Below are 110399 nucleotides of genomic sequence, written 5' to 3'. Positions count from 1 at the left end.
ATCGAAAGCGAAGAGGGGCGCCCTTGCCCGGATCAGGTCGTCCGCCAGCGCCAGCAGTTCAGCCGGTGCGTGGAACTCCCATTCAGGCATGAACCGTGGGTTTGCCACGATCGGACAGCCAGGAAGAGATTCAGCCGCCTGCAAACCCGTGATCTCACAGTAAACCCGCATGACACCGGGGTATGCGAACACGGCCCGGTATTTCATGCTGATGGTGGCGCTCAATCTCGCCTCGCTGGTCAGCGCACGCGGTCGGGAATCCATGTAGTCGGCCGCCAGGCGCAGCAGGTCGGCCGGTGAGGTGAATTCATTCATCGCGGTTTCCTCCTGCCTTGTCGCCGTCGCAGGCGCCTGCGCGGATAAGGAATCTGTCCACCTCGGCCAGGCCGGGCAGCATGCGGGACATACACCCGCGGCTGACTAGGAAGGCCGGGGTGCCCTCTATTTCGGTCGGGGTGATGGAATACCCCAGCGATCGGGCGCGGTCGCTGGTGCGCTGGTATTCGGTCGGCTCGCCGTGGTCTGAATCGCCCACACCGGCGGCTGACCGGGATTCGGTCGTGTGTTTCATGGTCTGCTATCTCAGGGGTGCGGCCAGCGATTGACGGGGCAGGGAGGCACCAAGGGAAAGCCTCTTCGGGCTGGGTGCGGTGTCGGTGCTGGCGCTGGTTGCGTGATGGTCAGGGGTCAGGCGTCGGCCTGTGCTTGGTCCACCAGATCAGCCGGCTTGGTGAGCTTGTCGGCTTGGCGCTCCATCCAGGCATCTACCTGCGATTCGTCCCAGACCGCGCAGCGGGCAGACAGCTTGATCGCTGGCGGGAATGGGTCGATCTTGTCGCGCATGCGGGCATACAGCCACGTCTTGCCGGTCTGGGTCTTGTCCAGCACTTGCCGCAGTCTCAGCCATTGCTGCTTGGCGATTGCCGCTTTCTTGGCTTCCAGGGTGCCCGGCAGGCGTTGGACATTGCTTGAGGGGGTGGTTATGTTCATGTTGGCGCTGGTTCGTTCGTGGTTGATCTGACGGGTCGGATCATGGGTTCCTAAGTCTTGCGACGTAAACCCGTGTGTTTCTTGGTTTTCGTGGGTTTGGCGTCGTGACGACTCATGCCGCGACTTCGCAACTGTTCAAGTGTCAACCCCCTCCCTAGCTTTCTTGCCTCTCTGTACAACTCTTCCGCTCTGGTCGCTCCTTCTCCTACCTCTCTTCCAATCTCTTCCCAAAGCGCTTTATTTACTGATCGCAATGGATTTTCTTGTATTTTCTTTGAAAATAGATTGATTACTTTGGTTGTGTTTATCCGTGCCCTTCTGAATAAGGCTAAATTTGTTCCCTTAGGTAAAGGTGGCCCGAATGCTTCATCCCATGTTCTAACACGGCCATGCGCTGCGCTCCGATATTCTCTCAAGAATGCATACGCTAACCATAAAGGGGCCACGAGATCATTTTGAATGCACAGCGCCACACCTTTTAAGGGGTGCTCTTTATAATAATCTTTGCGCTTCTCTAATTCTTGTGCAGTAATAAACTGCACTAATGCTGGTATTGTATTTAAGTCTGTTTCGTGTAGGTTATTTAATTTTTCCGCTTCTGCAAGTGTTGATGTAAATGGGTCAAATGGTTTTTTTGTCCAATAGTTTTCTGTAGAGAATTCTAAATATATATCACACCATGTGCTTTCTTCTTGGGTGGTTGATTCCATATGCTCACTGTCCAGTAAAAATACTGACCTCTTATGATTTGAGGTCAGTTGTTTCAGGCGCTTTCGTGGGGTTGCCGTGCTCAGCCTCGCGCCCGTCGTGCCATTGCCTCAGCACTGCCTGACACGCTGACCAGTCCCGCAACGTGGCGGAACACATCGCTGAAGTGCCACAGCAGGCCCGGCAGTTGATCCGCCGACTGGAATGCACCGTTTGCGCGGTCGCCCTTGTCTGTGAACACCAGGCACCCGAGTCTTTCGGCCACACCGGCGGCCCTGTCTGAGATGTCATAAGCCAGCTCGCCGGCTTGGTTCGCAACGTGCTGCAGCTCGTCGGCGCTCATGGTCAGCGCAGCCCGCTGGAAGAGCGTTTCCAGCAGGTCACAGGGGTTCAGCGGTTCAGGTGGTGTGCGGGTGGCGGCTTGCGTTGCTTGGTCGATCACAGGTGTTTCCATGGTTGTCGCTGAAGGGTGTGGTGCGTGGGTGACGGTCATCGTGTCCCCCGATCGATGGCGATGACCCGGAAGGCACGTTCACGCAGCACCAGGCGCCGAACGGCCGCAGAGAAGAACAGGCGGGTTGTCCTGGTCAAGTTATTTCGCACAGCCCGATAGGTTGTGTGATTGCCGATTGATGCTCGAAGGCATTGGGTGGCAAGTTGCCCAGTGTGGAGTGCAGACGCACGCTGTTGTAGAAGCTGACGATGTAGTCGGCGATGTCGCTCGTGGCCTCGGCATGGTTGGCGTAATCGCGCTGCCAGACGCGCTCCATCTTGAGGTTCAGGAAGAAGCGCTCCATCACCGCGTTGTCCCAGCAGTTGCCCTTGCGGCTCATGCTGCCGACCAGGCCGTGTCTGGCCAGCAGCGCCTGATGCGCCGCGCTGGCGTACTGGCTGCCGCGATCCGTGTGGACGATCAAGCCCGGCGCAGGTTGGCGCTGCACGATGGCCAGTTGCAACGCCCGGCACACCAGCCCGGCCTGCATGTCCGGGGCCATCGCCCAGCCCACCACCTTGCGCGCAAACAAGTCCAGCACCACCGCCAGATACAGCCAGCCGCTGCGCGTGCGGATGTAGGTGATGTCGGCGACCCAGGCCTGATCGGGCCGCGTCGGGTTGAACTGTCGGGCCAGCACATTGGGCGAGATCGGCAGCGCGTGTTTGCTGTCGGTCGTGTGCACGAACTTGCGCTTCCACGTCGAGCGCAGACCATGCTGGCACATCAAACGGCGCACGCGGTAGATCCCCATGACGATGCCACGCGAGGCCACCGCCGTGCGCAGCCGTCGGCTGCCGTACGCCCCGCCGCTGGCCGCAAATGCCGCCTTCAGTTGCACGCTGGCCTCGCACACCGCCGGCTGCATTCGGCTGCGCCTGCGGGCCGCGTAGTAGCCCGAGCGGCTGATGCCCAGCACCCGGCAAACCTGCTCCACCACCGCGGCCTTCTCTTGCAGTTGCCCGACGAGCTTGAAGCTCATCGCAGTTCCCGGGCAAAGAAGGCCGATGCTTTTTTTAAAACTTCTACGTCGCCCCGGAGTTGCTTGTTCTCGGCTTCGAGCTGGCGGATGCGCTGGTGCTCCGCCGTCAACGGCTTGCCGATGCCAGGCTGCCCCAGCTGTTCCGCATCGGCCTGTGCCAGCCAGCGCCGCACCGCCGTCTCGCCCAGCTTCATGTCCCGGCAGACCTCGCCAATGCCCAGGCCCTGCGACCGGATCATCTGCACGATCTGCAGCTTGAAGCTCGCGTCAAAGACTCTTCGTTTCGTGTTCGTCACGTTCGTTGTCCAGGTGATTTCCACCTATCGGTGTGTGCGAAATCATTAGACCAGGACAGAGTTCTCTCCTCTCTCTCATCTGTCCCCGGCTGTCCCCGGTCTGTCCCCGTTGCCTCTCCCTCTGGTGTCCCCGGTCTGTCCCCGGCAGATCCTGACGGCCTGAGGCTGTCCTAAGTGCTTGATTCCATTGGTGTTTCTGGTGTCTGCGCAGGGCTGAAACCCGGTTTGTCCCCGGTGATGTGTGCATGTTCCAGCCTGAGAGATTCGCCGTAGTTCGCGCAAGTCGTTGATTTCGCTGGTCTTTCTGCTTTGGTGCCAGCGCTTCCGCATGTGTCGCGCGTAGGGAAACCCGCGCCGCCGCCTCTCCCCGGCGGCCACGGGATGCACCGGCAGGCCGGCCAATCCAGTCACCTGCAGCAGCCAACACGGACAGGCTGACGCCTGCCAGGAATACCTAGCCAGACAGACGAAGCCCGGCCACAGGGGCCGGGCTGGTGGTGTGCGTGAGGTCGTGCCGGGTCAGGGGCGTGGCGGTCTGCCAGCAGTCAGCACCAGGCAGGAAGGCCCGCGGATTCAGGCGGCCCGGATCGGGATCACCTGCGCCCCGGTGCGCAGCGTGTCCAGGTAGTCGGCCCATGTCTGCATCATCTGCCTGCGCTGGTCGGCGAACTCGGTCCGGTTGTACGCCCGCCCCAGCGCGTCGGGCACGGCATGGGCCAGTTGCGCCTCTATGACGGGTTCGGCCACGCCCAGCCGTTCAGCCAGCATCGTGCGGGCCATCGCCCGGAACCCGTGCGCCGTCATCTCGTCATTGCCGAACCCGAGCCGGGCCAGCGCCGCGCCCAGGGTCACGTCGCTGATGGGCCGCTTCGGTGAGCGCAGGCCCGGGAACACCAGCACCCGGCCACCCGTCAGCGGCTGCAGCTCGCGCAGCACGGCCACGGCCTGCCGAGACAAGGGGACCAGGTGCGCCGGCCCCGTAGCCTTGCCCTGCACGCTGCGCTTCATCCGGTGCCCCGGGATCAGCCAGGTTCCCGCGTCCAGGTCGAACTCTGCCCACTCGGCGCCCCGCACCTCGCCCGGTCGCTGGAAGGTGAGGGCGCACAGCAGCAGGGCGGCCCGGGTCGTCGGCTGTCCGGGGTAGCTGTCCACGGCCCGCAGCAGCTCGCCCACCCGTCGCGGCTCGGTCAGCGCCGCATGGTGCGCCACGACAACAGGGCGCAGGGCGTCGCGCAGGTCGCCCGACGGGTCACGCTCACAGTGCCCCGTGGCGATGCCGTACCGGAACACCTGCCCGCACGCCTGTTTCACCCGGTGCGCAGTCTCGACCGTCCCCCGCTTCTCCACCCGCCGCAGGCATTCCAGCAGCTTCGGCGCCGTCACGCTGACCAGCGCCAGCCGCCCCAGCCACGGGAACACGTTCTGTTCCAGGCGGATGCGGGTCCGCTCGGCATGGCCCGGGCTGACCTTGTGGGCGTGAACCTCTTCCAGCCACTCACGGGCCACGGCCTCGAAGCTCCCCACAGGGGGCAGGCCCGCCGCTTCCCGCTGGCGTTCCTCGTGCTGGCGGTCGTGTTCGGCCTTCTCCGCCTTGCGCTTCTCGCTCGGGTCGGTCCCTGCGGCCACCAGCGCCCGCGCCTCGTCTGCCTTGCGCCGGGCCAGCGCCAGCCCCGTATCGGGGTAGGTGCCCAGACTGAGGATGTTCTTTCGACCGTTCAGCACGTACTGGAAGCGCCACCCGTGGGCGCCGCCCTTCACCCACAGCATGAGGAACAGCCCGTCCCCGTCGTTCAGCCGCTTGACGGGCGCCCCGTCGTCGTCGGTCGCGCCGGGCTTCAGTGCCTTGATGGTCTTGTCTGAGGGGATCAGGTGCCGTGCCATGAGGAAGAACTTTTCAGAAGGAAGAACCCGATTCTGCGGTTCTTCCTCTGGTTCTTCCACGGGGAGCGCGGAAGGGTGCGAACCGGCCCGATCTCATGCGGGCAAAGAAAAAGCCCTAGAGCGTTGATTCTCTAGGGCTTTTTGGTGGTTCGGCGAACTCTTGCGAGCTTTGCCGAACGCTTGACTGGTGGAGCCGGGGGGAATTGAACCCCCGTCCGCAAGCCATCCTCAGGCAGTTCTACGTGTGTAGTTCTCTGATTTGAGTCTCATGTCGCTGACGGGCAGGAACACCCTTCAGACGACACCAGTCACTTTGTCTTGTCCCCGGCTGTGTGACACCACCAGAGACCAGCCCATGTGTATTACCTCTCAGCCCTTGCGGGCCCGGCCCATCGGCCAACCGTTGAGAGGCTCACCGGTGTTAAGCGGCGAGAGCGTACGTAGAGTCGTTCGCAGTTACTTTGTTTCCAGTGGTTTTACGAGCGAACTGGTGCTCGACACGCCCTGCTCCGATTCCGAACCCACGTCGAAACCAGGTCGGCCCCTGAACCGCATATTTTAGGTCATTCCGGGCAAGTTCAAGAGCTCGGCCGGAAAATTGATCAGGTGATCGGCACCCCAGGCCTCGATGGGCTCGCCTTGGCCGAGGTAGCCCCAGGCCGCCGCGACCGTGCCCATGCCCGCGGCCCGGCCGGCCTGCACGTCGCGCAGGTCATCGCCGACGTAGAGGCAGCGTGCCGGGTCGACCCCCAGGCGCCGTGCAGCCTCGAACAGTGGCTCGGGATGCGGTTTGGCGTGCGGTGTGGTGTCACCACAGACCAGCACGCGGCTGCGGTGTTGCAGCCCCGCCGCGTCCACCACGGGCACAGCGAAGCGGCTGTGCTTGTTGGTGACGATGCCCCAGGGCAGCTGGGCGGCATCCAGTGCATCGAGCACGGGGGCCATGTCCTCGAAGACCCGCGTCAGGCGGGTCATGCGGGCTTCGTAGATCGCCAGGTATTCGTCCTTGAGGGCCTCGAATTCGGCATGCTCTGGCGTGATCTGCAGTGCCACGCCCAGCATGCCGCGTGCACCGGCGCCGGTCATCGGCCGAAAATCGGCCAGCGGCAGCGCGGGCAGTCCGCGGCGTTCACGCAGGTCATTGCCTGCGCCGCCCAAGTCCATTGCACTGTCGATCAGTGTCCCGTCAAGATCGAACAAAACCGCATGGACAGCGGAGAGAACTTTCATGTTGTCCCCTTGCGGCACGCCAGCAGGTAGTTGACGCTGGTGTCGCCGCTGAGCCAGTAGCGCTTGGTCAGCGGGTTGTATTCCATGCCGCGGGTCTGCAGCAGGTCCAGTCCGGCCGAGCGGCACCACGTGGCCAGTTCGCTCGGGCGGATGAACTTGGCGTATTCGTGGGTACCCGCCGGCAGCATGCGCAGCAGGTATTCCGCGCCGACGATGGCGAACAGGAAGGACTTGGGGTTGCGGTTCAGCGTGGACAGGAAGACCCAGCCCCCCGGCTTCACCAGCTTTGCGCAGGCGGCGATGATGGAGGACGGATCGGGTACGTGCTCGACCATCTCCATGCAGGTGACGATGTCGAACTGGCCGGGCTGCTCGTCGGCCAGCACTTCGGCAGCGACCTCGCGGTACTGGACGTTGTCGATGCCCGCTTCCATCGCGTGCAACTGGGCCACCTTCAGCGAACGTTCAGCCAGATCGACCCCGAGCACCTGGGCGCCCTTGCGCGCCATGGCTTCGCTGAGGATGCCGCCGCCGCAGCCCACGTCGACAATGCGGCGCCCGTCGAGCGGGCCGGCACATTGTTCGATCCAGCCCAGGCGCAGCGGGTTGATCTGGTGGAGGGGGCGGAACTCGCTCTCCGGATCCCACCACTTGTGGGCGAGTTCGCTGAACTTGGCGAGTTCCTTGGGGTCGGCGTTGGTCATCGTCGTCATCCGGGGATCCTAGTCGAAGTGGATTGCCCATGAAAAAACCCCGCCAGGGCGGGGTTTCGCAGTGAGCGAGCCGAAGCTGCTTACTTCTTGGTACGCGTACCGACCACTTCGATCTCGACGCGGCGGTTCTTGGCCTTGCCTTCCTTCGTCTTGTTGTCGGCGACAGGCTGCTTCTCGCCCTTGCCTTCGGTGTAGACGCGGTTCGGCTCAATGCCCTTGCTGACCAGGTACTTCTTGACCGCTTCGGCACGACGCACCGACAGCTTCTGGTTGTACTTGTCAGAAGCATCGCTGTCGGTGTGGCCGACGGCGATGATGACTTCGAGGTTGATGCCCTTGACCTTGCTGACCAGATCGTCGAGCTTGGCGCCAGCTTCCTTCTTCAGCACCGACTTGTCGGTGTCGAAGAAAGCGTCGGCGGCGAAGGTGACCTTCTCGCTGACCGGGGCGGCCGGGACGACCACCGGGGCGGGCTTCGGAGCGGCTACCGGTGCGGGTGCCGGTGCCGGCGCCGGGGCAGGTGCCGGAGCAGGTGCCGGAGCAGCAGGCTTGACCGGAACCGGAACGCCGTCGCACGGCAGCACGCCGGTTGCGGGGGTCCAGTTGGCATCGCGCCAGCACAGCTCGTTGGAGCCGTTCTTGATCACGGTGCCGTCAGCAGCACGCCAGTTGTCCATGGCGCCGGAGGTCGAGCCACCGGTCGCACAGGCGGCCAGTGCGGCCGACGCGAACAGCAGTGCAACCTTGTTGAGTTTGTTCATGGTTCTCCTCTCGAGAAAAGCCGCAAATCGGGCTGCAGAATGCAGAAAAAGCGGCGGCCCATGCTTGCCGATGAGAGCGCGGCGCTAGGGACCGACAAATTGATTGTGCCATACGAGGTCAAGCGGATCGTCAGGGCTCAAGACGGCTTCCGGAGCGGATGTTGCGTGGTGGCGACATTGCGTGGCTCGTAGAATGCAGGGCTCGATCGTCCGCGCTGGGACCCTGACCGCATGACTCAATTCGCCAAAGAAACACTGCCCATCAGCCTCGAAGAGGAGATGCGCCGCTCTTATCTGGATTACGCCATGAGCGTGATCGTCGGTCGGGCGCTTCCGGATGCGCGCGACGGACTCAAGCCGGTGCATCGGCGCGTGCTCTTCGCGATGCACGAACTGAACAACGACTGGAACCGTCCCTACAAGAAGTCCGCCCGCATCGTCGGCGACGTGATCGGCAAGTACCACCCGCACGGCGACACGGCGGTCTACGACACGATCGTGCGCATGGCGCAGGACTTCTCGCTGCGCCACATGCTGGTCGATGGCCAGGGCAACTTCGGCTCGGTCGATGGCGACAACGCCGCCGCCATGCGGTACACCGAAATCCGCCTCTCCAAGATCGCCCACGAGATGCTGGCTGATCTGGACAAGGAAACGGTCGACTTCGGCCCCAACTACGACGGCAGCGAAAAGGAGCCGCTGGTGATGCCGGCCCGGTTGCCCAACCTGCTGGTGAATGGCTCCTCGGGCATCGCGGTCGGCATGGCCACCAACATCCCGCCGCACAACCTCAACGAGGTGGTCGACGCTTGTCTGCACCTGCTGAACAACCCGCAGGCGACCATCGATGAACTGATGGAGATCATCCCGGCGCCGGATTTCCCGACCGCGGGCATCATTTATGGCGTCAGTGGTGTACGCGAGGGCTACCGCACCGGCCGCGGCCGCGTGGTGATGCGTGCCAAGGTCCACTTCGAGGACATCGACCGCGGGCAGCGCCAGTCGATCATCGTCGACGAGATCCCGTACCAGGTGAACAAGAAGACGCTGCTGGAACGCATCGCCGAGCTGGTCCACGAGAAGAAGATCGACGGCATCAGCCACATCCAGGACGAGTCGGACAAGTCCGGCATGCGGGTGGTGATCGAGCTGAAGCGCGGTGAAGTGCCCGAGGTGGTGCTGAACAACCTGTACAAGCAGACGCAGCTGCAGGACAGCTTCGGCATGAACATGGTCGCGCTGATCGACGGTCAGCCACGCCTGTGCAACCTCAAGCTGCTGCTGGAGATCTTCCTGGAGCACCGCCGCGAGGTGGTGACGCGCCGCACGGTGTTCGAGCTGCGCAAGGCGCGCGAGCGGGGGCATGTGCTGGAAGGGCTGGCGGTCGCGCTGGCCAACATCGACGACTTCATCCAGATCATCAAGGCCTCGCCCACGCCGCCGGTCGCCAAGGCCGCGCTGATGAACAAGAGCTGGGATTCGCAGCTGGTGCGCGACATGCTGGCCCGCGCCGAAGAGGCGGGCACGCTCGGCGGGCGCGAAGCCTACCGTCCGGAAGGGCTGCCCGCGCACTTCGGCATGCAGCCGGACGGCCTGTACCGCCTGTCGGACGACCAGGCCGGCGAGATCCTGCAGATGCGCCTGCAACGCCTGACCGGGCTGGAGCAGGACAAGATCATCGGCGAGTACAAGGACGTGATGGCCGTCATCGCCGACCTGCTCGACATCCTGGCCAAGCCCGAGCGCGTGACCTTCATCATCAGCGAGGAGCTGACGGCGCTGAAGCTGGAGTTCGGCCAGACCAAGGTCGGCGCGCGCCGCTCGGTGGTCGAGCACAACGTGCAGGAACTCGGCACCGAGGACCTGATCACGCCGACCGACATGGTCGTGACGCTGAGCCACACTGGCTACATCAAGAGCCAGCCGCTGGCCGAGTACCGCTCGCAGAAGCGCGGCGGCCGCGGCAAGCAGGCCACGGCGACCAAGGACGACGACTGGGTCGACCAGCTCTTCATCGCCAACACGCACGACTGGATCCTGTGCTTCAGCGACCGCGGGCGCGTGTACTGGCTCAAGGTCTGGGAAGTGCCGCAGGGCGGGCGCGCCAGCCGCGGCAAGCCGATCGTCAACATGTTCCCGCTGCAGCCGGGCGAGAAGATCACGGTCGTGCTGCCGCTGACGGGCGACAACCGCCGCTTCCCCGCCGACCACTACATCTTCATGTGCACGGCCCGCGGCACGGTGAAGAAGACGGCGCTGGACGACTTCAGCAACCCGCGCAAGGCCGGCATCATCGCCGTCGATCTGGACGAGGGCGACTACCTGATCGGCGCCGCGCTGACCGACGGCGCGCACGACGTGATGCTGTTCAGCGACGGCGGCAAGGCGGTGCGCTTCGACGAGAACGACGTGCGTCCGCTGGGCCGGCAGGCACGTGGCGTGCGCGGCATGGCCCTGGAAGAAGGGCAGCGCGTCATCGCGATGCTGGTGGCCGAGGACGAGACCCAGAGCGTGCTCACCGCCACCGAGAACGGCTATGGCAAGCGCACTTCGATCGTCGAGTACACCCGCCACGGCCGCGGCACCAAGGGCATGATCGCCATCCAGCAGACCGAGCGCAACGGCCGCGTGGTCGCCGCGACGCTGGTCCGCTCCGCCGACGAGATCATGCTGATCACCGACCGCGGCGTGCTGGTGCGCACCCGTGTCTCTGAGATCCGCGAACTCGGCCGCGCCACCCAGGGCGTGACGCTGATCGCGCTGGACGAAGGCTCCAAGCTGTCGGGCCTGCAGCGCATCGTCGAGAACGATGCCGCGGCCGAAGCGGTGGCCGACACGGCGCCGGACACCGATCCCGCCAATCCTGAAACCGATGCCGGCGACACCGCCGGGGAAAGCGTCTGATGACTTCCAACCTGTGGCGCTCGGCGCTGAAGACCGGCGCCCTGTGTGTGCTGATGGCTGCCCCGATGCTGGTGTCGGCCGAGACCAGCGCCGCCAAGAAGGAGCTGATCGCCAAGGTGGTGCAGTTGCAGCAGGGCGGGGTCGAAGGCATTGCCCGCAGTCTGGTCGAGCAGCCGGCCCTGGCCTTGATGCAGCAGGCCGGTCAGGTGCTGCAGACCCGCATCGCGCCCGAAAAGCGCGAGGAAATGGCGAAGGCGATCCAGGCGGACATCCGCAAGTACGTCGAGGACACCAATCCGCTGCTGCGCGACAAGGCGCTGAAGATGGCGCCGGGCGTGATGGGTCCGCTGCTGGAAGAGAAGTTCACCGAGGACGAACTCAAGCAGCTCGTGGGCTGGCTGGAGTCGCCCGTGATCCGCCGCTACCAGCAGCTCACGCCCGAGATCCAGAAGGGCTTGTCCGAGAAGCTGGTTGCCGAGACGCGTGCGCTGGTCGAACCGAAGCTGCAGGCACTGGACCGCAGTGTCAGCGGTCGCCTGGGCATGCCGCCGCCGGCCAAGGCTGCATCCGCGCCTGCCAAGAAGTAAACGTCACGCCTGTTCCCCCTAGCCTTGCCTGTGAGTTGACGATGTCCCAGCGTCCCTACAACTTCTCCGCCGGTCCGGCGGCGTTGCCCGAGGAAGTCCTGCACCAAGCCGCGGCCGAGATGCTCGACTGGCATGGCTCGGGCATGGGCGTGATGGAGATGAGCCACCGCGGCCGCGAGTTCATGTCCATCGCCGAAGCCGCCGAGGCCGACCTGCGCGAACTGCTGGCGGTGCCGGCCAACTTCCGCATCCTGTTCATGCAGGGCGGCGGGCTGGCCGAGAACGCGATCGTGCCGATGAACCTGTCGCGCGGCGAACAGGCGGACTTCGTCATCACCGGTTCCTGGTCGCAGAAGTCGGCCAAGGAAGCGCTGCGCTACTGCGACGCCAAGGTCATCGCCAGCAATGCCGAAGGCGGCCACCTGACGATGCCGGACCCGGCGGGTTGGGCGCTGCGGCCGGGGGCGCGGTATGTCCACGTCTGCACCAACGAGACGATCCACGGTGTCGAGTTCCAGGCGCTGCCGGACCTGAAGGCATTGGGCAGCGACGCGGCGCTGGTGATCGACTGCTCCTCGCACATCCTGTCGCGCACGATCGACTGGTCCAAGGTCGGTCTGGCATTCGCGGGCGCGCAGAAGAACATCGGCCCGGCGGGGGTCACGATCGTGATCGTCCGCGAAGACCTGCTCGGCCACGCGCTGGCGATCTGCCCGAGTGCGTTCGACTACAAGACGGTCGCCGACAACGCCTCGATGTACAACACGCCGCCGACCTACGGCATCTACATCGCCGGGCTGGTGTTCCAGTGGGTGAAGCGCCAGGGCGGTGTGGCCGAGATGGAGCGCCGCGCGGTCGAGAAGGCCGAGCTGCTCTATGGCTACCTCGACGGCGAGGGCGCTGGCTGCTACGTCAACCGGATCGACCCGGCCTGCCGCTCGCGCATGAACGTGCCTTTCCAGCTGCGCGACGAGTCGCGCAACGAGGCCTTCCTCGCGGGCGCGAAGGCGCGTGGCCTGCTGCAGCTCAAGGGCCACAAGAGCGTCGGCGGCATGCGCGCGTCGATCTACAACGCGATGCCGCTGGCCGGCGTGCAGGCGCTGGTGGCCTACCTGCGCGAATTCGCGAACGCACCCCTGTGACCGGCTGGACAACGGCTGAACAAGAACTCCACGAGACACCCGCCATGACGACGCCCACCCTGCCGGAGCTGCGCGACAAGATCGACGCCCTCGACCGCGAGCTGCTCGCGCTGCTCAACCGCCGCGCCGGGCTGGCGCTGGAGGTCGGCGAGATCAAAAAGAAGGAAGGCTCGGTCGTCTTCCGCCCCGAGCGCGAGGCGCAGGTCATCGACGGCCTGAAGTCCGGCAACCCCGGCCCGCTGAAGAACGAGAGCGTCGCCCCGATCTGGCGCGAGATCATGAGCGCCTGCCGCTCGCTGGAAACACCGACCCGCGTCGCCTACCTCGGCCCGGCCGGCACCTTCAGCGAAGAGGCCGCGCTCGGCTATTTCGGCTCGTCCATCGTGCGCGTGCCGTGCGCGAGCATCGACGAGGTGTTCCGCAGCACGTCGGCGGGCGTGGCCGACTTCGGGGTCGTGCCGGTCGAGAACTCCACCGAAGGCATGGTGGCGCGCTCGCTGGACATCTTCCTGACCATGCCGCTGTTCATCATCGGCGAGACCAGCCTGTTCGTGCGCCACAACCTGCTGCGCAAGGAGAACGCGCTCGACGGCATCACCGCGGTCTGCGCCCACCCGCAGGCGCTGGCGCAGTGCCACGAATGGCTGTCGCTGCACCTGCCGCACGCCGAGCGCCGCCCGGTGTCGAGCAACGCCGAAGGCGCTCGGCTGGCGGCGCAGGATCCGTCGATCGCCGGCATCGCCAGCACGCGCGCGGCCAGCGAATACGGCGTCCACGTCGTCGCCCCGGCGATCCAGAACGACACCCACAACCGCACCCGCTTCGCCATCGTCACCGACCCGCTGCGCCACCCCGCTCCACAGGCGTCCGGCCACGATTGCACCAGCCTGGTCGTCTCGGTGGAAAACCGCCCTGGCGCCATGTACGACATCCTCGCGCCGCTGAAGAAACACGGCGTGTCGATGAGCCGGCTGGAGTCGCGCCCGGCGCGTTCGGGTCAATGGGAGTACTACTTCTTCATCGACGTGCAGGGCCACCCGAACCAGCCCGCGGTGCAGACCGCGCTGCACGAGCTGCGCGAGTCCTGCGCCTTCTTCAAGGTGCTCGGCACCTACCCGATCGACGTTCACTGAGTACGGCACGGACACCATGTTCAATCAACTGGGGGTGATCGGCTGCGGCCTGATGGGCGGCAGCTTCGCGCTGGCGCTCAAGCGGGCCGGGCTGGTGCAGCGCGTGGTGGGCTACAGCAAGTCGCCGTCCACGGTGGAGCGGGCACGCCGCATGGGCGTGATCGACATCGCGGCCGAGTCGGCGCTGCTGGCCGTGTCGGGCTCGGACATCGTGCTGATCGCGGTGCCGGTGGCCGCGAGCGAGGCGACGTTCAAGGCGATCCGCCACATGGTCGAGCCGGGCACGCTGTTCATGGACGTGGGCAGCACCAAGCGCGACGTGGTCGATGTGGCGCGGCGCGTGTTGAAGGAGCGCATCGGCAGCTTTGTCCCCGCGCACCCGATCGCGGGCAAGGAAGTCGCCGGGGTCGAACACGCCGACGTGCAGCTCTACCAGGGCAAGCAGGTCATCCTGACGCCGCTGGCGCAGACCGACCCGGTGATGGTGCAGAAGGCCACCGACGTGTGGGCGGCGATCGGCTGCCAGGTGCTGCGCATGACGCCGGAGAACCACGACACCGCGTTCGCCGCCGTCAGCCACCTGCCGCACCTGCTGGCCTTCGCCTACTTCAACGCGATGCTGGCGCAGCCGGCGGGGCGCGAGTTCCTGTCGCTGGCCGGGCCCGGTTTCCGCGATTTCACGCGCATCGCGGCGGGGGATCCGAACGTCTGGCGCGACATCCTGCTGAGCAACCGCGAGGAGATCCTCAAGCAGTCGCAGCGCCTGCGCCATGCGCTGGATGCCTTCGAGGTGGTCATGCGCTCGGGCAACACCGAAGCGCTCGAAGACCTCATCCGCACCGCCTCCGACGGCCGCGCCGGCTGGCAGATGAATGCCCGTCCGGCCACGGCCCGCTGACCCTGCCTGCTGATCCCGCTCGCTGACCCCGCCCGCTGTTCCTGCTCCGCGCCATGTACTCGATTCCCTTCCTCGACCTCCCGCCGCTCGGCCACGCTGCCGGCACGGTGCACCTGCCCGGCTCCAAGAGCATCTCCAACCGCCTGCTGCTGCTGGCCGGCCTGAGCGCGGGCACGACGACGCTGGTCGACCTGCTCGACTCCGACGACACCCGCGTGATGCTGGACGCGCTGCGCACGCTCGGCTGCACCATCGAGGAAGACGGCCGCCGCACCCGCATCACCGGCTTTGCCGGCCGGCCCGCCGTGCGCGAGGCTGAACTGTTCCTCGGCAATGCCGGCACCGCGATGCGCCCGCTGACCGCGGCGCTGTCGGTGATCTCGACGCTGGTGGCGGACACGGCGTTCACGCTCGGCGGCGTCAAGCGCATGCATGAGCGGCCGATCGGTGACCTGGTGGACGCGCTGCGCGGGCTGGGCGGCGTGGTCGAGTGCCTGGGCGTCGAAGGCTATCCGCCGCTGCGCGTCGCGGGCGGCGCGCTGAAGCTGGACACGCCGGTGCGCGTGCGCGGCGACGTGTCGAGCCAGTTCCTGACCGCGCTGCTGCTGGCGCTGCCGCTGGCCGCGACCGAGCGGGCGGTGACGATCGAGGTGGCTGGCGAGCTGATCTCCAAGCCCTACATCGAGATCACGCTGAACCTGCTGCAGCGCTTCGGCATCGCCGTCGAGCGCCACGGCTGGGAGCGCTTCGTCATCCCCGCTGGCAGCCGCTACGTCACACCGGGCGAAGTCCACGTCGAGGGCGATGCGTCGTCGGCGTCCTATTTCATTGCGCTTGGGGCGATCGCTGGCGTGGACGCGCCGGTGCGCATCGAAGGCGTCGGCGCGGCGTCGATCCAGGGCGACATCCGCTTCGTCGAAGCGGCCGAAGCGATGGGCGCGGTGGTCCGTGCCGAGCCGAACGCGCTGGAGATCCGCCGCGGCGCGTGGCCCTTGAAGGCGATCGACCTCGACTGCAACCACATCCCCGACGCGGCGATGACGCTGGCCGTGATGGCGCTCTACGCCGACGGTCCGAGCACGCTGCGCAACATCGCGAGCTGGCGCGTCAAGGAAACCGACCGCATCGCCGCGATGGCCTGCGAGCTGCGCAAGCTCGGCGCCACGGTGGAGGAGGGCGCCGACTACATCCGCATTGCGCCGCTGGCGACCTTCCAGCCGGCCGCCATCCACACCTACGACGACCACCGCATGGCGATGTGCCTGTCGCTGGCGGCGTTCAACCGGCTGAATCCGGCGGGCGACGGCGAACACGCGGTGCCGGTGCGCATCCTGGATCCGAAGTGCGTGGCCAAGACCTTCCCGGACTACTTCGAGACGCTGTTCTCGGTGGTCGCGGCCCGGCCGGCGGACATCCCGGTGCTGACGATCGACGGCCCGACCGCATCCGGCAAGGGCACGTTGTCCGCTTGCGTCGCCGATCGGCTGGGCTACCACACGCTCGATTCCGGCTCGCTGTACCGCGTCACGGCACTGGCGGCCCGGCGCGCTGGCGTGGCGGCCACGGACGAGGCCGGGCTGGCGGCGATCGCCCGCTCGATGGCGCTGCGCTTCGAGGGCGTGCGCGTGCTGCTGGCCGGCGAGGACGTGAGCGACGACCTGCGCGACGAGGCGGTGGGCACGATGGCCTCGCAGATCTCGGCGTGGCCGGCGGTGCGGGCGGCGCTGTTCGATCTGCAGTGCGGCTTCCGGCAACTGCCGGGGCTGGTGGCCGACGGGCGCGACATGGGCACGGTGATCTTCCCCGACGCGCGGCTCAAGATCTTCCTCACGGCGACCGCGGCCGCGCGCGCCGAGCGGCGGCTCAACCAATTGATTTCCAAGGGAATTCCTGCTAGTCTCGAAGACCTTCGGGCCGACTTGGAGGCGCGCGACGAGCGGGACAGAACCCGCGCCACCGCCCCCTTGAAGCCGGCCGAAGACGCGCTCCTGCTGGACAACTCGCAACTGGGCATCGAGGCTTCGATGCAGCAGGTGGTGGTCTGGTGGAACGCGAGACAACCGTTCGAGGTCACGTCGGCGCCCGCCCACTGACGCCCCGCGCGGATCAGCAACCTAACCCCGCCACGGAAGTGGCACCCGCCGCCGGGGTGTCCCGGTGCAGAAAGTCCCCAATGTCCCAAGCAGCTATGGCCGATTTCGGCATGGATTCCTTCGCGTCGATGTTCGAGGAGTCGCTCCAGCGCTCCAACATGCGCGCTGGTGAAGTGATCTCGGCGGAAGTCGTCCGCATCGAACACAACTTCGTCGTCGTCAACGCCGGCCTGAAGTCCGAAGCCTACGTTCCCCTGGAAGAGTTCAAGAACGACAAGGGCGAGCTCGAAGTCCAGGTCGGCGACTTCGTGTCGGTGGCCATCGACGCCATCGAAAACGGCTACGGCGACACCATCCTGTCGCGCGACAAGGCCAAGCGTCTGGCCTCGTGGCTGTCGCTGGAAACCGCGCTGGAGTCCGGCGACTTCGTGACCGGCACCGTCTCGGGCAAGGTCAAGGGCGGCCTGACGGTCCTCGTCAACGGCATCCGCGCCTTCCTGCCGGGCTCGCTGCTCGACACGCGTCCGGTCAAGGACATGAGCCCGTACGAGGGCAAGACGATGGAGTTCAAGGTCATCAAGCTCGACCGCAAGCGCAACAACGTCGTGCTGTCGCGCCGTGCTGTGGTGGAAGCTTCGATGGGCGAAGAGCGCGCCAAGCTGCTGGAAACGCTGCGCGAAGGTGCCTTCGTCAACGGCGTGGTCAAGAACATCACCGAATACGGTGCGTTCGTGGACCTGGGTGGCATCGACGGCCTGCTGCACATCACCGACATGGCATGGCGCCGTGTCCGTCACCCGAGCGAAGTGGTGACGGTTGGTCAGGAACTGACCGCCAAGGTCCTGAAGTTCGACGCCGAGAAGAACCGCGTCTCGCTGGGCCTGAAGCAGATGGGCGACGATCCGTGGTACGGCGTGTCGCGTCGCTACCCGTCGAGCACCCGCCTGTTCGGCAAGGTCACCAACATCGCCGACTATGGCGCGTTCGTCGAGATCGAACCGGGCATCGAAGGCCTGGTGCACGTCTCCGAAATGGACTGGACCAACAAGAACGTCGCGCCTTCGAAGATCGTTGCTCTGGGCGACGAGGTCGAAGTCATGGTGCTGGAGATCGACGAAGACAAGCGTCGCATCTCGCTGGGCATGAAGCAGTGCCGCGCCAACCCGTGGGACGAGTTCGCGCAGAACTTCAAGCGCGGCGACAAGGTCAAGGGCCCCGTCAAGTCGATCACCGACTTCGGCGTGTTCGTTGGTCTGGCCGCTGGCATCGACGGTCTGGTGCACCTGTCCGACCTGAGCTGGAACGAGACTGGCGAAGCGGCCGTGCGCAACTTCAAGAAGGGCCAGGAAGTCGAAGCCGTCGTTCTGGGCATCGATGTCGAGCGCGAGCGCATCTCGCTGGGCATCAAGCAGCTCGACGCCGACCCGTTCACCAACTACACCTCCATCAATGACCGTGGCATGACGGTCACCGGCAAGGTGAAGACGGTCGACGCCCGTGGCGCCGAGATCCAGCTGAGCGACGAAGTCACCGGCTACCTGCGTGCTTCCGAGCTGGCCCGCGAGCGTGTCGAAGACGCCCGCAACCTGCTGAAGGAAGGCGACGACGTGTCCGCCATGATCATCAACATCGACCGCAAGACGCGTTCGATCCAGTTGTCGATCAAGGCCAAGGACAGCATCGAGCAGCAGGAAGCCCTGCAGCGCCTGTCGGTGGACAACCGCGAGACGGTTGGCAACGCTGGTACCACCAGCCTGGGCGCTCTGCTCAAGGCCAAGCTGGACCAAGGCAACTGATTTGCGTGACTGGCTGCTGAACACCACGACCCTCGCTGCATGACCCGCTCCGACCTCGTCACCCTGCTGGCCAATCGCTTTGGCCAGCTCACGCACCGCGATGCCGAGTTCGCCGTCAAGACGATGCTCGACGCGATGTCGGACGCGCTCGGAAAAGGTCACCGCATCGAGATCCGTGGTTTCGGCAGCTTCGCGATCAGCCACCGGCCGCCGCGGGTGGGGCGCAATCCCCGCTCCGGCGAGCCGGTCACCATTCCCGAGAAGCTCGTTCCGCATTTCAAGCCGGGCAAGGCCTTGCGCGAGGCTGTCGACCAGCCCTCCGCTGACCGTGCCGAAGGCTGAGCCGACCTTGCGCTGCGCTGTCGGTCCGGCGGCGCACTAGAATCGCATCGCCATGCGATTCCTCTCCTGGCTCTTTCGAGCCGCTGTCTTTTTCATCCTCTTTGCCTTTGCGCTGAACAATCAGCACGAAGCGCAGCTCAAATGGTTCTTCGGCTTCGAGTTCCGCGCACCGATGGTGCTGCTGGTGCTCGTGGTCTTTGCCGCTGGTGCCGTCTTTGGCGTGCTGGCGATGACGCCCAACTGGTGGCGGCAACGCCGTCGCCATGCGGCCCGGCCGGTGCCCGAGAAGTCGGCGGCTGACCCGGTGGTCGCGGCTGCGAACCTGCCCGTGGTGCCTGATGTGCCCCTGAGTACCTCCCCGCGCGATGGAATTTGACCTGCAGTGGCTGCTGCTGGGCTTGCCGCTGGCCTTCGGTTTCGGCTGGCTGGCGTCCCGCTTCGACCTGCGGCAATGGCGGCGCGACGCCGAGTCCTCGCCCCGGGCCTACTTCAAGGGCCTCAACCTGCTGCTCAACGAACAGCAGGACAAGGCCATCGACGCCTTCATCGAGGCCGTCCAGCACGACCCTGGCAGCTCGGACCTGCACTTCGCGCTGGGCAACCTGTTCCGCCGCCGCGGCGAGTACGAGCGGGCGGTGCGCGTGCACCAGCACCTGCTCGCCCGGGCCGATCTGCCCGCAGCCGAGCGCGACCGCGCGCAGCACGCCCTGGCGCAGGACTATCTCAAGGCCGGTCTGTTCGACCGCGCCGAATCCGCCTACAAGGCGCTGGAAGGCACGGCCTTCGCGACCGACGCCCGTCTCGCGCTGCTGACGCTGCACGAGCGCTCGCGCGACTGGAAGTCCGCGATCGAAGTGGCCCGCGGGCTGGAGACCGTGGCGGCCGGCTCGTTCAGCCAGCGCATCGCCCATTACGACTGCGAGCTGGCGCTCGAAGCCGACGCCCGCGGGCAGAGCGACGACGCACTGGCTGCATTGGAAAAGGCCCGCCAGGCCGCTCCCCAGGCTGCCCGTCCTCTGGTGCTGGCGGGTCAGCGCTGCGCCCGACTCGGACAGCATGACCAGGCGCTGGGCTGGTGGCTGCCGCTGGCCAGCGTGCACCCCGGTGCGCTGTCGGTGATCGCCACCGAACTGGCAGCCAGTGCGCTGGCCTGCGGCCGTGGCGACGAGGCGCGGGCCGTGCTGCGCGAACTGCATGCGCGGGCACCGACCTCGGACCTGCTGGCAGCGCTGCTCAAGCTGGATGGGGACGCGCAGTCGCGCCGCCAGCTGCTGCTGACGCACCTGCAGGTGCAGCCGGGGCTCGGTCCGGCGCTGAGCCTGCTGCGCGAGCACGGCCGCGAGCCGCTGGACGTGCAAGAGTTGCAGGCGGTGCAGGTCAGCGTCGCCCAGGCGCTGAAACCCCTGCAGCGCTACCGCTGCGCAGCCTGCGGCTTCGAGGCGCAGCAGTATTTCTGGCAGTGCCCCGGCTGCCACGGCTGGGACACCTTCCCGCCACGCCGTCTCGAAGACCACTGAATCCGCCCGGGGCCATCCCCCATCGGTGTGACCCTTGCGGGGGATGTGGGCGGCACCCGCCATCCGTATCGTGACCCTGCATGTCGCGCACATGAGTCCATGTGCCCATGACCACCAAGGGGAACCACCATGCTGATCCGGAAAATCCTGAGTGTCGTGCTGAGCCTGGCTGCGGCCACCTGTCTGGCTGCGGCCGACATCAACAAGGCCAGCCAGGCCGAGCTGGAGGCGGTGAAGGGCATCGGCCCGGCCATGTCCGGCAAGATCCTCGACGAGCGCAAGAAGGCACCGTTCAAGGACTGGGCCGACGTGATGGAGCGCGTCAAGGGGGTCAAGCAGGCCACGGCGGCCAAGTTTTCCACGGGCGGGCTGACGGTCAACGGCAGCACCTTCGAGCGGGCGGTGGGGGCCCAGGTGGCAGCGGCCACCGTGCCGGCGGCAGAACTCAAGTCCGAGAAGAAGAAGTAAGCCGGGCGGTTTCGGGCGGCGGCTCCACGGCCTGGCGTGGTGTCGCCGCGAGGGCACCGGCCCTGCGGTCCCAGCCGAAAAAGGCCCGCACCTCGTTGCGCTTCGCCTGGGCATCGGCTTCACCGAGGGCAATCAGCTCGCGGGTGTAGCCGGACTCGAACAGCAGGTAGCTGGCAAGCGCCGCACCCCGCGCCGTATCGCCCTGACCAGAGACCCCCACGCCCCGCAGCAGCGCCCGGACGGTGCGTGGCAGGCTGTCCAGGTGCTTGCCGGCCAGGTCGTCCAGACGCTGGCTCGGCGCGATCACCAGTGCTTCGATCGGGCGGAGCGGGGTGCGTGCGAGGGCCTCTGGCGACAGCAGCGCCAGGGTGCTGTTGATGCGCTGCAGGCGTTCGATGTCCACTGCGAGTGCGTCGAGGAAGATGTTGGACAGTGCATGGCCGGCGATCTGCGCCACGCTCGGGTAGCCGCTGATCTCCAGGTGCCCGCCGGGTGGCTCGTGCATGCGACCGGCGCCGACGATCAGCACCCGTTCGGCCCCCAGGTGCACCGCGGGCGAGATGGGGGCCGCCTGTCGCATGGAACCGTCCCCGAACCAGCCAACGCGCTCGTGCACCGGCAGCGAGGTGGCCGGAAACACGAAGGGAATGGCGGCAGACGCCAGCAGGTGCCGCACACCCAGCCGGGTGCGGACCGCCAGGCGCTGCGAGCGGGTCCAGGGCGCGATGTCCTCGTGGCACTCGTAGAAGGTGACGTGCTCGCCGCTGGAATAGCTGGACGCTGTCACGGCCAGCGCATGCAGGTGACCGTCGGCCATCAGCCGCGGCAGCCGGTCGAAGCGCACCATGCGCAGCAGCAGCGCTTCCAGCGGGCTGTTGTCGAGCAGCGAGTGCGGCCGTGCGCGTCGCCACCGGTGCAGCGCCCATCCGAAGGACATCATCGTCAGCCACGGCGCGCCGGTGCGGATGATGCCCAGCGAGTCGGTCCGGTAGACCTGTTCGGAACGGAACTGCGACCAGATGTCGACCACCTCGCTCACGGCGGCGTCGAACCGGTCCGCCTGGCAGGCCAGCGCCGCTGCATTGATGGCGCCGGCGGACGTGCCTGCGATCACCTGGTACGGACTGCTCCGTGGTGCCCCGGCTTCCCGGCCGATGCGGGCAATCGCCTTGAGCACGCCCATCTGGTAGGCCGCCCTGGCGCCACCGCCCGTGAGCAGGAGTCCGATGCGACCGGGTGCGGGTGGCGGTGGGGCGTGCGGGGTGTCCATGCCTGCAGTCTATCGAGCAGGCCCGCACGCCGCGGCGCGGAGATCACCGGTTTCGGCCGTGCAATCAGATTCGGGTCAGCCGTGGGCGCCCGTTGGGTTCAGGTGCGCCAGATGCGCGGGGCATGGGGTTCGAGTTGCCACGCCACGGCCCGCCAGGCATTGCGCACGGCGACCAGGAGTTGCATCGCCGGTTCCACCCGGTCAGCCAGCACGCGCAGCACGACCGTGCGCGCGTGCGGTGCCGTGGCACTGGCCAGACCTGCCAGCGCGGAGGTGCCGATGGCGGCTCGGGCCCGGTCGAGCAGTTCGGTGCGCTGTGCATTCGGCAGTGCCGTGCCTGCGGTGAACCACAGCGTCCCCAGCACCCGGTGACCCGCCCAGCCCACGGGGCTGTCCAGCAGGCGCCGGTCCTCGGCGTCGATCACGGCCTGTTCGAGCCAGACGTCCGGCAATTCCAGTCGCTGGGCATAGCGCCCGCGGTCCCAGTGTTCGTTCGCAGCAGGCAGGCCGAGGGCGAGCAGGTCCCATCCGATCATCTCGGCGCCGGGAGCCAGGTCGAAGCGCAGGTGGTTTTCCGCGATGCACTGCCGATAGGCGATGGTTTCCATCGGCAGCCACTCCAGCCGGGCACCCGGCTCCAGCCGCGCCTGCACCCGCTGCGCGGCGGTCTGTCCGGCGCTGCGGTAGTAACGCGTAGCGCCCGGCGTGGTGATGAGGGCGTGCGTGCCGGACGCGAGTTCGGCATTGATTTCCAGCACGTCGCCACCGACGATGCCCCCCGGCGGATGCACCAGCACATGGTGGCAGACCGCTTCGCCCTCCGGGTAGAGGCGCTGCAGCACCCGCAGCGGGCCGTGGTGCCGGTCCAGCGCGATGGTGCGGCGACCGTCGAGCGAGTATTGAAGGTTCAGGTGTCCGAGCCAGCTCATGGTGCAAGGTGGAGGTGGTGACAAACACGAAAAAAAACCGCCACGAAGGCGGCGGTTTTTCTGCTGGCCCGAGGGCCTGCGGCTGATTACAGCGCGCGGATGTTCGAAGCTTGCAGACCCTTGGGGCCTTGCTTGACTTCGAATTCAACCTTCTGGTTTTCAGCCAGCGAGCGGAAGCCGCCGTTGTTCTTGATTTCGCTGTGGTGGGCGAACAGGTCCTTGCTACCGTCGGCCGGCGTGATGAAGCCGAAGCCCTTGCCGTCGTCGAACCATTTCACGGTGCCAGTTTGGGTCGTACTCATGGATGATGTTCCTTGTTGAGTGGTAAAAAAAATGGAGACACCCTGCGAATACCATGAAGCACACGGCAATCGCTGGGACAGAAACACTCAAGAAACGTCAAACCGGGGATTTGATGACCTGGGCCGGCTCCGCCGATACTGCATCGAGGGCGAAGCGGAAGAGGAGCAAGACCTTCAAGAAACGGTCTTGTGCATGTCTGTGGGCGCAGTGTAGTCGCAGTCCCCGGTTCTTGCTTGAAATTTTTTCAAGCCACCGGCAGCGGGCTGGTCAACGTGTCCGCCAGAAGCGTTCATGGACCTCGGCCAGTTCATCCTCGATGTCCGCCACGGGACCCCAGACGCGGATGGGCTTCTGGCCCCGCGAGAAAACTTCCCGGCAGGGGATGTCGAGCGTCGGGTTCTCCGGATGGCGCCCGGTCATCGAGCGCAGCCGGGTCTCGCTCATGCCATACACCAGCCGGCCTATGCCCGCCCAGTACTGCGTGCCCGCGCACATGCAGCAGGGCTCGACCGTGGTGTAGAGCGTGCAGTCCCACAGCAGGTCGGCGTCGAACTTGGCCGCCGCCTGGCGGGCGATCACCGCCTCGGCGTGGTTGACGCTGTCCACGTTGCCCTGGATCAGCAGCACGGTCTCGTGGTCAGGCGCCACCAGCAGCGCGCCGAAGGGGTGGTGGCCCTGTTCCATCGCGGCGCGGGCGATGTCGGCAGCCTGACGCAGATGCACCAGCATCTGCGCCGTGGTGGGGTCGGGATGGGTGAAGGTGTTCATGCCCTCCATGATGCGCCGGCCAAGGCCTCAATGGGCGTTGGATCCTCGATGGGCCCAGCCCGTGGTGCGCTTTTCCACCACCGAGAAGAACTCGTACATCACCATCGCCATCGCACCCACCACGACCAGCCCTGCGAAGGCCAGCCCCATCTGCATCGAGCTGCCGGCCGAGATCAGCAGGTAGCCGATGCCCTCGTTGGCGGCGGTCATCTCCGACACCGTCGTGCCGACGAAGGCCAGCGTGATCGCCACCTTCAGCGAACCATAGAAATAGGGCAGCGAGCGCGGCAGCCCCACCTTGGTCAGCACGTCCCAGCGCCTGGCCCCGAGCACGCGCAGCACGTCCTCCAGTTCCGGCTCCAGCGTCGCCAGTCCCGTGGCGATGTTCACCATGATCGGGAAAAAGCTGATCAGGAAAGCGGTCAGGATCGCCGGGCCGGCGCCAATGCCGAACCACACCACCAGGATCGGCACGAACGCCGCCTTGGGCAGCGCGTTGAACGCGGTCATCAGCGGGTACACCGCGGTGTAGGCCACCCGCGAGCTGCCGATCAGGAAGCCCAGCAGCACGCCCACCACGATCGACAGCCCGAAGCCGGCCATCGTTACCCAGAACGTGCGCCAGGCGTGGCCGGCGATCGTCGCGCTGTGCTCCTGCAGCGCCGCGCCGATCGCGGCCGGGCTAGGAAAGATGAATTCGGAGACCTTGAACACCGTGCACAGCACCTGCCACAGCAGCAGCACCGCCACCAGCAGGATCCACGGCGACCAGCGCTCCATCGTCTTGGCGTTCATTGCGCGATCTCCACGGGACTGGCTGCGGCTGCGGGCTGGCGCATCGCGCCGATGTGGCCGCGCAGCTCATGCACGATGCTGGTGAATTCCGGGGTGTAGGTGATCTCCAGGTCGCGTGGCCGCGGCAGGTCGATCTCGCGCTTGACGACGAAGCGCCCCGGGCTCTTGCTCATGACATAGACCGTGTCCGCCAGGAAGACACTCTCGCGCAGGTCGTGCGTGACGAGGATGACGTTGAACTTCTGCACCGCCTGCAGGTCGCGCAGCGCGCACCACAACTCCTCGCGCGTGAACGCGTCCAGCGCACCGAAGGGCTCGTCCAGCAGCAGCAGCTTCGGCTCGTGCACCAGCGCGCGGCAGATCGACGCCCGCTGCTGCATCCCGCCCGAGAGCTGCCACGGAAACTTGTCCTCGTAGCCGCCCAGGCCCACGCTCTGCAGCAGCTTGCGCGCCTTCTCGGTGTACTCGGCCTTCTTCTGCTTGAAGGACGACCGGTAGGGCTCGACGATCTCCAGCGGCAGCAGCACGTTCTCCACCGTCGTGCGCCACGGCAGCAGGCTCGGCGCCTGGAACGCCATGCCGGTGATCTTCAGCGGGCCGGTCACCGGCTGGCCGTCGATCACCACGCGGCCCTTGCTCGGGCGCTTCAGGCCGGTGGCCAGCTTCATGAAGGTGGACTTGCCGCAGCCGGACGGCCCGACGATGGCGATGAACTCGCCTTCGCCCACCTGCAGGTTGATGTTCTCCACCGCGAACTGCTCCTTGGCGAGCAGCTCGTCGTTGTAGGCGAGCCAGACATCCTGGAAATCGACGAAGGCGGTCATGCGCGACGACCTCGGCTTACTTCTTCGCCGCGGCGAAGAGGTTGCGGTCGGCAGCGGACGGCAGGAAGCTGCCGTTCCACACCGCGTCGGCCTTGACACGCTCCTTGGTGCCGAAGGCGTCCGAGACCTGGCTGGCCATCAGCGACAGGCGCGGGCCCTTGACCTCACCGAAGCCCTCGGCCTTGGCGTCCGGTGTCAGCACGGTCGCGTCGAGGGCCAGCTTCAGGCGGCGCAGCTCCAGCTCGCTGTTGATGATGCCGTCGCGGGCCTTGACGGTCTCGATGCCGCCCTTGGGGTCGGCGATCACGTCCTTCACGCCCTTGGTGAACGCGCGCAGGAAGGCCTTGATCGCTTCCGGGTTCTTCTTGACGAACTCCTCGCTGGCGATGATCGCGTTGCCGTAGAGCTTCACGCCGTACTGCGGGTAGGGCAGGACGACCACGTCCTCGACCTTGACGCCACGCGCTTCGAGGTTGAGCAGCGAGGTGAAGGAAAAGCCGGTGATGGCGTCGATGTCGCCACGCACCAGCATGGTCTCGCGCAGCGGCGGGTCCATCGCGGTCCAGGCGACATTGCTGACACCGTTGGCCTTGGCGAAGATCGGCCAGGCCTTGCGACCGGCGTCGAACACCGGGGCGCCGAGCTTCTTGCCATTCAGGTCGGCGGGGGTCTTGATGCCGCTCTTCTTGAGCGCGAGCACCGCCGCCGGCGTGTTGTTGTAGACCATCATCACCGCGACCGGCTTGTTCGGTGCGGTCGGGTTGTTGGCGTGGAACTCCATCAGCGCCGCCAGATCCGCGAAGCCCATGTCATAGGTGCCGGAGGCGACGCGGGTCACCGTGCCGCCCGAGCCGTTGCCGGCGTCGATGGTGACGTTGAGCTTCTCGTCCTTGAAGAAGCCCTTGGTGGCGGGCACCTGGAACAGCGCCGCCGGTCCCTCGAAGCGCCAGTCGAGCTGGAACTTGATCGGCGTTTCCTGTGCCTGAACGGCCAGCGGCAGCGTGCCCAGCATGGAGGCGCAGGCGAGCACCAGCATGGTGCGGCGGATCGGCGAGTGGTGGTGCATCGTGTACTCCAGATCGTATACAGTTTGGTGGACAGCACGGGAAAGCAGGTTGCATGCCAGATTCAGCCCGAGGACGGTGCCAGGGCGCTGGCCAGATCGTGGATGCGCGGGTTCAGGCTGAGATTGCGCTCGACGCTGCCGATGTGGTCCTCCATCAGCGCGACGGCGGCGTCCGCATCGTGGCGGGCGAGGGCCTCGACGATGGCGACATGCTCGTCCTGCGAGTGCTCGGCCGAGTGCGAGGACTGGTACATCAGCGAGATCAGCGACGAGCGCGAGAGCAGGTCGGCGAGCAGCTGCGCCAGCACCTCGTTGCCGAGCTGGCGGGCGAGCACCACGTGGAAATCGGCCAGCAGCCGCGTGCGGCCCGGCACGTCGGTGCGCAGCACGGCTTCGCGTTCGGCGACGAGGTGGGCGCGCAGCTCGTCGATCTGGGCCGGCGTGATGTCGGCGGCGAGCTGGCGCACGAGCGCGGTCTCCAGCATCTGCCGCACCGCGAAGACCTGCCGCGCCTCCTCGACGCTCGGTTGGGCGACGAAGGCGCCGCGTGCGGGCTCCAGCGTGATGAGGCGGTCGCGGCTGAGCTGCATCAGCGCCTGCCGCACGAGGGTGCGCGAGACCTTGAAGATGTCGGCGATCGGCTGCTCGGCGAGCTTGGTGCCGGGCATCAGGCGGCGCTCGACGATGGCGGCGGTGATGGCGTCGACGATGCGCTGCGTCGTGCTGGTGACGTGCTCGTCGGCCGGTGCGGAGGGGTGGTCGGCGGCGGGCGATCCGCGGCCGGGTTGCAGGGCATTCGGCGTCAGGGGAGGGCTGTGGTGCATGGTCGATCGCCGGTGTACGTTGTATCCTGAGGTGTTCATCCCAGTGTATACACGCGCCGCAAGCGTGTGCAATCGGGTCCTCCATGCTCCATCTGCTCAACCTGTTCGCTGCGATCGCCCTGCTGGTCTGGGCGACGCAGATCGTCCGCACCGGGGTGCTGCGCCTGTTCGGCGAGAGTCTGCGCCGCGTGCTGGCGGTCAGCATGGCGGCGTGGCCCGGGGCCATGCTGGCCGGGGCGGCGGTGACCTGCGTGGTGCAGTCGAGCACGGCGACCGCGCTGATCGTGTCGTCCTTTGTCGGGCAGGGGCTGGTGGCGACGGCGCCCGCGCTGGTGGTGATGCTGGGTGCGGATGTCGGCACCAGCCTGATGGCGCTGGTGTACTCGTTCGACCTGTCGTGGCTGTCGCCGGCGCTGATCTTCTGCGGCGTCGTGCTGCACCTGTCGCGCGAGAAGACCACCGCCGGCCGCCTCGGGCAGATCGCCATCGGCCTCGGGCTGATCACGCTGGCGCTGCAGCTCATCGTCGAGAGCACGCAGCCGCTGGTCGAGGCGCCGCTGGTGCGGGCGCTGCTGGTGTCGCTGCCCAATGACCTGACGCTGGAGCTGATCGTCGGTGCCGTGCTGGCGATCGTGTCGTATTCGAGCCTGGCGGTCGTGCTGCTGGTGGGCACGCTGGCGCAGGAGGGGCTGGTGCCGGTGGCGACTGCGCTCGGGCTGGTGCTGGGCGCCAACCTGGGGCGGGCGCTGGTGGCGGTGCTGTCGGTGTCGCGTTCGGACATCGTGACGCGGCGGCTGCCGATGGGCTCGCTGCTGCTGCGCAGTCTGGCGTGTGCGACGGTGGCGCCGTTCATGGGGCTGTTCCATGTCTGGCTGCAGCAGTGGGTGCCGGAGGTGCTGCTGCAGGTGGTGGTCTTCAACCTCGCGTTCAATGCCGCGCAGGCGCTGCTGTTCGTGCCGCTGACCGGGCCGCTCGCCCGCCTGCTGGAGCGCTGGATGGCCCCCGCCCCGCTCACCGACGACCGCACGCCGCGCCACCTGGACCCGCTGGTGCTGACCTCGCCGTCCCTGGCGTTGAGCTGCGCGGCGCGCGAGGCCTTGCGCCAGGCGGACGCGGTCGAGACCATGCTGCGCGGCATCCAGCCGGTGCTGCGCGACAACGACCTCGACCAGGCCGAGCGCCTGCGCCAGATGGACGACGTGGTGGACGGGCTCTACACGGCGATCAAGCTCTACCTGACGCGCATTTCCCGCCAGCCGCTGTCCGAGCGTGAAAGCCAGCGCTGGACCGAGATCGTTTCCTTCACCATCAACATGGAGCAGATCGGCGACATCATCGAGCGCGTGCTGCAGGACATCGAGGACAAGAAGATCCGCAAGCAGCGCCGCTTCTCGGACGCCGGCATGGCCGAGATTATCCACCTGCACGAGCGGCTGATGGCCAACCTGCGGCTCGGCATGAGCGTCTTCCTCGACGGCCATCCGCGCGACGCGCAGAAGCTGCTGGAAGAGAAGGCCCTCTTCCGGGAGCTGGAACACGCCTACGCGGCCAACCACCTCGGCCGGCTCAAGGACAACACCGCCGAGAGCATCGAGACCAGCTCGCTCCACCTCGACCTGATCAGCGATCTGAAGCGCATCAACTCGCACATCTGCTCGATCGCGTACCCGATCCTGGAGCCGACCGGGGCGCTGGCGCAGACGCGGCTGCGGCCGTCGCGGGTGGGTGGGCTGGACGATGTGCGGGGGTGAGGCGCCCATGAGAATCACGGTGACTCTGGACGATGCGCTGTACGAACAGGCCCTCGAAATGGCGGACCCGGACATGGACAAGGCCGATCTCATCCGGGAGGCCCTCAAGACTTTCGTGCGGGTGCAGGCGGTCAAGCGGCTGACCGCACTGGGTGGTGTGTCGCCTGACATGCCGGAGGTGCCACGCCGCGGCGAAGAGTCGGTCCAGTGACCAGACTCAGCTCACCACGCTACCGGAGGTGATGGCGCTGATCGAGCGGGAGAAGCTGTACGGGCTGGGGTGCGGCTTGGTGTGCAGTACCAGGCTGTTTCGCATTGAGACTGATCTGAGACCATCGACAAGTTCCTGCGAAACAAGTGTTCCTGGTTCAGCTCGCCAGCGGAAAGAGTAGCGAATCTCATGATCTACGACGCCCATTCCAGCGCCCTGTATGCCGATGACGGTACCTTCCTGCACACCGTCTACTGCCCGATGGCGCTGACGCCTGACCAACTCGACGCGCTCTATCCCGATTCCGGTGACCGCCACTGTCACCAGTGCAAGCGCCGCATCCACCGCCTGGACGGGCTGAGCGACGAGCAGGCCAAGGCGCTGTTCCGCGCCGATCCGCGGGCCTGCATCTTCTCCACCGAGAAGGCGCGCAACATCGTCTTCCTGCACCGCCGCGAGCAGCGCGAGGGCAATCGGGAAGGGCTGCCGGTCATTCGGACGGCACGGAATCTGCCGGCGATGAAAGCCGCGCACCAGCAAGGATTCCGGCTGCTGCTGCGCGAGGTCGGTACTGCGCCGGAAGAGGGGGAGATCAAGTACATCGTCTACCAGCACCGGCACACGGGCGAGATCTGGTGGAGCAGTGATCTGCGCGACGCCTATCCGATCGAACGCTGGTCGGATCAGGATCCGGAAGCGTGGGAGCTGGTCAAGAACTGGTTCTACGCCCGGTCAGACCAGCCTTTCCCGCTGGCGGCTTATCTCATTCCGAAGGATCTGCCTCCGCACACGTCGGTGTTCATCGAGGACGTGATCGAGGATGAGCGCCTGATGTCCTGGAACCAGGGTAACTCGGAGCGCATCCATGCGACGGAGGGGTTCTGGACGGGGTCGGCACTGCGGTTGGGATCGTTCGCCGTCGAGATACTGCCACCGGCGAGAACGGGCTGAACGTGGGTGCTGCCGGGTGGCGGTGTCCAGCAACTCGGTGGCCATCATCAAGACGTTTGTGAGGCCGAACGCCGCGTATCAGGGCAGAGCGGTCTGATGCACGGGTTGCGCCACCAGACGCACGCCCAACGCTGCGCAGACTCGATTGATCGTGTCGAAACGCGGAAATGCGTCGGCGCGCAGGGCTTTGTAGAGGGCTTCGCGCGTGATGCCGGAGGCTTTGGCGATCTCGCTCATGCCTCTGGCGCGGGCAATGTCGCCCAGCGCAGCCGCCAGCAAGGCGGAATCGTTCGCTTCCAGAATGTCGGTCAGATAGGCGGCGATGGCAGCTTCGCTGTCCAGATAGGGCGCGGCGTCGAATTCGGGCAGCTCGTCCACGTTGATGCGTGCGGTCATGGTCATTTCCTTGGTCAGTCCAACTGTTGAGCCAGTGCCTTGGCGCGTCGGATGTCGGCCGGCTGGCTGCGCTTGGATCCGCCCGCCAGCAACACGATCACTTGCTGGCCGCGTTGCACAAAGTACACCCGCCAACCCGCTCCGGCATGGATGCGCAGCTCCGAGACGCCGTCTCCAACCGGAGCGACATCCCCCATCAGCCCCAGCGAAAGTCGCCGGATGCGCGCTGCGACGATGCCACGAACCGCTGCATCTGGCAGAGATTCCATCCAGCGTGTGAACTCCGGGAGCGGCTTGATCGAGAGCATGGTGAACTGTAATCATTCGATTACAAGTGGTCAACCTGCAACGACATCACGAACCTCGATTCGTCGCCTTGTCGCCCATGCGAGATCAGCTCGGGCTGACGGTCGGCGGCGGCACGGGTTGCCGCTCCACCTGCTCCAGCGTCGGATCGAGACAGGCCCACGTCGGCGCGCTGCTGGTCCAGATGTTCATCGTCGGCTGGACGGACGAGGGATCGTCCAGCGCGCCCACGCGCACGACGGTGAATTGCGGGCGTGCTGACGAGTTGGCGAACAGCAACGAGCCGCAGGTCGGGCAGAACCGGCGCCGCATGGTGTTGCCGCTGTCGGCGGTGCTGGTGTATTCGCTGGTCGGGCCGTCGATGTCGAGGGCGGCGGTCGGCACCATGATGTTGACCGTGCCGTTTGCCGCCAGATGCTGGCAGTCGCGGCACCAGCAGATTCTGGTCGCGACCGGTTCAGCCGAGAGGCGGAAGCGGACGGCGCCGCAGAGGCATTTTCCGAGGCGGGTGGGCATATGTTTTCTAGGAAGTTGCAAGTAACGTTTGGGCTAGGCGTCACCGCCAGTCCGCAGGATCGCATTTCTGTCCTTCGGACTCGAACCGACGAAGTTCGTGAAAGCTAGACGACTTCTCCTTGATCTCTGCCCACGCTCGTGCAAATGCCGGTAGTGCAAGGTTATTTCCGATTCCAGTGCGCCAACTCTTCCAAACCTCTAGGCTGATGCGCCCGCGCTGCCTCAGACTTACCTGTTCGTTTGATAGGTCAATATAGTGAAAAAGTTCGTCAAACGCTTCCTGATACTCCTGCTCCGACAATTCTTCGCCTAGCATTGCCTTCGGCTTTAGTCGGGTGGCTAGTTCTCGATACTCCTTGCCTAGAGCGTCTTCGAACTGGAGTTGTGCAATTTCTCGACTGGTCTTCAGTTGACCCCGTGCGTACCAAACGCCGACTGCCGCAACGATTGCTGCAATTGCGGAAACGGACGACGCTGTAGCACTAACGATGTCAGTGGTTTCGGACATGGGGAGTGCGGCCTCTTATGACGACTACCGTAAAGTTAGGGGTCAGTTTGGCGCGCGATCGCATTGATTTTCTCCGCGAGGAGCCGAGGGGTTAGTTCCCGAGCATCGATGTACATCTTTGATTGAAGAAGCATCGGGACGATCGTGGGTCTAAACAGGACAGGCACGACGCGGGCAGCGTCGCTTCTCGATCTGCTGATGGCAACTCCGATCTCGACGTTTGCCCAACTTGAAGCGACGTAGTCAGGAGTGAGGCAAAGGACCAAGAGCGGCGACTCGTGGAGTGCCCGCTCAATCTCCTCCATCCAGTGAGCGCCGGCTTGAATCTCCTGGTCCATCCATACAGATAAGCCCAGCTTCCTCAGTTCCGCCGCCACTGGCGCAACTCGGGCCGCATCTCGATGTGAGTAAGACAGATAGATGTCAGACATGAGGCGTTCCCCACGCTTGAACTCTTTGTGCAAGCTCCGAGAAGTATGATTCAATGTTGTTCAACTCAACAGAATCAATTCGCTTGAGCGCGACTGGGGTGTATTGATCTGTGGAGATATCTTCCTTCCTTACTCCGTAGAGTGCCCCAACGATCCGCTTCCTAGCACCGAGGAACATGCCAATCTCCAGCCAGACGTACTTTCTGTCGCTTGCGGTTGGGGTGAAGAGAACCAGCATCTCGGTGCAATCGGCAGCAGCTGTGATGATTCGGTCCTCGAAGTCGTCACCATGGTGAATGTGTTCGCAGTCAAGAAAAGTGTCCGCGCCGACTGCTCGAACCTGAGCCTCGATCTGTCGTGCGACCCAAGCATCCGTTGATGCGTGAGAGATGAAGACGCGTGGTCTGTTGCGCATCGTCTGTTGGGAAGTGATTTCTGACGCCTAATATATTATCGACGCATCGCTTTGATGGCGAAACAGCCGTGAGGCTGAGTATCAACTCGCCAGCAAAAAATCGCAAATCCCTTTCGCCGTTGAGTTTTTTCTGGCTCCTGCATGGTTCTCCATCCGTATAAATAGCCTAAAACCAACTGTTACCTGCTGAACGCGATACGCCGCCGCAAGGCCACTTAGCATACCCAATCTGCTATTTTCAGTCCACGCCCACCAACCCCACCGCCAACCGATCATGCCGCTCCACCAGCGGCCCCAGATCCACCGTCGTCAACGCCCCCTCGCGCACCAGCACCCGCCCCCCGACGATGTTCCACGCCACCGACGGACTCGCGCACAGCAGCAGCGCCGCCAGCGGGTCATGCACCGCGCCGCCGGCCATCGCCAGCCCGCCCGTGGGCCAGAGCACCAGATCGGCCGCCATCCCCACCGACAGGTGCCCGATGTCATCCCGGCCCAGCACCTTCGCGCCGCCCCGCGTGGCGATTTCCAGCGCATCCCGCGCCGTCATCTCCGCCGGCCCGAGGTCGCAGCCGTAGCGCAGCACGCCGCCCGCGTCCCTCTCCGGCGGCTGCATCGCCCGCCCGACCCGCGCCAGCAGCAGCGCCTGACGCGCCTCGTTCAACAGGTGCGCCGCATCGTTGCTCGCGCTGCCGTCCACGCCGAGGCCGACCGGCACGCCCGCGTTCAGCATCCGCCGGATCGGCGCGATGCCCGAGGCCAGCCGCATGTTGCTGCACGGGCAGTGCGCGACCCCCGTGCCGGTCGCGGCGAAGCGGGCCAGGCCGTGCGCGTCGAGCTTGACGCAGTGCGCGTGCCACACGTCCTCGCCCAGCCAGCCGACGCTCTCGGCGTACTCCGTGGGCGTCATGCCGAACTTGAACTGGCTGTAGGCGAGGTCGTGGTCGTTCTCGGCCAGGTGGGTGTGCATCCGCGCGCCGAGGCTGCGGGCCAGCGCCGCCGAGTCGCGCATCAGCTCCCGGCTGACCGAGAACGGCGAACACGGCGCCGCCACCACGCGCAGCCGGCTGTAGCGGCCGTTGTCGTTGTAGGTCTCGATCAGCCGCTGCGTGTCGGCCAGGATCGCCTCCTCACGCTCGACGAGGTGGTCCGGCGGCAACCCGCCCGCCGACTCGCCCACGCTCATGCTGCCCCGCGCGGCGTGGAAGCGCATGCCGACCTGCTGCGCCGCCTCGATCTGGTGGTCGAGCGTGACGCCGTTCGGGTAGATATACAGGTGGTCCGAACTCGTCGTGCAGCCCGACAGCAGCAGCTCGGCCATGGCGACCTGCGTCGAGACCTGCACCATCTCCGGCGTCAGCCCGGCCCAGATCGGGTAGAGCGTCTTCAACCAGCCGAACAGCTCGGCGTTCTGCGCGGCGGGCACGGCGCGGGTGAGCGACTGGTACATGTGGTGGTGCGTGTTCACCCGCCCCGGCGTGACGACATGGCCCCGCGCGTCGATCACCTCCCCAAAGGCGCGCACCTCGTCGAGCACCTGCGCCGGCACTTCGCCCGCCGCGTAGACCGCCGCGATCTGCTCGCCACGGATCAGCAGGCTCGCGCCGCGCAGCTCGCGGCGGGTGTCGTCGAAGGTGGCGATCAGGTCGGCCTGATGCACCAGCAGGAGGGGGGCGTGCGGGGTGTTCATGGATTCATTGTTGTCCACAATGCGCCCATGAACACCACCCTGACCGCCCTCGAAACCCCCGCGCTCCTGCTCGACGCGCCGCGCCTGCACGCCAACATCGCCCGCATGAAAACGCGCATGGCCGCGCTCGGTGTCACGCTGCGCCCGCACGTGAAGACCGCCAAGTGCATCGAGGTCGCCCGGGCCACGGACGGCGAGGGCGCGCCACCCGGCCCGATCACGGTGTCGACGCTGCGCGAGGCCGACCAGTTCGCCGACCACGGCTGGACCGACATCACCTACGCGGTCGGCCTGACGCCGAACAAGTGTGCCCATGTGCGCCGGCTGCTCGACCGGGGCGTGGCGCTGACGGTGATCCTCGACAGCGTGGACGCGGCGCGGGCGCTGTCGGCGGCGTCCGCAGACTGGCCGACGCCGGTGGCGGTGCTGATCGAGATCGACACCGACGGCCAGCGCGCCGGCTTGCCGCCCGAGGCCCCCGAGCTGCTCGACATCGCTGCGGCGCTGGTCGGGCCGGGTGTGCGGCTGCGCGGCGTGCTGACCCATTGCGGCGGGTCGTACCACTGCCACGGCGCCGAGGCGCTGCGCGCGATGGCCGAGCAGGAACGCGCCGGGGCCGTGCGCGCGGCCGAGCGGCTGCGGGCGGCCGGCTTCGACGCGCCGGTGGTCAGCGTCGGCGCCACGCCGACGGCGCTGTTCGCCGAGCGGCTCGACGGCGTGACCGAGGCGCGGCCCGGCGTGTTCGTCTTCCATGACCTGATGATGGAAGCGCTGGGCGTGTGCAGCGTCGACGAGATCGCCGTCTCGGTGCTCACCAGCGTGATCGGCCACCGCCGCGACCGGGGCTGGACGCTGGTGGATGCGGGCTGGATGGCGCTGTCGCGCGACCGCGGGCTGGCGGGGGAGTTCACCGACCACGGACTCGGTCTCGTCTGCGATGCCGATGGCCAGCCGATCGGCGGCGGCGACTGGATCGTGGCCGCGGCGAACCAGGAGCATGGCCTGATCGCCCACCGCAGCGGCGACACGGCCCGCCTGCTCGACGTGCCGGTGGGCACGCTGCTGCGCATCCTGCCGCAGCATGTCTGCGCGACGGCGGCCCAGCACCCGGCTTATGCGGTGGTCGATGCGGACGGGCAGGTGCGGGCGCGCTGGCCGCGGTTCATGGGCTGGTAACGGACCGGGCAGCGGACCGAACAGGGGCCTGAACGCAGGCCTGTTTGTTCGGACAGCCGCAGGGGGTATCCCTACGCTCGGGGGACGCCGAGTGTCGTCACCCCATGCCAGAACTTGAATCCTTTTCGCTGGACCCCGCCAGCCCGTCCGACTGGTCCGCCGTGCGGGCGCAGGGCCACCGCATGCTCGACGACCTGTTCGACCATCTGGCGCAGATCCGCGAGCGGCCGGTCTGGCAGCCGATCCCGGCCGAGGTGCGGGCCGCGTTCGACGCACCGCTGCCGGCCGCGCCTGTCGCGCTGGCCGAGGCGCACGGGCGCTTCATGACCCAGGTGCTGCCCTACGCGGTCGGCAACACGCACCCGCGCTTCATGGGCTGGGTGCATGGCGGGGGCACGGTCGAAGGCATGCTGGCCGAGATGCTGGCCGCCGGTCTGAACGCCAACCTCGGCGGACGCGACCAGATGCCGCTCGAAGTCGAGCGCCAGATCGTGCGCTGGATGCGCGACCTGTTCGCATTCCCCGCCACCGCGGGCGGGCTGCTGGTCACCGGCTCGTCGATGGCCAACCTGATCGGCGTGCTCGTGGCGCGCACGCGGGCGCTCGGCGTCGGCTCGCGCGAGACCGGCGTGGCCGACCCGTCGCTGGGCCGCCCCCTCGTCGCCTACACCGCCGCCAGCGCGCACGGCTGTGTCGCGCAGGCCTTTGCCATCAGCGGGCTGGGCACGCAGGCGCTGCGCCACGTGCCGGTCGATGCCGACCACCGCATGGACCTGGTGGCGCTGGAGTCGCTGATCGCCGCGGACCGGGCCGCCGGCCTGCGCCCCTTCCTCGTCGTCGGCACGGCCGGCACGGTGGACACGGGCGCCGTGGACGATCTGGACGCGCTCGCCACCGTGGCCGAGCGGCAGCAGATGTGGTTCCACGTCGATGGCGCGTTCGGCGCGCTGGGCATGCTCGCGCCGGAGATCGCGCCGCGGCTGCGCGGCATCGAACGCGCCGACTCGATCGCGCTCGACTTCCACAAGTGGGGCCAGGTGCCCTACGACGCCGGCTTCATCCTCGTGCGCGACCAGGCCGACCAGCTCGCCGCCTTCGCCTCGCCCGCGGCCTACCTCGCGCGCCATCCGCGCGGGCTGGCCGCCGGCTCGCCGTGGCCCTGCGACCTCGGCCCGGACCTGTCGCGCGGCTTCCGCGCCCTCAAGGTCTGGTTCACGCTCGTCACCCACGGCACCGAGCGGCTCGGCGCCGCCATCGGCCATTCCTGCCGGCTGGCGCAGCGGTTGAAGGACCGCATCGACGCCCACCCCCTGCTGGAACGGCTGGCGCCGGTGGCGCTGAACATCGTCTGCTTCCGCTACGCCGATCCCGCCAGCGGGCTGAGCGCCGCACAGGTCGACCGCCTCAACACCGAACTGGTCGCCGATCTGCAGGAGTCCGGCATCGCCGTGCCGTCCACGACCACGGTCGGCGGCCGCACCGCCATCCGCGTCGCGCTGGTCAACCACCGCACCGTGGCGTCCGACCTCGATGTCCTGCTCGATGCCGTGCTGCGCCTGGGTGCGCGCCGCGTTCGACTGGCCGCCACCACCCGTCTGCCTGATCCCTCGTTCCCTCTCGAGACCACACCATGAACATGCCCTGCATCGAGTTCCAGCCCCGTGCCACCACCGCTGTCGCGCTTCCCCCGCTGATGGGTCTGGCCCGCCTGATGGCGATGGCCTTCCAGGGCACCGACCTCATCCCGCTGGCCCAGACCCTCATCGCGCGCGCCACCGACGACGAACACGACGCCAACGCGCTGATGGACCTGTCGACCATCCTGCTGTTGCAGGGCCTGCGCGAGGTGGGGCTCGCCACCCAGGACCAGGCGATCGACTGCCACCGGGTCTACCATCTGCCCGCCGACCACGCACCCGCGCTGCGCCTGCTGGCGGTGATGACCCCCGGTGACCTGATGACCAACGCGCCGCTGGCGTTTCTCGCCGAACGCTCGGACGTGGCGCTGACCATGCTCTACGTGCGGCCCGGCGAAGCGCTGCCGACCTGGTTGCCACCGCACGACGCGCTGTGGATCGCGGTGTCCGAGTCCGATCCGGTGCGGGGCCTGCTCGAAGACCTGTCGCAGGCGTGCACGGGCTGGGGGCCGTCCGTGATCAACCATCCCGACCGCACGCTGCGCACGGCGCGTACCGAGGCCTGTGCCGTGCTGCAGGGCGTGCCGGGCCTGTACATCCCCGACACCATCCGTGCCAACCGGTCGATGCTGCAGCAACTGGTGCGTTGCGAGGCCGCACCATCCCGCTGGCTATCGGATGGGGACTGGCCGCTCATCGTCCGGCCGGTCGACTCCCACGCCGGTCACGGTCTGGAGAAGGTGTCCTCGCCCTGCGCACTGGCGCAGTACCTCGCCACGATGCCGGATGCCGAGTTTTTCCTGTCCCCCTTCATCGACTACGCCAGCGCCGACGGGCAGTTCCGCAAATTCCGCGTCGTGCTGGTGGACGGGGTTCCCTACGCCGTGCACCTCGGCGTGTCCTCGCACTGGATGGTGCATTACCTCAACGCCGGCATGACCGAGTGCGCCGCCAAGCGTGCCGAGGAGGAGCGCTTCATGGCCGACTTCGACACCGGCTTCGCCCGCCGCCACGCTGCGGCGCTGCAGGGCATCAGCGAACGCATCGGCCTGGACTACCTCGTCATCGACTGCGCCGAGATGCCGACGGGCGAGCTGCTCGTGTTCGAGGTGGACCCCGGCGCGGCGGTGCACTCCATGGATCCGCCCGATCTGTTCCCCTACAAGCGGCCGGCGATGGAGAAGGTGCGTGCGGCCTTCCGCGCCCTGCTGGGCCGCGCGGTCGCGGCGCGTTCGGCATCACCCGCCTGAGGGACTGGTCGCATGCACATGACCGCTGCACAGGCCCTCACCGAGGGGGGCGATGCCCGCATCACGCTGGGCGGCGCGGGGGCCAATGCCTATGGCTGCCCGCCGCATCCGGATCCCGGACTGGTGGCGCTCGGCTCCTCGACGGCATCGGTGATCTCCGGGGCCGCCTTCGAGGCGGTCACTGCGCTGTGCATCCGGCTGCACCAGCGGCCCGCAGGCCATGCCGCCGAGGCGGCCCGCCTGCGGCGCGCGCTGCTGCAGATCAGCGGCGCCGACACCGTGCCCGGCACCGAGGTGGTGCTGGCCGCCTCCGGCACCGATCTGCACCTCTTCGCCACCCAGCTGGCTGCGCGCGAGCCCGGCGTGGCCGTGCAGGCCGTGATGGCCGAGGCCACCGAGACGGGCAGTGGGGTGCCCGCCGCGCTGGCGGGGCGCCACTTCGCGGCCGGCACCTGCCAGGGGCAGGCGGTGTCCCGGGGGGCGCCGATCTCGGCGCAGACGCCGTGCGAGCCGCTGGAGATCGCGCTGCGCCATCCGGACGGCACGCTGCGCAGCGCGGACACGGTCGATGCCGATGTCGCGGACGCGGTGGAGCAAGTGCTCCGCGCCGGGCGCCGCTGCCTGCTGGTGCTGACGGATCTGTCCAAGACGGGCCTGCTCGCGCCGTCGGTGGCCTGTGCTGCCCGGCTGCAGCAGCGCCACGGGGACCGGCTGGAGGTGCTGGTCGATGCCTGCCAGTACCGGCTGGCTCCCGCGTCGCTGGCCGACTATCTGGCGCAGGATTTCATGGTGGCGATCACGGGGTCCAAGTTTGTCACCGGACCGGCCTTCTGCGGTGCGCTGCTGCTGCCGCCCGCGCTGGCCCGCCGCACGCGCAAGCGCCCGCTGCAGGCCCTGCGCCTCTATACCGCCCGCAGCTTCTGGCCGGACCACTGGCCGGCCGCCGAGGTGCTGGACGACGAACCCAACCCCGGCCTGCTGCTGCGCTGGCAGGCCGCGCTGGTGGAGCTGCAGCGCTTTCGCGCGGTGCCGGAGCCGCTCGTCGACCGCTTCCTGCAGGGCTGGGGACAGGCCGTGGGCGAGCGGCTGCGCTCGGACGCGACCTTCGGGGTGGTGCCGGTCGCGCCGCTCGACGGCGCGCGGGGTGGCCGCTGGTCCGGTGGCCGCTGGGACCGGCACCAGACCATCTTCCCCTTCCTCGTCTACCGCCGTGGCGCGGACGGTCGCCGCACGCCGCTGCGCCTGAGCGAGATGGTGGATCTGCACCGCGCGCTGGCGCAGGGCGATGCGGGCGTCGGTGATCCACCGCTGGCCGCGATGCGCTTCCAGCTCGGTCAGCCGGTCGCCTGTGGCCAGCGTGACGGGCAGCCCGTCAGTGCATTGCGCCTGTGTGCCAGCGCCCGCACGGTGGTGGATGCCGCCCGGTCGCCACAGGGGCGCGCCGAGGCGGTGGCGCAGGCGATGGCGGCGCTGGACAAGGTGCGCTGGCTGGTGCAGCGTATGCGGTAAGTCGCCGCTGCCCGTGGTACTGCAAGACCAGAATTTGTCAGATTCTGAACACGCGCATGGGGCGGAATCTTGCTGCAGCGCGCGGCTCAGGTGGAGGTCAGCCCGCAAATACCTCGACCGACACCCCGAACCGCCGCGCCAGCGCCTTGACCTGCCGCAGATTCAGCGCCCGCTTGCCGGCCAGCACGGCTGACACCACGCTCTGTGCCCCCACCTCCGGCAACTGCGACTGCGTCAACCCGTGCTCGACCATCAACTCGTGCAGCAACTCGTGCGGCGCCAGCGGCTGCGCCGGCCAGGGGTGGACACGGTCTTCGTACTCGCGGATGCGATCCGCCAGCACATCGACCAGCGCCCCCATCGGGCCGGACTCCAGCCCCGGCACGTCGTCCATGAGCTGATCGACCACCTCCAGCAACTGTGCGTAGTGCGCCTCGTCGCGGATTGGTCCGCCGAGGCCTAGTGTTTCGTGCAGGGCAACCCAGTGGGAAGCAATGTCGGACAGGTTCATTTCCAGGCTCCTTGATCGTACTCGGCGTGGGTGAGAACTGCCTTGATCCAGACCGTCTTCACCTTGTAGGCAATCGACGCGATCAGCCGGTACTTGTTGCCACCGATGTTGAACACGTACAGATCGCCCACCTTGTCCACGCCGGGGAAGGCGGTGCGCAAGTCCGCGAAGCGCGCAAAGCTGCCCTTTTCGATCTTCAGCCGAAAGGCGCGCAACGGGTTGTCAGCGTCCGGGTGATGAACCACAAACTCGCGCAAGGTCTTGTTGGAGATCAGCTTCATCGGCATGGATCAAATTTATAGCAATTTGCTATTTTTTGCCAGTGCCTTGGCGATAGAGCGGTTCGACATCGGGGACGAATCGCCCCCGCATTCATCACCTATTCCCGCCTTCCCCCCAGCGGCTGCTTCCCTAGCATCCATCCGTCCCGGTGCGCTCGGCGCGCCGACACGACGGCTTGTCTGCCCGCCTCCAGGAACCGCCCATGTCCGATCTGTCCCAGTCGCATCTGAAGTCCGCCACACCGGCCGAGGCGCCGCTGCCGCTGTCGGCGCGTCCGCGCAAGGGCGGTGACGCGCCGTTCGCCTGGCCGACGCCGCCGTTCGCCGCCTACGCGCTGCCCGAGCCGCAGCGCGAGCCGCTGGCCTGCGAGATCGAGGGGCGCACTGGCAACCTGATGACCGGCGAGCTGCTGGCGATGGAGGTGTCGGCGGGCATCGCGCGGGTGCAGGTGCCGCCGGAGCGCATCTCGCTGCCGATGCGCTTCGACCAGATCCGGCGCATCACGCTGCGCACGCCCACCGTGCCGCTGGCCCGCCAGCCGGCGGCTCCGGCTCCCGCCGAGGCGACGCCCGCCGCGGCGCCGGCCGAGCCCGCCTCCGAAGAACACACCCAGGTGCTCGAACACCACGCCGCCCAGCCCTACACCGTCCACCTCAACGGCGGTGGTTCGGTGGGCGGCGTCACGGTCGGCCATGTCGAGAACGAGGTCGGCCTGTTCCTGTTCGCGCCGCTGGACGACCGTGGCACGGTCCAGACCTCCTTCATGCCGCGCTCGGCCTATGACCGCGTGCTGGTTGGCGAGCGGCTGGGCAAGCTGCTGGTGGAAGAGGCGGCGATCACGCCGGAGCAGGTCGAGCAGGCGGTGCAGATCCAGAAGAAGAACCGTGGCCAGAAGCTCGGCGAGCTGCTGGTCGCGCGCCAGATCGTCACGCCCGAACAGCTGCTCTCGGCGCTGGACAAGCAGGCACGCATGCCGATGGTGCGGCTGGGCGAGGCGCTGGTGGCGCTGGGCTATGTCACCGACGAGCAGCTCGGCGAAGTGCTCGGCCAGCAGGTCACCGAGCGCATGCAGCCGCTGGGCGAGGTGCTGCTGAGCCGCGAATGGGTCACGCAGCAGCAGCTGCGCGTGGCGCTGGCGCGCAAGCTGGGCTATCCGGTCGTCAACCTGAGCACCTTCAAGCCGCAGATCGAGGCGCTGGCCCGGCTGCCGGCCGATCTGGCGCGCACGCTGGAGGTGCTGCCGCTGGTGCACCGCGCCGGCCGGCTGGTGGTGGCGATGCAGGACGTGACCCGCCAGGCCGTGCTGGAGCAACTGCAGACGCTGACCCACTGCGCGATCGCACCCGCGCTGGCGGGCACGGGCGATCTGAAGGCGGCGATCGAGCGCGGCTACGAGCGCCTGCCGATGCCGGACCTGGAGGGCGGATCCGCGGCGCCCGGTGCGGTCGCCGAGGCGGGCGACACCGCCGACTCGGCCTCCGGCCGGCGCGCGGGCAAGGCCGCGAAGACCGACAAGGCCGAGCGCGCCAGCGGCCCGGTCGTGCAGCTGCTGATCACGCTGGTGGCCGACGCCATGGGCCGCGGCGCCAGCAGCATCCACCTCGAAAACCATCCCAGCGAGGACAAGCTCTGGGTGCGCCTGCGCCGCGACGGCCGCATGGAGCCGCACAGCGAGCTGCCCGGCAGTTACCGCAACAGCCTGATTCCGCGCATCAAGACGCTGGCCGAGCTGGACGTCAACGACACGCGCCACCCGCAGGAGGGCCGGCTGGCGTTCTCGCGGCTGATGCAGGCGCACAAGATCGAGTTGCGCGTGACGACGCTGCCGACGCATGGCGGTTTCGAGGACGTGGTGCTCGGGCTGCCGACGCGGCTGAAGACCTTGAAGTTCGATGGCCTGGGTCTCACGACGCAGGACCAGGAGCGCATCGGCGCCATGCTCAAGCGTCCGTCGGGGATGCTGCTCACGGTCGGTCCGGCCCGCTCCGGGCGCACCACGACCCTGTTCGCCGAGCTGGCGCTGGTGAACCAGCCGGACCGCAAGATCGTCTCCATTGAGGAGCGCATCGAGATGGGCCTGCCCGGTGTGCGCCAGATCGAGGTCAACCCGCGCAACGGCCACACGCACGAGCAGGCGCTGCGGGCGGTGATGTCCGCGGACGCCGACATCATCCTGATCGACACGATCCGCGACGCCGCCACCGCGCGGCTGGCCACCGAAGCGGCGGTGTCGGGCCGGCTGGTGCTGGCGTCGATGCCGGGGCGCACGGCGTCCGAGGCGATCCAGCGCCTGCTGGACATGGGCGTGGAGCCATGGAACCTGGGCGACGCGCTGCTCGGCGTGCATGCCCAGCGCCTGCTGCGCCGCCTGTGCAGCGCCTGCCGCATGAGCCGTTCGGCCAAGGAGCCGGAAATCGACGAGTGGATCGAGGGCTACTTCCACGGCGCCGCAGTGGAAGCCGCCGACGTCGAACGCGAGCAGCTGCGCGCGAGCTGGCTGGAGCGCTACGGCCGCGACGGCCGCCTGCGCCGCTACCAGAGCGCCGGCTGCGAGCGCTGCCGCGACTCGGGGTACCGCGGCCGGGTGGCGGTGCACGAACTGCTGGTGATCAACCGGGAACTGCGCCGGCTGATCCGCGCGGGCGCGCCGGCCTGGAACATCCAGCGCCAGGGGCTGGTGGACGGCATGCGCACGCTGCGGCAGGACGCCGTGGAGAAGATGCTGGCGGGGCTGACCAGCCTGGACGAAGTCCGCTCCGTCGCCGATCTCTGAACCTGGGCGACGCGGCTCCGTTCAGCGGCCGCGGAGGAACAGCGTGTCGAGTTCCCGGATCGTGACCTGGCGCCAGGTCGGGCGGCCGTGGTTGCACAGGTCGGCGCGCTCGGTGCGTTCCATGTCGCGCAGCAGGGCGTTCATCTCCTCCAGCGTGAGCCGCCGGTTGGCGCGCACGGCGCCGTGGCAGGCCATGGTGGACAGGATCTCGTCGTGGGCCCGCTGCACCAGCGCACTGGCCTCGTGCTCCGACAACTCGGCCAGCACCGATCGCGCCAGCGCGACTGCATCCGCATCCCGCAGCGCCGCGGGCACGGCGCGCACGGCCAGCACCCCCGGCGACAGGGGGGCCACATCCAGCCCGAGCCGCGCCAGCGTGGCGGCATGCGATTCGGCCGCGGCGACTTCGTTCGGCGTGGCGGAGAAGGTGGCCGGGATCAGCAGCGGCTGGCTGTCGATCGTGCGCTCGCCCGGGCCATCGCCGAGCCGCGCCTTGAGCTGTTCGTAGACGATGCGCTCGTGCGCGGCGTGCATGTCCACGATCACCAGGCCGTGGCGGTTCTCGGCCAGCACGTAGAGGCCGCCGAGTTGCGCCAGCGCGCGGCCGAGCGGCCATTCCTCGGTTGGCGCAGATGCCGGCGACGGCGCCGGTGCGGCGTGTACCACCGGCGCAGCGCTCGGGCTGCGCGGCCAGTCGGGCGGCATCTCGCGGGCGTGCAGGGCGGCGGCGTGCTGCAGCACCAGCGTGCCCTGGATCTGCGGCGGCGGGCGCCAGGCCGGCATCGGGGAGGGCGGCGCGTCCACGGTCTGCGGCGAGGAGCGCATGGGGTCGGCGAGCGGATCGCCGGTCTCGTCGCCGGGCGCATCCGCCGTGCGCGATGGCGCCAGCGCCTGCTCCACCGCCCGCCGCACCGCCTGGTGCACCTCGCGCGAATCGCGGAAGCGCACCTCGATCTTGGTCGGGTGCACGTTCACGTCGACCCGGTCCGGTGCGATGTCGATGCGCAGCACATAGCTCGGCTGCCGCGAACCATGCAGCACGTCCTCGTAGGCCGCGCGCACGCCATGCCCGATCAGCCGGTCGCGCACATGGCGGCCGTTGACGTAGGCGTACTGCAGATCTGCCCGCGCCCGCGCCGCCTCGGGCAACCCGACCCGGCCGCTGATCAGCAGCGGCCCCACCTGCACCTCGACCGGCCGGCTCGCAGCGATGAAATCCGCCCCCAGCACGTCGCGCACACGCTGTTCGGCTGTGGCGGCACGCAGCTGCTCGACCAGCTTGCCCTCGTGCCAGACCGCGAATCCGACGTCCGGATGCACCAGCGCGTGGCGCCGCACGGCTTCGAGGCAGTGGCCCAGCTCGGTCGCGTCGGTCTTGAGGAACTTGCGCCGCGCCGGGGTGGAGAAGAACAGCTCGCGCACCTCGACCGTGGTGCCGGTGGCGCGGGCCGCCGGGGCCATCTCGCCGGTGCGGGCGTCGATGCGCCGGGCGTGTGCGCACTCGGCGGTGCGGCTGGTGATCGACAGCTCGGCCACCGAGCCGATGGCGGCCAGCGCCTCGCCGCGAAAGCCCATGGTGGCGACCTGCTCCAGGTCGCCGAGCGAGCCGATCTTGCTGGTGGCGTGGCGGCGCAGGGCCAGCGGCAGTTCGTCCTCGGGGATGCCCGCGCCGTCGTCCTCGACCACGATGGCGCGCACGCCGCCCGCGCTCAGGCGCACGGTGATCTGCGCGGCGCCGGCGTCCAGCGCGTTGTCCAGCAGTTCGCGCACGACCGAGGCGGGACGCTCGACCACCTCGCCGGCCGCGATCTGGCTGATCAGCTCGTCGGGCAGTTCACGGATGGGGCGGCGCGGGGGAGGAAGGATCGACATGGGGCGGATTGTAGGAACCCGGCCCGGGCATGGGGCAGTGCGGTGAAAGGGCGGCTCAGTGCAGGTAGCGGCCGGTCTCGGTCAATTGCACCAGCTCGACGAAGCGCGAGCCGCTCAGCTCCTGGCGGCTGAAGTTCACGGTCATGCCCGCGACGTACCACTGCAGCACCTTCAGCGTGGCGTGCAGCCGGCTGCGAGTGAAGTCGCCACGGCAGCGCTGCAGTGCCTCGATGAGCACCTGTGCATTGAGCCAGCCTTCCAGGCTCGCATAGCCGACGGGCACCTTGGCGGCGGTGGCCAGGGCGCGGTAGTCGGCGATCTGCCGGTCGCTCTCGCTCCAGGGGTAGGGCACCACTTGGGAAATCGCCAGCCCGCGCGCCTGCGCGCCGATGCGGCGGATGGCGTCCTCGTCCGAGACGATCGACAGCCCGTAGAACGCCGGGTGGCGGCGCAGGTTGGCGGCGGTGGCCATCACGGTGGCGGCCTGCGAGCCGTTGATGAACATCACGATGGCCTGCGGGGCCAGCGCGAGCAGCTTGCGGGCGGCTTCCTGCGCGGTGGCGCCATCGGGGGTGACGGCGGCGGTGCCGGCCAGCGCCAGGCCTTGGGTGGCGAGGGCGTCGGCGATCAGCTTCAGGCCTTCCTCGCCAAACGGGGTGGCCAGGTGCACCACGCCGATGCGCTGCAGGCCGACGGTGGCCAGGTGCAGCGCGAGTGCAGCAGCTTCCTGGGCATGGCTGGCGCGCACGAAATAGGCGGCCCCCTGGCACTGCGCCCGCACCGAATCGGCCACCCAGAGTCCGCCCAGCGCGGGGATGCCGTGCTGGCGCAGCAGCGGCTCGATGGCGGCCAGGCTCATGCTGCCGGCGCAGCCGAAGAGGGCGGTGGCGTTCTGCTCGGTGATCAGCTTGTCGCAGATGGCCTGGGCCAGCGCGGGGTCGCCCCGGTCATCGGCGGTGATCCAGCGCAGGCGCCGGCCGGCGACGCCGCCGCGGGCGTTGAGCGTGTCGAAGGCCAGCTGTGCCCCGGCGTTGAAGGCCAGGACCGGCGGCGACAGCGGACCCGTGAGTGGCGCGGACTGCCCGAGCACCAGATCAGACGCGGCACGGACCGAGCCGGCAGACCACGCCAGCGCGGCGCCGGCGCTCGTCAGGACGAAGCTTCTCCGTAGCATGGATAGAGGAAAGGGGAGGGGAGGAGGTGGAGCGGGGATCGCGTGTCAATCCCCGGAATGGACGGCACCGAGTGTGCCTACCGGAATTTCACTTGTCATGACACCGGACCGGGTGCAGCGGGATGGCGTGTGGAATTGCGCAATCTGCTGCCATGGGGCGGTGTTAATCTCGCGCGCCATGGATCTTCTGCCTTTCCTCCTCGATTTCATCCTCCATGTGGACAAGCACCTGGCCGAGTTCATCGCGCGCTACGGGCTGTGGGTCTATGCCCTCCTGTTCGCCATCATCTTTGTCGAGACCGGTCTGGTGGTGATGCCCTTCCTTCCGGGGGATTCGCTGCTGTTCGTGGTTGGTGCGATGTGCGGTGCCGGGCTGATGAACCTGCCACTGGCGATGGGGCTGCTGCTGCTGGCCGCCGTGCTGGGGGACCAGACGAACTACACCATCGGGCGCTATTTCGGCCCCAGGGTCTTCCAGTGGGAAAACTCCCGCTGGTTCAACAAGCAGGCCTTCAACCAGGCGCACGAGTTCTACGAACGCCACGGGGGCGTGACGATCATCATCGCGCGCTTCATGCCCTTCATCCGCACGTTCGCGCCCTTCGTGGCGGGTGTGGCCGAGATGACGCGGCCGAAGTTCCTGATGTTCAACGCCGTCGGGGCCGTGCTCTGGGTGGTCGGGCTGACGCTGGCCGGCTACCTGTTCGGCAACGTGCCCTGGGTACAGGCCAATCTGAGCAAGATCATCTGGGCGATGATCCTCATCCCCGGCCTGATCGCGGTCTTCGGTGCCTGGAAGGCCCGGCGCAGCGACGTCAGGGTCGCCTGACGCCCGGGGTGGCGGTCTCGGCCCGGCGCCGGGTCGGCACTCGGCTGCCGAGCGGGGCCGGCTGGTAATCGGCGCGGATGCGGCAGCCGCCAGCCGGCTGCCACACAGCCGCAAGCGCCTTGCAGCGCTGTTCCAGCGACGCGGCTTCGGGCTTGTCCCCCTTGTCCACCCAGTCCAGCAGCGCGCCGACCGCGCTCACGTAGTGCGCATCGCTGCTGTAGCTGTGTGCGTGGTCGGCGGTGTAGACCTGCACCAGCCGGTCCGCCGCGCCGGACTCGGTGACGTTGTCGCGGAAGTGGGACTCCAGCTCGACGAAGGCGGTCATGTCGTCGATGCCGTGCAGCGTCAGCGTGGGCAGCAGCAGGCGGCCGGTCGGGTCGGTGTCGCGGGCGAGTTCGGCCAGTGCGGCGGGATCGGCGCGGTAGCGCAGCACGTCGCGGTTCAGCGCCGCGTCGTCTGGCGAACCGGCGTACTGCACGCCCTCGTTGCCGAACGGGTTGCGGCCCTTGAGCTTGCGCAGCGTGATGTCCTGGAAGTGCCAGGTGGCCCATTGCAGGTGCGGGAGGACCTCCTGTTCGGGGAGCTTCACCACCCGGGTGAGGGTGGTCAGGCGCTGCTGCTGGGCGGCGCTGCGCTCGGTGGGCTTGCGCTGCACGCCGAGGCAGGCATCGACCCGCTCGGCCAGTTCGACCCGGGTCAGCTTCGTCTCCGGCGGCAGGCCCATCCACAGCGGATAGGCACTCTCGTCGGGCTTCGGGTGGTTGTTGCACAGCGCCTGGTAGACCACGCGCAGGTCGAGCCGCACGTCGTAGGACCGGGTGCCTCCGGCCAGCACGCCGCTGGTCAGCAGCACGCCGTCATAGGGTTGCGGTCCGGGTGTGGTGCGGCGCGGGTCGATGTCGGGGGTGACGTAGCGCTCTGCCATGCGCGCCGCGACGCTGGCGCCCCAGCTTTGCCCGTGCAGCAGGGTGCGGCGTGGCTGGCCGAGCGCCGCCACGGCGATCTGGCGCAGCCGCTCGGTGTCCTCGCCCGCAGCCAGCACTTCGACGCCCCCTTGCCGGAAGCTTGATCCCGCCCAGGCATGCCCGGCGCGCACCATCACGCTCCAGCGCTGCAGATCGGCGGTGGCGCGGGCCAGCGTCGGCTCGCCGAGCGCGGGGCCGCCGTGGGCGTGCACCACCAGCACGCCCGTCTCCGGTGTCCAGTCCTTCGGCACCGCGATCCAGTACCAGGCGCCGAGGTAGTCGCGGCCGTTCAGGCAGCGTGCGCCCTCGGGCAAGCCGGTCGGACACGTGGCAGCGGCGGGCAGCGCAGTGCCCGATGGCACGGACTGTGCCGCGGCAGAGAGCGCCGCGGTGCTCAGCAGCAGCGCCGCCAGGACAGGATTCAGTTTCACAGCAGACGCTCGCGGGCCAGGGGCGGGTTGCGGGAGAAGTAGCGCACGATGCCGGTGTAGACGGCCTTGACGAGCTGCGCCTGGTAGTTCTCGTCGCGCAGCTTGGCCTCTTCCTCGGGGTTGGAGATGAACGCGGTCTCGACCAGGATCGAGGGAATGTCGGGTGCCTTGAGCACCGCGAAGCCGGCCTGTTCGACCTGCCCCTTGTGCAGCTTGCCGACCTGTCCGATGTTGCCGAGCACCTCGCGGCCGACGCGCAGGCTGTCCTTGATCTGCGCGGTGGTGCTCATGTCGAGCAGGGCGCGCAGCACGTGGGTGTCCTTGCTGGCGACGTTGATGCCGCCGATGGCATCCGAAGCGTTCTCGCGCTTGGCCATCCAGCGGGCCGCCGTGCTGGTCGCGCCCGAGTCCGACAGCGCGAACACCGAGGCACCGCGCGCCTGCGGCGTGATGAAGGCGTCGGCGTGGATCGACAGGAACAGGTCGGCCTGCACACGGCGGGCCTTGTTGACGCGCTCCTGCAGCGGCACGAAGAAATCGGCATCGCGGGTCAGCATGGCGCGCATGCCGGGGCGGGCGTTGATGCGCTCCTGCAGCTGCCTGGCGATCTGCAGCACGACATCCTTCTCGCGCAGGCCGGTCGGGCCGATCGCCCCGGGATCCTCGCCACCGTGGCCCGGATCGATGGCGACGATGACCAGCCGGTTGATGCCGCCGCGGCCCGGCGGGACGGCGGGCGCACCTTCGGCCGCAGCCGGTGCAGTGGCGACCCGCGGTGGGGGCGGGGTGGTCGGTGCAGCGGGCACGCTGGTGGCCGTGCTGCTGCCGGCCTCCGGTTTCAGCGCCACGGCGGGCGGCGCCGGGGGCTGGGGCAGCGCGGGCGTGACCGGGCGATCGACGCGGCCGATGAATTCGCCGAGCGCGTCATCGACCTCCGATGCGGCGCGCGCCGAGGCGTCGGCCGTGGTGGTCGCGGGTGCGGGGGGGGCGGGCAGCGGTGCGGGCGCCGCTTCGCGCTCCTTCACCAGCGCCAGCAGCGGATCGGGTGCCTGCGCGGGGTAGAGGTCGAACACCAGCCGGTAGCGGTAGGGGGCGATCGGCGAGAGCGTGAAGACCTGCGGCGTGCTGGAGCGCTTGAGGTCGAACACCATGCGGACCTGCCGGGGCTGGCTTTGACCCAGACGCACGCCGGCGATGTGCGGGTCGTTGGTGCCGATCTTGGCGACCAGTTCGCGCAGCTGCGGGCTGAGTTCGAGGCCGTCGATGTCGATCACCAGCCGCGCCGGGCCCTCGGTGACGAAGTGGCGGGCTTCGAGCGCGGTGTCGGATTCGAGCGTCACCCGCGTGTAGTCGGCCGCTGGCCAGACCCGCACCGCCACCAGCGTGGCGCCGTGCACCAGGTCGCCCGCACCGAGCACGAGCACGAGCGCACCGGCCTGGCGGAACCAGCCGCGGCGGCTCACCGCGTGCGGAACATCTGTGGCGTGGGCAGGGTCTGGATGGGCATGGTTCATGGCAGGGTCTCGTTCAGCAGCGCCGCGCCCAGCGGCGTGCAGGCTTGCCACTGTGCCGTCCGGCTGTCGTCGCCTTCTGGCCGCAGCGACAGCGAGAGGTCCGGCACGGGCAGCAGGCCGCTGGCCTTTTCGGGCCACTCGACCAGTTTCAGGCCGGGACTGGCGAACAGGTCGCGAAAGCCGGCATCCTCCCACTCCCGGGGATCGCCGAATCGGTAGAAATCGAAGTGCCAGATGTCCAGTTTGTCGGTTTCGGCGGTCGCGGGCACCTCGTGCGGCTCGACGATGGCGTAGCTCGGGCTCTTGATGCGCCCGGTCACGCCGAGCGCACGCAGCAGGTGGCGGGCAAAGGTGGTCTTGCCGGCGCCGAGGGGGCCGTGCAGTTCGATGCAGGCGCGGCGCAGCGCCGGATGGCGGGCCAGGGCAAGGGCGGTGGCCTCGCAGGCGGCTTCGTCGGACCAGTGCTGCTGGCGGGTTTCTAGAATCACCGGATGAACGACCTCAGTAATGCGTCGGGTTCGCCCTCTCCCGTGCCGGTGGCGCCCGATCCTGAACGGCTCGCCGGGCTGGTACGGACCTGGGCTGTCGAGCTGGGATTCTCACAGATCGGCGTGGCCGATGTACATCTTGCAACCGCCGAGCCGGGTCTTGTGGCCTGGCTGTCGGCTGGTTTCCACGGCAGCATGGGCTACATGGCCGTGCATGGCCTGAAGCGGGCGCGGCCGGCCGAGCTGGTCCCGGGCACCGTGCGCGTCATCACTGCGCGCATGGATTACCTGCCGCGCGACACCCCGGCCGACTGGCGGGCGCAGGAAGCCGCCCGCGCCGCGCAGCCCGGCGAGGCGGTGGTGTCGGTCTATGCCCGGGGCCGCGATTACCACAAGGTGCTGCGCGCCCGCCTGCAGCGGCTGGCGGAGCGCATCGCCGCCGAGATCGGCCCCTTCGGCCACCGGGTCTTCTGCGACTCGGCGCCGGTGCTGGAGGTTGAACTCGCCGGCCGCAGCGGCCTTGGCTGGCGCGGCAAGCACACGCTGCTGCTGGACCGCTCGGCGGGGTCGATGTTCTTCTTGGGCGAGCTGTTCATCGACGTGCCGCTGCCCGTGACACCGCCGGCCGAGGCGCACTGCGGCCAGTGCAGCGCCTGCCTCGACGCCTGCCCGACCGCGGCGATCGTCGCGCCCTACCGGGTGGACGCGCGGCGTTGCATCAGCTACCTGACGATCGAGCACGACGGGCCGATCCCGGTCGAGTTCCGCACTGCCATCGGCAACCGGGTCTATGGCTGCGACGACTGCCAGCGGGTGTGCCCGTGGAACAAGTTCGCCCAGCGCAGCACGCTGCCCGACTTCGACGCCCGCGAACCGCTGCGTGCACCGATGCTGCTGGCGCTGTGGGCCTGGGACGAGGCGACCTTCCTGGCGCGCACCGAGGGCAGCCCGATCCGCCGCATCGGCCACGCCCGCTGGCAGCGCAATGTGGCGGTGGCGCTGGGCAATGCGTGGCGCGAGACGGGGGATCCGGCCATCGCCGACGCGCTGGCGGCGCAGCGACCCGGCGCCAGCGCCTTGCTGGCCGAGCACATCGACTGGGCGCTGGCTCAGCCGCCGTGCAGCCGCGAGAACAGCGTCAGCGCCACCGGCACGCTGACCATGCCCAGCAGCGTGGACGCCGTCACCAGCCCGGCCACGTAGACGCCGTCCCCGCCCATGCGCGCGGCCAGCACGTAGCAGCTGGACGCGGTGGGCATCGCGGCGAAGGCGACGAGGATCTGCGCCTGCCCGAGCGGCAAGGCCAGCGCCACCCCCAGCAGCAGCCCGACCACCGGCAGCACCGCATGCCGGATCGCCAGCAACGCCACCGCCAGCCCCTTGGCTTCCCGCAGCCCGCCGAACTGCAGTCCCGCGCCGACGGCCATCAGCCCGAGCGGCAGCGCGGCACCGCCGATGCGCCCGAAGGTGATGTCGACCACCTGCGGCAGCTTCAGTCCCGCCAGATTGCCGAGCAGCCCGGCCACGGTCGCCAGGATCAGCGGGTTGCGCAGCAGCTCGCGCCCGGTGCTGTGGCCGCCGTGGCGGGCCAGGCTCCACACCGCACCGATGTTGCACAGCGGCACGCACAGCGCGATCAGCAGCGCCACCCAGGCGACCGAGGCACTGCCGCCCAGCCGCTCCGCCAGCGCGAGCGCGACGTACGAGTTGAAGCGGAACGCCACCTGCGCGCCCGAGGCCTGCCGGTGCGCATCGACCCCCGGCACCGAGCGCAGCAGCGTCGCCAGCACGATGCCGGTGCCGACCGTGAGCACGCCCCCGGCCGCCAGCCCGAGGGTGGCCGCCGGCTGCAGCGGGCTGCGCACGATCGAGGTGAACAGCAGCACCGGGAACAGCAGCCAGTACACCAGCCGCTCGACACCGGCCCAGACCGGCCGGTCGAGCGCCGTCCAGCGGCACAGGCTGAAGCCCGCGACGATCAGCAGGAAATCGGGGAGCAGCAGCAGGGCGATGGAGAGCATCGCGCCAGCCTAGCGCAGCTGTCTGGTTTTCCCCTACGCACCATCCACAACAGACCGGGGGACTCTGGCGTCAGAATCGCCGGGATCGTGCGCACTCGAATGTCCAAAGATCCACAGGAGCCCCCCGGATGATGAACAGACGCCAGATACTTGCCACCGCTGCGGCGGCGGTGCTGATCGCCCCGCTTGCTGTGCAGGCACAGGGGTTTCCGAACAAGCCGGTCAAGGTGATCGTGCCGTTTGCCCCCGGCGGAACCACCGACATCATCGCCCGCATCATGGGCGAGAGGATCACCCCGGCGCTGGGCCAGACGATGCTCGTCGAGAACAAGGCGGGCGGCGGCGGCATCATCGGCGCCAACGAACTCGCCAAGTCCGTCCCCGACGGCTACACGCTGGGCATGGCCACGGTGTCCACGGTGGCGGCGAATCCGGCCATCAATCCGAAGACGCCGTACAACCCGCTGACCGACTTCGTGCCGGTCATCAACATCGCCGCCACGCCCAACGTGATCGCCGTGCACCCGAGCTTTCCGGCGCGCGACTACAAGACCTTCCTGGAGGTCCTGAAGAAGAGCCCGGGCCGCTACAGCTACGCGACCTCCGGCACCGGTGGCATCGGCCACCTGCAGATGGAGCTGTACAAGAGCCTGTCGGGCGTGTTCATCACCCACATACCCTACCGTGGGGCCGGCCCGGCGCTCAACGACACGGTGGCCGGACAGGTGCCGGTGATCTTCGACAATCTGCCGTCGGCGCTGCCATTCATCAAGGATGGGCGCCTGATCCCCATCGTGGTGGCGGCGCCCCAGCGACTGGCCGTGCTGCCGAATGTGCCGACCTTCAAGGAAATCGGGCTGGAGCCGGTCAACCGCATGGCGTTCTACGGTTTCGTTGCCCCCAAGGGCACGCCACGCGACGTCGTGGACAAGCTGGGTGCGGCCGTGCGCAAGACGCTGGAGGAGCCGGCCGTGAAGAAGCGCATCGAGGAGACCGGCTCGGTGATCGTGGCCAACACGCCCGAGCAGTTCGCTGCGCAGATCAAGGCCGAGTTCGAGGTCTACAAGAAGGTGGTCGAGGTCCAGAAGCTCGCCCTGGACTGACTCTGGCAGGTGGCGCTGGACGAAAAAAAGCCGGTCGTCGACCGGCTTTTTCATGCGCCCCCGCGTGGGGGCTGTCGGCGCAGGCCGATCAGAAGTTGTGGCGAACGCCGACGGCCAGCGAGCTGAAGTCGCCGCCGTAGACTGCAGCGGCACCGTCGTTGAAGCGCGTGTAGTAGGTGTAAGCCTTGGTGCGCTTGCTCAGGTTGTAGTTGTATCCAACCGTGGCTTGGGTGGCCTTGGTACCGTCCACGCCGCCGATCTTGCCAGCGACGCCGACGTTGGCGTGGAACTCCGACGCGCCCATCGTGTACATGCCGGCCAGACGCAGGTTGTTGCGGCTGCCTGCGGCGATGCCATTGGTGTCGCGCTGCACATAGGTGCCCACCGTGAAGGCGCCGATGTCGTACGTGGCGCGCAGGGCGACCTGCTTCTTGGTGTCTTGCTTGTTGTAGCCAGCACCCAGCTTCAGAGCACCCAGCTCGTAGTTGGCAGCCAGGTCGTACGTGCGCTTGGTCGTGGCCGAACCTTCGGCGGTCGAAGCTTCCAGGACCAGGTTCTTGACGAATGCCGGGGCGCGGTAGGCGACCTTGTTCACGTCGCTGCCGAAGTAGGCGTACAGACGGTCGGCGGAGGTGCCGGTGTCATGGTTGTGCATGCTGACCCAGTCGCCGGTGGCGAGTTGGGCTTCGCTGCCGAAGTTGCCGATGCGGACCATGCCGAACTTGCTCGACAGGTAGGCTTCGGACTGGCGGCCCCAGAAGCTGGCAGCAGCCGTGCCAGTCGTCGGGTCGAAGCCGTGTTCCAGGATGAAGCCGGCCTTCAGGCCGCCACCCAGGTCTTCCTCGCCCTTCAGGCCGAGACGCGAGCTGTTGTTCTCGAGAGCGTAGACGGCCTTGGCGGATCCGACCTTTTCGCGCTCGGCGGTCACGTTCAGACGGCCATACAGCGTCACGGAGCTTTGGGCAAAGGCAGCGCCAGAGGCCAGGGTAGCCAGCACGGCGAGTGCGATGGTGCGCTTGATCATGTGTATCGTCCTAGAGAAGATTGAATTTCGGGGTCCACGGCTTGTCACGAATGGCGCCGGTTCCATTTCATTCTAGGAGCTAAGTTCGGCGAAAACCCTGATTCAACCCTGCTGCCAGTCGTGCTCTGTCATCAAGATGTTGGCTGCACGCAACAAGGCACAAGGTCTGTGCAGCCTGTGCCTCGGGCCTGTGCGTGATGCACCACAGGGGTCAGCGGCCCCGCTGGTAGGCCGGCGTTTCCAGGCGCTTGGCGAGTGTCGACAGCACCAGCGTCAGCACCAGATAGATGGCCGAGATGGCCAGATAGGGTTCCCCGTAGCGGGAATACGCCCCGGCCACCGTGCGGGCCGCCAGCGCGAGTTCGGCCAGACCGATGGCCGAGACCAGCGAGGAATCCTTGATGAGCGTGATGCCCTCGTTGACCAGCGCCGGCACCATGCGCCGGAAGGCCTGGGGCAGGATGACGTAGCGCATGCTCTGCGCGTGGGTCAGGCCCAGCGAGTAGCCGGCCTGCGTCTGGCCGAGGTGGATGCTCTGGATGCCGGCGCGGAAGATCTCCGAAATGTAGGCCCCGGCGTTCAGGCTCAGTGCCAGGCAGCCAGAGAAGAAGGCGCCATGCTCCTGGCGGAGTGTGCGTGCGGCGTCTCCGCTGAGCAGCCAGCCGCTGTCGGGGTGGATCAGCGCGGGCATCAGCGCGAAGTGCACCAGCAGGATCTGCACGAACAGCGGGGTGCCGCGGAAGAAGGTCACGTAAGCCGTGGTGATGCCCCGCAGCACCTTCAGGGCCCAGGCCCAGGCCAGCGAGCGCGGCGGTGGCGCATTGACCGAACTGCTGATCAGCCCGAAGGCGATGCCCAGCGCCAAGCCTGCAATGATGGCCACCAGCGTCAGCTCGATGGTGGTGATCACGCCTTCGGCGAAGAGGGGCCCGTAGCCGGCCAGAATGTCCCAGCGCAAATCCATCATGGTGTAGGTCGATCTTGTTGACTGTGTCGAATCCAGGGATTCCTGCATCGTGCCGTGCGAGTTTACGCGGGGCATCGGGGCAGGCCCTCACATCGACCGTTGAAAACGCCCTCGGCCACTGCAGAATGGATTGATCGACACCAGGAGAATCAGCGCCGATGCCAGCAGGTACTTTCACCCGTTCCACCGGCGCGCAGGACCGCGCGGCCGACCGGGATGCCCTGGCTGCTGCGCTGGAAGAACGCTCCCGCCAGCTGGACGCACGGCTGCGCGAGACCCGCTGCCTGTTCGAGGTGAGTGCCTCGCTGGGGGACTTCTCGCTGAGCTGGGCCCAGGCGGCGCAGGTCGTGGTGGTCTGTCTGCCGATGGCCTACGCGCATCCGGACACCGTGCTGGTCGGCGTGACACTGGGTGGCTGCCGTGCGGGAGACGAGGCGCCCTCCACCGGCTGGCGCCTGTCGCAGCGGATCATGCTGGACGGCACGGACCTCGGCTGCATCGATCTGGCCTGCATCGATCCCGGGTCCGGGCTGGCCTGCGATGCGCTCCCCGATCCAGGGCTGCTGCTGGCACTGGCGCGGGAGCTGGCGCGCTGGTTCGAGCGCCGCACGGCGGCCGAGCTGCTGAGCCGCAGCGAGGCGCGCCTGCGCAGCGCGCAGCGGGCGGCCGGCCTGGGCAGCTGGTGGGCGGACGCGGCGATGGACTGCATGCTGCCCTGCGAGAAGGCCTGCGAGATGTTCGGCATCGCGCCGGGCTCGGCGCTGGATTTCGAGAGCGCGGTGGCCCTGTTCGCCCCGCGCGACCAGGCCCGTCTGCGCCGCCACTGGCGGTCTGCGCTGGCCAGCGGTGCACTGGACATCGAGGTCCGGCTGAACGTCGGTCCACCCGAGCGCTGGCTGCAGCTCAACGCCGAGATGGTCCGCAACGACCACGGGCGCACGGTCGAGATCAACGGCATCGTGCGCGACATCAGCGAGCGCAAGCGGGAGGAAGAGCACATGCGCCTGTCCGCCCGCATCTTCGACTCGGCGAGCGAGTCCATCGTCGTCACCGATGCCCAGAACCGCATCGTCGCCATCAACGCCGCCTACACGCGCACCAGCGGCTACGAGGCCCACGAGGTGATGGGCCGCAACCCGGGCATGCTGGACGCCGGCCGCCTGACCCCCGCGTTCTATGTCCGCATGTGGAGGGCCCTGCGCGAGGAGGACAGCTTCCAGGGCGAGTTCTGGAACCGCGCCAAGGATGGCCGCGTCTATCCGCTGCTGCAGACCGTCACGGCACTGCGCGATGCCGATGGCGACATCACCCACTACGTCGGCATCGGCGCGGATCTGTCGCGGTTGCGCCAGGCCGAGGAGCGCACCGACTACCTCAGCAGCCACGACGCGCTGACCGACCTGCCCAACCGGCAGGCCATCGGCGCACGGCTGCAGCAGGCCATCTCGGCCCGGCCGTCCCCCCTGGCGCCCAACATCCTGGTGGCTGTACTGGTGCTCGGGCTGGACGGATTCAAGTCCATCAACGACTCGATGGGCCATGCGGCCGGCGACGCCGTGCTGATCGAGACGGCGGCCCGTCTGCGGCCGCTGATCCACCAGGGCCTGTTCGTCGGGCGCCTGGGGGGGGACGAGTTCGTCGTGCTGCTGGAGCGCACCGGGCGGGACCACTGCGTGGCGCGGGTGCGTGACCTGCTGGCCGCGCTGTCGGCACCGCTGTCGATCCAGGGCCATGAACTGACGGTGACCGTGTCGGCCGGCATCAGCCTGTTTCCGGGGGACGGCCAGGCCAGCGACGTGTTGCTGCGCAACGCCGAGAGTGCTCTCAACGGCGCCAAGGACGACGGCCGCAACACCTGGCGCTTCTACGATCCACAGATGAACCAGGCTTCGCTGGAGCGGCTGATCCTGGTGTCGGCCCTGCGGCGTGGCGTGGCCGCCGGCGAGCTTCGGGCCTGGTACCAGCCCAAGCTCGACCTGCAGACCCGCGCGCTGATCGGCGCCGAGGCGCTGGTGCGCTGGAAACACCCGGACCAGGGCTGGATCCAGCCGGTCCGCTTCATCCCGGCGGCCGAGCAGAGCGACCTGATCGTGGTGATCGGCGAGTGGATGCTGCACGCGGTGGCCGCACAGATCGCCCGCTGGCACGCGCAGGGACTGGGCTGGTTGCCGGTGGCGGTCAACCTGGGCGCGCGGCATTTCAGCCATCCGGGTCTGCCGCCGCTGCTGCGCCGCCTGCGCGCGGAGCATGGCCTGCCTCCCAACGTGCTGGAGCTGGAGATCACCGAGTCGACCCTGATGGAGGCCGGTGGCGAGCCGGGTGCGCTGCTCGGCGAACTGCGCCGGGCTGGCGTGACGCTGGCGATCGATGACTTCGGCACCGGCTATTCGAGCCTGTCCTACCTCCGGCACCTGCCGGTGGACGTGCTCAAGATCGACCGCAGCTTCGTCAACAGCATCGAGCGTGACGGCCGGGACCTGAGCATCGCCGGGACCATCATCGCGCTGGCCCACGGCCTGGGGCTGAAGGTGGTCGCCGAGGGGGTGGAGACCGAAGACCAGCGCGGCTTGCTGGAGGCCCTCGGCTGTGACCAGGGGCAGGGCTTCCTGTTCGCCCGCCCGATGCCTGCCGCCGAGTTCGAGGTCTGGCGGCAGGTCTGGGGCGTGCCGCTGCTTACTTGACCGCGGCAGCCGGTGCAGCGCCGAAGTACTGGGTGTAGATCTTGTCGTAGGTGCCGTCGGCCTTGATGTCGGCCAGGCCCTTGTTGATCTTCTCCAGCAGCTCGGCATTGCCCTTCTTGACGGCCAGGCCGTACTGCTCGGGCGTGAACGAGGCGTCGGCCACGGTCTTGAACTGCGCGCCGGTGTTGTTGGCCACGTAGTGGATCACGACCCCGTTGTCGGCGACGACCGCGTCCACACCACCGGATTCGAGTTCCTTCAGCGCCAGCGGCGTCGATTCGAAGCGCTTGACCGCGGTGCTGGTCTTGCCGATCAGCTTGCTGACGACCTCGTCGCCGGTGGTGCCGGTCTGCACGCCGACCTTGAGCTTCTTCAGGTCATCGAACTTGGCGATCTTCGAATCGGCCTTGACCGCGATGAGCTGCTGCGCGTCGAAGTAGGGCGCCGAGAAGTCCATCGTCTGCTTGCGCTCGTCGGTGATCGTGATCGCCGAGACCAGCAGGTCGCGGTCGCCCTGGGCGAGGTTGTTGAAGATGCCTTCCCACGGGGTGTTGACGAACTTGACCTCGATGCCGGCCTTCTTCGCCACGGCCGAGACGACGTCGATGTCGAAGCCGACGATCTCGCCCTTCTCGTTCTGCGATTCGAAGGGCGCGTAGGCCGCGTCGGTGCCGACGACGTAGACCTTGGCGGCAGCGGCCGGCGGGGGAGCGGAAGGCGCGGCGGCCGAGGCGGCCGGCGCGGCCGCTTCCTGCTTGCCGCAGGCGGCCAGCACCAGACCGGCGATCAGCAGGCTGGAGGTTTTCAGGAAGCGTCGGGTGGTCAGGGAATGCGTCATGGGAATCCTCGTGAACGGGGAGGTCGGAGAAGTCGGAGAATCAGGGAATGCCTTCAGCAGGCGCAGACTGACCAGTTTAAGGGGCCTTTGTACCCGGATTCCGGCGGTTTGCCCGGGTTGCTGCGCGACTTGATCCGTCGCAGTACCGCTGTCTGTTCCACCCTGTCGCCGAGGTGACGATGTTGCTCGATCCCCAAGCCCGTGCCCTGATGGACCTCGTCGCCGCGCGCGGCGTGCCACCCACCCACCTGCTGACGCCCGAGGAGGCGCGCCGCTTCTTCCGCGAGCGCCGCTTCTTCACCCAGCCCGATCCACCCGCGGTGTCGCTGGTGCAGGAACTGGTGGCCAGCGGGCCGCAGGGCGACATTCCGCTGTGCCTGATTCGCCCGGCCGGCGTGGCGCCCGAGGCGGTGCTGCCGGTGCTGGTGTACTACCACGGCGGGGGCTGGACCATCGGCGACCGCGACACGCACGACACGCTGTGCCGCCAGCTGGCCAACGGGGCGGGCTGCGCGGTGGTGTCGGTCGATTACCGCCTGGGTCCGGAGCACCGGTTTCCGGCCGCGGTCGACGACACGCTGGCCGCCACCCGCTGGGTGCATGCGCACGCGGGTGAACTCGCGCTCGACGTGACCCGGCTGGCCATCGGCGGCGACAGCGCGGGCGGCAATCTGGCGGCGGTGGTGGCGCTGGCGGCGCGCGATGCGGGTGACCTGCCGATCGCCTTCCAGCTGCTGGTCTACCCGGCGACCGACATGCGCGCCGTGGCGCCCTCGCACACCAGCTGCGCCCAGGGCTACATGCTGACCGCCGATTCGATCGCCTACTACCGCGGCCACTACATGCCGGATCCGGGGCAGTGGAGCGACTGGCGCGCCTCGCCGCTGCTGCGCGAGGACCTGCAGGACCTGCCGCCGGCGCTGGTCCTCACCGCCGGGTTCGACCCGCTGCGCGACGAGGGCCGCCAGTACGCCGACCGCCTGAGCGCGGCCGGCAACCGGGTGCAGTACCTCTGCTTCGAGCGCCAGATCCACGGCTTCATCACCATGGGCCGGGTGCTCGACGAGGCGAACACGGCGGTGGACCTCTGTGCCGGGGTCCTGCGCCGTGCCCTGAACGCCTGACTTACTTGGTCAGCTTGCCGGCCACCTGCTCCGACAGCCAGCCGAACAGCGCGCCGACGACGATGGACAGGATGGTCGGCACGATCGCCTCGGCGGCGGGCGTGCCCTTGAGCAGGATCAGGCCGGCGATCGACGCGAAACCGTAGACGCTGGCCGGAATCGCCGACAGCAGCGGCACATGCGCCGCCAGCACGATCACCGCCGCGCCGATGCCCACGGCCACCGGCGCCGCCAGCGCACCCAGGCCGCCGAGCTGCCCGATCAGCAGCACCGAGGCCATGCCGACCGCTGCGCCGAAGCTCATGCAGATGACGGTGGTTTTCAGGCCCGCCGACTTGCCGCCGTTGTTGAAGAAGCAGGCCCAGGCGATGAACGCCTGCCAGATCTGCATGTTCATGGCGGCCAGCGGCCCCAGGAACAGCCAGGTGGCGGCGACGGCCAGCAGGCCGATCGAGATCGTCAGTGCGATCAACAGTGTCATTGCATGTCTCCTCAGTCTCATGTGGGTGGTGCATGAGAAGCCCCCGGCTTCCCTGCAAGGAGATGCAAGGCAAAGCCCGTACCCGCGGCGGTACCCTTGGGTGTCACTGGTATGGAGATGCGGGAAAAGTCTGCTGCAGCGCATCAGGCTGCAAGCGAATACTGGTCAGGCCACTCTGCCAGATTCCAGTGATGGGTAGTCCCTTGCTCCACGGCGAGACGTTGCCGTTGGCAGCAAGGGCGAACCCCATCCAGGCGGCACAGACTGTCTTGTTCAGGGTCCGCCGATGGAGTGTGGTGTGACAAAAGTCACTGTTTACTGCACTGTCGAAGACCCTGGCGCGTGCGCGGCGGCCGACAGGAACAGCTCTGCCGCATCGACCGGATCGAAGGTCTGGCGCTGGCCGCAGAACTCGCAGGTCACCTCCACCTGCCCCTGCTCGGCCAGCACGCTCTCGACTTCCTCGCGGCCCAGGCTGACCAGCATCCGCCCGACCCGCTCGCGCGAGCAGGTGCAGGCGAAGCGCGGGGTCATCGGCTCGAACAGGCGCAGCTCCTCTTCCCAGAACAGGCGGTGCAGGATGGTGGGCGTGTCCAGCGTCAGCAGCTCTTCCTGGGTCAGCGTGGCGGCGAAGTGGGCGATGCGGTTGAAGGCTTCGTTCAGTCCGATCTCGTCCTCGTTGCTGCGGCCGCCGAGGTTGCCTTCGCCCTCGATCGGCAGGCGCTGGATCAGCAGACCGGCGGCGACGTGGTCGTCGGCGGCCAGCACCAGCCGGGTGTCGAGCTGCTCGGACTGCAGCATGTAGTGCTCCAGCACCTCGGAGAGGTTCTGCAGCGGCTCGCCGCGGTCGCCGTGCAGCGGTACGACGCCCTGGTAGGCCTGCTGGCCGGGCTGGCGGTCCTTCGGGTCGAGCGTGATGGCGCAGCGGCCGCGGCCGTCCAGGTTCAGCAGCGCTTCGAGCCGGGCGTTTTCCGGGATCTCGCCTGTGATCTGGGCGGTGGCGCGCAGCGAGAGGTCGGGCTGCGCCTCGGCCACGGCCAGCGCCACCGGCCCGTCGCCCTGCATCTGCAGGATCAGCGAGCCGTTGAACTTGATGCCGGCCTGCATCAGCGCAGCGGCGGCGGTCATCTCGCCCAGCAGTTGCCGCACCGGCGCCGGATAGCCACCGGATTGCGCCCGCCGCGCCAGGATGTCGGTCCACGCGCCGGTCAGCCGCACCAGCACGCCGCGCACCGGCAGGCCCTCGAAGATGAACTTGTGGAGTTCGCCGTTCTGGAGATCGCTGCTGCTCATCGGGTCACCTGCTGCAGGTCGCGCTGGTAGCGCCGGGCGTTGGCCACGTAGTGGGCGGCGCCCTGGGCGAACTGCGCCGCCTGTTCGGGCGTGAGGGTCTTCACCACCTTGGCGGGGCTGCCGAGGATCATCGAGTAGTCCGGGAACTCCTTGCCTTCGGTGACGAGGGCCCCTGCGCCGACGATGCTGTGGCGGCCGATCTTCGCGCCGTTGAGCACGATGGCGCCGATGCCGATCAGCGTGTGGTCGCCGATGGTGCAGCCGTGCAGCATGCACTGGTGGCCGATGGTGACGTGCTCGCCGATGACCAGCTCGATGCCGTCGTCCGTGTGCAGCACGGTGTTGTCCTGCACGTTGCTGCCGCGGCCGATGCGGATGTCGTCGGTGTCGCCGCGCACGACCACGCCGAACCAGACGCTCGTGTCCTCGGCCATGTGGACGCGGCCGATGACCTGTGCGTTGTCGGCGACGAATGCCGTCGGGTGGATCTGCGGCGCATGTTCGCCGAGCTGATAGATGGCCATCGCCACTCCTTGCTGAAACCGGGGGAAAATTGTAGGGATGGACTTACGACAACTGGCCCTTGGGGCCTTGTGCATCGCCGATCCGGTGCGCAAAGCATACGCCGTGCAGGCACTCCGGGCGCAGGCGGAGACCCTGCCGCTCGACCCCGACGCCGTGCTGGCCGAGCCCGCCGATCTGCCCGGCCGTCCCGTGCGGCCGGTGCTGGTGCGGGCGGACGGGGTGCCGCCGCGCTCGCCGTTCACGCTGGAGGGGCGGGCTGCGCTGATGCACGCGATCGCGCACATCGAATTCAACGCGATCAACCTGGCGCTCGACGCCGTCTGGCGCTTTCCGGGCCTGCCGGCGGCCTACTACCTCGACTGGCTGCGGGTCGCCGCCGAGGAATCCACCCACCACCTGCTGGTGGCCGAACACCTGGCCACGCTCGGCCACGTCTACGGCGACTTCGAGGCCCACGACGGCCTGTGGACCATGACGCGCAAGACCAGCGGGGACTTCGTGGCCCGCATGGCGCTGGTGCCGCGCACGCTGGAGGCGCGCGGGCTGGACGCCACGCCGCTGATCCAGGCCAAGCTGCGCCGGGCGGGCGACCTGCGCGCGGTGGAGATCCTCGACGTCATCCTGCGCGACGAGGTCGGGCATGTGGCGATCGGCAACCACTGGTACCGCTGGGCCTGCGAACGGGCGGGGCTCGATCCGGTGGCGCACTACCGCGTGCTGGTGGCGCAGTACGAGGCGCCGCGGCTGCGTCCGCCCTTCAACCGCGCGGCGCGGCTGCAGGCCGGTTTCAGCGAGGAGGAGCTCGCCTACCTAGAAGGGCAGCCCGCACCGCTGCCTTCGGCTCCCTGAAGTCGCGGCGCTGCGCGGCCGTCACCGTGCCGCGGAGGCCGTGGTGGGTCGGCCGGGCCGGGGGGGCCGACAGCCGGTCTTTCATGGCCAGGAAATGGCGCTCGAACAGGTGCCAGGACAGCCAGGCCACGCCGAAGGTGACCGTGGTGGCGCCCGCGAAATAGCCCAGCGCAACACCGAGATCCGCCGTGTGCGCGTGGCCGGTCCAGCGCACCAGCAGCGGCTCGCCGACGAGGTCCTGCAGCGGCTTGTGGAAGACGTAGATCGCGTAGCTGTACTGCCCGAAGCGCCGCAGCACCGGCCAGCGCAGCACGGCGCTCCAGCGGCTGACGCTGGCGCCGCGGCTGCGCGCCTGGTCGGTCAGCACGGCCCAGCCGGTGAGCGCGGCGAAGCTCAGTGCCAGCAGGCTGTAGCCCAGCACCTGCGGCAGGGCGCCGACACGCCGGAAGCCGTGCGAGGCCACCGCCGCCGCCACGAGCAGCAGCAGGCCGAGCAACTGCAGGTGCCCGGCCCGCCAGCGGGTGGCGCCCTGCAGCGCGCGGCCGTGGTCCCACGCGGCCAGCGCGGCGCCGGCGGTCAGCGCGTCCATGCGGCTGAAGGTGAACTCGTAGAGCGCCTCGTCCGGAAACCCTTGCCAGACGAGCAGCAGGCGCAGCAGCGGGCTCAGCGCCGTCAGTCCCAGGCACAGCCACCAGACGTGGCGCAGCCGCAGCTTCCACAGCAGCAGCGGCCAGACGAGGTAGAACTGCTCCTCCACCGCCAGCGACCAGAAGTGCGGCAGCGGGCCGCCCGTGGGCTCGAACGGCGTGGTCCAGTTCGACAGGTAGGCCCACAGCCACAGGGGGCTGTACTGCATCGACCGCTGTTCCACCCAGCCCGTGGCCGGCAGCAGCACCAGGAACACCAGCAGCGCCAGGTAGTACAGCGGAAAGATCCGCAGCACCCGCTTGAGGAAAAAACGCTCGAAGTAGTCGGGCTGGCCCTGGGTCTGCAGCAGGCCACGCGTGATCAGGTAGCCGCTGAGCACGAAGAACAGCTGCACGCCGATCCAGCCGATGTAGAAGAACTCCTTGACCAGCACCGGGCCGAGCGCACGGGCGCCCCCCAGATCGAGCACGTCGAAGTTGTGCAGCAGCACCAGCAGGACGGCGATGCCGCGCAACCCGTCGAGCGAGGGGAGGTGGGCGAGGGGGCCCGGCGAGATCGCGGGTGGAGGAGGGCGTGCAGTCACGGCGGCGATGCTGCCATGGGCCCTTGCGGGCTGTTTCAGGCGACCCTGAACGCCTGCCGGGTCAGCGTGAAAAAAGATGCTGTTCGCAGAACGGGTCGCCGCAGCGACCGCAGTGGTGCCGCCAGCCGCCGGGCGCGCCGGACCGTGCAGACGCCTGCCGCTGCGCAGCGGCCCACGCCGCGCGGGCGCTGGTCAGGCGCTGCGGACCCCGGCCGCTGACCACCGAGAAGCCGATGCCCGCCCCCAGCAGTGCCCCGCGCAGCAGCGTGTCGACTGGTTGCTGCACCTGCGGCCCGTCGCGCTGCAGGCCGTCGGCGATCCAGGGCAGGTCGAGCGCCATCAGCAGCGTGAGGTCGGCCTGGCGGTGGTCGGCCAGCGCCTGCGGGTAGAGCGTGGGGTCGCCGAACACGAGTTCGCTGTAGACCGCGGTCATGATCGCCGTCGTGTCGGCCACCACCACATCGACCGGCAGCAGCCGGGCGTCGCGGGCGGCGGCGATGCGGCGGGTCTGCTCGGCGGCGATGGCGGCCTGCTCGTCCTGTCGGGGCGTGCGGCCACGCGCGTCGCAGAAGGTGCGCAGGGTCTCGTCGATCTCCGCCACGACCAGCCCGTCGACGCGCAGCGCATCGGCCAGTTGCCGGGCCAGGGTGGACTTGCCCGTGCTTTCGGCGCCGACCAGCGCGATGATCCGCGCCGCCATCAGGGGTGGCTCACCTGCGTCCGCCAGGCCTTCCAGCCCACCACCGACAGCACGATGAAGATCGCGTACAGCAGCACGGTCAGGTAGTAGCCCTTGTAGGCGAACAGCGCGACGCTGACGACGTTGACCACGATCCACATCGGCCAGTTCTCGACGTACTTGCGGCCCAGCAGCCACTGGCCGACGAGGCTGAAGGCGGTTGGGAAGGCGTCCCAGTAGGGCACGTCGGTGTCGGTGTTGGTGTCCAGGAACCAGCCGATCGCCGGCCACAGCACGAAGCCCGCGGCCACCACGGGCAGCCGCTGCGCCGCGCTCAGGTGGCGCACCACCAGCGGGGCGCCGTCGTCGCGGCCACGCAGCCATTGCCACCAGCCCCACCCGCCGACGACGGCGAAGAAGATCTGCAGCGAGGCATCGCCGTAGAGCTTGCCGCTCCAGAACAGCCCGAAATAGAGCACCGAGGCCACGATCGCCAGCGGCCAGGCGACGGGCATCACGCGCATGTTGGCGAAGACCATCGCGATGGAGAGCACGAAGGCGATCAGCTCCAGCCAGGTGAAGGGGGCCTCCCACAGCGTGAACGCTGGGATGAGGATCGGTTGCAGGGCGGTGGTGATGGCGTCCATCGGCGGGTTCTTTCGCGGCAGTCCGGGCAGGCCGGGGGTGTCAGCGTGTGACAAATCGACGATCATGGCACGCCATGCATCCCGATGCCATCCGCCGGATCCCGCCGATCCACTGTCTCGCCGCCTTCGAGTCGCTGGCCCGGCTGCGCAGCGTCACGCGTGCGGCCGATGAACTCAGCGTCACGCCCAGCGCCGTCAGCCACCGCCTGCGCCAGCTGGAGACCCAGCTCGGCGTGAAACTCTTCGCCCGCAGTGACTTCAGCCTGACGCCGGAAGGCGCGGCCTATCTGGCCCGGGTGCGCGAAGGCCTGCTGGCGCTGCAGCAGGTGCCCGGCGCGGCGGCCGAGCGGCGCAGCACGCCCTTGCGCGTGGCCGTGACGCCGACCTTCTCGCGCGAGATCCTGCTGCCGCGGCTGGCCTTGTTCCGCCAGGCGTGGCCGGAGATCGAACTGGTGCTGCAGGTGGTGATTCCCTTCACCAACGTCACGTCCGAAGAGGCTGACCTGGAGATCCGCTACGGCCCCGGCCCCTACGCGGATGTCGAGCAGGTGCGCCTGCTGAGCGACGAGGTCTTCCCGGCCTGCAGTCCCCAGTATCTGCACGAGGTCGGCCCGCTCGGCGGCTTCGACACGGCCGGCGACATCACCCGGGTGCGCCTGATCCGCAGCCCGCTGGAGCCGTGGAGCACCTGGTTCCGCGCCTGCGGGCTGAACCTGCCGGAGCCACGCGAGGGGGCGCAGTTCAACGACGTCGGGCTGATGCTGGACGCGGCGGCCTGCGGCTTCGGCGTGACGCTGCTGCGGCGGCGGCTGGGCGCGGCGTGGCTGGACAGCGGGCGGCTGGTGCGCCTGTCGCCGCGGGCGGTGGCGTCGCCGCAGCACCACCACCTGTGCTGGCGGCCGGGGGCGATGGAGCGCTGGGAGTGCGCGGCGTTCGCGGACTGGCTGCGGCAGGCGCTCGGCCCGATCGCCTGAAAATCCTTCACGCCGGCGGGCAACAACTCTCACGTCGGTGGGTCCGCGGCCCGGCAGGATCCACGGCACTGCACCCGCCCTGGGTGAGGAGACAAACCGTGTCGATCACGACCCCCGAACCCCGCCTGGACGAGGCCGCCCGCGACGCCCGCCAGGCCGCCGTGCTGGCGCGCCTGCGTGCGGTGCTGCCGGCGCATGCGCTGCTGTCGCGCCGCGCCGACGTCACGCCCTACGAGTGCGACGGCCTGACCGCCTACCGCGAGCGCCCGCTGCTGGTGGCGCTGCCCGAGACCGACGCGCAGGTCGCCGACATCCTGCGCATCTGCCACGCGATGGGCGTGCCGGTCGTCGCCCGAGGCGCTGGCACCGGCCTGTCCGGCGGCGCGATGCCGCACCGCGAGGGCGTCACGCTGTCGCTGGCCAAGTTCAACAAGATCCTGCGCCTGGATGCCGAAGCGGGCCTCGCGGTCGTGCAATGCGGCGTGCGCAACCTGGCGATCAGCGAGGCGGCGGCGAAGTTTGGCCTCTACTACGCGCCGGACCCGTCGAGCCAGATCGCCTGCACCATCGGCGGTAACGTGGCGGAGAACTCGGGCGGCGTGCATTGCCTGAAATACGGCCTGACGCTGCACAACGTGCTCGCCGTGAAGGGCTACACCGCCGAGGGGGACGCGGTGACCTTCGGCGGCGAGGCCTTCGACGCGCCGGGGCTGGACCTGCTGAGCGTGGTCGTCGGCAGCGAGGGGATGCTGGCGGTGACGACCGAGGTCACGGTCAAGCTGGTGCCCAAGCCCAAGCTCGCCCGCTGCATCATGGCCAGCTTCGACACGGTGGAAGCCGCGGGCGACGCGGTGGCCGCGGTGATCGCCGCCGGCATCATCCCCGCCGGGCTGGAGATGATGGACAAGCGCATGACGGCGGCGGTGGAGGACTATGTCCACGCGGGCTATGACCTGGACGCCGCAGCGATCCTGCTCTGCGAGAGCGACGGCACGCCGGAAGAGGTCGAGGAGGAAATCGGCCGAATGACCGAGGTGCTGCGCCGCTGCGGCGCGAGCCGGCTCGAAGTCAGCCGGGACGAGGCGCAGCGGCTGAAGTTCTGGTCCGGCCGCAAGAACGCCTTCCCGGCCTCCGGCCGCATCAGCCCCGACTACATGTGCATGGACTCGACCATCCCGCGCAAGCGCCTGGCCGAGATCCTGCGCGCCATCGAGGCGATGGAGCAGAAATACGGCCTCGGCTGCAGCAACGTCTTCCACGCCGGCGACGGCAACCTGCACCCGCTCATCCTGTTCGATGCCAACGATCCCGACCAGCTCCGCCGCTGCGAGCTGTTCGGTGCCGACATCCTTGAGACCAGCGTGCGCCTGGGCGGCACGGTCACCGGCGAGCACGGCGTCGGTGTGGAGAAGCTGAACTCGATGTGTGTGCAGTTCTCTCCCGAGGAGCGGGCGCAGATGCTGGCGCTGAAGGCCGCCTTCGACCCCGCCGGCCTGCTCAACCCCGGCAAGGTGATCCCGACGCTGCACCGCTGCGCCGAGTACGGAAAGATGCACGTCAGCCGCGGCCTGCTGCCGTTCCCCGAACTGGAGCGCTTCTGATGGACATGGACGACGACGCCCTGCAATCCCTGCGCGCGCAGATCCTTGACGCTGCCGCCACCCGCACGCCACTCGACCTCCGCGGCCACGGCAGCAAGGCTGCGTGGCGCCCCGCGCCAGCCCGCGCCGACGCCCAGGTGCTGGACGTGACGCCGCTGGCCGGCATCAGCGCCTACGAGCCGACCGAGCTGGTCGTGACCGTGCGCGCCGGCACACCGCTGGCCGAACTGGAGGCGGTGCTGGCAGAACAGGGCCAGTTCCTCGCCTTCGAGCCGCCGCGGCTGGGCGGACGCGGCACGGTCGGCGGCATGGTCGCCTCCGGCCTGGCCGGTCCGTCGCGGGCCTCGGTGGGCAGCGTGCGCGACTTCGTGCTGGGCGCGACGATGCTCAACGGACGCGGCGAGCTGCTCAGCTTCGGCGGGCAGGTGATGAAGAACGTCGCCGGCTACGACGTGTCGCGGCTGCTGGCGGGCTCGTGGGGGACGCTGGGCGTGCTGTGCGACGTGTCGCTGAAGGTGCTGCCGCGGCCGATCGCGACGGCGACGCTGCGTTTTGCGCTGAGTGCGCCCGAGGCACTCGCGAAGCTCACCACATGGTCACGCCAGCCGTTGCCGCTGAACGCGAGCATGTGGCATGAAGGGGTGCTGCTGCTGCGCCTGAGCGGCGCGCAGGCGGCGGTGGACGCCGCGCGCCACAGCCTGGGCGGCGAGTGGCTGGACGACGCCGTGGCCGGCCCGCTGTGGGACCGCCTGCGCGACCGCACGCATGCGCTGTGGGCGTTCGCCGCGCAGGGCCTGCCGGCGGGGCACCGGCTGTGGCGCCTGTCCGTGGCGCCGCATGCGCCGATGCTGCGGCTGCGTGGCGAGGGGCTGATCGAGTGGCATGGCGGCCAGCGCTGGCTGCTGAGCGACGAGCCGGTGGACGCCGTGCGCGCCGCGGCGGTGCAGGCGGGTGGCCACGCCGAGTGCCACGTTGGTGCCGCACCCGGCGAGCCGCGCACCGCGCCGCTGTCGCCGGTGCTGGCGCGGTTGAACCAGCAGGTCTGCGCGTCCTTCGATCCCCACGGGCTGTTCCACCATGCACACTGAACTCTCCCCCGAATTCGCCGGCACTGCCGATGGCGAGGCCGCGCAGGCGATCCTGCGCAAGTGCGTGCACTGCGGCTTCTGCACCGCGACCTGCCCGACCTACCAGCTGCTCGGCGACGAGCTGGACGGGCCGCGCGGCCGGATCTACCTGATGAAGGCCTTCCTCGAAGGCGAGCCCGCGACGCGCGAGACGCAGTTGCACCTGGACCGCTGCCTGACCTGCCGCAACTGTGAATCGACCTGTCCGTCGGGCGTGCCGTATGGCGAGCTGGTGGACATCGGGCGGCGGCTGGTGGACGAGCGGGTCGAGCGCCCGCCGCTGGAGCGCGCCACCCGCTGGCTGCTCAAGGAGGGGCTGACCTCCCCGCTGTTCGCGCCCGCGATGGCGATGGGACAGGTGGTGCGCCCGCTGTTGCCGGCGGTGCTGAAGGCGAAGGTGCCCGAGCGGGTGGCGGCGGACCCGCGCGGCACGCCGACGCGGTCCCACGCCCGGCGGATGCTGATGCTGGCGGGTTGTGTGCAGCCAGCGATGAGCCCGAACATCAACGCGGCGACCGCGCGCGTGCTCGACGCGGCGGGCATCGAGGTGGTGACGCCGTCCGGTGCGGGCTGCTGCGGCGCGATCCGGGCGCACCTGGGCGACCAGGACGGCGGGCTGGCGGACATGCGGCGCAACATCGACGCATGGTGGCCGCTGGTCGAGGGCGGGGCGGTAGAAGCGATCGTGATGAACGCCTCCGGCTGCGGCGTCACGGTGAAGGAATACGGCCACCACCTCGCGGGCGATCCCGCCTACGCCGACAAGGCTGCCCGCATCAGCGCGCTGACCCGCGACCTGAGCGAGCTGCTGCCGATGCTGGTGCCGGTCCTGAAACCGAAGCTGGCCGCCGCGGCGCAGGCCGGCCAGCTGGCACTGCACCCGCCGTGCACGCTGCAGCACGGTCAGCAGCTCAAGGGCGGGCTGGAAGCGGGCCTGCGCGACCTGGGGTTCACGGTGTCCTTGCCGGAGGACAGCCACCTGTGCTGCGGCTCGGCGGGCACGTACTCGGTGCTGCAGCCGGCGCTGTCGCAGCAACTGCGCGAACGCAAGCTGGCGCACCTGAGCGCACTGAAGCCGGACACGATCGTCTCGGCCAACATCGGCTGCATCACGCACCTGCAGGCAGGTTGCGCGACGCCGGTGCGGCACTGGGTGGAGGTGGTGGACGCGGCGCTCGGGGAAGGGTGAGCGCCGCGCGGGCTGCGGCCGGGCGGCCTGCCAGTCAGTTGGCCCGCGTGGCTTGCGGGTACTGCACGAGGATCTCGTCCGGCTTGACCATGCCCAGCTCGAAGCGGGCACTTTCCTCGATGATTTCCAGACCTTCCTTGAGGTCCTTCAGCTCGGCCTGCAACTGGTCATTGTGCACGCGCGCCGCGGCATTGCGGGCCTGCTGATCGGCGACCTGCGCCGACAGCTCCCGCACGCGCGGCGTGCCGCTGTTGCCGAACCAGAGTTCGGCGTGCACCAGCCCGAGCAGGGCCAGCAGCAGCACGGTGATGACGCGGCCGTGGCTCATCATCGACTGGTCGCCTGCGGATCAGCGCAGGTTGTAGAACGCGGCGCGGCCCGGGTAGACGGCGATCTCGCCCAGGTCCTCTTCGATGCGCAGCAGCTGGTTGTACTTGGCGATGCGGTCCGAGCGGCTCATCGAACCGGTCTTGATCTGGCCGGCGTTCAGGCCGACGGCGATGTCCGCGATCGTCGAGTCTTCGGTCTCGCCCGAGCGGTGCGAGATGACCGCCGTGTAGCCTGCGCGCTTGGCCATCTCGATGGCAGCGAAGGTTTCCGACAGGGTGCCGATCTGGTTGATCTTGATCAGGATCGAGTTGGCGATGCCCTTGTCGATGCCTTCCTTCAGGATCTTGGTGTTGGTCACGAACAGGTCGTCACCGACGATCTGCACGTTCTTGCCCAGGCGGTCGGTCAGCACCTTCCAGCCCGCCCAGTCGCCTTCGGCCATGCCGTCCTCGATCGAGATGATCGGGTACTTGTCGCACCAGGTGGCCAGGATGTCGGTCCAGGCTTCGGCCGTCAGCACCAGGCCTTCGCCTTCGAGGTGGTACTGGCCGTCCTTGTAGAACTCGCTGGCGGCGCAGTCCAGACCGAGCGCGATCTGGTCGCCCGCGCGGTAGCCGGCCTTCTCGATGGCGTCCAGGATCATCTGGATCGCGGCTTCGTGGTTCGGCACGCTCGGGGCGAAACCGCCTTCGTCGCCCACGGCGGTGCTCATGCCCTTGTCGTGGATGATCTTCTTCAGCGCGTGGAACACCTCGGCGCCCCAGCGGACGGCTTCACGGAAGGTGGGGGCACCGACCGGGATGATCATCAGCTCTTGCAGGTCGAGGTTGTTGTTGGCGTGGGCGCCGCCGTTGATGACGTTCATCATCGGCACCGGCAGCTGCACGCCGCCCATGCCGCCGAAATAGCGGTACAGGGGCAGGCCGGACTCTTCCGCCGCGGCGCGCGCGACGGCCATCGACACGGCCAGCATCGCGTTCGCACCCAGGCGCGACTTGTTGTCGGTGCCGTCGAGGTCGATCAGGGTCTTGTCGAGGAAGGCTTGTTCCGCGGCATCCAGGCCCAGCACGGCTTCCGAGATCTCGGTGTTGATGTTCTGGACGGCGTTCAGCACGCCCTTGCCCAGGTAGCGGCTCTTGTCGCCGTCGCGCAGCTCGATGGCTTCGCGCGAACCGGTGGACGCGCCGCTCGGCACGGCCGCACGGCCCATGACGCCGCTTTCCAGCAGCACGTCGCATTCGACGGTGGGGTTGCCGCGGCTGTCGAGAATCTCTCGGCCGACGATGTCTACGATGGCGCTCATGTCTTCACTCCTGTTTCAAAGTCCTGGGTCGGTGGTGTGCGGATGGTGCCTTCCGGCCGTTACCCGCGCTGAACAATCCGACGCAACCCGTGATCCTAAATCCCCAGCCTGAAGCAGGGCTCAGCAAGAAAAATCGTTTTCGAGCAAAGGTTGCGACTTGACCACCCGGTCAAGGGCCACCAGCTGCTCCAGCAGCGCGCGCATGTGGCGCAGCGGCACCGCATTCGGGCCGTCGCTCCAGGCCTTGGCCGGGTTCGGGTGCGTTTCCATGAACAGCCCCGCCACGCCCGCGCCCACGCCCGCCCGTGCCAGCACCGGCACCATCTCGCGGGCGCCACCGCTGACGCTGCCCAGCCCGCCCGGCTTCTGCACCGAGTGGGTCACGTCGAACACCACCGGCGCGCCGGTGTTGCGCATCTCGGCCAGGCTGGTCATGTCGGCCACGAGGTTGTTGTAGCCGAAGCTCACCCCGCGCTCGCAGGCCAGGAACAGGTCTTCCGACAAGCCCGCTTCCTTCGCGGCGGCGCGGGCCTTGTCGATGACGTTCTTCATGTCCCAGGGCGCGAGGAACTGGCCCTTCTTGATGTTCACCGGCTTGCCCGACTGGGCGACGGCGCGGATGAAATCGGTCTGGCGGCACAGGAAGGCCGGCGTCTGCAGCACGTCCACCACGCTGGCGACTTCGGCGATCTGCGCGGCGTCATGCACGTCGGTCAGCACGGGCAGACCCGTCTGGCGGCGCACTTCGTCGAGGATCTTCAGGCCCGCGTCCATGCCCACGCCGCGCTGGCTGGAGCCGGACGAGCGGTTGGCCTTGTCGAAGGAGCCCTTGTAGATCAGCGGGATGCCCAGCGCGGTGCAGGCTTCCTTGAGCTGCCCCGCCACGTCCAGCGACATCTCCAGCCCCTCGATCGAGCAGGTACCGGCGATCAGGAAAAACGGCCGATTCAGGCCGACGTCGAAGCCGCAGAGCTGCATTTACTGACCTGCCTTGTTGGCAGCCTTGTGTTGGAGGGCTGCGTCGATGTAGCCAATGAACAGCGGGTGGCCGTCCCAGGGCGTCGACTTGAACTCGGGGTGGAACTGCACGCCCACGTACCACGGGTGCACCGCCTGCGGCAGCTCGACCATCTCGGTCAGCTTCTCGCGCTGGGTGATCGCGGAGATCACGAGGCCGGCGTCCTGCAGGCGCTGCAGGTACTTCTCGTTGGCCTCGTAGCGGTGGCGGTGGCGCTCGGTGACGACGTCGCCGTAGATGCCGTGCGCGATGGTGCCGGGCTTGACGTCCGAGCTTTGCGCGCCCAGGCGCATCGTGCCGCCGAGGTCGGAATTGGCGTCGCGCCGCTGGATCGAGCCGTCGGCGTCCTGCCACTCGTCGATCAGGGCGATGACCGGGTGCTTGGTGTCCGGCTCGAACTCGGTGGAGTTGGCATCGGTCAGGCCGGCCATGTGGCGGGCGTACTCGATGGTGGCGACCTGCATGCCCAGGCAGATGCCCAGGTAAGGGATGCCGTGCTCGCGGGCGTACTGTGCGGCGACGATCTTGCCCTCGATGCCGCGCTTGCCGAAGCCGCCGGGCACGAGGATCGCGTCGTACTTCGCCAGCTGGTCGGCGGCTGCGGGCGTCAGCGTCTCGGAGTCGACATACTCGATGTTGACCTTGACGTGGTGGTGCATGCCGGCGTGGCGCAGCGCCTCGTTGAGCGACTTGTACGAGTCCGACAGCTCGGTGTACTTGCCGGCCATCGCGATCGTGACCTCGCCCTTCGGGTTGGCGACTTCCTTGACCAGCCGGTCCCAGCGGCCGAGGTTGGCCGGCTTGGTCAGCAGCTGGAACTTCATGCAGATCATCTCGTCCAGGCCCTGCTCGTGGAGCATGCGTGGCACCTTGTAGATCGTGTCCGCGTCCCACACCGAGATCACGCCATGCAACGCGACGTTGGTGAACAGCGAAATCTTCTCGCGCTCCTCGTCCGGGATCGGGCGGTCGGCGCGGCAGAGCAGCGCGTCGGGCTGGATGCCGATCTCGCGCATCTTCTGCACCGTGTGCTGGGTCGGCTTGGTCTTCAGCTCGCCCGCGGCGGCGATCCACGGCACGTAGGTCAGGTGGACAAACGCGGAGTTCGTCGGGCCGAGCTTCAGGGCCATCTGGCGCACGGCTTCGAGGAACGGCAGCGACTCGATGTCACCCACCGTGCCGCCGATTTCCACGATCGCCACGTCCACCGCGTCGGGCGTGCCGACACCGGCGCCGCGGCGCACATAGTCCTGGATCTCGTTGGTGACGTGCGGGATGACCTGCACGGTCTTGCCGAGGTAGTCGCCGCGGCGTTCCTTCTCCAGCACCGAGGTGTAGATCTGGCCGCTGGTGAAGTTGTTGGACTTGCGCATGCGCGTCGTGATGAAGCGCTCGTAGTGGCCCAGGTCCAGGTCGGTCTCGGCGCCGTCGTCGGTGACGAACACCTCGCCGTGCTGGAACGGCGACATCGTCCCCGGATCGACGTTCAGATAGGGATCCAGCTTGATCAGCGTGACCTTGAGGCCACGGGATTCAAGAATGGCAGCCAGGGAAGCCGCGGCGATGCCTTTGCCCAGAGAGGACACGACACCGCCGGTGACGAAGACGAACTTGGTCATGTGGAGCGGCCCTCCCTTGCCGATGCTGCGGGCGGATGGGCGCCGGGCGAGCAACTTTCAGGAGGGCCGTGGTGGTAAAAAGAGATTATAGGCGGACACCGCCAGACCGCCTCACGCCAGTTCGAGCCGCCCCAGCCACGCCTCGACCGTCTCCCCGCTCCCCATGTCCGCCACGACCAGCCCGTCGACCATGAAGGTCGGCGTGACATGGGCACCGTTCCCGCGTGGTACCGCCGCCATGGTCGAGTTCGACTCGCGGCGCCTCGCGCCACAACAGGTCCGGCGCCAGCACGTTGAAGCTGGCCAGCGCGTACTGCTCGGCCATGCCGCTGGTGGCGCTGGCGAAGGCGGAGGTGTCGGCGCGCATGGAGAGATCAGACCTCCAGGTTGTCGATCAACCGCGTCGCCCCCAGCTTCGCCGCCGCCAGCGCCACCAGCGGCGTACCGGCCACCAGATCCGCCTCGGTCGGCGCCAGCAGGTCAGCGCGGCGGCGCAGCGTCATGTAGTCCGGCTTCCAGTCGCGCGCGGCCATCGTCGCCATCGCCCGCGCTTCGATCGCGGTCACGTCCCGCTCGCCGGCGCGGATCGCCGCCTGCATCGCCTGCAGCGCCAGCGAGAGCTGCACCGCCTCGGCACGCTCGGCCGCGCTCAGGTAGCCGTTGCGCGAGGACAGCGCCAGGCCGTCGTCCGCCCGCGCCGTGTCGCCCGCGACGATGCGCACCGGCATCGCGAACTGCGCGACCATGCGCCGGATCACCATCAGCTGCTGGTAGTCCTTGCGGCCGAACACGGCAACCGAAGGCTGCACGCACTGCAGCAGCTTCATCACCACGGTGCACACGCCCGTGAAGAAGCCGGGCCGGAAATGGCCTTCGAGCAGGTCTGCCAGCGCGGCATCCGGCACCACCTTGAACGTCTGCGGCGCGGGGTACAGCTCGTGTTCGTCGGGCGCGAACACGAGGTCGCAGCCAGCGCCTTCAAGCAGTTCGCAGTCGCGCGCCAGCGTGCGCGGGTAGCGGTCGAAGTCCTCGTTCGGGCCGAACTGCAGCCGGTTGACGAAGATGCTGGCGACGACCGGCACGCCGGGCCCGACCAGCGTGCGCGCCTGCCGTATCAGGCTCAGGTGGCCGTCGTGGAGGTTGCCCATCGTCGGCACGAAGGCCGGACGGGGGGTGTCGGCCAGCGCAGCGCGCAGCTCGGCGAGGGTGTGGAGAACACGCATGGGCAAGGATTCCGTGGTTCAGCTGGCGGCGTAGGCGTGGGCGACCGGGTCGGGGAAGCTGCCGTCCTTCACGGCGGCGACGTAGCGGCGCAGCGCGTCCTCGATGCTGCCGCCTTCGGCCATGAAGTTGCGGACAAACCGGGGCAGCTTGCCGCGGGTGACGCCGAGCATGTCGTGCAGCACCAGCACCTGCCCCGCGGTGTCCGGGCCGGCGCCGATGCCGATGGTGACCAGGCCGGGGTTGTCGGCCTGCACGTCCGCCGCGACCGACGAGGGCATCAGCTCCAGCACCATCATCGCCGCACCGGCGTCCGCCAGCTCCCTGGCGTGGCGGCGCAGCACGGCCGCGCTGTCGGCATCGCGGCCCTGCACCCGGTAGCCGCCCAGCGCGTGCACGCTCTGCGGCGTCAGACCCAGGTGGGCGCACACCGGCACACCGCGGTCGACCAGGAAGCGCACCATCTCGGCCGTCCAGCCACCGCCTTCGAGCTTGACCATCTGCGCGCCGGCCTGCATCAGCGCCGCCGCCGAGGCCATGGCCTGCGCCGGACTCTGCTGGTAGCTGCCGAAGGGCAGGTCGGACACCAGCCAGGCGGAGCCGCCCTGCAGACCCCGCGCCACACAGCGGGTGTGGTAGACCATTTCATCTAGTGAAACGGGAATGGTACTATTGTAGCCCTGCAGCAACATGCCCAGCGAGTCGCCGACCAGCAGCGTATCGAGGCCTGCTTCGTCCGCCAGACGCGCGAATGTGGCGTCGTAAGCGGTCAGCATGGTGACTTTTTCCCCTCGTGCGTGCATGGCGCGCAGGGAGTGCAGCGTGGCGGGTTTGCGGCTGTTCGGGTTCGAGGTGGGCTGTGCGTGAGAACTCATCATGGTCTCCAGGCGAATTTTTTTCAGGTACGGACCCCCGTTTTGCAGAGGTCTGAGGCATTCTAGTCAGCGTTGCTGCACTGCAGCAGTGATACTTTCAGACCGTGCCGAACGGCATCCACTGTCCATCTACTGCCCGATGTTCTCACCATGACCGTCGACAAGCCCTTTGCACCTGCCTGCGACCGCAACCGCGAACCCATCCTTGCGGTGCTGCGCGCCTTGCTGGCCGATCGACGCACGGTGCTAGAGGTGGGCAGCGGTACCGGGCAGCATGCGGTGCATTTTGCTGCAACGCTCAAGCACCTGCGCTGGCAGACCTCCGACGTGCGCGCCAACCTGCCCGGCATCTGCCTGTGGCTGGCCGACGCGGCACTGCCGAACACCCCCGCCCCGATCTGTCTGGATGTCGCTGGTGACTGGCCGACGTCCTCCTACGACGCCGTCTACACCGCCAACACGCTGCACATCATGGGCTGGACGGAGGTGCAGACCTTCTTCGAGCGCGTGGTCTCGGTACTGACTCCGGGCGGGCTGGTGATCGCCTACGGTCCGTTCAAGTACATGGGCCTGCACACCAGCGCCAGCAACGCCGCGTTCGACACCTCGCTGCGCGCGGCGGACCCGCAGCGTGGGGTGCGCGAATTCGAACTGGTCGATGCGCTGGCCCGTGCGGCGGGGCTGGCGCTGGTCGAGGACCGCGCGATGCCCTCGAACAACCGCTGCGTGACCTGGCGGCGCGTGGTCTGAGCCGCACCTCCGGCGCCACCGGCGTCACAATGGACGGGAGGAACTGCCGAGGGCGTCGTCCATGTCCATTGCCAGGGTGTTACCGGCCGACCTGCGCCTGAGCGTCGATCCCGCGGCGCTGGGGTTTGCCGAGACGGCCGAGCTGCTGCAGGAAACGCTGCCCTGGATCGGGCAGGCGCGGGCCGAGCAGGCTGCGCGGTTCGGACTGCAGATGGCGCAGCCGGACTACCACCTGTTCGTGCTCGGCGAAGTCGGCAGCGGGCGCGCCTCGCTGCTGGGCGAGATGATGGCCCGGGAAGCCGCCAGCCGGCCGGTGCCCCCGGACCTCTGCTACCTCCACCACTTCGAGGCGCCGGAGCATCCCGTCGCGCTGCACCTGCCGGCCGGCGGGGGCCGCCTGCTGCGCCAGGGGATGGCAGATCTGGCCCGGACGCTGCAGGCCGAGATCCCGAAACGGCTGCTGGCCCCGGACGTCAAGGCCGACTGCGAGCGCATCGAGGCGGACCACCAGTCCGAGGAAGAGCAGGCCTTCGCCACCCTGAGCGCCTTGGCCGAGGCCCGCAACTTCGGACTGATCCGGGAGCAGGGCCGCATGGTGTTCACCCAGCGCGACGACCACGGCGAGCCGCTGACGGCCAGCAAGGCCATGGCGCTGAGCCGCGCGCAGCGGGCGGGCATGGATGCCGCGGAAAGCGAGCTGCGGACCGCGATCAGCCATTTCCTGGAGGACTCGCGGGCCCGCGAACTGGCGATGAACGAGGCGCTGCTGGCCCTGCGGCGTCAGCGCATCCGGCCCATGCTGGAACAGGGCCTGCAGGCGGTCCGCGACCGGATGGGCGGGCAGGTCCAGGACGCGCTCAAGCTCGGCGGCCATCTGGAGCAGGTGCAGCACGACGTGCTGGAGAACCTCGCGCTGTTCCTGCCCGGCGACGAGCAGGACGAGGTGCGTGCGGCGGCGCTGCTGGACGTGCTGGCGCGCCTGCGGGTCAACGTGGTGGTGGACCACCATGGCCAGACCGGCGCGCCGGTGGTGATCGGCGACGACCCTTCGTTCCGCGCCCTGTTCGGCGGCATCGAGTACGGGTCGGAAGAGGGCGTGCTGGTGAGCGACTTCTCGCGCATCCGCGCGGGCAGCGTGCTCAAGGCCCATGGCGGTTTCCTGCTGCTGCACCTGCGCGATCTGCTGGCCGACGAGGTGGTGCGCGAGAAGCTGCGGCGTTTCCTGCGCAGCGGCCGGCTGCAGATGGAGGAGCCGGGCATGCTCTACGCGCCCGTCAGCGCGGCATCGCTGCAGCCCGAGCCGGTCGACGTGGTGCTCAAGATCGTGCTGATCGCCTCGGTCGAGGAGTACTACCTCGTGCAGGAGGGCGACCCCGAACTGGCCCGGCGCTTTCGCTGCAAGGTCGACTTCGCCGAGAGCTTCACGGCCACGGCCGAGACCCACCGGGCCACCGCCGTCTTCGTGGCCCACGCCTGCCGCCGGCTGGGCCTGCCGCATTGCACGGCCCCGGCCGTGGCCCGCCTGATCGAGGAAACCCACCGCGAGGCCGAGGACCAGACCCGCCAGAGCGCCCGCTTCGCCCGCTGCGAGGCCCTGGTGATGGAGAGCGCCGGCGCGGCCCGTGCCCGGGGTGCCACGCTGGTCGAGGCGCAGGATGTGCAAGCGGCGATCGCCGCGCGCCTCTACCGGCACGACTACCCCGAGCAGCGCCTGCAGGAATCGATCACCGACGGCGAACGCCTGCTGGACGTGTGCGGCGAGCGGGTCGGGCAGGTCAACGGCCTGACGGTGGTGGACCTTGGCGACTACCAGTTCGGTTTCCCGGTCCGGGTGACGGCGTCGACCCATGCGGGCGAGGAAGGGCTGCTCGACATCGAGCGCGAGGTCGAGATGTCCGGCCCCATCCACGACAAGGGCGTGCTGATCCTGCAGAGCTACCTGTCGGCGCTGTTCTCGCACCTCGCGCCGCTGGCACTCGATGCCGCGGTGGTGTTCGAGCAGGAGTACAGCGGTGTCGAAGGCGACTCGGCCTCGTGCGCCGAGTTCTACGCCCTGCTGTCCGCGCTGTCCGGCCTGCCGCTGCGCCAGGGCATCGCGGTGACCGGCGCGCTCAACCAGCATGGCGAGGTGCTGCCGGTCGGCGGCATCAACGAGAAGATCGAGGGCTACTTCCGCAGCTGCGAGCGGCTGGGGCTGGATGGCGGGCAGGGCGTGCTGATCCCGCGCCGCAACCGCCGCAACCTGATGCTGAGTCCCCGCGTGGTGGAGGCGGTGGTGGCCGGCCGCTTCCAGATCTTCACCGCCGACCACGCCAGCGACGGCATGGCCCTGCTGGCCGGGCGCGACTTCGGCACGCTCGGGCCGCAGGGCTATCTGCCGGAAACGGTGCTGGGCCGCGCGCAGCGCACGCTGCAGGACTACCGCCGCGCCTGCGAGCGCGTGGGGGTGGGTGGGCCGCGGCCGGCGCGCCGGGGGCGTCCGCTCTGGCCGGCACGCCGGAGCGGCTGGCCGGACCGGTGATTGAGCAGACGCAACGCCCGGCCAGCGCCGGACGCTAGCCTGCGGGCAGGGAGTCTCGCCATGGACCGACCTGCCATCCTCCACAAGACCGCTGCCGATCTGCGTCTGCCGCCCCATCTGGCGGACTACGCGGCGCAATGCCGGGCCTTCCGCTGGGAGGACGCGCGGGCCGCATTGCAGGGCCTGCCCGGGGGCGGGCTCAACATCGCCTTCGAGGCGGTCGACCGGCATGCCGCGGGGCCGCTGCGCGAGCGCATCGCCCTGCGGTTCGTGGCACGCGATGCCCCGCCGGTCGAGCTGAGCTATGGCGAACTGGCACGCCAGACCCACCGTTTCGCGCAGGTGCTGCGCAGTCTCGGGGTCGGTCCGGGGGCGCACCTGTTCGTGCTGGCCGGGCGCACTCCCGCGCTCCATGTGGCGGTGCTCGGCGCGCTGAAGCTGGGTGTCGTGGTCACGCCGCTGTTTTCCGCCTTCGGGCCGGAGCCGATCGCTACCCGCATCCGGCTCGGTCGTGGCGACGTGCTGGTGACTACCGACACCCTGTATGCCCGCAAGGTCCGCCCCCTGCGCGCGCAGATGCCGACCCTGCGCCATGTGCTGCTCGTGGCCGAGGATGGCGCGCTCGCGTCCACCATCCCCACGGACGAACCGGGCACGCTGGACCTCGCTGCACGGATGGCGGCCGCCAGCGACGAGCCGGTGGCCATCACGACGCGGCCCGACGATCCCGCGCTGCTGCACTTCACCAGCGGCACCACCGGCACCCCCAAGGGCGCCCTGCACGTGCACGACGCCGTCGTCACCCACCACGCGACCGGGCGCTACGCACTCGACCTGCACCCCGAGGACCGCTACTGGTGCACGGCCGATCCGGGCTGGGTGACCGGCATGTCCTACGGTCTGATCGCGCCCTTGCTGCACGGCGTCACCTCGCTGGTTGACCGCGAGGAGTTCGATGCCGAGCGCTGGTACACGCTGCTCGAATCGGAGCGCATCAGCGTCTGGTACACGGCGCCGACGGCGATCCGCATGCTGATGAAGGCGGGGGTGGCGCTGGCCCGTCGCCACGCATTCCCGGCGCTGCGCTTCGTGGCCAGCGTGGGCGAGCCGCTGAACCCCGAGGCGGTCTGGTGGGGCCGGGAGGCGCTGGGGCTGCCGATCCACGACAACTGGTGGCAGACCGAGACCGGCGGCATCATGATCGCCAACACCCCGGCCTTCGACATCAAGCCCGGCTCGATGGGCCGGCCGCTGCCGGGCGTCGAGGCCTGCATCGTCGAGCACCTCGAAGCCGAGGGCGCACCGCCGCAGGTGCGTGTCATCGAGCCGCCCGGTGTCGAGGGCGAGCTGGCGCTGCGCCGCGGCTGGCCGTCGATGTTCCGCGGCTACCTCGACAACGAGGTGCGCTACCGGAAGTGCTTTGCCGGTGATCTGTACCTCACCGGCGATCTGGCTCGGCGCGATGCCGATGGCTATTACTGGTTCGTCGGCCGGGCCGATGACGTGATCAAGTCCGCCGGCCACCTGATCGGGCCGTTCGAGGTTGAGAGCGCGCTGATGGAACACCCCGCCGTGGCCGAAGCGGGCGTGATCGGCAAGCCCGATCCGGTGCTGGGCGAACTGGTGAAGGCCTTCGTGTCGCTGCGGGCGGGCCACGAAGCGAACGAGGCGCTGCGCCTGTCGCTGCTGGCGCATGCCCGCCTCCGCCTGGGCGCGGCCGTCGCGCCGAAGGAGATCGCCTTCCTGCCCGCGCTGCCGCGCACCCGCAGCGGCAAGATCATGCGGCGCCTGCTGAAGGCGCGTGAACTCGGCCTGCCCGAGGGCGATACCTCGACCCTGGAAGGGGGCAGCCCGTGACCGGGCCGGGGTCCGGCGTGCCGCTGCCGCCGTCCGGCCCGGTGCCGTGGGCGCCAGCGCTCTCGCTGGCGGTGCTGCACGATCTGCTGCGCATCCGCCGCATGGAGGAGCAGTGCGCGGCGCTGTATGGCCAGCAGAAGATCCGCGGCTTCCTGCACCTGTACATCGGCGAGGAAGCGGTGGCCGCAGGGGCGCTGCGGGTCTTCGGGCCGGACGACAACGTGGTCGCCACCTACCGCGAGCATGCCCACGCCTTGCTGCGCGGCGTGGGCATGAATGCGGTGATGGCCGAGATGTACGGCAAGCAGGAGGGCTGCTCGCGTGGACGCGGCGGCTCGATGCACCTGTTCGACCGCGCAACGCGCTTCTTCGGCGGACAGGCGATCGTCGGCGGTGGCCTGCCGCTGGCGGTGGGGCTGGCGCTGGCCGACCGGCTCGCGGGGCGGTCCGCGGTGACGGCCTGCTTCTTCGGCGAGGGTGCGGTGGCCGAAGGCGCTTTCCACGAGGCGATGAACCTGGCCGCGCTGTGGCGGCTGCCGGTGCTGTTCTGCTGCGAGAACAACCTGTACGCGATGGGCACCGCGCTGGCGCGCTCCGAATCGCAGACCGACCTGTGTCTCAAGGCCGCGTCCTACGGCATGCCGGCGCTGGCCGTGGACGGCATGGACGTGGTGGCCGTGCACGAGACGGTCCGCGGCGCGCGGCCGCCGGTGCTGGACGGCGGGCCGCGGTTCATCGAGTTCCGCACCTACCGCTTCCGTGCCCATTCGATGTTCGATGCCGAGCTGTACCGCGACCGCAGCGAAGTCGAGCAATGGAAGGCCCGCGGGCCGATCCACACCTTCACGGCCCGCCTGAAGGCGCAGGGTGACCTGACCGAAGACACCTTCCTGGCCCTCGATGCCCGCGCGCAGGCCGAGGTGGACGCCGCTGTCGCCTTCGCCGAAGCCGGCACCTGGGAGCCGGTGGAAGACCTGCTGCGCGACGTGCTCACCCCGGCCGCAGAGGGGCCCGCGCCATGAACCAGTCCGGCAGCCCGACCAGTCTGCGGACCATCAGCTACCGCCAGGCGTTGCAGGAAGCCCTGCGCGAGGCGCTGCAGCAGGACCCGCGGGTGTTCCTGATGGGCGAGGACGTGGGCCGCTACGGCGGCACCTACGCGGTGTCGAAGGGCTTGCTCGACGAGTTCGGCCCCGAGCGCATCCGCGACACGCCCTTGTCGGAACTCGGCTTCGTCGGTGCCGGGGTCGGCGCTGCGCTCGGCGGCATGCGTCCGATCGTCGAGGTGATGACGGTCAACTTCAGCCTGCTGGCGCTGGACCCCATCGTCAACACCGCGGCGCTGCTGCGCCACATGTCGGGCGGGCAGTTCTCGGTGCCGCTGGTGATCCGCATGGCCACCGGCGCAGGGCGGCAGGTGGCGGCGCAGCATTCGCACAGCTTCGAGGGCTGGTATGGCCACATTCCCGGCCTGCGCATCCTGACCCCCGCCACCGTCGAGGACGCCCGCGGCATGCTGGCGCCCGCGCTGGCCGATCCGGACCCGGTGCTGCTGTTCGAGCACGCGCAGCTCTACAACCTGCAGGGCGAGGTGCCCGCGGTGTGCCGGGTCGACATCCGGCAGGCCCGGGTGCGGCGCAGTGGCAGCGACGTCAGCCTCGTGACCTATGGCGGCTCGCTGCCGAAGGTGCTGGAGGCGGCCGAGGCGCTGGCGGCGGACGGCATCGCGGCCGAGGTGGTCGATCTGCGCGTGCTGCGGCCGCTCGACGAGGCCACCGTGCTGGCCTCGGTGCGCAAGTGCCGCCGCGTGGTGGTGGTCGATGAAGGGTGGCGCTCGGGCAGCCTGGCGGCCGAGGTGGTGGCACGCGTGTCCGAGCAGGCCTTTTTCGACCTGGACGCACCGCCGGCGCGGGTCTGCAGCGAGGAGGTGCCGATCCCGTATGCGCGCCATCTGGAGGAGGCCGCCTTGCCGCAGCCTGGCAAGATCGTCGCGGCGGTGCGCCGCCTGATGGGGCGCGCGCCATGATCGACTTCGTGCTGCCTTCGCTGGGTGCCGACATGGACGAGGGCACGCTGGTGGCCTGGCACGTCCAGCCGGGCGACCATGTGCAGCGCGGGCAGGTCGTCGCCGTGGTGGACACCTCCAAGGCGGCGGTCGATGTCGAGATCTGGCAGGAGGGGGTCGTCTCCGAACTGCTGGTGCAGCCGGGGCAGAAGGTGCCGGTCGGCACGGTGCTGGCCACGCTGCGGGCCCCCGGTGAATCGCCGGCTGCCGCGGAGGCACCGGCCGGGCGCCGGGCGGTGTCGCCATCCGCCCGCCGGCGGGCGCGGGAACTGGGCATCGATCCGGAGCGCCTGCAGGGCAGCGGCGTGCAGGGGTCGGTCACGCTGGCGGATGTCGAGGCCGCGGCACGCCCCGCGCCTGCAACGGACGCCGGCACCAGCGCCACAGCCGCCGACCGCCTGCAGGAGATGCGCAAGGCCATCGCGGCGGCGATGGGCCGTTCCAAGCGCGAGATTCCGCACTATTACCTTTCGGAAACCATCCCGATGGCCCGTGCGCTGGCGTGGCTGCAACAGCGCAATGCGGAGCTGCCGGTCGCCGAGCGCCTGCTGCCGGCGGTGTTGCTGCTCAAGGCGGTGGCGCTGGCGCTGCGGCGCACGCCGGAGCTGAACGGTTTCTACCGCGAGGGACGCTTCGAGCCGGCTGCTGCCGTGCATGCCGGCGTGGCGATCTCGCTGCGCGGTGGCGGGCTGGTGGCGCCGGCCCTGCACGATGTCGGCGACCAGACCCCGGCAGAGCTGATGCGCGCCCTGTCAGACCTCGTGCGGCGGGCCCGCGCCGGGTCGCTGCGCAGCTCGGAGATGAGCGACCCGACGGTCACCGTCACCAACCTGGGAGACCAGGGGGTCGATGCCGTCTTCGGCGTGATCTACCCGCCGCAGGTGGCGCTGGTGGGCTTCGGCCGGCTGACCGAGCGCCCCTGGGTGCAGGACGGCGCCGTGCAGGCCGTGCCGGTCGTCTGCGCCACGCTCGCGGCCGACCACCGCGCCTCGGACGGCCACCGCGGCGCGCTGTTCCTGGCCGAGCTGCGCGAATGGCTGCAGCAGCCGCAAGCCCTGGAGACGCCCCATGTCGGACCCCTTGCCTGACGACCGCCGTGCCCGCGCCGACGCCGTGCTGGCGCTGCTGCGCGGCATCGCCCCGGAAATCGATCCCGCCGCGATCGATCCCGCGCGGCCGCTGCGCCGCCAGGTCGATCTGGACTCGATGAACTGGCTGGACCTGATGGTCGCGCTGCAGCAGCGCTTCGGGGTCCGGATTCCGGAGTCGGCGTACCCGCGGCTGGTGACGCTGAACGATGTGCTGGATGCCTTGCAGGAGCGGTAGCGATGTGGAAGCAACTCGGAGCAGGCCTGTCGTGCGTGGTGGCGCTGCTGGTGGTGGCTGCTGAACCCCCTGGCGATGGCGATCCGCCGCTGGTCGTGGAGCAGGACGTGTTCATCGGCGGCGGCACGGTCACGGTCCGCCAGCCGGTCAACGGCGACCTGATCGTCTCGGGTGGCAGCGTTGATCTGGATGCGCCGGTCGCTGGTGACATGCTGGCGGTCGGCGGCAAGCTGCGCCTGGGTGCGGACACCGCGCGTTCGGTCCATGCGGCCGGCGGACAGCTGAGCCTCGACGCCAGGGTCGGGCGCCATGCCCGGGTGGCGGGTGGCCAGGTGGAGCTGGGTCCGAAGGCCGAGATCGGCGGCAACCTCTCGGTGGCGGGCGGGCGGGTGCGCCTGTACGGTCAGGTGCGGGGCCAGGTGCACAGTGCCGGCGGGCAGTTGCTGATCGACGGCCCGGTCGGTGGGGATGTCGTGGCACTCCATGCCCGGATCGAGCTGGGACCCAACGCCCGGATCGCTGGCCAGCTGCGCTACCGCAGCGAAGAACCGCTGGTGCAGGATCCCGCGGCCCAGGTGGCGGGTGGCATCGAGAAACTGCCGGTGCGGGTCAGGCCCGGCGATCGCCGGGCAGCCGAACCGCGGCCCGACTGGTCTGGCGGGATGGGGGTGTTCGGCGCCCTGTGGACGCTCGGCCACCTCCTGCTGGCCAGCGTGCTGCTGGCGGTGCTGCCGTCCTTCTCCGCGACACTGGCCCGCACCCTGCGCGAGCGCCCCGGCGCCAGCCTGCTGCTGGGCTTCGCCTGGCTGGTCGGCCTGCCGATGGCGGTGGTGCTGCTGTGCCTCACCTTGGTGGGCATTCCGCTCGGCCTGGTCGCGCTGGCCGCCTACGCCGCGCTGATGCCGCTGGCCTGGGCCATCACCGCCACCGCGGTGGGCGACTGGGCCTTGCGTCGCTGGTGGCCGGACCAGTCGGAGTGCCTGCCGGTGCGCATCGGTGCCAGCGCCGTGGTGCTGGTGCTGATGTACCTCGTGGGCTGGGTGCCCGGTCTGGGCGCCGCGATCGGCGTACTGGGCTTGATCGCCGGTCTGGGCTGCCTGCTGCTGCAGGCCTGGCCTCGGTCCGCATCGCCGCCGGCCGAACTGGCCTCGAACCCGTCCTGAAGACGGGACCGCACACGCAACGGGAGAGATGTCCATGAATACCTTGACCAAGCTGGCCCTGGGCCTGATGGGGCAGATCCGCCCACGACCGGCCCGCGGTGCATCGGCCCCGCACCGGGTGCTGCTGCCGCCGACCCAGGACGGGGGCATGTCCCTGATGGAGGCCTTGCGCAAACGCCAGTCGCAGCGCGAGTTCGCCACGGACGCCTTGACCGAGCAGCTATGGGCCGCTGGCGGCATCAACCGCCCCGCGCCTGGCGGCCGCACGGTGCCCAGCGCGATGAATGCGCAGGAGCTGTGCCTGTACGTGGCGCTGCCCCAGGGCCTGTTCCGGTATGAGCCCGGGACGCATGCCCTGGAACGCCTCTCGGCCAGCGACGTGCGTGCCGTCACCGGCTACCAGGATTTCGTCGATCTCGCGGCCCTGGACCTGATCTACGTCGCCGACCACGCCCGCATGGCGCTGGTGCCGGCGGCCAGGCGCGAGGCCTATGCCTTCGCCGCCGCGGGGGCGGCGGCACAGAATGTCTACCTGGTTTGCGCGTCGGCTGGACTGGCGACCGTGGTGCGGGCCTGGTTCGACCGGGACGCGCTGTCCGGCGCCATGGGTCTGGGCAACGACGAACAGCTGCTGCTGGCGCAGACCGTGGGCGTGCCCAGGGCGGGCAGCACCGCGGCCTAATTGCCAGAGGGCAGGCGTGGCCGCTGGTCCTCGATCTCGCGCACGAGCTGCACGGTGCGCAGCACCCGGTCGGGGGTGAGGCTGAGGCTGTCGATGCCCAGCTCCACCAGATAGCGGGCGATCTCCGGATGGTCCGACGGCGCCTGGCCGCAGATGCCGCTGTGGCGGTGGTTGCGCCGGGCGCCTTCCACCGCGAGCCGGAGCATCTTCAGCATCCCGGGGTCGCGCTCGTCGAACGCACTCGCCACGATCGCGCTGTCACGGTCCACGCCCAGCGTGAGCTGCGTCAGGTCGTTGCTGCCGATCGAGAAGCCGTCGAACAGCTCCGAAAACTCGTCGATCAGCAGCACGTTGTTCGGGATCTCGCACATCACGTAGACCTCCAGGCCGTCCTGGCCCCGCACCAGACCGTGCCGGGCCATCGCGGCCAGCACGCCGTGCGCCTCGTCGAGCCGCCGGCAGAACGGCACCATCACCTTGAGGTTGCGCAGCCCCATGGTGTCGCGCACCCGCTTCAGCGCGGCGCACTCCATGGCGAAGCCTTCCGCGTAGGCCGGATGGATGTAGCGCGCCGCCCCCCGGAACCCGAGCATCGGGTTCTCCTCGACCGGCTCGAAGTCGCGGCCGCCCAGCAGCGCGGCGTACTCGTTGCTCTTGAAGTCGGACAGCCGGACGACGACGGGCCGCGGATAGAACGCCGCGGCGATGGTGCCCACGCCCTCGGCGAGCGTCTCGATGAAGAAGGCCGCACCGCTCGGGTAGCCGGCCGCGCGCGCCAGCACCTGGCTCCGCACCGCCGGGTCGGCGATGCGCTCGGGGTGCAGCACGGCCATCGGGTGCACCTGGATGTACTCGTTGATGATGAATTCCATGCGCGCCAGCCCCACGCCGTCGCAGGGCAGCAGGGCCGTCTTGAAGGCCAGTTCGGGGTTGCCGAGGTTCACCATCACCTGGGTGGCCGGGCGCCGCAGGCCGGTCAGATCCTGCTGATCGACACGGAAACGCAGGCGGCCCGTGTAGACGCGGCCGATGTCGCCGTCGGCGCAGGACACCGTGACCGGCTCGCCGTCCTGCAACTGCGCGCTGGCGCCCTCGGCCCCGACGACCGCCGGGATGCCGAGTTCCCGTGCCACGATCGCCGCGTGGCAGGTGCGCCCGCCACGGCTGGTGACGATGGCGGCGGCGGTCTTCATCACCGGCTCCCAGTCGGGCGTGGTGGTGTCGGCGACCAGCACCTCGCCCGGCTGGAACTGCGGCAGCTGGCTGGCCTGGGCGATGCGCCGCACGGCCCCGGCCGCGATGCGTTCACCGACCGCGCGGCCCTGCACCCGCACGGCGGCGCGCTCCTCCAGCACGTAGGTCTCGATCACGTTCACCGCGCGCCGCGAGACCGAGGTCTCCGGCCGCGCCTGCACGATGTAGAGCGGGCCGTCCGGGCCGTCCTTGGCCCACTCGATGTCCATCGGCCGCCAGCTGCCGGCACGGCGGGAGTAGTGGGCCTCGATCTTGAGCGCGGCGTCCGTGAGTGCCAGCACGTCGGTGTCGCTCAGGCAGAACCGGGCGCGGTCCGCGGCCGGGGTGGGCTGGTTGACCACCGGCGCGCGGGTGTCGCCGCCGCTGTACACCATGCGGATCTGCTTGCGCCCGAGGCGCCGGCGCAGCACGCAGCGGTAGCCGGCCCGGAAGGTGGGCTTGTGGACATGGAACTCGTCCGGGTCCACGGCGCCCTGCACCACGTTCTCGCCCAGGCCCCAGGCGCCGGTGATGAAGACCACGTCCGGGTGGCCGGACTCGGTGTCGAGCGTGAACACCACGCCGCTGCTGGCCAGGTCGCTGCGCACCATCTGCATCACCACCACGGACAGCGCGACCTTGAAATGGTCGAAGCCCTGGTCGATGCGGTAGGAGATGGCGCGGTCGGTGAACAGCGAGGCCTGGCAGCGCTTGATGGCGTCGACCAGCATCTGCTCGCCACGCACGTTGAGGTAGGTGTCGTGCTGGCCGGCGAAGCTGGCGTTCGGCAGGTCCTCTGCGGTGGCCGAGCTGCGCACGGCCACGCTCAGCGTCGGGCCGAACCGGGCCTGCAGCGCACGCCAGGCGAGGCGGATGCCGGCTTCCACGGGGGCGGGCATGGGGGCGGCATAGACGATCTCGCGGGCCTGCGCGCCGGCATGGGCCAGGGCGTCGAGGTCACGCTTGTCGAGCCTGTCCAGCAGGGCGTGCAACGGGCCCCAGGCGCCAGCCGCATCCAGCGCTTCGCGGTAGGCCGCGGCCGTGACGGCAAAGCCGTCCGGGATCCGCACGCCGAGGGGCCGCAGTTCCCGGAACATCTCGCCCAGCGATGCAGTCTTGCCGCCCACCAGCGGCAGATCGGCCATGGACAGTCCGCTGAGCCAGCGGATGCAGTCGTTCGCGTCGTTCATTCCGCTACCCCGTCTTGCGGTCCACCTGCCGCCGACGCGATGCTGGTGCCCGGTCGGGCCTGCGGAATTGAGCCGGCTCAACGCTTCTGCAAGGGCATCTCGCCGATCAGCGCCAGCACGCGTGCGGCCGTCTCGGCCGGGTGTTCCAGCGCGAAGAGGTGCGTGCCTTCGATCCACTGGAAGCGCTCGCGCACCAGCGCCCGCGTGGCGGCCAGGCCCACCTGCCGCACCTCGCGCGACTGCGTGCCGCCCAGGAACGCCACCGGGAACCGCGGCGGATGGCGGCGCAGCACATCGCCCAGGTTGTGCGCCAGCGTGTTGTAGATGCGTGCCTCGACCTGGCGGTCGAAGGCGAGCTGCACGCCGCCCTGCGCTGCCGGTTCCAGGCCGGCGTGCAGGTAGTCTTCCAGGCACAGCGGGTCCCAGCGGGCGAAGATGTGCTTGGCCGCGAAATGCGCCCGCGCCTCGTCCACCGAGGCCCAGTGGTGGCGCCGGCGCGCTGCGACCTTGCCGGGCGAGATGCGCTGGATCAGCCGCGTCGCCTTGGCCACCTGCACGCTGTGCGCCTTCCAGCCAGTCAGGACGGGCGAGTCCAGCAGCACCACCGCCTGCGCCAGGTCCGGCCGCTTCAGCGCCGCCTTCAGACTCAGGAAGCCGCCCAGCGAATGCCCGACGAACACCACCGGCGCGCCGAGCGCGAGTCCGTCGACGAAGTCGATCAGCTGGTCGCGCAGCCGCGGCCAGTTGCTGGTGACCGGGTAGTGCGGGTCATGGCCGTACTTCTCCACCGCCTCGACCCGCCAGCCCGCCGCACGCCAGTGCGCGAAGAGCTGCGCGTAGGTGCCCGCGGGGAAGCTGTTGCCGTGGCTGAAGACGATGACGCCGGGTTGCGTGGGCATGGGCGGGGTGTCCGGCGGGTCAGACGATGCGCTCGCCCGGGTGGGTGATCTTGCGCATGGATTCGTAGCGCTCGGACTCCTGCATCAGCGGGAACTCGGCGGCGGCACCGTTCCACGCCGGGTCGTCGATGCCCTCGAACACCTCGCGCAGGCGCTGGCCCCAGGTGTCGTGGATCATCTTGAAATACGGGTTCTTGTCGTCGATGCAGACGATGCGGTCGGCCTTCAGGTCGCCGGCGCGGTAGACCAGCAGGTCCAGCGGCAGCCCCACCGAGAGGTTGGACTTCAGCGTCGAGTCCATCGACACCAGCGCGCACTTGGCGGCCTCGTCGAGCGGGGTGTCGGGTGTCAGGACGCGGTCGAGGATGGGCTTGCCGTACTTGGACTCGCCGACCTGGAAGAAGCAGGTCTCGCGCGTGGCCTCGATGAAGTTGCCGGCCGAGTAGACCAGGAACAGCCGCATCGCCTCGTCGCCGATCTGGCCGCCGAAGATCATCGAGCAGTTGAAGTCGATGCCGGCGTTCTGGAGCGCCTTGCCGTCGGTCTCGTAGACGCGCCGCACCGCCGAGCCGAGCACGCGGGTCGCGTCGAACATGCTCTTGGCGTTCCAGATGGTGATGGGTTCGCCGTCGCCGTTGGGGATCTTCTCGGTCTGCAGGATCTCGCGTACGCACTGCGAGATGCTCAGGTTGCCGGCCGACAGCAGCACCATGCAGCGGTCGCCGGCCTTCTCGTAGACCATCATCTTGCGGAAGGTGCTGATCGCGTCGAGCCCCGCGTTGGTGCGTGAATCGGAGAGGAACACGAGACCGGCGTTGAGCCGGATGCCGACACAGTAAGTCATGGGGAGGGTCAGGAGCTGAGGGGGGAATGCAGGGGATTCGGGGCGGTCGCGAGCGTCTTCAACCGGTAAAGCGCATCCAGCGCGGCGCGAGGGGTGAGCGTATCAGGGTCAAGTGCGCGCAAGGCTTGCAGCACCTCGTCGGCGAGCGGGTCCGTCGGCGCGGGCGCAACAACCGCGGGCGGTGGTGCCAGCGGGGCCGGTTCCGGTTCGGGCGCCGGGGCGAACAGGTCGATCTGCGACGCGCCCGCGTGCTGCTGGGCTTCGAGCGTGTCGAGCGTCTGCCGCGCCTGCCGCAGCACCGCCGACGGCATCCCCGCCAGCCGCGCCACCTGCACGCCATAGCTGCGGCTGGCCGGCCCGGGCTCGATCGCGTGCAGGAAGACGATGTCGTCGCCCGACTCGGCGGCCGAGACGTGCATGTTCACCGCGTGGCGGTGGCGCGCCGGGAACTCGGTCAGCTCGAAGTAGTGGGTGGCGAACAGCGTGAAGGCGCGGTTGCGGTCGTGCAGGTGCGTGGCGATCGAGCCGGCCAGCGCCAGACCGTCGAAGGTCGAGGTGCCGCGGCCGATCTCGTCCATCAGCACCAGCGAGTGCTCGGTCGCGCTGTGGAGGATGGCGGCGCCTTCGGTCATCTCCAGCATGAAGGTGGACTGCGCGTTCGCCAGATCGTCCGCCGCGCCGATGCGGGTGTGGATCGCGTCGATCGGCCCGAGGCGGCAGCGCGCGGCCGGCACGTACGAGCCGATCGCCGCCAGCAGCACGGTGAGCGCTACTTGCCGCATGAACGTGCTCTTGCCGCCCATGTTCGGACCGGTGAGGATGACCATGCGCCGCGCCGAATCCAGCCGGCAGTCGTTGGCGATGAAGTTGCCGCCGCCGGTTTCGGCCAGTCGCGCCTCGACGACCGGGTGGCGGCCCTGTTCGATGTCGAGGCACGGGTGCGCGACGAACTCGGGCGCGCACCAGTGCAGCGTCTCGGCGCGCTCAGCCAACGCGGCCAGCGCGTCAAGGCTGGCGAGCGCGCGGCCGAGTTCGGACAGCGGGTTCAGGTGCGGCTGCAGCGCGTCGAGCACCTGCTCGTACAGCCACTTCTCGCGCGACAGCGAACGCTCCTGGGCCGACAGCGCCTTGTCCTCGAAGGCCTTCAGCTCGGGCGTGATGTAGCGCTCGGCGTTCTTCAGCGTCTGGCGGCGCTGGTAGTCCATCGGCACCTTGTCGACCTGGCCGGTGGTGACCTCGATGTAGAAACCGTGGACCTTGTTGTACTGCACGCGCAGGTTGTGGATGCCGGTGCGCGCCCGCTCGCGGGTTTCCAGGTCGAGCAGGAAGGTGTCGCAGTTGGTGGCGATGGAGCGCAGTTCGTCCAGCAGCGGATCGAACCCGCTCGCAATCACGCCACCGTCGCGCAGCAGCACCGCCGGTTCCTCGGCGATCGCGCTTTTCAGCAGCGCGGCGATGGCTTCATCCGGCGTCAGCGCGGCGTGCATGGCCTTCAGCAGCGGCGCGTCGTCCGGCACGCGGCGGCGTAGGTCGGGCAGCGTCGCCAGCGTCTCGCGCAGGCCGGCGAGTTCACGCGGGCGCACTTGCCGCAGCGCCGTGCGGGCGGTGATGCGCTGCACGTCGCTGACGTGGCGCAGCGCGTCGCGCAACGGCTCGGCGGCGCGCGTGGCGATCAGCGAGGCGATGGCACCATGCCGGCTGCGGGCGACGGCGCGGTCGCGCATCGGGTGCGTCAGCCACTGCCGCAGCGCGCGGCTGCCCATGCCGGTGCGGCAGGTGTCGATGAGCGACAGCAGCGTCGGCGCCGCTTCGCCCCGCAGCGTCTGCGTCAATTCGAGGTTGCGGTGCGTGGCGGGCGGCAGCTCCAGCAGCTCGCTGGCGCGCTCCACCGTCAGCGCGTTGACATGCGACAGCGCGCGGCCCTGCGTGTGTTCCGCGTAACCCAGCAGCGCGGCGGCGGCGGCGTGGGCGGCGTGCAAGTCCTGCGCATTGAAGCCGGCGAGGTGCGCGACCTTCAACTGCTCGCGCAGCTTGCGTTCACCGAGCGCCGGGTCGAATTGCCAGTGCGGTCGGCCGATCACCGGCACGGTGAGCTGGCGCAGCGCGGCAGGGCGCTTCTCGGCGTTCAGCTCGCCGCTGACCAGCACTTCCGCGGGGGCGAGCCGCGCCAGCCATGCGCCAAGTTCGCGCTCGCTGCACTCGGTCAGCCCGAGCTGTCCGCTGGCCAGTGCGAGCCAGGCCAGCCCGAACACCTGCGCCGCGCCGCTGCCGCGCACGGCCAGCGCCAGCAGCCGGGTGTCCTCACGCTCGTTCAGCAGCTCGGTGTCGGTGATCGTGCCCGGCGTGACCACGCGCACCACCTTGCGCTCGACCGGCCCCTTGGTCGCGCCGACCTCGCCGACCTGCTCCGCGATCGCCACCGCCTCGCCCAGCCGGATCAGCTTGGCGAGGTAGCTCTCCAGCGCATGCACCGGCACGCCCGCCATCACCACCGGCTCGCCCGCGCTCTGGCCGCGGGTGGTGATCGTGATGTCGAGCAGGCGGTGCGCCTTGCGGGCGTCGTCGAAGAAGACTTCGTAGAAATCCCCCATCCGGTAGAACAGGAGGGTGTCAGGAAAGTCGGCTTTGAGGCCCAGGTACTGGGCCATCATCGGGGTGTGCTGGTCGAGGCTCGCCACGTCAGAACCCTTCGCCGATCAGAACGGCGCGTCGTCGCGGCGGCTGCGCTTGCGCTCCGGGGCCGGCTCTTCCTTCGGCGGCATGTCTTCCTTCTTGATGCGCGTCGGCTTGCGGATCGTCACGACCGGGGCGGGGGCGGCCTCGGCATCGGGCATCGGCTCGAAGGCGGCGGCCAGCGCGGCGGCGGGCGACAGCGGGATGTCGAACACGGGCTTCTCGGCGGCCAGTTCTGCCGCTTGCTCCGCGGCTTCCTCGGCCGCGAGTTCCGCGACCAGTTCCGGCTGCGTCTCGGCGATGAACACGTCCAGAGGCGTCAGCGTGGTGGAGCTGCTGCGGGCCGGGGCGATGGTGTCGGTACCGGTCGTGGAGGTCTTGGCGCGGACCTTGGTGGAGCGGGCCTTGGGCGCGACCGGCGCCGGGGTGGCGGTGCCCGCGGGCGCTGCCTCGTCTTCGGTGATCACGCGGGTGTAGGGCGCCAGGATCGGCACCAGCTGCGCGTACACCTTGGGCGAGCCGGCCAGCACTTCGCGCTGGTACAGGAAGTCGGCTTCGCCGGTGAAGTTGCCGACCAGACCGCCCGCTTCGGTGACGATCAGCGAGCCGGCCGCGACGTCCCAGGGGTGCAGGCCGGTTTCGAAGAACGCGTCATACCAGCCAGCGGCGACGTAGCACAGGTCGAGGGCGGCTGCACCCGGGCGGCGCAGGCCGGCGCACAGGGGCATCAGCTCCTCGAAGATCTTCATGTAGCGCTTGAAGTTGTCGCCCTTGCGGAAAGGGAAGCCGGTGCCGATGAGGGCGTCGGCCAGCCGGATGCGCTTGGACACGCGCAGGCGCTTGTCGTTCATGAACGCGCCGCGGCCCTTGGTGGCGTAGAACAGGTCGTTGCGGGCCGGGTCGTAGACGACGGCCTGCTCGACCTTGCCCTTGAACGCCAGCGCGATCGACACCGCGTACTGCGGCAAGCCGTGGATGAAGTTGGTGGTGCCGTCCAGCGGATCGATGATCCAGACGTAGTCGCTGGTGTGCGAACCCATGGAGCGACCCGATTCCTCGGCGAGGATGGCGTGGTCCGGGTAGGCGCTCAGCAGGGTCTCGATGATGATGCGCTCGGCCGCCTGGTCGACTTCGGTGACGAAGTCGTTGGGCCCCTTGCTGGTGACCGTCAGGCGGTCGACGTCGAGACTGGCCCGGTTGATGATCGCCCCGGCCGCGCGTGCGGCCTTGATGGCGATGTTGAGCATGGGATGCAAATTGGTCTGCGACATGGCGATGGGACTCCGGGGGCTCGAACGGCGGATGGTCGCGGCGCGGTGCGCGCGGCGACAGGGCAAGGGGCTGACGGTGGGAAAGAGCGGAGGCGGGCAGTGCAAGCCTGCGGGCCTAAGATAACCGTCCATTTTACGGTGCTTTGACCATTCCCTGACCCTCCCATGCCAGATTCCACACCCTCCACCCCGGTTTCGACGCCCGATTCCACCCGATTCGTGCTGGTGAACACCAGCCACCCGGGCAACGTCGGGGCCACTGCGCGGGCCATGAAGGTGATGGGCTTCACCGACCTGGTGCTGGTGGCGCCGCGCTTCGGCAACGTGCTCAGCCAGGAGGAAACGGTGGCGATGGCCAGCGGCGCGGCCGACATCCTCGTGCGGGCCCGCATCGTCGCCACGCTGGACGAGGCACTCGACGGCGTGCAGGTCGCCTGCGCCACCGCGATGACCCCGCGCGACTTCGGCCCGCCGACTGTGGCGCCGCGCCCGTACTTCGAGGAACTCGCCGCCAGCGCGGCCAGTGTGGCCTTCGTCTTCGGCAGCGAGCGCTACGGCATGTCCAACGAGGACGTCTACCGCTGCCATGTCTGCCTGTCGATCCCGACCAATCCGGACTATGGCTCGCTCAACCTGGCGCAGGCGGTGCAACTGCTGTCCTACGACTGGCGGCAGGCGCTGGGCGGTTTCGGGGTGACGCCGCGCACCCGCGATGCGCGGCTGGCGTCGGTGGACATGGTGCAGGGCGCACTGGCGCACTGGGAGCAGGCGCTGGTCCGCACCGGCTTCCTGAATCCGGACATTCCGCGCAAGTTGTTGCCAAGATTGAACCAGCTGTGCAATCGGACGCAATTGACCGCGGAAGAAATTCACGTTCTGCGCGGAATTGCAAAATCTGTCATCGATTCCAGCGAAAAGGGGCCGACATGATCGGCACATGACCGCAGTTCCACGCTTCCACCAGATCGACTTCCTCCGGGGCCTCGCTTGCCTGAGCGTGGTCGCCTTCCATTTCCTGCACCGTGGCCAGCAGGGCGGCTGGCTGGTCGATCCGGCAGCACCCTGGCTGCAGTCGATGGCGGAACTGGGCCACCTCGGGGTGCACCTGTTCTTCATGATCAGCGGCTTCGTGATCCTCATGACGGCCGAAGGCGCGACGGTGCGTGGCTTCATCGCCTCGCGGGTGTCGCGGCTGTACCCGGCGTTCTGGGTGGGGGTGCTGCTGACGGCCGCAGTGGCGTGGTGGTCGGGCAGCGAGGCCTTCGCGGTGACGCCGGTGCAGGTGCTGGCCAATCTGACGATGGTGCCGCACTGGGCCCATGTCGAGTTCGTGGACGGTGCGTACTGGTCCCTGGCGGTGGAGCTGCAGTTCTACCTGCTGGTGATCGCGCTGCTGCACTTTGGCCAGATGCAGCGGATCGAGTGGTGGATCGCGGCCTGGCTGCTCGTGTCCAGCGTCAATGCCGTGCGCCCCATGTATCCGCTGGAATTCTGGCTCGATGCACGCTGGGCACCGCTGTTTGCCGCCGGCATGCTGTTCTACCGCATCAGCCGCCGGGGCTGGGATGGCCAGCGCTCCCTGCTGCTGCTGTGGGCCTTCAGCCTGACGCTCTGGTACGGCTGGACCGGGGCGGAGGCCTCGAAGCTGGGCCGGGAGGCGGTGCTGCTGGGGCTGCCGATGCAGGTGGTGCTGTGCCTGACGCTGTTCCACGGGGTGTTCCTGCTGGTCGTCAGTGGCCGGTGGACGATGCGGCCCTCGCCACTGGTGTACTGGTTCGGTGCGCTGACCTACCCGGTCTACCTGCTGCACCAGAACATCGGCTACATCGCGCTGATGGCGCCGGGCTGGCGGCATCTCGATTTTCATCTGCGGGTGGGACTGGTGGTCGGCGCGGTGGTGCTGCTGGCGTGGCTGGTGAACCGCTGGGTCGAGCGGCCGCTGTCCCGGCGGCTGCGTGCGGTGATCGATCCCGCAGCGATCGTTCCGAGGACGGTGGTCCGCCCCGCACCGAAACTGCGCACGGAATCCATGCCCCGCTGACACGGCCGGCGCGGTTTCCATGCCGCGCCTACACTCGGGGCTCCTTGCCGTTCCTCCGAGTCCGCCATGTTCCGTCGCCTGAAAGAAGACATCGCCTGCATCCTCGAACGCGATCCGGCCGCCCGGTCGACCTTCGAGGTGGTGACCTGCTATCCCGGTCTGCACGCGCTGTGGATCCAGCGGGTGGCCCACTGGTGCTGGCTGCGCGGGCTGCGCTGGGCCGGGCGCTTCCTGTCGCACCTGGGGCGCTTCTTCACCGGCATCGAGATCCATCCCGGTGCCACCTTCGGCCGCCGCGTCTTCATCGACCACGGCATGGGCGTGGTGATCGGCGAGATGGCCGAGATCGGTGACGACTGCACCATCTACCAGGGCGTCACGCTGGGGGGAACCTCGCTGGTCAAGGGGGCCAAGCGGCATCCGACGCTGGGCAAGGGCGTGATCGTCGGTGCCCACGCCAGCGTGCTGGGCGGCTTCACGGTCGGGGACGGCGCGCGGGTCGGCTCGGGTGCCGTCGTGACCAAGCCGGTGCCGGACGGTGCCACCGCGGTCGGCAACCCGGCGCGCATCATCGCCGCGCAGCTCGATGCCCAGCGTGAAGCCGTGGCTGCCCGGATGGGCTTCTCTGCCTACGGCGTGACCCAGGGCGAGGACCCGGTCGCGCAGGCGATGAAGGGCCTGATCGACAACGCCTCGGGCCACGAGCACCAGATCGCGCTGCTCTGGCAGGCGATCGAGAAGCTCTCGGCGCGTTCGCGCGAGCTGCCGGCCGACGCCTGCGTGCCGCAGGATGCCCACACCACCGAGCAGTTCGACGCCGAACGCCTCAACCGGCTGGTGAAGTAGCGCAATTTTCCATTGGTACGCTAAAGCACCTGCCAAGGTGATCGGGCATGTTCTGCGGTAGCTTACGTCCCGATACATCACGGTACCGGGACAGTTCATGCAATCAGGTCGATCCAGGCTCGGCAGGCGACTCGCGCTGGGGGGCTGTCTGTTCGGTCTTGCCGCGGGGCAGATCGGCTGCGGTGGCGGTGCGTCGGTAGGCAGCGCCGAGGCCGGGACAGGCGACGCGGGTGCGGCAGTTTCACGGGCGTCGATGGTCGAGCCGATGACCGCGGCCTTCGTCCAGCCGGACGAGCGCCCGCTGGTGGCGTGGCCCGCGTGTGTGCCCTCCGGACAGGGCACCGACTACGCGGTCGGCCCCGGACAGGCACTGGCTTCGCTCGACCAGGTGCCCTGGGAGCGCCTCGCACCGGGCGACACCGTGCGCGTCTTCTACAGCGCCACGCCCTACCACGGCAAGTTCCTGCTGGCGGCCCACGGCACGGCGGCGAAGCCGGTGCGCGTCTGCGGCGTGCGCGGTCCGAACGGTGAGCGGCCGGTGATCGACGGCCAGGGCGCCACGACGCGTGCGGCGCTGGCCACGGCGTTCGCGGGCGCTGGCAGCGACATCTTCCAGAGCCGGGCCATCGCCATGGTCAAGTCCCTGTCCTCGGATGCCTGGACCGATCGCCCGTCCTACCTCCAGATCGACGGCCTGAAATTTGTCCGTGCCCACCCGGCCTACCAGTTCCGCGACGCTGCGGGTGCGGTGAAGACCTATGCCGATTTCGGGGCCTGCATCTGGATCGACCGGGGCGACCACATCACGATCGCCGACAACGAGCTGACCGACTGCGTCATGGGCCTCTTCAGTCGCACGACCGACGACGGCAGCGGCGCGATCACCGAGAACCTGCGCATCGTCGGCAACGTGATCCGCGGCAACGGGCTGGCCGGTAGCGAGTCGGAGCACAACACCTACACCCAGGGTCTGGGCGTCGTGATCGAGCACAACGTCTATGGCCCGCTGCGCGCTGGCGCCCGCGGCAATGCGATCAAGGACCGCTCGGCGGGCCTCGTCGTGCGCTACAACCGCATCGAGGAGGGCGCCCATGCCATCGACATGGTCGAGGCCGAGGATTTCCCGCTGCTGGCGCAGGCGCGGGCCGACTACCGCACGACGCTGGTCTACGGCAACCAGATCCGCAAGGACGGCGACACCGGCACCGTCTTCCACTACGGTGGCGACCACTACGGCAGCACGCCCGGTGCGCAGTGGGGCGAGCCGATCTTCCGCAAGGGCGTGCTGCAGGTCTTCCACAACACGGTGATCGTCACCGGCGGCAGCGCGGCGGTCTTCCAGCTCTCCACCACCGAGGAGCGCGCGGAGGTGTGGAACAACGCCATCGTGTTCGCGAGCACGGTGTCCGAGAAGAGCCTGCGTGCCGGTCAATCGGTGCAGCCGCCCTGGGTCACCGGAGGCATCGTCAACCTCGGGACGAACTGGCTGTCGGCCGGCTGGCAGGACATCGACCAGTGGCACACCCTGACCGGGCAACTGCTGCTGACCACGGCGCCGCTGGTAGGACAGCGCTCGCCGCTGGTGGCGGGTGGCTGGGTGCCGCAGGCGGGCAGTGCGCTGGTGGATGCCGCCGTCCCGGCCCCCGCGGGTGTGGCGGCCGTGCCGATCCTCTGGCAGCTCGACGCCGCCGGGCGAACCCAGGCGCGGGTGACGAAGGGAACAGCGCCGGACCTCGGTGCTGTCGAGCAGTGACCCGGCGCCGGGCGACTCAGCCGCGCGCGGGTCGCTGGGCGGTCTTCGGGCGGAAGGCCTTGCAGACTGCCTCGCGGGTCTCGATGTACGGCCCGCCGATCAGGTCGATGCAGTAGGGCACGGCCGCGAAGATGCCCGGGCACGGCGGCACCGCGTTCGGCAGACCTTCCAGGGTCTCGGCGATCGACTTGGGCTGGCCCGGCAGGTTCAGGATCAGCACCTTGCCCCGGATCACCGCCACCTGGCGCGACAGGATCGCCGTCGGCACGAAGCGCAGGCTGATCTGGCGCATCTGCTCGCCGAAGCCGGGCATCACCTTGTCGGCCACGGCCAGCGTGGCCTCGGGCGTCACGTCGCGCAGCGCGGGGCCGGTGCCGCCGGTGGTCAGCACGAGGTCGCACTGGTGCACGTCGACCAGCTCGCGCAGCGTGGCGCTGATGCCGTCCTGCTCGTCCGGAATGAGCCGCGTGACCCAGGTGACCGGGTTGTGCAGTGCGCGGGCCATCCAGTCCTGCAGGGCCGGGATGCCCTTGTCTTCATAGACGCCACTGCTGGCGCGGTCGCTGATCGACACCAGGCCGATGCGCACCGGCTCGGGCGGTGGCAGTGCGGCTGCTGCTGCGGTGGGGTCACTCATCGTCGTCTTCCTCGTCCAGGTCCCGGGCGGCCAGCTCGTCCGCCTTGGCGGCGGCTTCGAGCGCGGACTTGATGCGCTGGAACAGATCGCGGTAGGCGCGGCCCTTGCGTTCGGCCGTGCCCGTGGCGGGCTGCGCGGCGGCGGCAAGCTGGTCCTTGCGGGCATTGCGGATCAGCGTGCGCAGGGCCTGTGCATCGGTGTCCGGGTGCTCGCTCATCCACTGGGTGAGGGCGTCGTCCTCGGCGAGCAGGCGGTCGCGCCAGCGCTCGGCGGTGTGCAGCGCGAGGGTCTCCTTGGCGCCAGGCACCTTGAACGAGGCGACCGCCTCGCGCAGCGGCTCCGCATCGACCCGGCGCATGAGCTTGCCGACGTACTGCCACTGGCGGCGGCGGCCCTCGTGCGAGCGGGTGCGCTTGAGCTGCAGCAGGGCGTCGAGCAGGAACTCGGGCATGTCCAGCGCGGTCAGGCGCGCGTCGGGCATCTCGATGAGCTCCTTGCCCAGCGCCTGCAGGTCGTGCATGTCCTGCTTCAGCCGCGTCTTGCTCGGGCGGTCGGCGAAGTCGTCGTCGCGGGCCGGTGCGGCCTCGTCGTGGTCAAAGTGGTCGTTCGGGTGCATGGGCGGTCGGGGTGAAGACGACAGCTATGATACGAGCGACCACCACCGGCCCGACCCGTACATGACTGCAAAGACTGCCAAGACCCGTCCCGCTGCTGTTGCCGAGGGGGCGGATGCCGCCGCCGCCGAGCGTCCAGATGCCGGTTTCTCCTATTCGCGGGACCAGTTCCGCACGCTGGTGGAAGACGCGCTGGCGCTGGCCAAGTCGCTCGGCGCGAGCGACGCGGGGGTGGAAGTGTCCGAAGGCGCCGGCCTGTCGGTCTCGGTGCGCAAGGGCAAGATCGAGAACGTCGAGCGCAACCGCGACAAGGCCATCGGCGTGTCGGTCTACATCGGCCAGCGCCGCGGCAACGCCAGCACCTCCGACTTCTCTCCGGCCGCGCTGCGCCAGACGGTGCGTGCCGCCTTCGACATCGCGCGCTTCACGGCGGAGGACTCGGCCGCCGGACTGCCCGAGGCGTCCGATCTGGCGCTGGGCTGGGCGGCCGACTGCGACCTGGATCTCTTCCACCCGTGGTCGGTGAACGCCGAACAGGCGGCCGAACTGGCGCTGCGCTGCGAGGCGGCGGCTCTGGGCACCGACCCGATGATCACGAACTCCGACGGCGCGGGCGTGTCGGCCCAGCAGTCGCACTTTTACGCCGGCAACAGCCGCGGCTTCTGCGGCGGCTACGCCAGCTCGCGCCACTCGCTCTCGGTCTCGCCCATCGCCGGCCGTGGCCGCGACATGCAGCGCGACTCCTGGTACACCTCGATGCGCGACGCCGCCGATCTGGCCTCGCCCGAATCCGTCGGCCATTACGCCGCGCAGCGCGCCCTCTCGCGCCTGAAGGGCCGCAAGATCCCGACCGGCGAGATGCCGGTGCTGTTCGAATCGACCGTGGCCGCCGGGCTGCTGGGCGCCTACGTGCAGGCCACCAGCGGCGGGGCGCTCTACCGCAAGGCGACCTTCCTGCTCGACAGCCTCGGCCAGCCGGTCTTCCCGGACCACATCGACATCGACGAAGACCCGCACATCCGCAAGGCCAAGGGCAGCGCGCCCTTCGACGACGAAGGCGTGCGCACCCGGGCGCGCAAGGTGGTCGAGGCCGGCGTGACGCAGGGCTACTTCCTGTCGAGCTACTCGGCCCGCAAGCTGGGCATGAAGACCACCGGCCACGCCGGCGGCTCGCAGAACCTGCACATGCGCAGCCGCCTGACCGCTGCGGGCGACAACCTCGACGAGATGCTGCGCAAGCTGCACCGCGGCCTGTTCGTCGTCGAGCTGATGGGGCAGGGCGTCAACTACGTGACGGGAGACTACTCGCGCGGCGCGGCGGGCTTCTGGGTCGAGAACGGCCGCATCGTCCACCCGGTCGAGGAAGTCACCATCGCCGGCCACCTCGGCGAGATGTTCAAGGGCATCGTGGCCGTCGGCGCCGACGAGTACACGATGGGCAGCAAGACCATCGGCTCGGTGCTGGTCGACAAGATGATGGTCGCCGGGAGCTGAACCCGGCGCCGGAGCCGCCGCGGTTGGCGGCGCCGGCTCAGTACGTCGCCCGACCGCCCGTGATGTCGAACACCCCGCCCGTCGTGAACGAGCAGTCCTCGCTGCACAGCCAGGCCACCATCGCCGCGATCTCGGCCGGCTCGACGAAGCGGCCCATCGGGATCTTGGCGAGCATGTAGTCGATCTGTTCCTGGGTCATCTGGTCGAACATCGCGGTCCTGGCCACCGCGGGCGTGATCGCGTTGACCAGCACCCCTGTGCGCGCCAGCTCCTTGGACAGCGACTTGGTCAGCGCGATCAGGCCGGCCTTGGACGCGCTGTAGTGGCTGGCGTTCGGGTTGCCTTCCTTGCCCGCCACCGAGGCGATGTTGACGATGCGGCCCCAGCCACGCGCCACCATCCCCGGCACGACGGCGCGGCAGGTCAGGTAGGGCGCGACCAGATTGACCTCCAGCACGCGGCGCCACACCTCGGGCGCCAGTTGCCAGGTCGGGCCGTTGCCGCCGGTGATGCCCGCGTTGTTGACGAGCAGGTCGAGCCTGCCGTGCGCGGCGACCGTCTGCGCCTCTGCGCTGGACACAGCGGCTTCATCGGTCAGCTCGACGGCGAGTCCGTGGCAAGGTCCGAGGGCCGACAGCGCGGCGCAGCTGGCGGGCAGCCGCGCCGCGTCCGCATCCCACAGCACCACGGTGGCGCCCGAGCGCAGCAGCCGCTCGGCCGTGGCATAGCCGATGCCTTGTGCCCCGCCGGTGACGACGGCGACACGGCCCTGGAGATCGATCTGGTTCATGCGCGGTCCAGGCCCTGCAGGGCGGTGGGGTGGTCGGTGTGGTCGGCGATGTACTGCCGGATGATGTCGTCGAACGAGGTTTCGGGGTGCAGGCCGAGCCGCGCCGCCCGCTCCGCCGTGGCGCCCGCTGGCCAGCGCGCCACGATGCCGGCGATGCGCTCGTCCCGCTCGAAGCGCACCCGCGCCCGCACGGTCGGCCCCGCCACCGCTTCGAGCGCGTCCAGCATCTGCGCCACCGTGAGGTTGAGCGCCGGCAGGTTCAGCGCGGTGCGGCCGCCGAACTCGGCGCGGCTGCATTCGAAGACACGGATCAGCCCCTCGACCGTCGTGCGTGGCGAGGTCAGCGGGTGCGACACGTCCGGGTCCACCGGGCAGACCGCCTCCTGCCCCGCCAGCGGCTCGCGCACGATGCCGCTGAAGAACGAGGATGCCGCGCCGTTCGGTCGACCCGGACGCACCGTGACCGTCATCAGCCGCGCGGCCCGGCCGTCGAGGAAACCCTTGCGGGTGTAGTCGGCGATCAGGTGCTCGCAGATGTGCTTCTGGATGCCGTAGCTGGTCTGCGGCGTGGGCAGCGTGGCGTCGGTGACCAGGGCGGGCAGCGGGTGGTCCTCGTCCGGGCCGAAGACCGCGACCGAGCTGGCGAACACCAGCCGGGTGGGCGCATCCCCATGCTGCGTGACGCGGTGGCGCAGCGCATCGAGCAGCGCGCGGGTCGAGTCGAGGTTGGAGGCCATGCCGAGGTCGAAGTCCAGCTCGCATTCGCCGGAGACGGCCGAGGCGAGGTGGAACACGCCATCGAAGGACTCCTCGCGCAGCGCAGCCACCTGGGCCAGCAGCGGGCCGGTGCGCGCCTCGACCCGCGGGTCGGCGCGCAGATCGGCGGGCGGCTCGAACAGGTCGGTGAGCACGAGTTGCCGGATCGGCTGGCCGGCCAGCGTGCCGCGGGCCAGCAGCGTGCGCGCCAGGCGGGCACCGAGGAAACCGGCCGCGCCGGTGATGAGCAGTTTCATGGACGAGACGTGGCAGGGGGTGGTTGAGGCGCCTTGAGCGGCGCGGCCTGGGCGATGAGCGAGGGCAGGGCCTGCCGGGAAGCCAGCACTTCCTGCATGTCCGTGTAGGCGCCGTCGATCAGCACCAGCGCCGGGCCGTGCGGCTTGGCCGTGGACAGCTCGAAGCTCGTGCGCAGCAGCGCGCCGAGCGCCTTGCTCATCTGCACCAGCATGCGGTTGTGGCAGGCGCGCAGCAGGCCCTGGTGGAAGCGCAGGTCGTGCGTCACGTAGTCGCCGCCATGTTCGATGGCGTGTTTCATCCCTGCAAAGGCGGCCTCGATGTCGGCCAGGTCCTCGGCGGTCGCGCGCTCGGCGGCCAGCCGCACGGCCGCCGGCTCGACCACGCGGCGCAGCTCCTGGAGGTCCCGTAGGAACTCGTGCGACAGCCCGACCCGGGTGTGCCAGCGCACCACCGACTGGTCGAACCAGTTCCACTGCTCGGCGGGCAGCACGCGCGTGCCCACCTTGGGCCCGGTGACCACCAGGCCCTTGGCCACCAGCGACTTGATGGCCTCGCGGACCACCGTCCGGCTGACGCCGAAGGCCTCGCCGAGCACCGGCTCGGGCGGGATGGCGCTGCCGGGAGCGTAGCGGCCGGAGACGATGGCTTCGCCCAGCTGGTCGAGGGTGTGTCCGAGGATGTTCTGGTGGGTGCTCATGGGCCGCGAGCCTAGCGCAGCGCCTGGAGCGCGAGCCTGACAAGGCGCTCGGGTGGCAGGGCAATGTCGAGCGTGGTGGCACCTTCGTCCGGGTCCGGTGGCTCCAGGGTCCGGAGCTGGCTGGGCAGCAGGGTCGGGGGCATGTAGTGGCCCGTGCGCTGGCCGATGCGCTCGGCGAGCAGGGCCGGGTCACCGTGCAGATGGACCAGGCGCAGGCCGGGCGAGGCGCTGCGCAGCCGGTCGCGGTAGAGGCGCCGCAGCGCCGAGCAGGTCACCACGGCGCCGGTGTCGTGCGCCTGCGCCAGCCGCTCGCCGATGCGGTCGAGCCAGCCGGCGCGGTCGGCATCGGTCAGTGGCGTGCCGGCGGCCATCAGGGCCACGTTGTGCGGCGGGTGCAGGTCGTCGCCCTCGATGTAGGGCACGCCGAGTGCCTCGGCCAGCGCCTGCCCCAGGGTGGACTTGCCGCAGCCGCTCACCCCCATCACGACGACGACCGGAGGAGGTGGCGAGTCGCTCATGGGCACGGGCACCCGCTCACAGGCGCTGTTGCGTCCGGCTGTCGAAGACGTGGGCCTTGGCGGCATCGACGGCGAGGTGGATGGTGTCCCCCGGCTGCACGTCGGTGCGGTCGTGGATGACCACGACCAGCCGGGTGTCGCCGATCTGCACCAGCAACTCGGTCTCCGCGCCAGTCGGCTCGACCACCACCACGCGGGCAGCGATGCCCTGCGGTGCCAGCGAGAGATCCGTCGGCCGGATGCCGTAATGCACCGCGGTGCCATCGGCCGCCCGGGCGGCGTCCGGCGGCAGCGGCCAGCGGGCGCCGAGCGCCTCGACCGTGTCGCCGCGCGCCGTGCCGCTGAAGACGTTCATCGCGGGCGAGCCGATGAACTGCGCGACGAACAGGTTGGCCGGCCGGTCGAAGAGTTCCAGCGGCGTGCCGATCTGCTCGACGATGCCGTCGTGCATGACGACGATGCGGTCGGCCATCGTCATCGCCTCGATCTGGTCGTGGGTGACGTAGACGGTGGTGGTCTTCAGCCGCTGGTGCAGGGCCTTGATCTCGGCGCGCATCGCCACGCGCAGCTTGGCGTCGAGGTTGGACAGCGGCTCGTCGAACAGGAAGACCTTCGGGTCGCGCACGATCGCCCGGCCCATCGCGACCCGCTGGCGCTGGCCGCCCGAGAGTTCGCGGGGGTGGCGGTCGAGCAGGGCGTCGAGGTTGAGGATCTTGGCGGCGTCGGCGACGCGGCGGTCGATCTCGGAGGGCGGCGCATTGCGCAGTCGCAGGCTGAAGCCCATGTTCTCGCCGACGGTCATGTGCGGGTAGAGCGCGTAGCTCTGGAAGACCATCGCGATGTCACGGTCCTTGGACTCCAGCTCGTTGACGACCGTGCTGTCGATCAGCACCTCGCCGCCGGAGATCTCTTCCAGCCCGGCGAGCATCCGCAGCAGCGTGGACTTGCCGCAGCCGGACGGCCCGACCAGCACGACGAACTCGCCGTCGGTGATGTCGAAGCTCAGGCCGTGGATGACCTTGACCTTGTTGCCGTAGGTTTTCTGGACGTTGCGAAAGGAGACGGAGGCCATCGGTGTGTTCTCAACTTTTCACGGCACCAGCCGTCAGGCCGGACACCATGTAGCGCTTGAATGCGTAATAGATCGCCGCGGGCGGCAGGGCGTAGACCAGGCCGGTGGCCATCAGCAGCTCCCAGGGCGAGTCGTCTGCCGAGAGGAAGTTGCCGAGCGCCACCGACAGCGTCAGGTCGGCCTCGTTGGACAGCAGCAGGAAGCCGTAGAGGTACTCGTTCCAGGCCAGCAGCAGCGCATACGTCCCGACCGCGACCAGCGACGGCACCATCAGCGGCAGGTAGACCAGCCGGAAGAGCTGCATTGGTGATGCGCCGTCGATGCGCGCCGCCTCGTCCAGCTCCCACGGCAGCTTGTCGGACGCCTGCTTGAGCACCCAGATGCAGTAGGGCGACGCGATCGTCACCATCGCCAGGATCAGCGACCAGCGGTTGTTCAGCAGGCCGTAGGTGGACATGGTCTTGTACATCGGCACGGCCAGGAAGGCGGCCGGGATGAAGTAGGTCATCAGCGCCAGGTTCATCACCGTGCGCCCGCCGCGGACCTTGAGCCGGCTGATCGAGAACGCCGCGCAGGTCGCCACGAACAGCGTGATCGCGCCGACCGAGATGGCGATGAAGAGCGAGTTGCCCAGTTGCTGCCAGAAGTGGTGCAGGTAGAAATGCTTCTGGTGGAAGACCACGTCGAAGTTGGACAGCGTCGGGTCCTGCGGCCACAGGCGCCCGGAGGTGGCCTTGTCGCGCGGCGAGATCGCGAACAGCACCAGGTGGTAGATCGGCAGCAGCGTCCACAGCAGCACCGGGATGCCGATCAGCAGCAGCTGGGCCTCCCTGCCGATGGATTTCAGCGTGAAGCGTGCGCGGGTCATTTGGAGAGCCTCTTCATCATCACCCACACCAGCGGCAGCACGAGCGGCAGTGCCACGACCAGGGACGCCATCGCCAGATCGATCTGGTCCAGCCGCAGGTAGCGGATGCCCAGCGTCGCCAGCACGTGCGTCAGGTCGGCCGGCCCGCCGCCGGTCAGCAGGTAGACGCTGTTGAAGTCGCCCAGCGTCCAGATCATCGACAGGATGGTGCAGGTCAGGTACAGGTCCTTCATCGCCGGCCAGGTGATGAAGCGGAACTTCTGGCCGCGGGTGGCGCCGTCCACGCTCGCCGCCTCGTACTGCTCGCCCGGAATCGCCAGCCGGCCTGCTACCAGGATCAGCGTCCAGAACGGCAGTGACTTCCAGATGTGCATCAGCATCGCGAAGCCCAGGCCCAGCGTCGGATCGTTCAGCCAGTTCGGCCCGTCCAGCCCGGTCAGGCGGAAGATGGTGCTGTTGATGACGCCCCATTCCGGGTTGAGCATGAAGCGCACCGACAGGATGGTCGGGATCGACGGCACCGCCCACGGCAGGATGAAGACCATCGAGACGATCTTGATCCACCAGCGCGTCTGCACGAAGAAACCCGACAGGCCCAGCGCCACCACCATCTTCACGTTGACCGCGACCACCACGAAGATGAGCGTGTTGACAGCGGTGCGGTAGAAGATCGGGTCGTCCAGCAGGCGCACGTAGCTGTCCGGGTGGCGGGCGAGCCAGAGCCCGTAGCCGACCGGATAGAGCACGAACACCAGGAACACCAGCACATAGGGCACCAGCAGGGCGCGGCCCCACAGGGTCCAGGTGCTGAGACCCGGTCGCACCCGGGCGGACCCGGATGCAGCGGAGGAGGCGAGGGCGGTCGTCACGTCAGGCTGCTCAGTTGCCCGCCACGGTCTTGATGCGGGCGATCATCTCGTCCACGGCCTTGTCCACGGGCACCTTCTCGTTGAGCACGCGGTTCATGGCCTTGGCCCACACGTTCTCATTGTTGAGCACCGTGAACTTGTAGTTCTTGGTGAACTCGAACGGCACCGTGCCGGACTTGAACTGGTTGTAGACCGTCACGCGGTGCGGGTCGGTCTTCCAGAACGCGCTTTCCTGCGCGGCCTTGGTGACCGGGAACCAGCGGCCCAGCGAGCCTTCCACGTACGGCGTCAGGTTCGATTCGTCCAGCAGGAAGGCCACGAACTTCTTGGCCATCGCCTTGTTCTTGGCCGCCTTGAAGATCACGCCCGTCTTGACGGCGGCACGGTACTGCATCTTGGTGCCGTCCGGCTTGGTCGGGAAGGCCGCGGTGGCGATCAGCTCGGTGTAGTTCTTCTTGGCCTGGGCGCGCTGCACGTCGGTCAGGGTGGCGTTGGCCGAGTCGTCGAGCCACTTGGCCGCGATGGAAATCGTCGCGTTGTGCGTCAGCACGATGGTCTTGTTGTGGAAGGCGACGTTGTTGTCCGGGTCCTTCCAGTTGGTGGACGACGGCGGCGTGCAGCCCTTGGTGTAGACCGTGGTGTAGTCGGTGACGGCGTTGATCAGGCCCTGGCGCACGGTCGGGTCATCGACCA

106 protein-coding genes, 1 other RNA gene and 1 pseudogene (2 of these 108 only partly in view) are annotated in these 110399 nt (G+C 68.8%); 43 read left to right on the top strand and 65 right to left on the bottom strand.

The features are described 5' to 3' along the window. From BDD16_RS03220 to ompA, 11 genes are all read right to left on the bottom strand, one after another. On the bottom strand, positions 1-315 hold the 5' portion of the coding sequence (locus BDD16_RS03220) for a hypothetical protein (RefSeq protein ID WP_179632613.1). The gene continues 189 nt to the left of window position 1, outside the view; only the first 315 of its 504 coding nucleotides appear in the window; the start codon lies at positions 313-315; the stop codon falls past the left edge of the window. Then, positions 308-571 carry a hypothetical protein gene (locus BDD16_RS03215; protein WP_179632612.1) on the bottom strand — a complete coding sequence of 88 codons (264 nt, stop codon included), beginning with the start codon at positions 569-571 and terminating at the stop codon, positions 308-310. Before BDD16_RS03215 ends, BDD16_RS03220 begins: the two co-directional genes overlap by 8 nt. Before the next feature lie 116 nt (positions 572-687). Then, positions 688-990, bottom strand: a complete 303-nt coding sequence (locus BDD16_RS03210; RefSeq protein ID WP_179632611.1) for a helix-turn-helix transcriptional regulator — start codon at positions 988-990, stop codon at positions 688-690. A 50-nt stretch (positions 991-1040) separates the two neighbouring features. Further along, positions 1041-1700: a hypothetical protein gene (locus tag BDD16_RS03205; protein ID WP_179632610.1), complete on the bottom strand. Its 660-nt coding sequence runs from the start codon at positions 1698-1700 to the stop codon at positions 1041-1043. Positions 1701-1780: 80 nt separating this feature from the next. Further along, the gene (locus tag BDD16_RS03200) at positions 1781-2191 is read right to left on the bottom strand and encodes a hypothetical protein (protein ID WP_179632609.1); all 411 of its coding nucleotides are present in this window, start codon (positions 2189-2191) and stop codon (positions 1781-1783) included. Between the two features lie 94 nt (positions 2192-2285). Further along, a protein-coding gene (locus tag BDD16_RS03195; protein ID WP_375139092.1) for an IS3 family transposase occupies positions 2286-3487 on the bottom strand; the annotation gives its coding sequence in 2 pieces (ribosomal slippage) (positions 2286-3199 and positions 3199-3487; 1203 coding nt in all). A gap of 555 nt (positions 3488-4042) precedes the next feature. Continuing rightward, positions 4043-5350, bottom strand: a complete 1308-nt coding sequence (locus tag BDD16_RS03190) for a tyrosine-type recombinase/integrase (protein WP_179632608.1) — start codon at positions 5348-5350, stop codon at positions 4043-4045. 185 nt (positions 5351-5535) lie between these two features. Further along, positions 5536-5895, bottom strand: a transfer-messenger RNA (tmRNA) gene (ssrA, locus tag BDD16_RS03185). A gap of 13 nt (positions 5896-5908) precedes the next feature. Further along, on the bottom strand, positions 5909-6580 hold the full coding sequence (locus BDD16_RS03180; protein WP_179632607.1) for an HAD family hydrolase: 672 nt from the start codon (positions 6578-6580) through the stop codon (positions 5909-5911). Next, complete coding sequence (gene ubiG, locus BDD16_RS03175) at positions 6577-7293, bottom strand: bifunctional 2-polyprenyl-6-hydroxyphenol methylase/3-demethylubiquinol 3-O-methyltransferase UbiG (protein ID WP_179632606.1); 717 nt, start codon at positions 7291-7293, stop codon at positions 6577-6579. The genes BDD16_RS03180 and ubiG overlap by 4 nt, the downstream gene beginning before the upstream one ends. Before the next feature lie 80 nt (positions 7294-7373). Then, a complete protein-coding gene (ompA, locus tag BDD16_RS03170; protein ID WP_179632605.1) occupies positions 7374-8054 on the bottom strand; it encodes an outer membrane protein OmpA in 681 nt (226 codons plus the stop codon). A gap of 231 nt (positions 8055-8285) precedes the next feature. Here ompA and gyrA point away from each other — a divergent pair, with 231 nt between their 5' ends. The 11 genes from gyrA (at position 8286) to BDD16_RS03115 (ending at position 20934) form a co-directional block, all read left to right on the top strand. Next, positions 8286-10958 (top strand): DNA gyrase subunit A, encoded by a 2673-nt coding sequence (gene gyrA, locus BDD16_RS03165; RefSeq protein ID WP_179632604.1) that lies wholly within the window; start codon positions 8286-8288, stop codon positions 10956-10958. After that, positions 10958-11545: a DUF2059 domain-containing protein gene (locus BDD16_RS03160; RefSeq protein ID WP_179632603.1), complete on the top strand. Its 588-nt coding sequence runs from the start codon at positions 10958-10960 to the stop codon at positions 11543-11545. The genes gyrA and BDD16_RS03160 overlap by 1 nt, the downstream gene beginning before the upstream one ends. Positions 11546-11586: 41 nt before the next feature. Beyond that, positions 11587-12687 (top strand): 3-phosphoserine/phosphohydroxythreonine transaminase, encoded by a 1101-nt coding sequence (gene serC, locus BDD16_RS03155; protein WP_179632602.1) that lies wholly within the window; start codon positions 11587-11589, stop codon positions 12685-12687. A gap of 44 nt (positions 12688-12731) precedes the next feature. After that, positions 12732-13820 (top strand): prephenate dehydratase, encoded by a 1089-nt coding sequence (gene pheA, locus BDD16_RS03150; RefSeq protein WP_179632601.1) that lies wholly within the window; start codon positions 12732-12734, stop codon positions 13818-13820. Positions 13821-13836: 16 nt separating this feature from the next. Beyond that, positions 13837-14718: a prephenate dehydrogenase gene (locus BDD16_RS03145; RefSeq protein WP_179632600.1), complete on the top strand. Its 882-nt coding sequence runs from the start codon at positions 13837-13839 to the stop codon at positions 14716-14718. A 53-nt stretch (positions 14719-14771) separates the two neighbouring features. After that, positions 14772-16811, top strand: coding sequence for a bifunctional 3-phosphoshikimate 1-carboxyvinyltransferase/cytidylate kinase (locus BDD16_RS03140; protein WP_179632599.1), 2040 nt, complete (start codon positions 14772-14774; stop codon positions 16809-16811). Between the two features lie 80 nt (positions 16812-16891). Further along, positions 16892-18607: a 30S ribosomal protein S1 gene (rpsA, locus tag BDD16_RS03135; RefSeq protein ID WP_179632598.1), complete on the top strand. Its 1716-nt coding sequence runs from the start codon at positions 16892-16894 to the stop codon at positions 18605-18607. Positions 18608-18646: 39 nt separating this feature from the next. Further along, positions 18647-18949: an integration host factor subunit beta gene (locus BDD16_RS03130; RefSeq protein WP_179632597.1), complete on the top strand. Its 303-nt coding sequence runs from the start codon at positions 18647-18649 to the stop codon at positions 18947-18949. Between the two features lie 52 nt (positions 18950-19001). After that, on the top strand, positions 19002-19325 hold the full coding sequence (locus BDD16_RS03125) for a LapA family protein (RefSeq protein ID WP_179632596.1): 324 nt from the start codon (positions 19002-19004) through the stop codon (positions 19323-19325). Beyond that, on the top strand, positions 19315-20466 hold the full coding sequence (gene lapB, locus BDD16_RS03120; protein ID WP_179632595.1) for a lipopolysaccharide assembly protein LapB: 1152 nt from the start codon (positions 19315-19317) through the stop codon (positions 20464-20466). The genes BDD16_RS03125 and lapB overlap by 11 nt, the downstream gene beginning before the upstream one ends. A 129-nt stretch (positions 20467-20595) precedes the next feature. Beyond that, positions 20596-20934 carry a ComEA family DNA-binding protein gene (locus BDD16_RS03115; RefSeq protein ID WP_246332452.1) on the top strand — a complete coding sequence of 113 codons (339 nt, stop codon included), beginning with the start codon at positions 20596-20598 and terminating at the stop codon, positions 20932-20934. Here the strand turns inward: BDD16_RS03115 and BDD16_RS03110 are convergent. The 8 genes from BDD16_RS03110 to BDD16_RS03075 all read right to left on the bottom strand — a co-directional run bounded on the left by BDD16_RS03110 (position 20912) and on the right by BDD16_RS03075 (position 27713). Next, positions 20912-22204, bottom strand: a complete 1293-nt coding sequence (locus BDD16_RS03110) for a patatin-like phospholipase family protein (RefSeq protein WP_179632594.1) — start codon at positions 22202-22204, stop codon at positions 20912-20914. The genes BDD16_RS03115 and BDD16_RS03110 overlap by 23 nt on opposite strands. 98 nt (positions 22205-22302) lie before the next feature. Continuing rightward, on the bottom strand, positions 22303-23133 hold the full coding sequence (locus BDD16_RS03105) for an urease accessory protein UreD (protein WP_179632593.1): 831 nt from the start codon (positions 23131-23133) through the stop codon (positions 22303-22305). 86 nt (positions 23134-23219) lie between these two features. Beyond that, positions 23220-23435, bottom strand: coding sequence for a cold-shock protein (locus tag BDD16_RS03100; protein ID WP_179632592.1), 216 nt, complete (start codon positions 23433-23435; stop codon positions 23220-23222). Between the two features lie 268 nt (positions 23436-23703). After that, positions 23704-24204 carry a nucleoside deaminase gene (locus tag BDD16_RS03095; protein ID WP_179632591.1) on the bottom strand — a complete coding sequence of 167 codons (501 nt, stop codon included), beginning with the start codon at positions 24202-24204 and terminating at the stop codon, positions 23704-23706. 27 nt (positions 24205-24231) lie between these two features. Further along, entirely contained in the window at positions 24232-24999 is a 768-nt protein-coding gene (locus tag BDD16_RS03090) for an ABC transporter permease (RefSeq protein ID WP_179632590.1), read from the bottom strand. Further along, positions 24996-25823, bottom strand: coding sequence for an ABC transporter ATP-binding protein (locus BDD16_RS03085; protein WP_179632589.1), 828 nt, complete (start codon positions 25821-25823; stop codon positions 24996-24998). Before BDD16_RS03085 ends, BDD16_RS03090 begins: the two co-directional genes overlap by 4 nt. A gap of 16 nt (positions 25824-25839) precedes the next feature. Next, complete coding sequence (locus BDD16_RS03080; protein ID WP_246332677.1) at positions 25840-26859, bottom strand: ABC transporter substrate-binding protein; 1020 nt, start codon at positions 26857-26859, stop codon at positions 25840-25842. Positions 26860-26951: 92 nt separating this feature from the next. After that, positions 26952-27713, bottom strand: a complete 762-nt coding sequence (locus tag BDD16_RS03075) for a GntR family transcriptional regulator (protein WP_179632587.1) — start codon at positions 27711-27713, stop codon at positions 26952-26954. An 83-nt stretch (positions 27714-27796) separates the two neighbouring features. Here BDD16_RS03075 and BDD16_RS03070 point away from each other — a divergent pair, with 83 nt between their 5' ends. The 3 genes from BDD16_RS03070 to BDD16_RS03060 all read left to right on the top strand — a co-directional run bounded on the left by BDD16_RS03070 (position 27797) and on the right by BDD16_RS03060 (position 30626). Then, positions 27797-29464, top strand: coding sequence for a Na/Pi cotransporter family protein (locus BDD16_RS03070; RefSeq protein ID WP_179632586.1), 1668 nt, complete (start codon positions 27797-27799; stop codon positions 29462-29464). A 7-nt stretch (positions 29465-29471) separates the two neighbouring features. Then, positions 29472-29675, top strand: coding sequence for a type II toxin-antitoxin system VapB family antitoxin (locus tag BDD16_RS03065; protein WP_179632585.1), 204 nt, complete (start codon positions 29472-29474; stop codon positions 29673-29675). Positions 29676-29864: 189 nt separating this feature from the next. Next, a complete protein-coding gene (locus BDD16_RS03060; protein ID WP_179632584.1) occupies positions 29865-30626 on the top strand; it encodes a hypothetical protein in 762 nt (253 codons plus the stop codon). 78 nt (positions 30627-30704) lie between these two features. On the opposite strand, the gene BDD16_RS03055 is transcribed toward BDD16_RS03060, so the two are convergent. The 7 genes from BDD16_RS03055 to BDD16_RS03025 all read right to left on the bottom strand — a co-directional run bounded on the left by BDD16_RS03055 (position 30705) and on the right by BDD16_RS03025 (position 34888). Continuing rightward, entirely contained in the window at positions 30705-31022 is a 318-nt protein-coding gene (locus BDD16_RS03055) for an addiction module antidote protein (RefSeq protein WP_218897677.1), read from the bottom strand. Positions 31023-31036: 14 nt separating this feature from the next. Beyond that, a complete protein-coding gene (locus BDD16_RS03050; RefSeq protein WP_179632582.1) occupies positions 31037-31330 on the bottom strand; it encodes a type II toxin-antitoxin system RelE/ParE family toxin in 294 nt (97 codons plus the stop codon). 85 nt (positions 31331-31415) lie between these two features. After that, the gene (locus tag BDD16_RS03045) at positions 31416-31844 is read right to left on the bottom strand and encodes a GFA family protein (RefSeq protein ID WP_179632581.1); all 429 of its coding nucleotides are present in this window, start codon (positions 31842-31844) and stop codon (positions 31416-31418) included. Positions 31845-31884: 40 nt separating this feature from the next. Beyond that, on the bottom strand, positions 31885-32352 hold the full coding sequence (locus tag BDD16_RS03040) for a hypothetical protein (RefSeq protein WP_179632580.1): 468 nt from the start codon (positions 32350-32352) through the stop codon (positions 31885-31887). A gap of 35 nt (positions 32353-32387) precedes the next feature. After that, a complete protein-coding gene (locus BDD16_RS23375; RefSeq protein ID WP_179632579.1) occupies positions 32388-32783 on the bottom strand; it encodes a toll/interleukin-1 receptor domain-containing protein in 396 nt (131 codons plus the stop codon). After that, positions 32776-33198, bottom strand: coding sequence for a toll/interleukin-1 receptor domain-containing protein (locus BDD16_RS03030; protein WP_179632578.1), 423 nt, complete (start codon positions 33196-33198; stop codon positions 32776-32778). The genes BDD16_RS23375 and BDD16_RS03030 overlap by 8 nt, the downstream gene beginning before the upstream one ends. A gap of 238 nt (positions 33199-33436) precedes the next feature. Beyond that, complete coding sequence (locus BDD16_RS03025; protein WP_179632577.1) at positions 33437-34888, bottom strand: 8-oxoguanine deaminase; 1452 nt, start codon at positions 34886-34888, stop codon at positions 33437-33439. 27 nt (positions 34889-34915) lie between these two features. Between BDD16_RS03025 and BDD16_RS03020 the strand changes: the two genes are divergently transcribed. The 4 genes from BDD16_RS03020 to BDD16_RS03005 all read left to right on the top strand — a co-directional run bounded on the left by BDD16_RS03020 (position 34916) and on the right by BDD16_RS03005 (position 40460). Then, positions 34916-36064 carry an alanine racemase gene (locus BDD16_RS03020; RefSeq protein WP_179632576.1) on the top strand — a complete coding sequence of 383 codons (1149 nt, stop codon included), beginning with the start codon at positions 34916-34918 and terminating at the stop codon, positions 36062-36064. Between the two features lie 104 nt (positions 36065-36168). Beyond that, positions 36169-37698, top strand: a complete 1530-nt coding sequence (locus BDD16_RS03015) for a pyridoxal phosphate-dependent decarboxylase family protein (protein ID WP_179632575.1) — start codon at positions 36169-36171, stop codon at positions 37696-37698. Beyond that, positions 37695-38951: an ATP-grasp domain-containing protein gene (locus BDD16_RS03010; protein ID WP_246332450.1), complete on the top strand. Its 1257-nt coding sequence runs from the start codon at positions 37695-37697 to the stop codon at positions 38949-38951. Before BDD16_RS03015 ends, BDD16_RS03010 begins: the two co-directional genes overlap by 4 nt. A 12-nt stretch (positions 38952-38963) precedes the next feature. Then, entirely contained in the window at positions 38964-40460 is a 1497-nt protein-coding gene (locus tag BDD16_RS03005) for a hypothetical protein (protein WP_179632574.1), read from the top strand. A 97-nt stretch (positions 40461-40557) separates the two neighbouring features. On the opposite strand, the gene BDD16_RS03000 is transcribed toward BDD16_RS03005, so the two are convergent. Both BDD16_RS03000 and BDD16_RS02995 read right to left on the bottom strand, forming a co-directional pair. Then, a complete protein-coding gene (locus BDD16_RS03000; protein WP_179632573.1) occupies positions 40558-40971 on the bottom strand; it encodes a helix-turn-helix domain-containing protein in 414 nt (137 codons plus the stop codon). Then, positions 40968-41258: a type II toxin-antitoxin system HigB family toxin gene (locus BDD16_RS02995; RefSeq protein ID WP_246332449.1), complete on the bottom strand. Its 291-nt coding sequence runs from the start codon at positions 41256-41258 to the stop codon at positions 40968-40970. Before BDD16_RS02995 ends, BDD16_RS03000 begins: the two co-directional genes overlap by 4 nt. Before the next feature lie 197 nt (positions 41259-41455). Between BDD16_RS02995 and BDD16_RS02990 the strand changes: the two genes are divergently transcribed. Next, positions 41456-44026, top strand: a complete 2571-nt coding sequence (locus tag BDD16_RS02990) for a type II/IV secretion system protein (protein ID WP_179632572.1) — start codon at positions 41456-41458, stop codon at positions 44024-44026. 21 nt (positions 44027-44047) lie between these two features. Here the strand turns inward: BDD16_RS02990 and mutL are convergent, their stop codons facing one another. Together mutL and BDD16_RS02980 are read right to left on the bottom strand one after the other, a co-directional pair. Beyond that, positions 44048-45898 (bottom strand): DNA mismatch repair endonuclease MutL, encoded by a 1851-nt coding sequence (mutL, locus tag BDD16_RS02985; protein ID WP_179632571.1) that lies wholly within the window; start codon positions 45896-45898, stop codon positions 44048-44050. 55 nt (positions 45899-45953) lie between these two features. Next, complete coding sequence (locus tag BDD16_RS02980) at positions 45954-47072, bottom strand: ABC transporter substrate-binding protein (RefSeq protein WP_179632570.1); 1119 nt, start codon at positions 47070-47072, stop codon at positions 45954-45956. A gap of 178 nt (positions 47073-47250) precedes the next feature. Between BDD16_RS02980 and BDD16_RS02975 the strand changes: the two genes are divergently transcribed. Then, entirely contained in the window at positions 47251-47901 is a 651-nt protein-coding gene (locus tag BDD16_RS02975) for a DedA family protein (protein ID WP_179632569.1), read from the top strand. Here BDD16_RS02975 and BDD16_RS02970 read toward each other — a convergent pair. Genes BDD16_RS02970 through tsaE form a run of 3 tightly spaced genes read right to left on the bottom strand, consistent with a single transcriptional unit; the run spans position 47888 to position 51299 of the window. Beyond that, the gene (locus BDD16_RS02970) at positions 47888-49297 is read right to left on the bottom strand and encodes a hypothetical protein (RefSeq protein WP_179632568.1); all 1410 of its coding nucleotides are present in this window, start codon (positions 49295-49297) and stop codon (positions 47888-47890) included. The genes BDD16_RS02975 and BDD16_RS02970 overlap by 14 nt on opposite strands. Continuing rightward, complete coding sequence (locus BDD16_RS02965) at positions 49294-50811, bottom strand: N-acetylmuramoyl-L-alanine amidase (protein ID WP_179632567.1); 1518 nt, start codon at positions 50809-50811, stop codon at positions 49294-49296. Before BDD16_RS02965 ends, BDD16_RS02970 begins: the two co-directional genes overlap by 4 nt. Next, a complete protein-coding gene (gene tsaE, locus BDD16_RS02960; RefSeq protein WP_179632566.1) occupies positions 50808-51299 on the bottom strand; it encodes a tRNA (adenosine(37)-N6)-threonylcarbamoyltransferase complex ATPase subunit type 1 TsaE in 492 nt (163 codons plus the stop codon). Before tsaE ends, BDD16_RS02965 begins: the two co-directional genes overlap by 4 nt. 3 nt (positions 51300-51302) lie before the next feature. Here tsaE and queG point away from each other — a divergent pair, with 3 nt between their 5' ends. Then, on the top strand, positions 51303-52502 hold the full coding sequence (gene queG, locus BDD16_RS02955; protein ID WP_179632565.1) for a tRNA epoxyqueuosine(34) reductase QueG: 1200 nt from the start codon (positions 51303-51305) through the stop codon (positions 52500-52502). Here the strand turns inward: queG and BDD16_RS02950 are convergent. Beyond that, positions 52409-53320: an AEC family transporter gene (locus BDD16_RS02950; protein WP_179632564.1), complete on the bottom strand. Its 912-nt coding sequence runs from the start codon at positions 53318-53320 to the stop codon at positions 52409-52411. The two genes, queG and BDD16_RS02950, sit on opposite strands and share 94 nt — an antisense overlap. Positions 53321-53451: 131 nt before the next feature. Between BDD16_RS02950 and BDD16_RS02945 the strand changes: the two genes are divergently transcribed. Beyond that, a complete protein-coding gene (locus tag BDD16_RS02945; protein WP_179635969.1) occupies positions 53452-54423 on the top strand; it encodes a tripartite tricarboxylate transporter substrate binding protein BugE in 972 nt (323 codons plus the stop codon). 88 nt (positions 54424-54511) lie between these two features. On the opposite strand, the gene BDD16_RS02940 is transcribed toward BDD16_RS02945, so the two are convergent. Both BDD16_RS02940 and BDD16_RS02935 read right to left on the bottom strand, forming a co-directional pair. Beyond that, positions 54512-55447, bottom strand: coding sequence for a porin (locus BDD16_RS02940; protein ID WP_179632563.1), 936 nt, complete (start codon positions 55445-55447; stop codon positions 54512-54514). A gap of 211 nt (positions 55448-55658) precedes the next feature. Next, entirely contained in the window at positions 55659-56411 is a 753-nt protein-coding gene (locus BDD16_RS02935) for an amino acid ABC transporter permease (RefSeq protein WP_179635968.1), read from the bottom strand. Between the two features lie 161 nt (positions 56412-56572). Between BDD16_RS02935 and BDD16_RS02930 the strand changes: the two genes are divergently transcribed. Further along, entirely contained in the window at positions 56573-59095 is a 2523-nt protein-coding gene (locus BDD16_RS02930; protein ID WP_179632562.1) for a putative bifunctional diguanylate cyclase/phosphodiesterase, read from the top strand. Here the strand turns inward: BDD16_RS02930 and BDD16_RS02925 are convergent. Then, entirely contained in the window at positions 59088-59933 is an 846-nt protein-coding gene (locus BDD16_RS02925) for a basic amino acid ABC transporter substrate-binding protein (RefSeq protein WP_179632561.1), read from the bottom strand. The genes BDD16_RS02930 and BDD16_RS02925 overlap by 8 nt on opposite strands. Positions 59934-60115: 182 nt before the next feature. Between BDD16_RS02925 and BDD16_RS02920 the strand changes: the two genes are divergently transcribed. Then, positions 60116-61057 carry an alpha/beta hydrolase gene (locus BDD16_RS02920; RefSeq protein ID WP_179635967.1) on the top strand — a complete coding sequence of 314 codons (942 nt, stop codon included), beginning with the start codon at positions 60116-60118 and terminating at the stop codon, positions 61055-61057. A gap of 1 nt (position 61058) precedes the next feature. Here the strand turns inward: BDD16_RS02920 and BDD16_RS02915 are convergent, their stop codons facing one another. The 3 genes from BDD16_RS02915 to BDD16_RS02905 all read right to left on the bottom strand — a co-directional run bounded on the left by BDD16_RS02915 (position 61059) and on the right by BDD16_RS02905 (position 63355). Further along, entirely contained in the window at positions 61059-61538 is a 480-nt protein-coding gene (locus tag BDD16_RS02915; RefSeq protein WP_179632560.1) for a DUF1097 domain-containing protein, read from the bottom strand. Between the two features lie 315 nt (positions 61539-61853). Continuing rightward, positions 61854-62831 (bottom strand): Hsp33 family molecular chaperone HslO, encoded by a 978-nt coding sequence (gene hslO / locus BDD16_RS02910; RefSeq protein ID WP_179632559.1) that lies wholly within the window; start codon positions 62829-62831, stop codon positions 61854-61856. Beyond that, complete coding sequence (locus BDD16_RS02905; RefSeq protein ID WP_179632558.1) at positions 62828-63355, bottom strand: gamma carbonic anhydrase family protein; 528 nt, start codon at positions 63353-63355, stop codon at positions 62828-62830. The genes hslO and BDD16_RS02905 overlap by 4 nt, the downstream gene beginning before the upstream one ends. 37 nt (positions 63356-63392) lie before the next feature. Here BDD16_RS02905 and BDD16_RS02900 point away from each other — a divergent pair, with 37 nt between their 5' ends. After that, on the top strand, positions 63393-64205 hold the full coding sequence (locus tag BDD16_RS02900; RefSeq protein WP_179632557.1) for a ferritin-like domain-containing protein: 813 nt from the start codon (positions 63393-63395) through the stop codon (positions 64203-64205). Here BDD16_RS02900 and BDD16_RS02895 read toward each other — a convergent pair. The 3 genes from BDD16_RS02895 to pnuC form a co-directional block, all read right to left on the bottom strand. Continuing rightward, on the bottom strand, positions 64144-65436 hold the full coding sequence (locus BDD16_RS02895; RefSeq protein WP_179632556.1) for an acyltransferase family protein: 1293 nt from the start codon (positions 65434-65436) through the stop codon (positions 64144-64146). The two genes, BDD16_RS02900 and BDD16_RS02895, sit on opposite strands and share 62 nt — an antisense overlap. 61 nt (positions 65437-65497) lie before the next feature. Then, positions 65498-66136 carry an AAA family ATPase gene (locus tag BDD16_RS02890; protein WP_179632555.1) on the bottom strand — a complete coding sequence of 213 codons (639 nt, stop codon included), beginning with the start codon at positions 66134-66136 and terminating at the stop codon, positions 65498-65500. Next, entirely contained in the window at positions 66136-66762 is a 627-nt protein-coding gene (pnuC, locus tag BDD16_RS02885) for a nicotinamide riboside transporter PnuC (RefSeq protein WP_179632554.1), read from the bottom strand. The genes BDD16_RS02890 and pnuC overlap by 1 nt, the downstream gene beginning before the upstream one ends. A gap of 74 nt (positions 66763-66836) precedes the next feature. On the opposite strand from pnuC, the gene BDD16_RS02880 reads away from it, so the two are divergent. The 4 genes from BDD16_RS02880 (at position 66837) to glcF (ending at position 71653) form a co-directional block, all read left to right on the top strand. Continuing rightward, positions 66837-67736 (top strand): LysR substrate-binding domain-containing protein, encoded by a 900-nt coding sequence (locus tag BDD16_RS02880; protein WP_179632553.1) that lies wholly within the window; start codon positions 66837-66839, stop codon positions 67734-67736. A 125-nt stretch (positions 67737-67861) separates the two neighbouring features. Then, positions 67862-69337, top strand: coding sequence for an FAD-linked oxidase C-terminal domain-containing protein (locus BDD16_RS02875; RefSeq protein ID WP_218897982.1), 1476 nt, complete (start codon positions 67862-67864; stop codon positions 69335-69337). Beyond that, positions 69337-70425: a glycolate oxidase subunit GlcE gene (glcE, locus tag BDD16_RS02870; protein WP_179632551.1), complete on the top strand. Its 1089-nt coding sequence runs from the start codon at positions 69337-69339 to the stop codon at positions 70423-70425. The genes BDD16_RS02875 and glcE overlap by 1 nt, the downstream gene beginning before the upstream one ends. Then, the gene (gene glcF / locus BDD16_RS02865) at positions 70415-71653 is read left to right on the top strand and encodes a glycolate oxidase subunit GlcF (protein ID WP_179632550.1); all 1239 of its coding nucleotides are present in this window, start codon (positions 70415-70417) and stop codon (positions 71651-71653) included. The genes glcE and glcF overlap by 11 nt, the downstream gene beginning before the upstream one ends. Before the next feature lie 34 nt (positions 71654-71687). Here glcF and BDD16_RS02860 read toward each other — a convergent pair whose 3' ends face one another. From BDD16_RS02860 to panB, 7 genes are all read right to left on the bottom strand, one after another. After that, positions 71688-71981, bottom strand: a complete 294-nt coding sequence (locus BDD16_RS02860) for a septum formation initiator family protein (protein WP_179632549.1) — start codon at positions 71979-71981, stop codon at positions 71688-71690. A 21-nt stretch (positions 71982-72002) separates the two neighbouring features. Beyond that, entirely contained in the window at positions 72003-73286 is a 1284-nt protein-coding gene (gene eno, locus BDD16_RS02855; protein WP_179632548.1) for a phosphopyruvate hydratase, read from the bottom strand. Positions 73287-73406: 120 nt separating this feature from the next. Continuing rightward, a complete protein-coding gene (kdsA, locus tag BDD16_RS02850) occupies positions 73407-74264 on the bottom strand; it encodes a 3-deoxy-8-phosphooctulonate synthase (RefSeq protein ID WP_179632547.1) in 858 nt (285 codons plus the stop codon). After that, on the bottom strand, positions 74265-75923 hold the full coding sequence (locus tag BDD16_RS02845) for a CTP synthase (RefSeq protein ID WP_179632546.1): 1659 nt from the start codon (positions 75921-75923) through the stop codon (positions 74265-74267). 111 nt (positions 75924-76034) lie between these two features. Further along, positions 76035-76163 carry a hypothetical protein gene (locus BDD16_RS23165; protein ID WP_257645022.1) on the bottom strand — a complete coding sequence of 43 codons (129 nt, stop codon included), beginning with the start codon at positions 76161-76163 and terminating at the stop codon, positions 76035-76037. A gap of 134 nt (positions 76164-76297) precedes the next feature. After that, on the bottom strand, positions 76298-77146 hold the full coding sequence (gene panC, locus BDD16_RS02840; protein WP_179632545.1) for a pantoate--beta-alanine ligase: 849 nt from the start codon (positions 77144-77146) through the stop codon (positions 76298-76300). 18 nt (positions 77147-77164) lie between these two features. Beyond that, positions 77165-78019 (bottom strand): 3-methyl-2-oxobutanoate hydroxymethyltransferase, encoded by an 855-nt coding sequence (panB, locus tag BDD16_RS02835; protein WP_179632544.1) that lies wholly within the window; start codon positions 78017-78019, stop codon positions 77165-77167. Between the two features lie 150 nt (positions 78020-78169). Between panB and BDD16_RS02830 the strand changes: the two genes are divergently transcribed. From BDD16_RS02830 to BDD16_RS02790, 9 genes are all read left to right on the top strand, one after another. Continuing rightward, positions 78170-78769, top strand: coding sequence for a DUF938 domain-containing protein (locus tag BDD16_RS02830; RefSeq protein WP_179632543.1), 600 nt, complete (start codon positions 78170-78172; stop codon positions 78767-78769). A 61-nt stretch (positions 78770-78830) separates the two neighbouring features. Further along, positions 78831-81290, top strand: coding sequence for a Lon protease family protein (locus BDD16_RS02825; RefSeq protein ID WP_179632542.1), 2460 nt, complete (start codon positions 78831-78833; stop codon positions 81288-81290). Positions 81291-81350: 60 nt separating this feature from the next. Further along, the gene (acsA, locus tag BDD16_RS02820) at positions 81351-83147 is read left to right on the top strand and encodes an acetate--CoA ligase (RefSeq protein ID WP_179632541.1); all 1797 of its coding nucleotides are present in this window, start codon (positions 81351-81353) and stop codon (positions 83145-83147) included. Further along, a complete protein-coding gene (gene pdhA / locus BDD16_RS02815) occupies positions 83144-84169 on the top strand; it encodes a pyruvate dehydrogenase (acetyl-transferring) E1 component subunit alpha (RefSeq protein WP_310732858.1) in 1026 nt (341 codons plus the stop codon). The genes acsA and pdhA overlap by 4 nt, the downstream gene beginning before the upstream one ends. Next, positions 84166-85173 carry an alpha-ketoacid dehydrogenase subunit beta gene (locus BDD16_RS02810; RefSeq protein WP_179632540.1) on the top strand — a complete coding sequence of 336 codons (1008 nt, stop codon included), beginning with the start codon at positions 84166-84168 and terminating at the stop codon, positions 85171-85173. Before pdhA ends, BDD16_RS02810 begins: the two co-directional genes overlap by 4 nt. Further along, positions 85170-86300 (top strand): dihydrolipoamide acetyltransferase family protein, encoded by a 1131-nt coding sequence (locus tag BDD16_RS02805; RefSeq protein ID WP_179632539.1) that lies wholly within the window; start codon positions 85170-85172, stop codon positions 86298-86300. The genes BDD16_RS02810 and BDD16_RS02805 overlap by 4 nt, the downstream gene beginning before the upstream one ends. Then, positions 86281-86538 (top strand): acyl carrier protein, encoded by a 258-nt coding sequence (locus BDD16_RS02800; protein ID WP_179632538.1) that lies wholly within the window; start codon positions 86281-86283, stop codon positions 86536-86538. The genes BDD16_RS02805 and BDD16_RS02800 overlap by 20 nt, the downstream gene beginning before the upstream one ends. 2 nt (positions 86539-86540) lie before the next feature. Further along, entirely contained in the window at positions 86541-87701 is a 1161-nt protein-coding gene (locus tag BDD16_RS02795; protein WP_179632537.1) for a DUF8173 domain-containing protein, read from the top strand. Positions 87702-87735: 34 nt separating this feature from the next. Continuing rightward, complete coding sequence (locus BDD16_RS02790; RefSeq protein ID WP_179632536.1) at positions 87736-88383, top strand: SagB/ThcOx family dehydrogenase; 648 nt, start codon at positions 87736-87738, stop codon at positions 88381-88383. Here the strand turns inward: BDD16_RS02790 and ppsA are convergent. The 5 genes and pseudogenes from ppsA to BDD16_RS22900 form a co-directional block, all read right to left on the bottom strand. Further along, positions 88380-90806, bottom strand: coding sequence for a phosphoenolpyruvate synthase (gene ppsA, locus BDD16_RS02785; RefSeq protein WP_179632535.1), 2427 nt, complete (start codon positions 90804-90806; stop codon positions 88380-88382). The genes BDD16_RS02790 and ppsA overlap by 4 nt on opposite strands. A 77-nt stretch (positions 90807-90883) precedes the next feature. Continuing rightward, positions 90884-91705, bottom strand: coding sequence for an alpha/beta fold hydrolase (locus BDD16_RS02780; RefSeq protein ID WP_179632534.1), 822 nt, complete (start codon positions 91703-91705; stop codon positions 90884-90886). A gap of 19 nt (positions 91706-91724) precedes the next feature. Next, a complete protein-coding gene (locus tag BDD16_RS02775; RefSeq protein ID WP_179632533.1) occupies positions 91725-92549 on the bottom strand; it encodes a proteasome-type protease in 825 nt (274 codons plus the stop codon). Positions 92550-92557: 8 nt separating this feature from the next. Beyond that, positions 92558-95200: a DNA mismatch repair protein MutS gene (mutS, locus tag BDD16_RS02770; RefSeq protein ID WP_179635965.1), complete on the bottom strand. Its 2643-nt coding sequence runs from the start codon at positions 95198-95200 to the stop codon at positions 92558-92560. A gap of 342 nt (positions 95201-95542) precedes the next feature. Then, positions 95543-96493 (bottom strand): annotated as a pseudogene (locus BDD16_RS22900) (inositol monophosphatase family protein); the annotation flags it as partial. 165 nt (positions 96494-96658) lie between these two features. Between BDD16_RS22900 and BDD16_RS02760 the strand changes: the two are divergent. The 4 genes from BDD16_RS02760 to BDD16_RS02745 all read left to right on the top strand — a co-directional run bounded on the left by BDD16_RS02760 (position 96659) and on the right by BDD16_RS02745 (position 101133). Further along, positions 96659-97423 carry an RNA methyltransferase gene (locus BDD16_RS02760; RefSeq protein WP_179632531.1) on the top strand — a complete coding sequence of 255 codons (765 nt, stop codon included), beginning with the start codon at positions 96659-96661 and terminating at the stop codon, positions 97421-97423. Between the two features lie 7 nt (positions 97424-97430). Further along, positions 97431-98534, top strand: coding sequence for an acyltransferase family protein (locus BDD16_RS02755; protein ID WP_179632530.1), 1104 nt, complete (start codon positions 97431-97433; stop codon positions 98532-98534). Between the two features lie 66 nt (positions 98535-98600). Then, the gene (gene cysE / locus BDD16_RS02750) at positions 98601-99380 is read left to right on the top strand and encodes a serine O-acetyltransferase (protein WP_179632529.1); all 780 of its coding nucleotides are present in this window, start codon (positions 98601-98603) and stop codon (positions 99378-99380) included. Between the two features lie 97 nt (positions 99381-99477). Beyond that, complete coding sequence (locus BDD16_RS02745; RefSeq protein ID WP_179632528.1) at positions 99478-101133, top strand: right-handed parallel beta-helix repeat-containing protein; 1656 nt, start codon at positions 99478-99480, stop codon at positions 101131-101133. Positions 101134-101149: 16 nt separating this feature from the next. Here BDD16_RS02745 and mog read toward each other — a convergent pair whose 3' ends face one another. Both mog and yjgA read right to left on the bottom strand, forming a co-directional pair. Further along, on the bottom strand, positions 101150-101770 hold the full coding sequence (mog, locus tag BDD16_RS02740; RefSeq protein ID WP_179632527.1) for a molybdopterin adenylyltransferase: 621 nt from the start codon (positions 101768-101770) through the stop codon (positions 101150-101152). Beyond that, a complete protein-coding gene (gene yjgA / locus BDD16_RS02735) occupies positions 101763-102386 on the bottom strand; it encodes a ribosome biogenesis factor YjgA (protein WP_179632526.1) in 624 nt (207 codons plus the stop codon). The genes mog and yjgA overlap by 8 nt, the downstream gene beginning before the upstream one ends. A 61-nt stretch (positions 102387-102447) precedes the next feature. Between yjgA and pmbA the strand changes: the two genes are divergently transcribed. Next, on the top strand, positions 102448-103878 hold the full coding sequence (gene pmbA / locus BDD16_RS02730; protein ID WP_179632525.1) for a metalloprotease PmbA: 1431 nt from the start codon (positions 102448-102450) through the stop codon (positions 103876-103878). A 37-nt stretch (positions 103879-103915) separates the two neighbouring features. Here pmbA and BDD16_RS02725 read toward each other — a convergent pair whose 3' ends face one another. The 8 genes in view from BDD16_RS02725 to BDD16_RS02690 are tightly spaced (at most 55 nt apart) and all read right to left on the bottom strand, a layout consistent with a single transcriptional unit that may run on beyond the window. Then, positions 103916-104668: an SDR family NAD(P)-dependent oxidoreductase gene (locus tag BDD16_RS02725; protein WP_179632524.1), complete on the bottom strand. Its 753-nt coding sequence runs from the start codon at positions 104666-104668 to the stop codon at positions 103916-103918. Continuing rightward, the gene (denD, locus tag BDD16_RS02720; protein ID WP_179632523.1) at positions 104665-105681 is read right to left on the bottom strand and encodes a D-erythronate dehydrogenase; all 1017 of its coding nucleotides are present in this window, start codon (positions 105679-105681) and stop codon (positions 104665-104667) included. The genes BDD16_RS02725 and denD overlap by 4 nt, the downstream gene beginning before the upstream one ends. Further along, positions 105678-106379, bottom strand: coding sequence for a FadR/GntR family transcriptional regulator (locus tag BDD16_RS02715; protein WP_179632522.1), 702 nt, complete (start codon positions 106377-106379; stop codon positions 105678-105680). The genes denD and BDD16_RS02715 overlap by 4 nt, the downstream gene beginning before the upstream one ends. A gap of 11 nt (positions 106380-106390) precedes the next feature. Beyond that, positions 106391-106897: a gluconokinase gene (locus BDD16_RS02710; RefSeq protein ID WP_179632521.1), complete on the bottom strand. Its 507-nt coding sequence runs from the start codon at positions 106895-106897 to the stop codon at positions 106391-106393. 16 nt (positions 106898-106913) lie between these two features. Continuing rightward, positions 106914-107969: an ABC transporter ATP-binding protein gene (locus BDD16_RS02705; RefSeq protein ID WP_179632520.1), complete on the bottom strand. Its 1056-nt coding sequence runs from the start codon at positions 107967-107969 to the stop codon at positions 106914-106916. Between the two features lie 10 nt (positions 107970-107979). Beyond that, on the bottom strand, positions 107980-108837 hold the full coding sequence (locus BDD16_RS02700; RefSeq protein ID WP_179632519.1) for a carbohydrate ABC transporter permease: 858 nt from the start codon (positions 108835-108837) through the stop codon (positions 107980-107982). Next, complete coding sequence (locus BDD16_RS02695; RefSeq protein ID WP_310732859.1) at positions 108834-109661, bottom strand: carbohydrate ABC transporter permease; 828 nt, start codon at positions 109659-109661, stop codon at positions 108834-108836. The genes BDD16_RS02700 and BDD16_RS02695 overlap by 4 nt, the downstream gene beginning before the upstream one ends. Before the next feature lie 55 nt (positions 109662-109716). After that, positions 109717-110399, bottom strand: the end of a protein-coding gene (locus BDD16_RS02690) for an ABC transporter substrate-binding protein (RefSeq protein WP_179632517.1). 700 nt of this gene lie beyond the right edge of the window; 683 of the gene's 1383 nt are visible here — the last part of the coding sequence; the start codon falls outside the window, past its right edge — the gene reads right to left on this strand; its stop codon occupies positions 109717-109719.

The organism is Sphaerotilus montanus, assembly GCF_013410775.1.
Taxonomy (GTDB): domain Bacteria; phylum Pseudomonadota; class Gammaproteobacteria; order Burkholderiales; family Burkholderiaceae_C; genus Sphaerotilus; species Sphaerotilus montanus.
The sequence above is the reverse complement of the archived record's forward strand: the minus strand, read 5'-3'. Positions and strand labels throughout refer to the sequence as shown.

Coding starts and splice junctions, on each gene's coding strand:
- BDD16_RS03215 (WP_179632612.1), bottom strand. CDS start 571: ATGAAACACACGACCGAATCCCGGTCAGCCGCCGGTGTGGGCGATTCA.
- BDD16_RS03210 (WP_179632611.1), bottom strand. CDS start 990: ATGAACATAACCACCCCCTCAAGCAATGTCCAACGCCTGCCGGGCACC.
- BDD16_RS03205 (WP_179632610.1), bottom strand. CDS start 1,700: ATGGAATCAACCACCCAAGAAGAAAGCACATGGTGTGATATATATTTA.
- BDD16_RS03200 (WP_179632609.1), bottom strand. CDS start 2,191: ATGACCGTCACCCACGCACCACACCCTTCAGCGACAACCATGGAAACA.
- BDD16_RS03190 (WP_179632608.1), bottom strand. CDS start 5,350: ATGGCACGGCACCTGATCCCCTCAGACAAGACCATCAAGGCACTGAAG.
- BDD16_RS03180 (WP_179632607.1), bottom strand. CDS start 6,580: ATGAAAGTTCTCTCCGCTGTCCATGCGGTTTTGTTCGATCTTGACGGG.
- ubiG (WP_179632606.1), bottom strand. CDS start 7,293: ATGACGACGATGACCAACGCCGACCCCAAGGAACTCGCCAAGTTCAGC.
- ompA (WP_179632605.1), bottom strand. CDS start 8,054: ATGAACAAACTCAACAAGGTTGCACTGCTGTTCGCGTCGGCCGCACTG.
- gyrA (WP_179632604.1), top strand. CDS start 8,286: ATGACTCAATTCGCCAAAGAAACACTGCCCATCAGCCTCGAAGAGGAG.
- BDD16_RS03160 (WP_179632603.1), top strand. CDS start 10,958: ATGACTTCCAACCTGTGGCGCTCGGCGCTGAAGACCGGCGCCCTGTGT.
- serC (WP_179632602.1), top strand. CDS start 11,587: ATGTCCCAGCGTCCCTACAACTTCTCCGCCGGTCCGGCGGCGTTGCCC.
- pheA (WP_179632601.1), top strand. CDS start 12,732: ATGACGACGCCCACCCTGCCGGAGCTGCGCGACAAGATCGACGCCCTC.
- BDD16_RS03145 (WP_179632600.1), top strand. CDS start 13,837: ATGTTCAATCAACTGGGGGTGATCGGCTGCGGCCTGATGGGCGGCAGC.
- BDD16_RS03140 (WP_179632599.1), top strand. CDS start 14,772: ATGTACTCGATTCCCTTCCTCGACCTCCCGCCGCTCGGCCACGCTGCC.
- rpsA (WP_179632598.1), top strand. CDS start 16,892: ATGTCCCAAGCAGCTATGGCCGATTTCGGCATGGATTCCTTCGCGTCG.
- BDD16_RS03130 (WP_179632597.1), top strand. CDS start 18,647: ATGACCCGCTCCGACCTCGTCACCCTGCTGGCCAATCGCTTTGGCCAG.
- BDD16_RS03125 (WP_179632596.1), top strand. CDS start 19,002: ATGCGATTCCTCTCCTGGCTCTTTCGAGCCGCTGTCTTTTTCATCCTC.
- lapB (WP_179632595.1), top strand. CDS start 19,315: ATGGAATTTGACCTGCAGTGGCTGCTGCTGGGCTTGCCGCTGGCCTTC.
- BDD16_RS03115 (WP_246332452.1), top strand. CDS start 20,596: ATGCTGATCCGGAAAATCCTGAGTGTCGTGCTGAGCCTGGCTGCGGCC.
- BDD16_RS03110 (WP_179632594.1), bottom strand. CDS start 22,204: ATGGACACCCCGCACGCCCCACCGCCACCCGCACCCGGTCGCATCGGA.
- BDD16_RS03105 (WP_179632593.1), bottom strand. CDS start 23,133: ATGAGCTGGCTCGGACACCTGAACCTTCAATACTCGCTCGACGGTCGC.
- BDD16_RS03100 (WP_179632592.1), bottom strand. CDS start 23,435: ATGAGTACGACCCAAACTGGCACCGTGAAATGGTTCGACGACGGCAAG.
- BDD16_RS03095 (WP_179632591.1), bottom strand. CDS start 24,204: ATGAACACCTTCACCCATCCCGACCCCACCACGGCGCAGATGCTGGTG.
- BDD16_RS03090 (WP_179632590.1), bottom strand. CDS start 24,999: ATGAACGCCAAGACGATGGAGCGCTGGTCGCCGTGGATCCTGCTGGTG.
- BDD16_RS03085 (WP_179632589.1), bottom strand. CDS start 25,823: ATGACCGCCTTCGTCGATTTCCAGGATGTCTGGCTCGCCTACAACGAC.
- BDD16_RS03080 (WP_246332677.1), bottom strand. CDS start 26,859: ATGCTGGTGCTCGCCTGCGCCTCCATGCTGGGCACGCTGCCGCTGGCC.
- BDD16_RS03075 (WP_179632587.1), bottom strand. CDS start 27,713: ATGCACCACAGCCCTCCCCTGACGCCGAATGCCCTGCAACCCGGCCGC.
- BDD16_RS03070 (WP_179632586.1), top strand. CDS start 27,797: ATGCTCCATCTGCTCAACCTGTTCGCTGCGATCGCCCTGCTGGTCTGG.
- BDD16_RS03065 (WP_179632585.1), top strand. CDS start 29,472: ATGAGAATCACGGTGACTCTGGACGATGCGCTGTACGAACAGGCCCTC.
- BDD16_RS03060 (WP_179632584.1), top strand. CDS start 29,865: ATGATCTACGACGCCCATTCCAGCGCCCTGTATGCCGATGACGGTACC.
- BDD16_RS03055 (WP_218897677.1), bottom strand. CDS start 31,022: ATGACCGCACGCATCAACGTGGACGAGCTGCCCGAATTCGACGCCGCG.
- BDD16_RS03050 (WP_179632582.1), bottom strand. CDS start 31,330: ATGCTCTCGATCAAGCCGCTCCCGGAGTTCACACGCTGGATGGAATCT.
- BDD16_RS03045 (WP_179632581.1), bottom strand. CDS start 31,844: ATGCCCACCCGCCTCGGAAAATGCCTCTGCGGCGCCGTCCGCTTCCGC.
- BDD16_RS03040 (WP_179632580.1), bottom strand. CDS start 32,352: ATGTCCGAAACCACTGACATCGTTAGTGCTACAGCGTCGTCCGTTTCC.
- BDD16_RS23375 (WP_179632579.1), bottom strand. CDS start 32,783: ATGTCTGACATCTATCTGTCTTACTCACATCGAGATGCGGCCCGAGTT.
- BDD16_RS03030 (WP_179632578.1), bottom strand. CDS start 33,198: ATGCGCAACAGACCACGCGTCTTCATCTCTCACGCATCAACGGATGCT.
- BDD16_RS03025 (WP_179632577.1), bottom strand. CDS start 34,888: ATGAACACCCCGCACGCCCCCCTCCTGCTGGTGCATCAGGCCGACCTG.
- BDD16_RS03020 (WP_179632576.1), top strand. CDS start 34,916: ATGAACACCACCCTGACCGCCCTCGAAACCCCCGCGCTCCTGCTCGAC.
- BDD16_RS03015 (WP_179632575.1), top strand. CDS start 36,169: ATGCCAGAACTTGAATCCTTTTCGCTGGACCCCGCCAGCCCGTCCGAC.
- BDD16_RS03010 (WP_246332450.1), top strand. CDS start 37,695: ATGAACATGCCCTGCATCGAGTTCCAGCCCCGTGCCACCACCGCTGTC.
- BDD16_RS03005 (WP_179632574.1), top strand. CDS start 38,964: ATGCACATGACCGCTGCACAGGCCCTCACCGAGGGGGGCGATGCCCGC.
- BDD16_RS03000 (WP_179632573.1), bottom strand. CDS start 40,971: ATGAACCTGTCCGACATTGCTTCCCACTGGGTTGCCCTGCACGAAACA.
- BDD16_RS02995 (WP_246332449.1), bottom strand. CDS start 41,258: ATGCCGATGAAGCTGATCTCCAACAAGACCTTGCGCGAGTTTGTGGTT.
- BDD16_RS02990 (WP_179632572.1), top strand. CDS start 41,456: ATGTCCGATCTGTCCCAGTCGCATCTGAAGTCCGCCACACCGGCCGAG.
- mutL (WP_179632571.1), bottom strand. CDS start 45,898: ATGTCGATCCTTCCTCCCCCGCGCCGCCCCATCCGTGAACTGCCCGAC.
- BDD16_RS02980 (WP_179632570.1), bottom strand. CDS start 47,072: ATGCTACGGAGAAGCTTCGTCCTGACGAGCGCCGGCGCCGCGCTGGCG.
- BDD16_RS02975 (WP_179632569.1), top strand. CDS start 47,251: ATGGATCTTCTGCCTTTCCTCCTCGATTTCATCCTCCATGTGGACAAG.
- BDD16_RS02965 (WP_179632567.1), bottom strand. CDS start 50,811: ATGAACCATGCCCATCCAGACCCTGCCCACGCCACAGATGTTCCGCAC.
- queG (WP_179632565.1), top strand. CDS start 51,303: ATGAACGACCTCAGTAATGCGTCGGGTTCGCCCTCTCCCGTGCCGGTG.
- BDD16_RS02950 (WP_179632564.1), bottom strand. CDS start 53,320: ATGCTCTCCATCGCCCTGCTGCTGCTCCCCGATTTCCTGCTGATCGTC.
- BDD16_RS02945 (WP_179635969.1), top strand. CDS start 53,452: ATGAACAGACGCCAGATACTTGCCACCGCTGCGGCGGCGGTGCTGATC.
- BDD16_RS02940 (WP_179632563.1), bottom strand. CDS start 55,447: ATGATCAAGCGCACCATCGCACTCGCCGTGCTGGCTACCCTGGCCTCT.
- BDD16_RS02935 (WP_179635968.1), bottom strand. CDS start 56,411: ATGGATTTGCGCTGGGACATTCTGGCCGGCTACGGGCCCCTCTTCGCC.
- BDD16_RS02930 (WP_179632562.1), top strand. CDS start 56,573: ATGCCAGCAGGTACTTTCACCCGTTCCACCGGCGCGCAGGACCGCGCG.
- BDD16_RS02925 (WP_179632561.1), bottom strand. CDS start 59,933: ATGACGCATTCCCTGACCACCCGACGCTTCCTGAAAACCTCCAGCCTG.
- BDD16_RS02915 (WP_179632560.1), bottom strand. CDS start 61,538: ATGACACTGTTGATCGCACTGACGATCTCGATCGGCCTGCTGGCCGTC.
- hslO (WP_179632559.1), bottom strand. CDS start 62,831: ATGAGCAGCAGCGATCTCCAGAACGGCGAACTCCACAAGTTCATCTTC.
- BDD16_RS02905 (WP_179632558.1), bottom strand. CDS start 63,355: ATGGCCATCTATCAGCTCGGCGAACATGCGCCGCAGATCCACCCGACG.
- BDD16_RS02900 (WP_179632557.1), top strand. CDS start 63,393: ATGGACTTACGACAACTGGCCCTTGGGGCCTTGTGCATCGCCGATCCG.
- BDD16_RS02890 (WP_179632555.1), bottom strand. CDS start 66,136: ATGGCGGCGCGGATCATCGCGCTGGTCGGCGCCGAAAGCACGGGCAAG.
- pnuC (WP_179632554.1), bottom strand. CDS start 66,762: ATGGACGCCATCACCACCGCCCTGCAACCGATCCTCATCCCAGCGTTC.
- BDD16_RS02880 (WP_179632553.1), top strand. CDS start 66,837: ATGCATCCCGATGCCATCCGCCGGATCCCGCCGATCCACTGTCTCGCC.
- glcE (WP_179632551.1), top strand. CDS start 69,337: ATGGACATGGACGACGACGCCCTGCAATCCCTGCGCGCGCAGATCCTT.
- glcF (WP_179632550.1), top strand. CDS start 70,415: ATGCACACTGAACTCTCCCCCGAATTCGCCGGCACTGCCGATGGCGAG.
- BDD16_RS02860 (WP_179632549.1), bottom strand. CDS start 71,981: ATGAGCCACGGCCGCGTCATCACCGTGCTGCTGCTGGCCCTGCTCGGG.
- eno (WP_179632548.1), bottom strand. CDS start 73,286: ATGAGCGCCATCGTAGACATCGTCGGCCGAGAGATTCTCGACAGCCGC.
- kdsA (WP_179632547.1), bottom strand. CDS start 74,264: ATGCAGCTCTGCGGCTTCGACGTCGGCCTGAATCGGCCGTTTTTCCTG.
- BDD16_RS02845 (WP_179632546.1), bottom strand. CDS start 75,923: ATGACCAAGTTCGTCTTCGTCACCGGCGGTGTCGTGTCCTCTCTGGGC.
- BDD16_RS23165 (WP_257645022.1), bottom strand. CDS start 76,163: ATGGCGGCGGTACCACGCGGGAACGGTGCCCATGTCACGCCGACCTTC.
- panC (WP_179632545.1), bottom strand. CDS start 77,146: ATGCGTGTTCTCCACACCCTCGCCGAGCTGCGCGCTGCGCTGGCCGAC.
- panB (WP_179632544.1), bottom strand. CDS start 78,019: ATGAGTTCTCACGCACAGCCCACCTCGAACCCGAACAGCCGCAAACCC.
- BDD16_RS02830 (WP_179632543.1), top strand. CDS start 78,170: ATGACCGTCGACAAGCCCTTTGCACCTGCCTGCGACCGCAACCGCGAA.
- BDD16_RS02825 (WP_179632542.1), top strand. CDS start 78,831: ATGTCCATTGCCAGGGTGTTACCGGCCGACCTGCGCCTGAGCGTCGAT.
- acsA (WP_179632541.1), top strand. CDS start 81,351: ATGGACCGACCTGCCATCCTCCACAAGACCGCTGCCGATCTGCGTCTG.
- BDD16_RS02810 (WP_179632540.1), top strand. CDS start 84,166: ATGAACCAGTCCGGCAGCCCGACCAGTCTGCGGACCATCAGCTACCGC.
- BDD16_RS02805 (WP_179632539.1), top strand. CDS start 85,170: ATGATCGACTTCGTGCTGCCTTCGCTGGGTGCCGACATGGACGAGGGC.
- BDD16_RS02800 (WP_179632538.1), top strand. CDS start 86,281: ATGTCGGACCCCTTGCCTGACGACCGCCGTGCCCGCGCCGACGCCGTG.
- BDD16_RS02795 (WP_179632537.1), top strand. CDS start 86,541: ATGTGGAAGCAACTCGGAGCAGGCCTGTCGTGCGTGGTGGCGCTGCTG.
- BDD16_RS02790 (WP_179632536.1), top strand. CDS start 87,736: ATGAATACCTTGACCAAGCTGGCCCTGGGCCTGATGGGGCAGATCCGC.
- ppsA (WP_179632535.1), bottom strand. CDS start 90,806: ATGAACGACGCGAACGACTGCATCCGCTGGCTCAGCGGACTGTCCATG.
- BDD16_RS02780 (WP_179632534.1), bottom strand. CDS start 91,705: ATGCCCACGCAACCCGGCGTCATCGTCTTCAGCCACGGCAACAGCTTC.
- BDD16_RS02775 (WP_179632533.1), bottom strand. CDS start 92,549: ATGACTTACTGTGTCGGCATCCGGCTCAACGCCGGTCTCGTGTTCCTC.
- mutS (WP_179635965.1), bottom strand. CDS start 95,200: ATGATGGCCCAGTACCTGGGCCTCAAAGCCGACTTTCCTGACACCCTC.
- BDD16_RS02760 (WP_179632531.1), top strand. CDS start 96,659: ATGCCAGATTCCACACCCTCCACCCCGGTTTCGACGCCCGATTCCACC.
- BDD16_RS02755 (WP_179632530.1), top strand. CDS start 97,431: ATGACCGCAGTTCCACGCTTCCACCAGATCGACTTCCTCCGGGGCCTC.
- cysE (WP_179632529.1), top strand. CDS start 98,601: ATGTTCCGTCGCCTGAAAGAAGACATCGCCTGCATCCTCGAACGCGAT.
- BDD16_RS02745 (WP_179632528.1), top strand. CDS start 99,478: ATGCAATCAGGTCGATCCAGGCTCGGCAGGCGACTCGCGCTGGGGGGC.
- mog (WP_179632527.1), bottom strand. CDS start 101,770: ATGAGTGACCCCACCGCAGCAGCAGCCGCACTGCCACCGCCCGAGCCG.
- yjgA (WP_179632526.1), bottom strand. CDS start 102,386: ATGCACCCGAACGACCACTTTGACCACGACGAGGCCGCACCGGCCCGC.
- pmbA (WP_179632525.1), top strand. CDS start 102,448: ATGACTGCAAAGACTGCCAAGACCCGTCCCGCTGCTGTTGCCGAGGGG.
- BDD16_RS02725 (WP_179632524.1), bottom strand. CDS start 104,668: ATGAACCAGATCGATCTCCAGGGCCGTGTCGCCGTCGTCACCGGCGGG.
- denD (WP_179632523.1), bottom strand. CDS start 105,681: ATGAAACTGCTCATCACCGGCGCGGCCGGTTTCCTCGGTGCCCGCCTG.
- BDD16_RS02715 (WP_179632522.1), bottom strand. CDS start 106,379: ATGAGCACCCACCAGAACATCCTCGGACACACCCTCGACCAGCTGGGC.
- BDD16_RS02710 (WP_179632521.1), bottom strand. CDS start 106,897: ATGAGCGACTCGCCACCTCCTCCGGTCGTCGTCGTGATGGGGGTGAGC.
- BDD16_RS02705 (WP_179632520.1), bottom strand. CDS start 107,969: ATGGCCTCCGTCTCCTTTCGCAACGTCCAGAAAACCTACGGCAACAAG.
- BDD16_RS02700 (WP_179632519.1), bottom strand. CDS start 108,837: ATGACCCGCGCACGCTTCACGCTGAAATCCATCGGCAGGGAGGCCCAG.